This is a genomic window from Streptomyces sp. NBC_00984 (genome assembly GCF_045162475.1).
Taxonomy (GTDB): domain Bacteria; phylum Actinomycetota; class Actinomycetes; order Streptomycetales; family Streptomycetaceae; genus Streptomyces.
Window position 1 is genome coordinate 1261891 of record NZ_CP108734.1, and the last position, 115343, is coordinate 1377233.

General features: G+C 70.9%; 100 protein-coding genes, 2 pseudogenes and 1 riboswitch (2 of these 103 only partly in view). Of the genes and pseudogenes, 38 read left to right on the forward strand and 64 right to left on the reverse strand.

The window, feature by feature from the left end; genetic code table 11:
- Both OG520_RS05335 and OG520_RS05340 read left to right on the forward strand, forming a co-directional pair.
- Nucleotides 1–2140 carry the 3' portion of a polysaccharide lyase 8 family protein gene (locus tag OG520_RS05335; RefSeq protein ID WP_406012372.1) on the forward strand. The gene continues 293 nt to the left of window position 1, outside the view, so 2140 of the gene's 2433 nt are visible here — the last part of the coding sequence; the start codon falls outside the window, past its left edge; it ends in the stop codon at nt 2138–2140.
- A gap of 34 nt (nt 2141–2174) precedes the next feature.
- Nucleotides 2175–4085, forward strand: a complete 1911-nt coding sequence (locus OG520_RS05340) for a DUF2264 domain-containing protein (RefSeq protein ID WP_399333339.1) — start codon at nt 2175–2177, stop codon at nt 4083–4085.
- Between the two features lie 51 nt (nt 4086–4136).
- On the opposite strand, the gene OG520_RS05345 is transcribed toward OG520_RS05340, so the two are convergent.
- The 6 genes and pseudogenes from OG520_RS05345 to OG520_RS05370 all read right to left on the reverse strand — a co-directional run.
- Entirely contained in the window at nt 4137–4724 is a 588-nt protein-coding gene (locus OG520_RS05345) for a GAF domain-containing protein (RefSeq protein ID WP_399333341.1), read from the reverse strand.
- Nucleotides 4721–5281, reverse strand: coding sequence for an ATP/GTP-binding protein (locus OG520_RS05350; protein ID WP_266431400.1), 561 nt, complete (start codon nt 5279–5281; stop codon nt 4721–4723). The genes OG520_RS05345 and OG520_RS05350 overlap by 4 nt, the downstream gene beginning before the upstream one ends.
- A gap of 346 nt (nt 5282–5627) precedes the next feature.
- Entirely contained in the window at nt 5628–5999 is a 372-nt protein-coding gene (locus OG520_RS05355) for a DUF742 domain-containing protein (RefSeq protein WP_266429834.1), read from the reverse strand.
- A 2-nt stretch (nt 6000–6001) separates the two neighbouring features.
- Nucleotides 6002–6436, reverse strand: coding sequence for a roadblock/LC7 domain-containing protein (locus tag OG520_RS05360; protein WP_406012373.1), 435 nt, complete (start codon nt 6434–6436; stop codon nt 6002–6004).
- Nucleotides 6437–6443: 7 nt separating this feature from the next.
- Nucleotides 6444–8417, reverse strand: coding sequence for an ATP-binding protein (locus OG520_RS05365; RefSeq protein ID WP_406012374.1), 1974 nt, complete (start codon nt 8415–8417; stop codon nt 6444–6446).
- A 479-nt stretch (nt 8418–8896) separates the two neighbouring features.
- Nucleotides 8897–9161 (reverse strand): annotated as a pseudogene (locus OG520_RS05370) (MBL fold metallo-hydrolase); the annotation flags it as partial.
- Between OG520_RS05370 and OG520_RS05375 the strand changes: the two are divergent.
- The gene (locus OG520_RS05375; protein WP_406012375.1) at nt 9154–9660 is read left to right on the forward strand and encodes an IS3 family transposase; all 507 of its coding nucleotides are present in this window, start codon (nt 9154–9156) and stop codon (nt 9658–9660) included. The pseudogene OG520_RS05370 and the gene OG520_RS05375 sit on opposite strands and share 8 nt — an antisense overlap.
- Nucleotides 9661–10192: 532 nt before the next feature.
- Here OG520_RS05375 and OG520_RS05380 read toward each other — a convergent pair.
- Complete coding sequence (locus tag OG520_RS05380; RefSeq protein WP_362207092.1) at nt 10193–10759, reverse strand: TetR/AcrR family transcriptional regulator; 567 nt, start codon at nt 10757–10759, stop codon at nt 10193–10195.
- Nucleotides 10760–10910: 151 nt separating this feature from the next.
- Between OG520_RS05380 and OG520_RS05385 the strand changes: the two genes are divergently transcribed.
- From OG520_RS05385 to OG520_RS05395, 3 genes and pseudogenes are all read left to right on the forward strand, one after another.
- Nucleotides 10911–12380 (forward strand): MFS transporter, encoded by a 1470-nt coding sequence (locus OG520_RS05385; RefSeq protein ID WP_393703561.1) that lies wholly within the window; start codon nt 10911–10913, stop codon nt 12378–12380.
- A gap of 141 nt (nt 12381–12521) precedes the next feature.
- Nucleotides 12522–13171, forward strand: a pseudogene (locus OG520_RS05390) (CatB-related O-acetyltransferase).
- Nucleotides 13172–13219: 48 nt separating this feature from the next.
- The gene (locus OG520_RS05395; protein WP_406012376.1) at nt 13220–14497 is read left to right on the forward strand and encodes an erythromycin esterase family protein; all 1278 of its coding nucleotides are present in this window, start codon (nt 13220–13222) and stop codon (nt 14495–14497) included.
- A 94-nt stretch (nt 14498–14591) separates the two neighbouring features.
- Here OG520_RS05395 and OG520_RS05400 read toward each other — a convergent pair whose 3' ends face one another.
- Together OG520_RS05400 and OG520_RS05405 are read right to left on the reverse strand one after the other, a co-directional pair.
- Nucleotides 14592–15833 carry an MBL fold metallo-hydrolase gene (locus OG520_RS05400; RefSeq protein ID WP_406012377.1) on the reverse strand — a complete coding sequence of 414 codons (1242 nt, stop codon included), beginning with the start codon at nt 15831–15833 and terminating at the stop codon, nt 14592–14594.
- Nucleotides 15834–15931: 98 nt separating this feature from the next.
- Nucleotides 15932–16372 carry a PPOX class F420-dependent oxidoreductase gene (locus OG520_RS05405; protein WP_406012378.1) on the reverse strand — a complete coding sequence of 147 codons (441 nt, stop codon included), beginning with the start codon at nt 16370–16372 and terminating at the stop codon, nt 15932–15934.
- 151 nt (nt 16373–16523) lie between these two features.
- Between OG520_RS05405 and OG520_RS05410 the strand changes: the two genes are divergently transcribed.
- The 3 genes from OG520_RS05410 (at nt 16524) to OG520_RS05420 (ending at nt 21703) form a co-directional block, all read left to right on the forward strand.
- On the forward strand, nt 16524–17087 hold the full coding sequence (locus OG520_RS05410) for a carboxymuconolactone decarboxylase family protein (RefSeq protein WP_399333355.1): 564 nt from the start codon (nt 16524–16526) through the stop codon (nt 17085–17087).
- Nucleotides 17088–17248: 161 nt separating this feature from the next.
- Nucleotides 17249–20983, forward strand: coding sequence for a S8 family serine peptidase (locus OG520_RS05415; RefSeq protein WP_406012379.1), 3735 nt, complete (start codon nt 17249–17251; stop codon nt 20981–20983).
- A gap of 108 nt (nt 20984–21091) precedes the next feature.
- Nucleotides 21092–21703, forward strand: a complete 612-nt coding sequence (locus tag OG520_RS05420) for a TetR/AcrR family transcriptional regulator (protein ID WP_399333359.1) — start codon at nt 21092–21094, stop codon at nt 21701–21703.
- Nucleotides 21704–21771: 68 nt separating this feature from the next.
- Here the strand turns inward: OG520_RS05420 and OG520_RS05425 are convergent, their stop codons facing one another.
- Complete coding sequence (locus OG520_RS05425) at nt 21772–22773, reverse strand: DUF6745 domain-containing protein (protein WP_406012380.1); 1002 nt, start codon at nt 22771–22773, stop codon at nt 21772–21774.
- A gap of 111 nt (nt 22774–22884) precedes the next feature.
- Nucleotides 22885–23211, reverse strand: coding sequence for a hypothetical protein (locus OG520_RS05430; RefSeq protein WP_266429815.1), 327 nt, complete (start codon nt 23209–23211; stop codon nt 22885–22887).
- Between the two features lie 190 nt (nt 23212–23401).
- On the opposite strand from OG520_RS05430, the gene OG520_RS05435 reads away from it, so the two are divergent.
- From OG520_RS05435 to OG520_RS05460, 6 genes are read left to right on the forward strand one after another with little or no spacing between them, the layout of a single operon-like run.
- On the forward strand, nt 23402–24358 hold the full coding sequence (locus OG520_RS05435) for an STM4015 family protein (protein ID WP_406012381.1): 957 nt from the start codon (nt 23402–23404) through the stop codon (nt 24356–24358).
- 6 nt (nt 24359–24364) lie between these two features.
- The gene (locus OG520_RS05440; RefSeq protein ID WP_406012382.1) at nt 24365–25336 is read left to right on the forward strand and encodes an STM4015 family protein; all 972 of its coding nucleotides are present in this window, start codon (nt 24365–24367) and stop codon (nt 25334–25336) included.
- On the forward strand, nt 25317–26471 hold the full coding sequence (locus OG520_RS05445; RefSeq protein ID WP_406012383.1) for an STM4014 family protein: 1155 nt from the start codon (nt 25317–25319) through the stop codon (nt 26469–26471). Before OG520_RS05440 ends, OG520_RS05445 begins: the two co-directional genes overlap by 20 nt.
- Before the next feature lie 37 nt (nt 26472–26508).
- Nucleotides 26509–27324 (forward strand): STM4013/SEN3800 family hydrolase, encoded by an 816-nt coding sequence (locus OG520_RS05450; RefSeq protein WP_399333392.1) that lies wholly within the window; start codon nt 26509–26511, stop codon nt 27322–27324.
- The gene (locus OG520_RS05455) at nt 27321–28685 is read left to right on the forward strand and encodes an STM4012 family radical SAM protein (RefSeq protein ID WP_406012384.1); all 1365 of its coding nucleotides are present in this window, start codon (nt 27321–27323) and stop codon (nt 28683–28685) included. The genes OG520_RS05450 and OG520_RS05455 overlap by 4 nt, the downstream gene beginning before the upstream one ends.
- Before the next feature lie 8 nt (nt 28686–28693).
- Complete coding sequence (locus tag OG520_RS05460) at nt 28694–29572, forward strand: STM4011 family radical SAM protein (protein WP_399333371.1); 879 nt, start codon at nt 28694–28696, stop codon at nt 29570–29572.
- A 50-nt stretch (nt 29573–29622) separates the two neighbouring features.
- Here OG520_RS05460 and OG520_RS05465 read toward each other — a convergent pair whose 3' ends face one another.
- The 3 genes from OG520_RS05465 to OG520_RS05475 all read right to left on the reverse strand — a co-directional run bounded on the left by OG520_RS05465 (nt 29623) and on the right by OG520_RS05475 (nt 34142).
- Complete coding sequence (locus OG520_RS05465) at nt 29623–30462, reverse strand: SGNH/GDSL hydrolase family protein (RefSeq protein ID WP_266429800.1); 840 nt, start codon at nt 30460–30462, stop codon at nt 29623–29625.
- Nucleotides 30463–30651: 189 nt separating this feature from the next.
- On the reverse strand, nt 30652–31590 hold the full coding sequence (locus tag OG520_RS05470) for a peptidoglycan DD-metalloendopeptidase family protein (protein ID WP_406012385.1): 939 nt from the start codon (nt 31588–31590) through the stop codon (nt 30652–30654).
- A gap of 3 nt (nt 31591–31593) precedes the next feature.
- Nucleotides 31594–31750, reverse strand: a riboswitch (cyclic di-AMP (ydaO/yuaA leader).
- 295 nt (nt 31751–32045) lie between these two features.
- A complete protein-coding gene (locus OG520_RS05475) occupies nt 32046–34142 on the reverse strand; it encodes an alpha-galactosidase (protein WP_406012386.1) in 2097 nt (698 codons plus the stop codon).
- A gap of 225 nt (nt 34143–34367) precedes the next feature.
- On the opposite strand from OG520_RS05475, the gene OG520_RS05480 reads away from it, so the two are divergent.
- The gene (locus OG520_RS05480) at nt 34368–35180 is read left to right on the forward strand and encodes a tyrosine-protein phosphatase (RefSeq protein WP_406012387.1); all 813 of its coding nucleotides are present in this window, start codon (nt 34368–34370) and stop codon (nt 35178–35180) included.
- A gap of 23 nt (nt 35181–35203) precedes the next feature.
- Here OG520_RS05480 and OG520_RS05485 read toward each other — a convergent pair whose 3' ends face one another.
- The 19 genes from OG520_RS05485 to OG520_RS05575 form a co-directional block, all read right to left on the reverse strand.
- The gene (locus tag OG520_RS05485) at nt 35204–35371 is read right to left on the reverse strand and encodes a DUF6126 family protein (protein WP_266429792.1); all 168 of its coding nucleotides are present in this window, start codon (nt 35369–35371) and stop codon (nt 35204–35206) included.
- Between the two features lie 33 nt (nt 35372–35404).
- Nucleotides 35405–36013: a helix-turn-helix domain-containing protein gene (locus OG520_RS05490; RefSeq protein WP_266429789.1), complete on the reverse strand. Its 609-nt coding sequence runs from the start codon at nt 36011–36013 to the stop codon at nt 35405–35407.
- A gap of 60 nt (nt 36014–36073) precedes the next feature.
- Complete coding sequence (locus OG520_RS05495; RefSeq protein WP_406012388.1) at nt 36074–37471, reverse strand: aspartate aminotransferase family protein; 1398 nt, start codon at nt 37469–37471, stop codon at nt 36074–36076.
- On the reverse strand, nt 37468–39369 hold the full coding sequence (gene dxs / locus OG520_RS05500) for a 1-deoxy-D-xylulose-5-phosphate synthase (protein ID WP_399333381.1): 1902 nt from the start codon (nt 39367–39369) through the stop codon (nt 37468–37470). Before dxs ends, OG520_RS05495 begins: the two co-directional genes overlap by 4 nt.
- Nucleotides 39370–39395: 26 nt before the next feature.
- Complete coding sequence (gene ispG, locus OG520_RS05505; RefSeq protein ID WP_406012389.1) at nt 39396–40562, reverse strand: flavodoxin-dependent (E)-4-hydroxy-3-methylbut-2-enyl-diphosphate synthase; 1167 nt, start codon at nt 40560–40562, stop codon at nt 39396–39398.
- A gap of 4 nt (nt 40563–40566) precedes the next feature.
- Complete coding sequence (hpnH, locus tag OG520_RS05510; protein WP_385338947.1) at nt 40567–41586, reverse strand: adenosyl-hopene transferase HpnH; 1020 nt, start codon at nt 41584–41586, stop codon at nt 40567–40569.
- Nucleotides 41587–41591: 5 nt separating this feature from the next.
- Nucleotides 41592–42251, reverse strand: a complete 660-nt coding sequence (locus OG520_RS05515; protein WP_399329659.1) for a 1-hydroxy-2-methyl-2-butenyl 4-diphosphate reductase — start codon at nt 42249–42251, stop codon at nt 41592–41594.
- Nucleotides 42251–44251 carry a squalene--hopene cyclase gene (gene shc, locus OG520_RS05520; protein WP_399329660.1) on the reverse strand — a complete coding sequence of 667 codons (2001 nt, stop codon included), beginning with the start codon at nt 44249–44251 and terminating at the stop codon, nt 42251–42253. Before shc ends, OG520_RS05515 begins: the two co-directional genes overlap by 1 nt.
- Nucleotides 44252–44359: 108 nt before the next feature.
- Nucleotides 44360–45463 carry a polyprenyl synthetase family protein gene (locus OG520_RS05525; protein ID WP_329817261.1) on the reverse strand — a complete coding sequence of 368 codons (1104 nt, stop codon included), beginning with the start codon at nt 45461–45463 and terminating at the stop codon, nt 44360–44362.
- Nucleotides 45460–46848 (reverse strand): hydroxysqualene dehydroxylase HpnE, encoded by a 1389-nt coding sequence (hpnE, locus tag OG520_RS05530; RefSeq protein ID WP_399329661.1) that lies wholly within the window; start codon nt 46846–46848, stop codon nt 45460–45462. The genes OG520_RS05525 and hpnE overlap by 4 nt, the downstream gene beginning before the upstream one ends.
- A gap of 118 nt (nt 46849–46966) precedes the next feature.
- The gene (gene hpnD, locus OG520_RS05535) at nt 46967–47887 is read right to left on the reverse strand and encodes a presqualene diphosphate synthase HpnD (RefSeq protein WP_399329662.1); all 921 of its coding nucleotides are present in this window, start codon (nt 47885–47887) and stop codon (nt 46967–46969) included.
- A gap of 29 nt (nt 47888–47916) precedes the next feature.
- On the reverse strand, nt 47917–48837 hold the full coding sequence (hpnC, locus tag OG520_RS05540; RefSeq protein WP_406016424.1) for a squalene synthase HpnC: 921 nt from the start codon (nt 48835–48837) through the stop codon (nt 47917–47919).
- Nucleotides 48838–49281: 444 nt separating this feature from the next.
- Nucleotides 49282–50067: an ABC transporter ATP-binding protein gene (locus OG520_RS05545; RefSeq protein WP_266429761.1), complete on the reverse strand. Its 786-nt coding sequence runs from the start codon at nt 50065–50067 to the stop codon at nt 49282–49284.
- Nucleotides 50060–50989, reverse strand: a complete 930-nt coding sequence (locus tag OG520_RS05550; RefSeq protein WP_266429758.1) for an ABC transporter permease — start codon at nt 50987–50989, stop codon at nt 50060–50062. The genes OG520_RS05545 and OG520_RS05550 overlap by 8 nt, the downstream gene beginning before the upstream one ends.
- Nucleotides 50990–51096: 107 nt before the next feature.
- The gene (locus OG520_RS05555) at nt 51097–51969 is read right to left on the reverse strand and encodes a glycosyltransferase family 2 protein (protein WP_399329854.1); all 873 of its coding nucleotides are present in this window, start codon (nt 51967–51969) and stop codon (nt 51097–51099) included.
- Nucleotides 51970–51977: 8 nt separating this feature from the next.
- Nucleotides 51978–52757, reverse strand: a complete 780-nt coding sequence (locus tag OG520_RS05560) for a CDP-alcohol phosphatidyltransferase family protein (RefSeq protein WP_399329664.1) — start codon at nt 52755–52757, stop codon at nt 51978–51980.
- Nucleotides 52735–53796, reverse strand: coding sequence for an iron-containing alcohol dehydrogenase family protein (locus tag OG520_RS05565; RefSeq protein ID WP_266429752.1), 1062 nt, complete (start codon nt 53794–53796; stop codon nt 52735–52737). The genes OG520_RS05560 and OG520_RS05565 overlap by 23 nt, the downstream gene beginning before the upstream one ends.
- Nucleotides 53784–54521, reverse strand: coding sequence for a sugar phosphate nucleotidyltransferase (locus OG520_RS05570; protein WP_399329665.1), 738 nt, complete (start codon nt 54519–54521; stop codon nt 53784–53786). The genes OG520_RS05565 and OG520_RS05570 overlap by 13 nt, the downstream gene beginning before the upstream one ends.
- Nucleotides 54518–56287: a DUF5941 domain-containing protein gene (locus OG520_RS05575; protein WP_406016425.1), complete on the reverse strand. Its 1770-nt coding sequence runs from the start codon at nt 56285–56287 to the stop codon at nt 54518–54520. Before OG520_RS05575 ends, OG520_RS05570 begins: the two co-directional genes overlap by 4 nt.
- A gap of 438 nt (nt 56288–56725) precedes the next feature.
- Here OG520_RS05575 and OG520_RS05580 point away from each other — a divergent pair, with 438 nt between their 5' ends.
- The 3 genes from OG520_RS05580 to idi all read left to right on the forward strand — a co-directional run bounded on the left by OG520_RS05580 (nt 56726) and on the right by idi (nt 59886).
- Nucleotides 56726–57667, forward strand: a complete 942-nt coding sequence (locus tag OG520_RS05580) for a cation diffusion facilitator family transporter (protein ID WP_399329666.1) — start codon at nt 56726–56728, stop codon at nt 57665–57667.
- Nucleotides 57668–57876: 209 nt separating this feature from the next.
- Entirely contained in the window at nt 57877–59145 is a 1269-nt protein-coding gene (locus tag OG520_RS05585; protein ID WP_406012390.1) for a GNAT family N-acetyltransferase, read from the forward strand.
- Nucleotides 59146–59292: 147 nt separating this feature from the next.
- Nucleotides 59293–59886 (forward strand): isopentenyl-diphosphate Delta-isomerase, encoded by a 594-nt coding sequence (gene idi, locus OG520_RS05590; RefSeq protein WP_399329668.1) that lies wholly within the window; start codon nt 59293–59295, stop codon nt 59884–59886.
- 27 nt (nt 59887–59913) lie between these two features.
- Here idi and OG520_RS05595 read toward each other — a convergent pair whose 3' ends face one another.
- Together OG520_RS05595 and OG520_RS05600 are read right to left on the reverse strand one after the other, a co-directional pair.
- Entirely contained in the window at nt 59914–60369 is a 456-nt protein-coding gene (locus tag OG520_RS05595) for an ATP-binding protein (protein ID WP_399329669.1), read from the reverse strand.
- Between the two features lie 135 nt (nt 60370–60504).
- Nucleotides 60505–61128 (reverse strand): HdeD family acid-resistance protein, encoded by a 624-nt coding sequence (locus tag OG520_RS05600; protein ID WP_399329670.1) that lies wholly within the window; start codon nt 61126–61128, stop codon nt 60505–60507.
- 80 nt (nt 61129–61208) lie between these two features.
- On the opposite strand from OG520_RS05600, the gene OG520_RS05605 reads away from it, so the two are divergent.
- Nucleotides 61209–61961 carry an enoyl-CoA hydratase/isomerase family protein gene (locus tag OG520_RS05605; protein ID WP_406012391.1) on the forward strand — a complete coding sequence of 251 codons (753 nt, stop codon included), beginning with the start codon at nt 61209–61211 and terminating at the stop codon, nt 61959–61961.
- Nucleotides 61962–61972: 11 nt separating this feature from the next.
- Here the strand turns inward: OG520_RS05605 and OG520_RS05610 are convergent, their stop codons facing one another.
- The gene (locus OG520_RS05610) at nt 61973–62608 is read right to left on the reverse strand and encodes a DJ-1/PfpI family protein (RefSeq protein ID WP_266429730.1); all 636 of its coding nucleotides are present in this window, start codon (nt 62606–62608) and stop codon (nt 61973–61975) included.
- A gap of 25 nt (nt 62609–62633) precedes the next feature.
- The gene (locus OG520_RS05615) at nt 62634–63608 is read right to left on the reverse strand and encodes a GlxA family transcriptional regulator (protein ID WP_406012392.1); all 975 of its coding nucleotides are present in this window, start codon (nt 63606–63608) and stop codon (nt 62634–62636) included.
- Nucleotides 63609–63742: 134 nt separating this feature from the next.
- Here OG520_RS05615 and OG520_RS05620 point away from each other — a divergent pair, with 134 nt between their 5' ends.
- Nucleotides 63743–64606: an SCO6745 family protein gene (locus OG520_RS05620; protein WP_399329673.1), complete on the forward strand. Its 864-nt coding sequence runs from the start codon at nt 63743–63745 to the stop codon at nt 64604–64606.
- Between the two features lie 133 nt (nt 64607–64739).
- Nucleotides 64740–67166, forward strand: coding sequence for a Tex family protein (locus OG520_RS05625; RefSeq protein ID WP_406012393.1), 2427 nt, complete (start codon nt 64740–64742; stop codon nt 67164–67166).
- Nucleotides 67167–67541: 375 nt separating this feature from the next.
- On the opposite strand, the gene OG520_RS05630 is transcribed toward OG520_RS05625, so the two are convergent.
- From OG520_RS05630 to OG520_RS05640, 3 genes are all read right to left on the reverse strand, one after another.
- Entirely contained in the window at nt 67542–69179 is a 1638-nt protein-coding gene (locus OG520_RS05630) for an ABC-F family ATP-binding cassette domain-containing protein (RefSeq protein WP_399329675.1), read from the reverse strand.
- 74 nt (nt 69180–69253) lie between these two features.
- Entirely contained in the window at nt 69254–71023 is a 1770-nt protein-coding gene (locus OG520_RS05635) for a BCCT family transporter (protein WP_406012394.1), read from the reverse strand.
- 109 nt (nt 71024–71132) lie between these two features.
- The gene (locus OG520_RS05640; protein ID WP_406012395.1) at nt 71133–73136 is read right to left on the reverse strand and encodes a Xaa-Pro dipeptidyl-peptidase; all 2004 of its coding nucleotides are present in this window, start codon (nt 73134–73136) and stop codon (nt 71133–71135) included.
- Nucleotides 73137–73348: 212 nt separating this feature from the next.
- On the opposite strand from OG520_RS05640, the gene OG520_RS05645 reads away from it, so the two are divergent.
- Both OG520_RS05645 and OG520_RS05650 read left to right on the forward strand, forming a co-directional pair.
- Complete coding sequence (locus OG520_RS05645; protein WP_406012396.1) at nt 73349–74842, forward strand: M1 family metallopeptidase; 1494 nt, start codon at nt 73349–73351, stop codon at nt 74840–74842.
- Nucleotides 74843–75001: 159 nt separating this feature from the next.
- Nucleotides 75002–76051 (forward strand): LacI family DNA-binding transcriptional regulator, encoded by a 1050-nt coding sequence (locus OG520_RS05650; RefSeq protein ID WP_406012397.1) that lies wholly within the window; start codon nt 75002–75004, stop codon nt 76049–76051.
- Here the strand turns inward: OG520_RS05650 and OG520_RS05655 are convergent.
- Nucleotides 76014–76931, reverse strand: a complete 918-nt coding sequence (locus OG520_RS05655) for an oxygenase MpaB family protein (protein ID WP_406012398.1) — start codon at nt 76929–76931, stop codon at nt 76014–76016. The two genes, OG520_RS05650 and OG520_RS05655, sit on opposite strands and share 38 nt — an antisense overlap.
- Before the next feature lie 293 nt (nt 76932–77224).
- On the opposite strand from OG520_RS05655, the gene OG520_RS05660 reads away from it, so the two are divergent.
- Nucleotides 77225–78199 carry an oxygenase MpaB family protein gene (locus tag OG520_RS05660; protein WP_406012399.1) on the forward strand — a complete coding sequence of 325 codons (975 nt, stop codon included), beginning with the start codon at nt 77225–77227 and terminating at the stop codon, nt 78197–78199.
- Here the strand turns inward: OG520_RS05660 and OG520_RS05665 are convergent.
- Complete coding sequence (locus OG520_RS05665; protein WP_406012400.1) at nt 78117–78749, reverse strand: TetR/AcrR family transcriptional regulator; 633 nt, start codon at nt 78747–78749, stop codon at nt 78117–78119. The genes OG520_RS05660 and OG520_RS05665 overlap by 83 nt on opposite strands.
- A 244-nt stretch (nt 78750–78993) precedes the next feature.
- The gene (locus tag OG520_RS05670) at nt 78994–79497 is read right to left on the reverse strand and encodes a macro domain-containing protein (protein WP_406012401.1); all 504 of its coding nucleotides are present in this window, start codon (nt 79495–79497) and stop codon (nt 78994–78996) included.
- Nucleotides 79498–79627: 130 nt separating this feature from the next.
- Between OG520_RS05670 and OG520_RS05675 the strand changes: the two genes are divergently transcribed.
- Complete coding sequence (locus OG520_RS05675; RefSeq protein ID WP_406012402.1) at nt 79628–80359, forward strand: MerR family transcriptional regulator; 732 nt, start codon at nt 79628–79630, stop codon at nt 80357–80359.
- Between the two features lie 21 nt (nt 80360–80380).
- Here the strand turns inward: OG520_RS05675 and OG520_RS05680 are convergent, their stop codons facing one another.
- The 4 genes from OG520_RS05680 to OG520_RS05695 all read right to left on the reverse strand — a co-directional run bounded on the left by OG520_RS05680 (nt 80381) and on the right by OG520_RS05695 (nt 86199).
- Nucleotides 80381–82552, reverse strand: a complete 2172-nt coding sequence (locus OG520_RS05680) for a 3-hydroxyacyl-CoA dehydrogenase NAD-binding domain-containing protein (RefSeq protein WP_406012403.1) — start codon at nt 82550–82552, stop codon at nt 80381–80383.
- A gap of 38 nt (nt 82553–82590) precedes the next feature.
- Nucleotides 82591–83805, reverse strand: a complete 1215-nt coding sequence (locus tag OG520_RS05685; RefSeq protein ID WP_406012404.1) for an acetyl-CoA C-acetyltransferase — start codon at nt 83803–83805, stop codon at nt 82591–82593.
- A gap of 35 nt (nt 83806–83840) precedes the next feature.
- The gene (locus OG520_RS05690) at nt 83841–84983 is read right to left on the reverse strand and encodes an acyl-CoA dehydrogenase family protein (RefSeq protein WP_406012405.1); all 1143 of its coding nucleotides are present in this window, start codon (nt 84981–84983) and stop codon (nt 83841–83843) included.
- Nucleotides 84984–85062: 79 nt separating this feature from the next.
- The gene (locus OG520_RS05695; protein ID WP_406012406.1) at nt 85063–86199 is read right to left on the reverse strand and encodes a CaiB/BaiF CoA transferase family protein; all 1137 of its coding nucleotides are present in this window, start codon (nt 86197–86199) and stop codon (nt 85063–85065) included.
- 204 nt (nt 86200–86403) lie between these two features.
- Here OG520_RS05695 and OG520_RS05700 point away from each other — a divergent pair, with 204 nt between their 5' ends.
- Together OG520_RS05700 and OG520_RS05705 are read left to right on the forward strand one after the other, a co-directional pair.
- On the forward strand, nt 86404–87594 hold the full coding sequence (locus tag OG520_RS05700) for a saccharopine dehydrogenase family protein (RefSeq protein WP_406012407.1): 1191 nt from the start codon (nt 86404–86406) through the stop codon (nt 87592–87594).
- A 311-nt stretch (nt 87595–87905) separates the two neighbouring features.
- Nucleotides 87906–88868: a peptidoglycan-binding protein gene (locus OG520_RS05705; protein WP_406012408.1), complete on the forward strand. Its 963-nt coding sequence runs from the start codon at nt 87906–87908 to the stop codon at nt 88866–88868.
- Nucleotides 88869–88902: 34 nt separating this feature from the next.
- On the opposite strand, the gene mmpA is transcribed toward OG520_RS05705, so the two are convergent.
- Both mmpA and OG520_RS05715 read right to left on the reverse strand, forming a co-directional pair.
- A complete protein-coding gene (mmpA, locus tag OG520_RS05710; protein ID WP_266429678.1) occupies nt 88903–89046 on the reverse strand; it encodes a morphogenic membrane protein MmpA in 144 nt (47 codons plus the stop codon).
- A 49-nt stretch (nt 89047–89095) separates the two neighbouring features.
- Nucleotides 89096–89773, reverse strand: a complete 678-nt coding sequence (locus OG520_RS05715) for an endonuclease V (RefSeq protein WP_406012409.1) — start codon at nt 89771–89773, stop codon at nt 89096–89098.
- Nucleotides 89774–89869: 96 nt separating this feature from the next.
- Here OG520_RS05715 and OG520_RS05720 point away from each other — a divergent pair, with 96 nt between their 5' ends.
- Nucleotides 89870–90169: a YciI family protein gene (locus OG520_RS05720; protein WP_406012410.1), complete on the forward strand. Its 300-nt coding sequence runs from the start codon at nt 89870–89872 to the stop codon at nt 90167–90169.
- 60 nt (nt 90170–90229) lie between these two features.
- Here OG520_RS05720 and OG520_RS05725 read toward each other — a convergent pair whose 3' ends face one another.
- On the reverse strand, nt 90230–91330 hold the full coding sequence (locus OG520_RS05725; RefSeq protein ID WP_406012411.1) for a WD40/YVTN/BNR-like repeat-containing protein: 1101 nt from the start codon (nt 91328–91330) through the stop codon (nt 90230–90232).
- Nucleotides 91331–91514: 184 nt separating this feature from the next.
- Here OG520_RS05725 and OG520_RS05730 point away from each other — a divergent pair, with 184 nt between their 5' ends.
- On the forward strand, nt 91515–91931 hold the full coding sequence (locus tag OG520_RS05730; RefSeq protein WP_399329691.1) for an SsgA family sporulation/cell division regulator: 417 nt from the start codon (nt 91515–91517) through the stop codon (nt 91929–91931).
- A gap of 71 nt (nt 91932–92002) precedes the next feature.
- On the opposite strand, the gene OG520_RS05735 is transcribed toward OG520_RS05730, so the two are convergent.
- Entirely contained in the window at nt 92003–92407 is a 405-nt protein-coding gene (locus OG520_RS05735; protein ID WP_266429663.1) for an ATP-binding protein, read from the reverse strand.
- A gap of 237 nt (nt 92408–92644) precedes the next feature.
- On the opposite strand from OG520_RS05735, the gene OG520_RS05740 reads away from it, so the two are divergent.
- The 3 genes from OG520_RS05740 (at nt 92645) to OG520_RS05750 (ending at nt 94945) form a co-directional block, all read left to right on the forward strand.
- Nucleotides 92645–93496: a helix-turn-helix transcriptional regulator gene (locus tag OG520_RS05740; protein WP_399329692.1), complete on the forward strand. Its 852-nt coding sequence runs from the start codon at nt 92645–92647 to the stop codon at nt 93494–93496.
- A 9-nt stretch (nt 93497–93505) separates the two neighbouring features.
- Nucleotides 93506–93697, forward strand: a complete 192-nt coding sequence (locus OG520_RS05745; protein ID WP_266429658.1) for a hypothetical protein — start codon at nt 93506–93508, stop codon at nt 93695–93697.
- A 273-nt stretch (nt 93698–93970) separates the two neighbouring features.
- A complete protein-coding gene (locus tag OG520_RS05750; protein WP_399329693.1) occupies nt 93971–94945 on the forward strand; it encodes an acyl-ACP desaturase in 975 nt (324 codons plus the stop codon).
- Between the two features lie 90 nt (nt 94946–95035).
- Here the strand turns inward: OG520_RS05750 and OG520_RS05755 are convergent, their stop codons facing one another.
- The 10 genes from OG520_RS05755 to OG520_RS05800 form a co-directional block, all read right to left on the reverse strand.
- Nucleotides 95036–95536 (reverse strand): tetratricopeptide repeat protein, encoded by a 501-nt coding sequence (locus tag OG520_RS05755; protein ID WP_406012412.1) that lies wholly within the window; start codon nt 95534–95536, stop codon nt 95036–95038.
- Nucleotides 95537–95787: 251 nt separating this feature from the next.
- Nucleotides 95788–96036, reverse strand: coding sequence for a WhiB family transcriptional regulator (locus OG520_RS05760; protein ID WP_266429650.1), 249 nt, complete (start codon nt 96034–96036; stop codon nt 95788–95790).
- A gap of 73 nt (nt 96037–96109) precedes the next feature.
- Nucleotides 96110–96910, reverse strand: coding sequence for a VOC family protein (locus OG520_RS05765; RefSeq protein ID WP_406012413.1), 801 nt, complete (start codon nt 96908–96910; stop codon nt 96110–96112).
- Between the two features lie 257 nt (nt 96911–97167).
- On the reverse strand, nt 97168–98241 hold the full coding sequence (locus OG520_RS05770; RefSeq protein WP_406012414.1) for an LLM class flavin-dependent oxidoreductase: 1074 nt from the start codon (nt 98239–98241) through the stop codon (nt 97168–97170).
- Between the two features lie 4 nt (nt 98242–98245).
- A complete protein-coding gene (locus OG520_RS05775; protein WP_406012415.1) occupies nt 98246–99133 on the reverse strand; it encodes an ABC transporter substrate-binding protein in 888 nt (295 codons plus the stop codon).
- Complete coding sequence (locus OG520_RS05780; protein WP_399329698.1) at nt 99134–99889, reverse strand: ABC transporter ATP-binding protein; 756 nt, start codon at nt 99887–99889, stop codon at nt 99134–99136.
- Complete coding sequence (locus OG520_RS05785) at nt 99886–100716, reverse strand: ABC transporter permease (protein ID WP_406012416.1); 831 nt, start codon at nt 100714–100716, stop codon at nt 99886–99888. Before OG520_RS05785 ends, OG520_RS05780 begins: the two co-directional genes overlap by 4 nt.
- Nucleotides 100713–101729 (reverse strand): NrtA/SsuA/CpmA family ABC transporter substrate-binding protein, encoded by a 1017-nt coding sequence (locus tag OG520_RS05790; RefSeq protein WP_406012417.1) that lies wholly within the window; start codon nt 101727–101729, stop codon nt 100713–100715. Before OG520_RS05790 ends, OG520_RS05785 begins: the two co-directional genes overlap by 4 nt.
- Nucleotides 101730–101750: 21 nt before the next feature.
- Nucleotides 101751–102770, reverse strand: coding sequence for an ABC transporter substrate-binding protein (locus OG520_RS05795; protein WP_406012418.1), 1020 nt, complete (start codon nt 102768–102770; stop codon nt 101751–101753).
- A 141-nt stretch (nt 102771–102911) separates the two neighbouring features.
- Nucleotides 102912–103022: a putative leader peptide gene (locus OG520_RS05800; protein WP_383967782.1), complete on the reverse strand. Its 111-nt coding sequence runs from the start codon at nt 103020–103022 to the stop codon at nt 102912–102914.
- A gap of 198 nt (nt 103023–103220) precedes the next feature.
- Between OG520_RS05800 and OG520_RS05805 the strand changes: the two genes are divergently transcribed.
- Together OG520_RS05805 and OG520_RS05810 are read left to right on the forward strand one after the other, a co-directional pair.
- Nucleotides 103221–104003 carry an IclR family transcriptional regulator gene (locus tag OG520_RS05805; protein ID WP_406012419.1) on the forward strand — a complete coding sequence of 261 codons (783 nt, stop codon included), beginning with the start codon at nt 103221–103223 and terminating at the stop codon, nt 104001–104003.
- Nucleotides 104004–104099: 96 nt separating this feature from the next.
- Entirely contained in the window at nt 104100–106361 is a 2262-nt protein-coding gene (locus OG520_RS05810; RefSeq protein WP_406012420.1) for a DEAD/DEAH box helicase, read from the forward strand.
- Between the two features lie 49 nt (nt 106362–106410).
- Here the strand turns inward: OG520_RS05810 and OG520_RS05815 are convergent, their stop codons facing one another.
- Nucleotides 106411–107466, reverse strand: coding sequence for a multicopper oxidase domain-containing protein (locus OG520_RS05815; protein WP_406012421.1), 1056 nt, complete (start codon nt 107464–107466; stop codon nt 106411–106413).
- Between the two features lie 193 nt (nt 107467–107659).
- On the opposite strand from OG520_RS05815, the gene OG520_RS05820 reads away from it, so the two are divergent.
- Entirely contained in the window at nt 107660–110152 is a 2493-nt protein-coding gene (locus OG520_RS05820; RefSeq protein WP_406012422.1) for a ThuA domain-containing protein, read from the forward strand.
- Nucleotides 110153–110226: 74 nt separating this feature from the next.
- A complete protein-coding gene (locus OG520_RS05825; protein ID WP_406016426.1) occupies nt 110227–112383 on the forward strand; it encodes an OmpL47-type beta-barrel domain-containing protein in 2157 nt (718 codons plus the stop codon).
- Between the two features lie 12 nt (nt 112384–112395).
- Here OG520_RS05825 and OG520_RS05830 read toward each other — a convergent pair whose 3' ends face one another.
- A complete protein-coding gene (locus OG520_RS05830; RefSeq protein WP_406012423.1) occupies nt 112396–113475 on the reverse strand; it encodes an ABC transporter permease in 1080 nt (359 codons plus the stop codon).
- On the reverse strand, nt 113472–114482 hold the full coding sequence (ligD, locus tag OG520_RS05835) for a non-homologous end-joining DNA ligase (RefSeq protein ID WP_406016427.1): 1011 nt from the start codon (nt 114480–114482) through the stop codon (nt 113472–113474). The genes OG520_RS05830 and ligD overlap by 4 nt, the downstream gene beginning before the upstream one ends.
- A 97-nt stretch (nt 114483–114579) precedes the next feature.
- On the opposite strand from ligD, the gene OG520_RS05840 reads away from it, so the two are divergent.
- Nucleotides 114580–115343, forward strand: the 5' portion of a protein-coding gene (locus tag OG520_RS05840; RefSeq protein WP_406012424.1) for an ATP-dependent DNA ligase. Its footprint extends 304 nt past the window's final position; only the first 764 of its 1068 coding nucleotides appear in the window; it begins with the start codon at nt 114580–114582; its stop codon lies off the right edge, out of view.

Sequence of the window (115343 nt, forward strand, 5' to 3'; positions counted from 1 at the left end):
CTGGCCGGATCTCGCTCCGCTCACCGACCCGGGCAGCTTCGGCCAGAGCTACACCCGGCTGCGTACCGTCGCCACCGCCTGGGCCACCGAGGGCACCTCCCTCGCCGGATCCACACAGGTGGCGGATGCCCTCGTCGCGGCGCTGCGCTTCACCCACGACACCGCGTACAACCCGGCCGAACGCGAGACCGGCAACTGGTGGTTCTGGGAGATCGGCGCCCCGCGTGCGCTGATGGACTGCTCCGTCATCCTGCGCGACCGGCTTCCCGCAGCCGATCTGACGGACTATCTGGCGGTCGTCGACCGGTTCTGCCCGGACGCGGACCGTCGCACCAACTCCCCGACGCTCTCCGAGACCGGGGCGAACCGCACCGACAAGGCCGTCATCGTGGCGCTGCGCGGGCTGCTGGGACGGGACGCGGCCAAGCTCGTCTCGGCCCGCGACGCGCTGTCCGACGTACGGGACGCGGGGCGCAACAGCCTGTTCCGGTACACGAGTTCGGGTGACGGCTTCTACGAGGACGGCTCGTTCGTCCAGCACGACGTGGTGGCCTACACCGGGTCGTACGGCATCGTGCTGCTGGGCGGCACGGCCTATCTGCTGGCGCTGCTGGCGGGCTCGGAGTGGGCGGTGGCCGATCCGAAGGTGTCGGTGATGTACGACGCCGTCGAGCGGGCCTTCGCCCCGGTGATCTTCGACGGGCTGATGATGGACTCGGTGCGCGGCCGGGCGGTCTCCCGGGAGCGCGCCGGTGACCACCGCGACGGCGCGACGGCCCTCGCGGCGATCCTGCTCCTGGCCTCCGGCGCACCCGCCGAGTACGCGGGTCGATGGCGCGCCCTGGTCAAGGGCTGGCTGACCCGCAATCGCACCACCCCCTTCGAGGCCCTCGCGACACTCCCCCAACTCGCCCTGGCCAAAGCCGTACTGAACGACAGGAGTGTGCCGGCCGGACCGCGCACCACGGGCAGCCATGTCTTCGCCGACATGGACCGCGTCGTGCACCGCCGCCCCGGCTGGGCCTGTGCGCTGTCCCTGTCGTCGAAGCGGATCTCGGCGTACGAGGCGGGCAACGGCGAGAATCTGCACGGCTGGTACACCGGCGACGGCATGATGTATCTGTACGACGGCGACGACCTGGGGCAGTTCAATGACGGCTTCTGGCCGACCGTCGATCCGTACCGGCTCCCCGGCACCACGGTCGACACCCGGCAGCGGACCGATCTCGGCACGAGCGCCGGTACGTCCACCTACCGTCCGTCCAACGCCGTCGCGGGCGGTGCCGTGCTGGACGGCCGGTACGGGGCCGCCGCGATGGAGGTGATCGGCGCCCAGGGCACCACCCTGCGGACCAGGAAGTCGTGGTTCCTGCTGGACAACGCAGTGATCGCACTCGGCGCGGGCATCACGGCGAGCGACGGCCGGCCGGTCGAGACGATCGTCGAGAATCGCAACCTGGGCGCGGACGGGCGTCACCGGCTGCTGGTCGACGGCGTCCGCCAGCCCGCCGAGCAGGGCTGGAGCGGCGAATTCGGCCAGGCCCGATGGGCACATGTCGACACGGTGGGCGGCTATGTGTTCCCCGGGGGAACCGCCCTGCACGCCCTGCGTGAGCAGCGCACCGGCACCTGGCGGGCCATCGACACCGGGGCCGACACGGGCGGCAGCACCGACCCGGTCACCCGCCGCTACCTGACACTCTGGACGGACCACGGCCCCTCCCCCGGCGACGCCCGCTACGCCTATGTGCTGCTGCCCGGCGCGTCGGCCGCGGCGACGGCGGTCTGGTCGCGGTCCCGGCCGGTCCGGATCGTCGCCAACGACACCACCGCGCAGGCGGTGGAGGCACGCCGGGCAGGGCTGACGGCGGCGAATTTCTGGCGCGCCGGAACGGCGGCCGGAATCACCGCGTCGGGCCCGGCGTCGGTACTCGTGCAGCGCCACGGCGCGCAGGTCCGCGTCGCGGTCGCCGACCCGGGGCGGACGCTCACCACGCTCTCGGTCGAGCTGCCGTTCCCCGTACGGTCGGTGGTGGCGGCCGATGACTCGGTGAGCATCGTCCCGGGCCGCAGGCCCGTACTCACCGTCGCCGTCGGCGGCTCACGCGGCCACACCCACCGAGCCGAACTCAACCGGTAACCCATCCCGCATCACCCCGAGGAGCAGCACCACCATGTCCGTCGCACCGCATCTGCAACTGCCGCCGCCCGACCGGCTCCTGTCGTCACGAACCGGCTGGACCCGGGCCCACTGGGAGGCGACGGCCGACCGGATGCTGGATGCGCTGGTGCCGTACGCGACACCCGGCTTCGCCCAGTACCGGCTGCCCGGCCGCGGCAGCTGGTCGGGGGTCGTCTCGGACGGTCTCGAAGGGTTCGCCCGGTCGTTCCTGCTCGCCGCCTGCCGGATCGCGGGCGCGGGCGGGGCGGTCGACCCCGCACTGATCGAGCGGTACACGGCGGGGCTGGCCGCGGGCACGGACCCCGGCAGCGGGGAGGCGTGGCCGAAGCTGACGGACTGCTCGCAGCAGATGGTGGAGGCGGCGTCGGTCGCGGTGGCGTTGCACGAGACCCGGCCGTGGATCTGGGACCGGCTGGACGCGCGGGTGCAGGAGCGGGTCGTCGACTGGTTCTCCGGGTTCGTCGGCGGGCGCACCTGGGACAACAACTGGCGGCTCTTCCAGGTGGTGTCCGAGCAGTTCCTCGCCTCGGTCGGGGCGCCGTACAGCCGCTCGGACATCGAATCGAACCTGGACAGGATCGAGGACTGGTACGTCGGTGACGGCTGGTACACCGACGGGGACGGCCGGAACTTCGACTACTACATCGGCTGGGCCATGCATCTGTACCCGCTGCTGTGGTCGCGGATCGCGGGCGACGACGACGGGGGCAGGACCGAGGTCTACCGGCAGCGGCTCAGCCGGTTCCTGGAGGACTATCCGCACTTCTTCGGTTCCGACGGCGCGCCGGTCCACCAGGGCCGTTCACTGACGTACCGGTTCGCCGCCCTGGCACCGGTGTGGATGGGGGCGCTGGCCGACTGCACCCCGCTGGCGCCGGGGCTCACCCGCCGGCTCGCCTCGGGCACGATGCGGCACTTCGCGGAGCGCGGTGTGCCGGACGAGCGGGGGCTGCTGACGCTCGGCTGGTACGACACGTTCCTGCCGAGCACCCAGCCGTACTCCGGCCCCGCCTCGCCGTACTGGGCGAGCAAGGGCTTCCTCGGGCTGCTGCTGCCGGCCGACCACGCCGTGTGGACGGCGCGCGAACTGCCGTTGCCCATCGAGGAGTCCGACCGGTACACCGCGCTGCCGGCCACCGGCTGGCTGCTGCACGGCACCCGTGACGACGGCATCGTCCGGCTGGTCAACCACGGCAGCGACCACAATCCGCCGTTCGACGAGGCGGCCGACCCGTCCGAGGGCACGGACGATCCGCATTACGCCAGGTTCGCCTACTCGACGGCGACGGCACCCGAGGCCGCCCCGCACGCCGTGGCACGCTCCATCGACGGTCATCTGGCACTCGTGGCGTCCGACGGCACCCCGTCGGTGCGCCGCCGGATCCATCCGCTGCGCTGCGAGGACCGCGTCGCGGCCTCCTGGTACGCGGCCAGGCTGCCCGGTGACGATCATCCGTACCGGATCGAGACGACGAGTGTGCTGCACGGTCCGTGGGAAATCCGGGTGCACCGGGTCGAGGCGCCGGAAGGCGTGGTGGTGCGGGAGGGCGGTCACGCGGTCTCCCATGCGGAGAGCCCGTTCGCCCTGTCGGGTCCCGACTGGGCACTCGCCCGTACGGCCGACGGTCTGAGCAGCGCCCTGATCGCGCTGCACGGCTGGGACGGCGGCACGGAAGGGGCCGCCGTGGCGCGTGATGTCCAGTCCAATGCGTACGGGCCGCATTCGGCGATCCCGTATCTCCGCAGCGGGCCGCACCCGGGCGGGCGGAGCGTCCATGTCTCGCTGGTCGCACTCTCCCGGGACGCCGTGCATCCGGAGGCGCTGCGCGACGCGGTGCGGGTGCGAGCGGGGGCGGACTCGGTGGTGCTGACCTTCCTGGACGGTACGACCGTCGAGGTCTGATCGCGGTCGTGGGCCGGGGTGCCGGCCGGGCGGCGGACGGCGGACTGCCGGTCAGATGCCGAAGCTGTTCCCCTCCCGTTGATCGATGTGCCCGACGAGTTCCAGGGCCAGGGACTTGATCGTGTCGAGCCCCGCCCTGCCCCACGGGCGGGGCACGGTGTCGACCGCGCAGACGGCGCCCAGGGCGACGCCCGTGCGGTCGATGAGGGGCGCGCCGAGATAGGAACGGATGCCTATTTCGTCGACCACCGGGTTGCCTGCGAACCGGGGGTAGTCGCAGACGTCCTCCAGGACGAGCGCCTTGCGCCGGACGACGACATGCGGGCAGTAGCCGCGGTCGAGCGCGACGTAACGACCGCTGCGGCTGCTGCCCGCGGCCGTGGCGCCCAGGTCGGAGCCCTTGTGTGTGCCGGCCGGAGTGTGCAGCCCGGCGAAGAACTGCCGGTTGCCGTCGATGAAGCTGACCATCGAGAAGGGCACTTCGGTCACCTCGGCCACCCGGTCGGCGAAGGCGTCGAAGTTGTCGAACGATGCGTCGGCGCGTTCCCCGAGCCCGAGCGTCCTCAGCCGCTGGGTACGGAGGACGGCATCGCGGTCGACGGGCGTGAGCAGCATGCGGCCGGTGGCGTTTCGGGTCACGGGTGGGCTCCGGAGCCGATCAGCGGGGCCGGGGCCGAGGTGGCGTTGATCAGGTGCTGGACCAGCGTGACCAGCGCCCCGGTGCCCGAGCTGGCGATCCGGGCGTCGCAGAGCACCACCGGTACGCCCGGCCCCAGGTCGAGTGCGGCGCGGATCTCCTCGGGTGCGTAGCGGTAGGCGCCGTCGAACTCGTTCACCGCGACGATGAATCCGATGCCGCGCCGCTCGAAGAAGTCGACGGCGGCGAAGCACTCGGCGAGCCGACGGGTGTCCGCGATCACGACGGCTCCCAGCGCTCCCTGGGAGAGTTCGTCCCACATGAACCAGAAGCGTTCCTGGCCCGGGGTTCCGAACAGATAGAGAACGTGCTGCTCGTCGAGGGTGATGCGGCCGAAGTCCATCGCCACGGTGGTGGAGGTCTTGGACTCGATCCCGTCGAGGCTGTCGGTCGCGGCGCTGACCTGGGTCAGCAGCTCTTCCGTGCTCAGCGGTGCGATTTCGCTGACCGCGCCGACGAATGTCGTCTTGCCGACGCCGAACCCGCCTGCCACCAGCACCTTGAGTGCGACGGGAAAGCCTTCTGAGCCTTCGGTGCCTGCGGCTCCGGAGGCATCCGGGGTGCTGCCGGGGCCGCCGCGGCCCGGTCCGGTTTCGTGGCCCGGAACATCCCCGTAGCCCTGCGCGTCCCCGTAGCTCCGGCTTTCCCCGTAGTTCTGCGCGGGTCCGTAATCCAGCGCGTCTGCGTAGTTCTGCGCGGGTCCGTAATCCAGCGCGTCACCGTGGTTCCCCGGGTGTCCGTAGCTCTCCGGGCTCCCGTAGCTCTCGGAACGGCCATGGCTTCCGTGGCTTGCGAAGCCTTCGGAGCTTGCGTTGTTCTCGTACGCGGCGGAGCTGCCGAAGCCGTCAGAGCTGTCGTCGTAAGCCATCGAGCACTGCCTCCAGCAGGGATCGGTCGGTGGGCATGTCATGGAAGGCGGGCGGATGCGCGGTCACGGCCCCGCAGTCGACCAGGTCGGAGACGAGCACCTTGGTGACGACTGCGGGCAACCTCAGATGGGCGGCGATCTCGGCCACCGAGGTGGGACCGCCGCACAGCCCCAGCGCGACGGAGTGCTCGGGACCGAGATGCATCTGCGGCTCGGTCCCCGTGGCCATGACCAGGGAGAGCAGATCGAGCACGGTTGTAGGACGGGTACGGCCGTTGCTCACGGTGTACGGGCGGATGAGCCGGCCGGCCGCGTCGTCGAGCAGCGGCCCGTCCTGCGGGACCGACACCCTCACAGCCCCGTGGCGCCGGGGGTCCCGGCCGCTTGTCTCACAGGCGTCATCAGATAGGGCCGGACGCTCTTGACCAGCATGGTCATCTCGTAGCCGAGCACCGCCGCGTCCGCCTCACGTCCGGCGAGCACGGCGAGGCAGGTGCCGGACCCGGCGGTGGAGACGAACAGCAGGGTCGAGTCGAGCTCGACCACCACCTGCCGTACGTCACCGCCGTCGCCGAAGCGCGCGCCCGCGCTGCGGCCGAGCGAGTACAGGCCGGCTGCCAGCGCCGCCATGTGGTCGGCGCTGTCGGCGTCCATGCCATGAAGGGATTTCACCAGCCCGTCGGCGGAGAGGAGAACCGCGCTGCGTGTGTACGGGACACGCTGGACCAGTCCGCTCAGCAGCCAGTCGAGGTCCGAGACCTGACCGGACGGCATATCGGTCGCCATGGTGCATCTACTCCTTGGAGGTGTTCGTTTCGAGGGGGTCGTCGGCCGGGGCCGCGTCCGGATCCGGGAACGGGACCGGGCCCGAGGGGTACGGGGCGACGGTCGCGCCGAGTCCGCGTACCGGCAGCGGTTCGAGCGGGGCCCGGGGCCGCCAGGACTGCGGGGCCGCCGCCGCTTCGAGGCCCGTGTCCGCTTCCGGGGCGGTGTCGGCCTCGGATTCGCTGCGGGCCTCGGCGAGTTCGATGCCTCGTCGGAAGGCCGCCACGAGTCCCGGGTCGTGCAGGGCCTGTTCGTCCTCGGTGCGCGGGGCCGGTGCCTCCCTGAGCTGCGGGACCAGGTGCTCCTGATGGGCGCGCCTGGGCAGTTGGGGCCGGCCCATGGTGCCGCGTACGACTCCGGGCTCGGAGTGGACTGCGTCGGGGACGTCGTCCGTGGGCCGGATTCCGGGGCGGGCCTCGGCCGGGGTGGGGCGGTCGAGTCGCTCGGCCCGCAACGGCAGCGGCGGGGCCTCGCCCTGGCCTTGTGCCTGCCGGGGCGGTTGATGCAGGCGCAACGGCTGGCTGGGGACGTACGGCTGACGGCCGGTGCTCGTCCGCGGAGCCGGTGCGGCGCTCGGACCGGGGTTCAGGCTCGGGTTCGGGCCGGGATTCGGCGTGTGGTGGCCGCCCCTCTCGTCCTCGGCCGGTGGACGGTGTACGGGACCCGGGGGCGGGACCGGGGCCGCGCCTTCCGCGGCCGGGGCGTCCCCGTCCACGCCCAGCAGGGACTGCGGGAGGACGAGTACGGCCTGCGTGCCTCCGTAGATGTTGCTCTGCAGCCGGACCGCGATGCCGTGCCGCCGGGCCAGTGACGCGACGACGAACAGCCCGATCCGGCCGTCCTGGAGCAGACGGGCCACGTTGACCTGGTCGGGGTCGGCGAGCAGGGCGTTCATCCGCTTCTGCTCGTTGCCCGGCATGCCGAGTCCCCGGTCCTCCACCTCCAGGGCCAGTCCGGCGGTGACCTGCTGGGCACGCAGCAGCACTTGGGTGTGCGGGGCGGAGAACACGGTCGCGTTCTCCACCAGTTCGGCCAGCAGATGGATCACGTCCGCCACGGCGTGGCCGCGCAGGGTGCCGTCGATCGGCGGCACGAGCTTGACCCGTGGGTACTGCTCGACCTCGGCGATGGCCGAGCGCAGGACCTCGGTCATGGTGACCGGGTTGCTCCACTGCCGCCGGGACACGGCGCCACCGAGGACGGCGAGGTTCTCGGCGTGCCTGCGGATGCGGGTGGCGAGATGGTCGACTTGGAAGAGGCCCTTGAGCAGATCGGGGTCCTCGACCTCGTGCTCCAGCTCGTCGAGCAGCTGGATCTCGCGGTGCACGAGCGACTGGAGCCGGCGGGCGAGATTGACGAAGACCTCGACCTTCTGGTCCTCGCCGGAGTGGTCGGAGAGCCGGGACGCCTGGACGACCGCGGCCACGGCGACCTCCTGCTGGCGGCCGAGTTCCTGGGCGAGCAGCTCGAAGGCGTCGCTGCCCGGAGCGGCGGGCTCGGTGGGCCTGCGTGCGGGCACCGGTTCGCCGTTGCGGAGCTGTTCCACCACCCGTTGCAGTTCGGCCTGGCCCTGGGCGCTGGCGCGACGGAGCGCCAGACAGCGGCCGAAGACGGTGGTGGCGACGCGGTTGGCGGCGAGGTACGCGGCCAGCACCGCGGCGAGCGCCAGCGCACCGGCCGCGCCCAGCGCGATCCAGAGTTCGGTGGAGGGCCGGGCTCCGGTGGAGCGGGCGGTGAAGATGACCGCTGCGGCTCCGCTCAGTACCGCTACGACGGTCGGCAGCACCGCGGTGCGCAGGAGTTGGGGGCGTATACGCGCCTCGGGGGACGGCTGGGCGGCGCGCGGCCTGCCCGTGGCCGAGTGGGAACGGGCACCCGGTCGGCCGTGCCGTCCGCCCTCTCGGCGTTCCGGTCGCGCTTCGGGTGCGCGAAGTTGAGACATCAGTGTCCTCGGTACGTGGAGCACCTGGAATCGGCGTTCATGCGGTGGCACCTACGGTGGTCGGTCAGGCTCGGTTCATCGGTCGGGCAGGCTCGAAAGTCATGAGCCCACCGTTGATCACCGGCAACACACGGTAGTCGTCAATCACGCGAGTGCGGCGGGCAGTTGTCGAACTTGCCCGCCATCCGTCCCGCTCTGGTATGAGCTCTCGCACAGTCGACCGATTACTCCGCATTGACACCTGGTCGGCCGACACCCGAATGGCCGATCGAAGTGAACCCATGAGCACACAAAACGGCTCGGCCGTCCGGTCGTGCCGGACGGCCGAGCCGTCTGAAGGTTCCCCGGGTGATCCGTACGCCGCCACGCGGTCGGCGCCACCTCGGCGTGGCCGGCCTCCGCCTCCGCGTCCTCGGAGCCCCGGCCCGGATCGGCCGACAGGTCCGTGATCCGGGCGGCACCCCCGGGGCGGCGCTCCAGCGGCTGCGGGGCCACCGCCCGCCACCAGGGCTCGGAGGGAACGGTCTGCGCCGTGGGTTCGAAGGGCTCACCGGGCCGCGGCAGGGCGATCCGGGCGCCCGCATCCTGTGCCGCGGCGAGGGTGCCCTCGCCCGGCTCGGCCCACGGGTGCGGAGCGAGGTTGAAGGTGGCCCAGTGGATCGGCAGCATCGCCCCGAGCGGCTTGCCGCCCTGGAGATCCGGATGGGCCCGCATTCCCTCGGCCGGTGTCATGTGGATGTCGGGCAACAACCCCTCGTTCGGCGAGCGGGACGACCTGCTCACCACCGCCGAGCGTGAGGAGCTTGCCGCCCTGCGCAAGGAGAATGCCCAGCTCAAGCGTGCGAATGAGGTCCTGCGGACGCTCGTCGACGAGCACCCGCATCTGGGGGTCGAGCCCGTACTCCGGGAACTGAACATCCCCTCCTCCACCTACTACCGGTGGCGCCAGGCCGAGAAGGAACCGTGCGAACGGCGCCGCCGGGACGCCGAGCTGACGGGCAGGATCCGGCAGGTCCACGACGAGTCCGGCGGGATCTACGGCTCACCTCGCGTGCACGCCGCCCTCAGGCGTGAGGGCGTCCACGTCGGCAGGAAGCGCTTCGAGCGGCTCATGCGGGAGGCCGGCCTGGCTTGGCCAGGTCCTCCCACCCGGCCGGCGCTTCGTTCCGTACAGGCACCCCCACCCTCGCGCCACTCCTTCACAACCCACCCCCGTCAGCTCGGCTTCAGCACGCCAAGTTGATAGGGAACACGTCGTAGAGGGGGTGGGGGTGGGCTTGTCCGTAGGCTCGCCGGACGGGTCGGGCTTCGGAGTAGTTTGCGGTCTCGGCGTTGGTGACGGTCACGGTGACCGGGGCGCCGGGGCCGGGCGGCGAACGTCTTCACGGGCTTGTAGAGGTCGTACCCCTCGGGGGCCTTGTTGTGGGCACTGTTTGAACGTGTCCGTTGACGCCTTCCAGCTCAGGCGGTCGGCGTGTGGCCAGGGCCATGGGCAGGGCGCGTCCGGCTCCGGCGATACCGACCACTGACCGAGCACATCCGCCGCTTCGACGAATACTCCTCCCACGAGCTCGCCGACGAGCCCGACGCCTACGACCCGCGCCTGACGTCGAATTCACTCCGATCCGCGACGCCGGCCCGCCGGCCGACGGATTCAGCCAGGCCGCGCGAGCCGGCCAAGGGGCGGATGCCGAGCGGGCCGGGCGCGTGTCGGCGAGCACCTCACGGTGCCGTAGCACTGCGTCCGAGGGCTGATCCCGGGGACCGGGTTGAGGTCACAGCAACCGGTCGACCAGCCCGTCGATGTAGTCCGGGGTGAGCGGACCCATGCCGAACAAGACGCGGATATACATCGGGGCCAGGATGTGATCCAGCACCCCGAGCGCGTCGGGTGCGTGCTCGCCACGTTCGCGGGCGCGATCGAGCATGGACTGCAGTTGCCGGGTGCGTTCGGCGCGGAGGTCGTCACGAGCCTGCAGGCCCTGCTGACCGTTGCTGGACAGGGCGACGGCCAGGTGCAGCACCGCCGGACCGTCGGGTCCAGTGATCTCGCGGGCCACCTGGGCCGCGTAAGTGCGCAGGTCGCCGGCCAGGCTCCCGGTGTCGGGCATCGGCGACTGCGTGTTGAGGCGGGTGAGCGCCACGTCGCTGAGCAGGGTTTCCAGGCTGCCCCACCGGCGGTAGATGCTGCTGTCGGCTACGCCTGCACGGGCTGCGACGTCGCCGACGGTGAAGTTGCCGTAGCCGCGCTCGCTGATCAGGTTGGTCACGGCCTGGTGTACCTGCGCGCCGACGCGGGCGCTGCGCCCACCGGGCCGCCGGGCTCGCTGACTCTCGTTCATGCCCCCACCTTAACGCAGTCGCGACTTGCGTTAGCGGGGCGAGCCCTCTTATAGTCGCCTAACGCAGTCGCTGACTGCTTTAGGGCGCTCAGGTGTATCGCCACCCGCGCCGACCATGGCCGGGTGCAACTACCGATTGAGGGGGATCCCCATGGCTGCATCGCATGCGACCGTAGGCAGTCGATCAAACCGGGCCGTGCTGCTCACGGTGGCCTGCCTGGGCCAGTTCATGGTCCTGCTCGACAACACGATTGTTGGAGCGGCGCTGCCCGATATGCAGCTCCGGCTGCACACTCAGCTGACCGGTCTGCAATGGATCGTCGACGCGTACGTACTGCTGGTCGCCATGCTGCTGCTGTCCGGCGGTGTCTTCGCCGACCGGTTCGGCCGCAAGCGGGTGTACCTGACCGGCGTGGCGGTGTTCACCGCCGCGTCGCTGCTGTGCAGCCTCGCCCCCTCGGTCGGCTGGCTGGTCGCCGGCCGGGTGCTGCAGGGCATCGGGGCCGCGGCGCTGAGCCCTGCCTCGCTTGCCCTGCTCGCCGCCGCATATCCCGTGCCGCAAGAACGAATCAAGGCGATCGGGCTGTGGGCCGGATTCAGCGGAATCGGTCTGGCCGCAGGCCCCGTGGCCGGCGGGGTGCTGACAGAAGCCTTCGGCTGGCCCGCCATCTTCCTGGTCAATCTGCCCATCGGCGTGGTCCTGCTGCTGGTCGGCCTGCGCCACCTCGGCGAGTCCTGCAATCCGAGCGCCCCCGCGATTGACATCCCGGGCACGGTGCTGTCCGTTCTGGCGGTGGGGGTACTGACCTACGGGCTGATCGAAGGTGGTGCCCGCGGCTGGACCTCACCGGTCATCCTGGGCAGCTTCGCCGCCGCGGCGATCCTCCTCGCCGCCTTCGTAGCCGTCGAAGCGCGCCGTTCCGCTCCGATGCTGCCGCTGCCGCTGTTCCGGCAGCGCCTGTTCACCGTGTCCAACACCGCCATGGTCGTGGTGGGGTTCGCGCTCATGGGTTCGTCGTTCTTCTTCTCCCAGTTCTTCGTGTACGTCCAGGGCAGCTCGATCCTGCGCGCCGGCCTGCAGACCCTGCCGGTATCCCTCGCCATGGTGATCGTCAGCCCGTACGCGGGTCGGCTCGCCGCCCGGTACGGCTTCCGAATCGTGGTTACCACCGGCCTGGCCCTGGCCGGCCTGGGACTGCTGGCGCTCGGCATGGTGCACGCCGACACCGGCTACGGGAACGTGTGGTGGCGGCTGGGACTCACCGGCATCGGCTTCGCCCTGGCCATGTCCCCACTGACAGGCGCCGCCATCCAAGCAGTCAGCCCGCAGGAAGGCGGTCTCGCATCAGGCATCAGCAGCACCACCCGGCAGATCGGCGCAGTGCTCGGCGTGGCGGTACTCGGAGCCATCGTCCGCACCCGGCAATCCGGCGGCGCCTCCTTCGAGACCGGCCTCAACAGCGCCTTCCTCGCTGCCGGCACCGTCACTTTGGCCAGCGCCTTGTTCACCGGCCTGTGGCTGGCGAGGTCCAGGCCCGCGGAAGGCTCCGCGGCGCCGCATCGTTCCACCGATCCAGATGCGGTCACCACCTCGAACGAGGCATCCGTGAACAGCCGTTGACAACAACAACCGCCCTGGCCGGGAGAAGCGGCTGCGCGCCGAGAGCGTCGACATCACCATGCCGCTGCCCAGGACCCCTGGGCGAACGCCACTTCCAGGTCACCGCGTACCGACCGCTCGCACACGACGAGGACGTCCGCCGTGCACGTACCCGCCGACCCCACAGTCCTGCACCCGATGCCTGACCAGCCGCGGGTGGTACTGCTCAAGCCGTTGGTCATGTCCCCGCTGATCGACGTCGGGGAGTACTCCTACTACGACGAACCCGACGACACGACCGCGTTCGAGACCCGCAACGTGCTGTACCACTACGGGCCGGAGCGGCTGGTCATCGGCAAATTCTGCGCGCTGGGCACGGGGGTGCGGTTCATCATGAACGGCGCCAACCACCGCATGGACGGCCCCTCGACCTTTCCCTTTCCCACTCTGGGCGGCTCCTGGGCCGACCACTTCGACCTGCTGACCGGCCTGCCCAACCGCGGGGACACCGTCGTCGGCAATGATGTCTGGTTCGGCCACAGCACGACCGTCATGCCCGGCGTACGCATCGGACACGGCGTGATCATCGCCAGCAGCTCCGTGGTCACCAAGGACGTCCCCGACTACGGCATCGTCGGCGGCAACCCGGCCCGTCTCCTGCGCACCCGCTACAGCGACAGGGACATCGCCCGGCTGCTCGCGCCGGCCTGGTGGGACTGGCCCCGGGCCACATCAACGAGCACGTACGGACCCTCATGTCCGGCAGTGTCGACCAGTTGCAGGACGTGGCACCCTCCCTCCCACACCCGTAATCCACCGCCCACGCGCTCGCCATCGCCTCTCGGAAAAGAGCCGCCACCATGCCCGCCGCCACCGATCGAACCTCCTTCACCGACTGGCTCCACGGCCATGCCACCCCGCTCAGCCACCTTGACCCGGCAGCGCCCCTGGACGACCTGGAACCGCTGCGCGACATCCTCGACGGTGCCCGCGTGGTCGCCCTCGGCGAACATTCCCACTTCATCGACGAGTTCGCCGCGATGCGCCAGCGCATCCTGCAATTCCTCGTCGAACGCTGCGGCTTCACCGTCCTGGCCTTCGAGTACGGCTTCTGCGAAGCCATACCCCTCGATGCCTGGACCCACGGCACGGGAGCGGACGACGACCTCTCCGCACTCCTGGCAACCGCGGTCCCCATCGGATTCCAGGAACCACTGCGGTTCATCCGCCGCCACAACCGCACCGCCGCGGAACCGGTCCGCTTCGCAGGAATCGACATCCCGGCGGCCGGCGGGTCGCTGCTCCCCGCCCTGGCCCCGGTCGCCGACTACCTCCACCACACCGACCCGGAAACCCTGCCGATGGTCCAGAGCGCGACCACGATCGCCGCGTCCTTCGCCGGTGACTCGGCGGCCGTGGCCGCACCCGCATGGGCGCGTCTGACCACCACCGACCAGGACACCCTCAGCGCGCTCTTGGCGCGGCTGCTCATCCGATTCCGTTCCCTGAAACCGCTGTACCTCTCCCGCGGAGACCGGCACAGCTACGACACCGCCCTGCGGTGCCTGGAGGCCGCCTGCCACGGCGACTACACCTTCCGCGCCATGGCCGCCCTCTTCGCCGGAGACGGTCTCACAGCCGACACCTCCGCCCGCGACCTCTACATGGCGGAGTCACTTCTGTGGCACCTGAACCGACTCGAACCCACGGCCCGCGTCGTACTGATGGCGCACAACGCCCACATCCAGAAGACGCCGATCGCCTTCGACGGCCACCTCACAGGGCTCCCCATGGGGCAGCACCTGCACCACGCCCTCGGTGACTCGTACTTCGCTCTCGGCCTGACCAGCGTCACCGGCCACACCGCCGACATGCGTCGTGACGAGGCCGCTCCCTTCGGATTCACCGTCCACGACACCCCGCTGGAGCCACCCGCGCCGGGAAGCATCGAAGCGGCCTTCGCCGAGACCGGCCTCGGACTCGCCGTCGCTGATCTTCGTCAGGCGCGGGCCGAGAACCTCAGCGCCCCTGACCGCATCCGTATGCAGGGGATCTACCAGCAGACCCCGGTCATCGACGCGTTCGACGGCATCCTCAGCACACCCGCCTCCACCACCACCGAGCTGGAGAAGCCATGACCAGCAGTTTCACCGAATTGGTCGTCGATCGCCACGATCCGTAGCGGCTCGCGGCCCATCCGGACCCTCTCTCCGAGCTCGTCCCCGACCGACGTCACCGCTCACCTGCAAGGTCCATATCACCCCTGCTCGTGTCGGCCACACTCTCAGCACCCTTCGGACGCCGCCACGGGTGCGCGATCGGATGGGATACCTCGCGCCACCATGGCTCGGTCGGCAGCTTCCCCGCTGGCTCGAACGGCTCGCCGGGATGGGGAAACGCCACCGCCTGGCCGGCCTCCTCGGCCTCGTACTTCGTCCACTCCCCCGGCTCCGCCCAGGCATGAGGGGCCAGGTTGAAGGTCCCCCAGTGGATCGGCAGCATTACGCCGGCCGGGGCGCCTCCCTGCAGGTCAAGATTGGCCTGCATCCCCTGGGCCGGTGACATGTGAATGTCCGGCCAGGCTCCAGGCAGCGGCGTATAGTCCGTGTGGTTCTTGGGCCAGTACTCGGAATAGGCACCGATCTGGATCATCGTCGCGTCGAACGGACCGTGTTCGGCGCCGATGTCCTCGAAGCCGGGGAAATAGCCGGTGTCACCGCTGTGGTAGATCCGGTGCTCGGGTCCGGCGACGACCCAGGATGCCCAGAGCGTGTGCTGCTGGTTGCGCAGGCCTCGGCCGCAGAAATGCCGCGCCGGGGTGGCGGTCAGACCGATCCCGGCGATCTTCGTGGTCTCGTTCCAGTCCAGTTCGCGCATCCGGTCGGCGGACACGCCCCACCGCTCCAGATGCGCGCCGACACCCAGCGGGACGGCGAACACCGTGTCCGTGCCCGCCAGGGCCCGGATCGTCGGCAGATCGAGGTGGTCGTAGTGGTCGTGGGAGATCACCACCGCGTCCACGGGCCCGAGCGCGGCGAGCGGCAGCGGCACGGGGTGCAGCCGCTTGGGCCCGGCGAAGGCGAAGGGGGAACAGCGCTCTCCCCACACCGGGTCGAAGAGCACCCGCCGGCCGTCGATCTCGGCGAGCACACTGGAATGGCCCATCCAGGTGAGCCGCAGCCCCGTGGCGGGCGTCTCGGCAAGATCGGCGTAGGTGGTGGCGTGGACGGGCACGGTGCCGACCGGCGCCCTGCGCGCCCGCTCCTCCTTGCGGAAGTAGACCTTCGCGAACTCCAGGGTGGATCCGGACGGCCTGGTCCGTGCCCCCACCGGGTTCTGGAAGACGCCGTCGGCGAAGTTGGGAGAGCGGCGGATGCGCTCCATGCGGGCGCCGCCCGGATCCGCGCCGAATGCGGCGGGGCGCAGCGAACGCAGCCGGGTGCGGAGCGGAGGCAAGGGGTCAGCGCCGGTCACAACATCTCCTGGGGGAGTCGGTGTCGTCTCATTATGGGCGGGGGTACGACAGTGCGAGAGCGGAAGGTCCGCGGGACCGGCAGCCGGACCGGGCCGCGTCAGCCACGTGGCTGCCCGTACACGTGCTCGATGCGCAGCCGCAGCACGACGCGCCGGTCCCGGACCATCGCACTGCGGTAGTCGTCCCAGTCGGGGTGTTCGCCCTGGACGTCGCGGTAGAGCGTGATGAGCTCGTCCACCGTCGCGTCGTGCGGATCGGCGGCGACCGGGGACAGCTCGGCGGTGGCGTCCACGACCGTCCACGCCCAGCGGTCCGCGCTGGTGACGTGGTAGCTCGCCCGGGGGTCGCGGCGGAGGTTCTTCGTCTTCGCCCGGTCCTCGGTGACCGAGACGCGGACGATGCGCTCCTGGGGGTAGTAGCAGTGATTGACGTTGGACAGCTGGGGCCTGCCGTCCCGCCTGAGTGTCACGAGCACGCCGCCGTTCTCCTCGGCGAGCAGCCCGAGCAGCGCTTCCTGCTGTGTGTCGAATCCCGTCATGCCGGATCCAACGTCCGTGCCCGTCGCAGGATTCCGCATCCGGCCGCACGGCCATGTCACATCCGAGGGCCCCTCGTCCGTCCCACCGGTACAAGCAGCCCTCCGGCGGTGCCCGACGACGCCACCGGAGCCGTACCGAAGGAGACCGGCCATGACCGCCCGAATCCCGCTCGACCCGCCCCGTACCCTCCTCTTCCGTGCCGTGTCGTGGTACTCGAACCGTACGTACGGCAAGGTGATCGATCCGCTGCGGGCCGCCGCCCACCACACCGGGGTGCTGTGGGCCGGAGCCCGCTTCGAACTGTCGGTGGGCCGCTGGAAGAAGCTGGACGCGCAGCTCAAGGCGCTGGCCGTGATGACGTCCGCGGCCACCATCGGCTGCAGCTGGTGCATGGACTTCGGCTACTGGGAGAACCACCGCCACGGCATCGACCCGCGCAAGCTGCGCGAGGTGCCGGTGTGGCGGGAGAGCGAGGTGTACACCCCGCTGGAGCGTGACGTCATGGAGTACGCGGAGGGGATGAGCCTCACCCCGCCGGAGGTCGGGGACGAACTGGCGCAACGGCTGCGGGCCACGCTCGGCGAGGCGGCGTTCGTCGAGCTCACGACGATGGTCGCGGTGGAGAACATGCGCTCCCGGACGAATTCCGCGCTCGGTCTGACCAGTCAGGGCTTCAAGGACCGGTGCGAGGTGGAACGCCCCGCGAACCGCTGACCCGGGCTGTCGGCCGACGCTTCCGCCGTGGTTCCCGCGGCCGGTGCGGCGGGTAGCTGCCATGGCAGCTACCCGCCAGTCCGCAGCGGGCTCCGATCCGCCATGTTCCTGTCACTCTCGCCTCACCACTCCCTGAGAACCGACGAGTTCACGAGGTGAGAATGAGACGAACCAGATGGACGGCGGTCTGCGCCACCGCGCTCGCCGCCGCCCTTGCCGGTGGAACACTGCCCGCGGCCGCCGACCGCGCCCCCGCACCCGCCTTCGCCGACCCGTCCGCGTCCCCGGCAACGGCCGGACGGGGCGGCACCGTCACCCTGCTGACCGGCGATGTGGTGACGTACTCCGGCCATGGGAACGGCGTACAGATCAGCTCGATCGTGCCGGGCGCCGGCCGTGAGGGCATGGGTTTCACCCGCTTCCGGGCGGGCGGCCACGAGTACGCCGTCCCGATCGACGCCATCGGCCAGATCTCCCGCGGCCGGGTGGACCAGCGGCTGTTCGACGTGACCGAGCTCGCCGCCTCGGGCTACGCGGACGCCGACACGGACGCGCTGCGCATCCTCGTCGGCGGCGCCACGGAGGAGTCGCGGAGCCCCGGGGCGCCGAAGGGAGCACGCGTCGCCGCGGCCTTCCCGACCGCCCGGACCACCGCGCTGGACGTGCCCAAGAAGTCGGCCGGGACCGTCTGGAAACAGCTCGGCACGCCGTCACGGGCCCGTGCCGGGGGCATCGGAAAGGTGTGGCTCGACGGCAGGGTGCGGGCCACGCTCGACCGGTCGGTGCCGCAGATCGGCGCCGACCGGGCGCACCGGGCCGGGATCACGGGGAAGGGCACCAGGGTCGCCGTTCTCGACACCGGGTACGACCGGAACCATCCCGATCTGAAAAACGCCGTCGTCGCCTCGCAGGACTTCACCGGGGACGGCGACGTCCAGGACATGCAGGGCCACGGCACCCATGTGTCCTCGATCATCGCCGGTTCCGGGGCCGCGTCCGCGGGCCGGTACGCGGGGGTCGCGCCGGGCGCGGAACTCGTCGAGGGGAAGGTGCTCGACAACGACGGCTACGGGTACGACTCCTGGATCCTGGCGGGCATGCAGTGGGCCGTGGACCAGGGCGCCGAGGTCGTCAACATGAGCCTCGGCTCGACCGTGGCGTCCGACGGCACCGACCCGTTGTCCGCCGCCGTCGACAAGCTCTCCGCGGAGCACGGCACGCTCTTCGTCATCGCCGCGGGCAACACCGGTGACCACACCATCAGCGCGCCCGGCGCCGCCGACGCCGCCCTGACCGTGGGCTCGGTCACCAAGTCCGGTGCGATGTCGCCGTTCTCCTCACGCGGACCGCGCCAGGGCCGGCCCGCCGTCAAACCGGAGGTCTCGGGCCCCGGCAGCGACATCGTCGCCGCGCGCGCCGCGGGCACCCTGGACGACGCCGCCGTCACCGAGCAGTACGCCTCGCTCTCCGGTACGTCGATGGCGAGCCCGCATGTGGCGGGTGCCGCCGCCCTGCTGGCCCAGCGGCACCCCGACTGGTCCGGCGCCCGGCTGAAGGCGGCGCTGGTCGGCAGCGCCGCGCGGGTGGACGGTGCCACGGTCTCCGACACCGGTTCGGGCCTCGTCGACGTGCCGGCCGCGCTGGCCGCGGCCGTGGTCGCCGAACCCGCCGCACTGGCCGCTCGCACCACGTACCCGAACGGCTCCGCCGAACCGCAGAGCCGCGAGCTGACCTGGACGAACACCACCGACAAGCCCGTACGGCTCACGCTCTCCGCGGGGCAGGGCGGGGCGGTGCGGCTCGGTGCGCGGACGCTGACCGTGCCCGCGCGGTCCTCGGCCGTCTCGAAGGTCACCCTCGAACCGTCCCGGGTCGAGGCGGGGACGACGTACGACGGGACCGTGACCGCGAACTGGTCCGGGCACGGACGGGCGACCGTACCCGTCTCGATCCAGGCCGATCCGGCGACGTACACCCTCACCCTGACCGGCCCCGCGCCCCGTGCGGGCAGCGAGGCCACCTCGACCGGCGTGGTCCTGCAGAACGAGCGGACCGGCGCGTCCCAGCTGATCGGGCTGACCGGCACCGTGCCGAGGAAGGTGACGCTGCCGCGCGGCAGCTACCGGGTCCTCGGGCACACCTGGGAGTACGACACGGTGGGCGACACCGTCGTCGGGACCACGGCGATCCACTTCGCCCGGCGGGTGACGGTGGACCGGGACAGCTCGGTCGCGCTGCACACCGAGGGCGCCGAGCCGGTGCGGATCGGGGTGGACGACGGGACCGCCCGGGTGGCCCTCCAGTCGGCGACCGGAATCGCCTCGCGGATCGACACCGGCTCGGGCACCGCGGACAGCGGACTCGTCGCGCCGAGTTCCGCCGGTCAGTACCGCGTCGAGGCCGTGCCCACCACCGGCGGGACGCTGGACGGGCTCACCTTCTTCGGCGGGCTGAGCTGGCAGCAGCGGGAGGTCGACGCGCACGAGCCCGGCTCCTCCCCGCAGGCTCTGAAGCTGCTGCTGTCGCAGTACAGCATCTACAGCTGGCTGGGCACGGCGACCGGCCAGGTCGTCGACATCGGGACCGGGGCGGACACCGACCCGGCGGCGATGGACCTCAAGGGCAGGATCGTGCTGTGGACACCGGCGACCAGCGACACCTCGTTCAACAACGAGCTCTATCAGGAACTGACCGACGCCGGTACGGCCGCCATCATGTACGTCGGTTACGGGCTCTCCGTCTACCGGCCCACTCCGGTGCTCCGGCTGGACCCGGCCGGTGTGCCCGTGCTGCGGGACCGGCTGGCCCAGGGGCCGCTGACGCTGACGCTGAACGGGGTCGGCACCGGGGCGGACGCCTACTATCTGCACCACTCGGTCGACGGCCGGGTCCCGGCCGGGGCCGACTGGTTCGACCGGCGGTCCGAGCTGGCCGAGGTGCGCACCACACAGCGCACCCACGGCTACCCGTCCGACCCCAAGAGCATGTACGCCTGGACGACCTGGCACGGACTGACGCTCCACCAGCAGGCCACCCGCTACCGTCCGCCATCGGAGCAGCGGCTCCACTTCTCCCCCGGTGTGGCGTGGACGACGGCGACCTTCCACTACCAGTACGACGTCCGTGACCAGGTCTATCCGCTGGGCACGCTCGTCGGCGCACCCACCGTCTACCGCGCGGGCGGTGAGTACCGGGACGACTGGATGTCCGCCCCCTTCAACCCGGCACTCGGCCGACCGGCCGGTACCGCCCAGGTCGTGAGGGACGGCGACAAGCTGAAGGTGGCCCTGCCGGTGTTCTCCGACGCGGCCGGGCACCGCGCCGAGACGGCGCCGGGCGCGGACAGCGGGAGCACGGTCCTTGCGGACGACGGCGGGAAGGTGCTGGCCCGCAATGCCGCACCGGGACGCGCCACGTTCGACCTGCCGCGCGAGAAGGGCTGGTACCGGCTGACCGTCGATGCCACCCGTACGTCGCCGGATCCGGTGACCTGGATGCTCGGGACGAGGGTCACCAGCGAGTGGCGTCTGCGCTCCGGGCACGAGAAGCCGGCCGCCCCGGCCCGGCTGCTCGACCTGGACTACCGGCTGCCGCTCACCGGCGAGAACGCGGCCGATCCCGGAAAGCCGCTCGACTACACGGTCGGTCTCACCGCGCAGGGGGACCGGAAGGCGCTGCCCATCGCCTCGTTGAAGGTCTGGTACGCCACGGACGGCACCGACTGGAAGCCGGCCGGGGCGGCGCGCGGTGCCGACGGCCGATGGAAGGTCACCGTGCCCGCCCTCGGGACCGCCAAGGTCGATCTGAGGTCCACCGTCACGGACTCCACGGGCGCTTCGCTGACGGAGACGCTCATCGACGCGTACAACTCCGGCTGCGCCGACATCTGGTGCTGACGGTGCGGGCCGGAGCCGAAGGCGCCGGTTGAGTCGAACAGGGGCGGGGCCGGACACGGCTCCGCCCCCCGGTCTTCCCGTGCGTGGCATATTCGTTAGGGTGACGCCGTGGCAAGAGTGCGGTTGAGCGTGGCGGAACGACGCGAAGAGCTGCTGCGCGCTGCCGTCGAACAGATCGAGGTACGGGGCGTCGCGGCGGTCCGGATCGCCGATGTGGCCGCCGTGCTCGGAGTGAGCAACGCGCTCGTGCTCTATCACTTCTCGACCAAGGAGAAGCTGGTCGCGGCAGCGTTCGCGCATGCCGCCGAGGCCGACCTCGCCCAGCTGCGCAAGGTGCTCGGCCGCCGAACCAGCGCCGTACGGCGGCTGCGCGCCGCGGTCCGCTGGTACGCGCCGACGGGACAGGCCAAGGGCTGGCGGCTGTGGATCGAGGCCTGGGCCGCCTCGCTGCGCGATCCGGCGCTGCGCAATGTGGTCGGCGATCTCGACCAGCAGTGGAAGGCGGAACTGGCCGAGGTCATCGAAGAGGGCGCCGCCGCCGGTGAGTTCCACTGCGACGACCCGATGTCCGCGGCCTGGCGGCTGACCGCCCTGCTGGACGGTCTGGCCGTGCAGACGACGTCGTACGCGGGTCCGCTCTCCCGGGCCACGATGCTGGCCTGGACCGACGAGGCGCTCGCCCGCGAACTCGGCATCGACCACGAGGCACTGACGGCCTGACCCCGCCCGCCCCGGCCGGCGGTCCGGCCGGGTGGGTCCGGGCGGTGGTTCGGGCCGGCCGACGGCGGTCAGGTCTGGCGCACGGGTGCGTACGCGTCGCCCTGAAGCCCGAAGGTCCAGGCCACACCGTCCTTCGCGGTCCTGGTGCCGGGCGGCACCCGCAGCCAGTAGACACGGTGCGTGCCGTCCGGCTCCGGGGTGGAATTGACCACCTCGACCATCACCACGTCCTCGTCGCCGTCCATCGCGATCCGCCAGAGCACGCCCGTCTCGTCACGGTGGACCGGCTCGGCCCCGGATTCGGTGAGGTAGCGGTCGTAGCCGTAGAACTCCAGCATCACGCGGCGCAGTTCCGCGTTCTCCTCCTCGCGTATCCGCTTCGGAGTGAGGGAGTTCAGCTCCTCCAGGAACTCGGCGGGCACGGGCATGCCGCGCCAGGCGTGGAGGGCGAAACCGTCGCGGTAGGCGAGCGCCGGGCCGTCCCCGCGGTCGAGCCGGCCCGCCTCGTCCCGGTGCAGCGTCTCGGGCCGCTCACTGATCACGACAACGCGCTCGTAGGGCCACCACCAGCCCGCGTGCCTGGCCACCTCCGCCAGACCGTCGAGCCGGTCGCCCCGGCCGTCGAAAGCGACGAGCCAGGCCGCGTCGTGCTGGCCCAGGACCGCGTCGAGCAGCACCAGCCGGACGTCGGACTCGTCCTCGGGGCGCTCCGAGAGGTCGGCGATGACACCGGCCCTGATCCGATCGGCGAGTGCCGCGGTGGTCTCCCAGAGCTGTGCGCCCGTGGCGGACCACAGTGCGGACCAGCCTGCCGGGCCCAGTTCGTCGTACATCCGGCGCCGCTCCTGCGCCCAGGGCCTGGTCCGTACTTCGTCGCGCACCGAGCGTCCGGCGTCGACGAGCTTCTCGACGGCCTCCACGGCGGCCCTGGGCGACTCGACCCAGACGATCCGCTCCGGCTCGGCGAGTCCTGCGCTGCGGTAGGCGAGCCGCAGCCCGTCCTCGGCCGCGGACCGGTCGGCCGCGCCGGTCGCCGCTGCCACGGCCCGCCATGAGTCCACGTACTGCATCGGTCTTTCCCCATCCCCTGTGTTCTGCGATCTGTGTTCTGCGATCCGTGTTGTTCGTGGCGCGCTGTGCGTCGTGCGCCACGGGCCCTCCGGGTCCCTCCCGGGCCGCTGTCAGTCCGCGACGATGCGGACCGCTCCCGGTGTGTACTCCCGCTGGCGCACCACGCGGTACCAGCCCTTCGACAGCGGTATCGCCGCGTGCTCCTCGTGCACCACTCGCCCGCCCTCGGGAAGATGGAGCAGCATCGGCCCGAACGCCCCCGCCTCACGCATCAGCCGGCCCGGCCCCTGGACCGCGTGGGCATGGCCGGTGACCTCGCCCAGCGCGAGGACCATGCGGCCGCGGCCGTCCCTCGGCTCACCCGGCGCGTCCACGAGATGCGCGGGCACCGCCGACTCGTCCAACGACACGATCAGTACATCGCCCTGCCGGTACACAGACGTCTCCCCTCGATGGCCGCACCCGCTGTGCCGGCCACGGAGAAAACGCTACGGGGAGGGTCTGACAATCGACCGGCGGCCGACCGGGACCGGCGGACCGTCGCGGCGGTCCCGGTCGCGCCGTTGTCAGTGCGGCTTGATAAACCTTGGGCATCAGCCGTTCCCTCAGTACCAGGAGCTCACGGTCATGTCCGGTGTGGACCATCTGCACGAGTTGCTCGGCCTTCCCACTGTCGACTTCCAGCACGCGACGGGTGAGCCGCCCGTGCAGGCCGCCGATGCGGCAGCCTGGCGCATATCGGTCGATCCGTACGACGACGACTCCGAGATGACCTGGGAGGAAGCCTTCCAGGCGTTCCTGAAGGCGGTCGACCCGGCCGGGGTTCGGGCCCTGATCATCGGTCAGTGGGGCGAGTCGTACGAGGAGAAATCGTCCTACCCGATCGATCTGATCATCGCCGCCGCCGACCGGCTGACCTCGCTGGAGGCCGTCTTCGTCGGCGACATGACCATGGAGGAGAACGAGATCTCCTGGATCGAGCAGTCGGATGTCACGGCGCTGCTGAAGGCCTTCCCCGGTCTGCTCGAACTGGGTGTGCGCGGCGGCACGGACCTGGTCTTCTCCCCCACGAAGCACGAGCGGCTGCGTTCGCTGACCATCGAGACCGGCGGTCTGCCGGTCGGTGTGATCCGGGGCATCCTGGACAGCGAGCTGCCCGCGCTGGAGCGGCTCGATCTCTGGCTCGGTGTCTCCGCGTACGGGGGCGACGCCGATGTGGCCGACCTGGCCCCGCTGCTCTCCGGCACCCGCTTCCCCCGGCTCACCCATCTCGGTCTGCGCAACAGCGAGCTGCAGAACGAGATCGCGACGGCCGTCGCGAGTGCCCCGGTCGTCGCGCAGCTGCGCGTCCTCGACCTGTCGAACGGCACCATGGGCGACGAGGGCGCGGCGGCGCTGCTGGACGGCCAGCCGCTGACCCATCTCGAAAAGCTCGATCTGCACCACCACTTCATGACCGAGCCGATGGAACGCCGGATCAAGGAGGCGCTGGAGCCGCACGGCGTCCGGGTCGATGTGTCGGAGCGCGAGAAGCCCTGGGGCGACCGCGGCGTCGAAGGCCGCTACACCTCGGTCTCGGAGTGACGCGCGATGACTGACATCGAACACCCCGAGACCTTTCACGGTCTGCCCGTCCACACCCTTCCCGGACCCGACCGGACCCCCGGCAGCCCGCTCCCGGAGGCCGGTTCGGTCGCGTGGCGGCTGGAGAGCGCCTGGCAGGGCGATCTGACGTTCGGCCCGCTGTGGCAGCACTTCGTCGACACGGTCGACACTACGCGGGTGCGGGCCCTGGTGATCGGCCCCTGGTGGCAGGAGGAGTACGAGTCCTTCGCCCCGGTCGTCGATCTGCTGGTCGGTCAAGCGGACCGTTTCCCGGCCCTGCGGGCACTCTTCCTCGCCGACGTCGTCAGCGAGGAGTGCGAGGTGTCGTGGCTGGAGATGTGCGACGTGACGCCGGTGGTCGAGGCGTTCGGGCAGTTGGAGGAGCTGACGGTCCGCGGCTGCGGCGAGCAGCGCTCCGACGGGTCTTCGCTCGGTCTGCGGCCGGTGCGGCACAAGTCGCTCAAGTCGCTGCGGTTCGAGTCCGGCGGGCTTCCGTCCGGGCTCGTGCGGGCGATCGGCGCCTCCGAACTGCCCGCGCTGGAGCGCCTCGACCTCTGGCTGGGCGTCACCGAGTACGGCGGTGACACCGGGGTCGAGGACCTCGCTCCGCTGCTGTCCGGTGCGACGTTCCCCGCCTTGCGCCATCTGGGGCTGCGGAACAGCGAGGTCCAGGACGAGATCGCCGCCGCCGTGGCCTCCGCCCCGGTCGTCGCCCAGCTGGAGACGCTCTCCCTGTCGATGGGGACCCTGGGTGACGAAGGGGCCGAAGCGCTGCTCTCGGGCCAGCCGCTCACCCACCTGACCTCGCTGGACCTGCACCACCACTACATGAGCGACCCGTTGGTGGACCGCCTGAGGGACCTCCTCGGTCCGGACCGGGTGAACGTCGAGATCGACGAGGTCGAGTACTGGGATCCGGAAGAGGACATCGACCGCTATGTCGCCGTCGGCGAGTAGTACGCCCGGCCCGGCGCCGCGCTTCGCTGTCGTGGGTGTGCCCGGCAACCGCCGGGTCACGCTCTTCCAGGACGCCGTGCGCGGAGCCGGGCTGCCGGCGGCGCGTGTCGTGTCCTGGCTCGACGTCCTGCGCGGCGAAGCCGGATTCCTGCCCGGCGAGACCGTCCGGATGGACTCCCCCGGTGAGGACGCGGCGGTGGAGCGGCTGCTCCGCGCGGCCGGGGATCCGACCCGGGTCGAAGGGACCGCCCTCTGGTACGCCCGTTTCACCGCGGCCGTGCGGGAGGTGGCGCGCGCGGCGGCCGCTGCCGGTGCCGTGCTGCTCGACGATCCCGGCGATGTCGCGGTGCTGTTCGACAAGCGGCTCTGCCATGCCGTGCTGGACGGCACCGGAGTGCCGGTCCCGGCGTCGCCGACCTCGGGAGCCGCGGCGCCCGTGGTGCGGGGCTGGGCGGACGTACGCGAGCGGATGGCGGACCACGGGATGCCCAGGGTCTTCGTGAAGCTCGCGCACGGCTCGTCCGCCTCGGGGGTCCTGGCCGTGGAGACGGCCGGGCCCGGCCGGGTGAGGGCCACCACGTCGGTGGAGCGCGACGCGTCCGGCCGGCTCTTCAACTCCCTGCGGGTGCGCCGCGTCACGACGGAGCGGGATACCGCGGCGATCGTCGACGCGCTCGCACCGGACGGGCTGCACATCGAGCGCTGGCTGCCCAAGGCCACCCGGCGCGGCCGGGCGACGGATCTGCGGGTCGTGGTGGTGGCGGGCCGGGCCACCCACGCCGTCGTGCGTACCAGCCACTCCCCCATGACCAACCTCCACCTCGGCGGCGAGCGCGGAGATCTCGACGAGGTCCGCGACGCCGTCGAGGCGGCGGGCGGCAGCTGGAGCGAGGCCCTGGCCGTGTGCGAACGGGCCGCGGCGTGCTTCCCGGGCACCCTGTGCGTGGGCGTCGATCTGCTGCCCTCGACCGGCTGGCGGCGCTTCGCCGTCGGCGAGGTCAACGCCTTCGGCGATCTCCTGCCGCGGCTGACCGGCCTTCCGGGCAGCGGCGCCGAGGACCTGGACACCTATGCGGCGCAGGTCGCCGCCGTAATGAACAGAGCAAGGAACCACCGTGCAACCGCCACCGCCTGACACCGCGCGCACCCCCGAGGACGCCCGGAACCCGGACATGAGCGAGATCGTGGGCAGCCACGATCTGCTGCTCGTCACCCTCGACACGCTGCGCCACGACGTGGCGGTGGAGCTCGCCGCCGCGGGCCGCATTCCGCATCTGGCGCGCCATCTGCCAGGCGGTGTCTGGGAGAAGCGGCATGCGCCGGGAAGCTTCACCTACGCCTCCCACCAGGCGATCTTCGCGGGATTCCTGCCGACACCGGCGGGCCCGGGGCCGCACCCCCGGCTGTTCGCGGCACGTTTCGCCGGCAGCGAGTCCACCGCCTCCGGCACCTTTGTCTTCGACACACCGGATCTGCTCTCCGGCCTCGCCGGCGTGGGCTACCGCACGGTGTGCATCGGCGGTGTCGGCTTCTTCAACAAGCAGGCGCCGCTCGGTTCCGTGCTGCCCGGCATGTTCCAGGAGAGCCACTGGGAGCCGGAGTTCGGCGTGGCGTCGCCCACCTCCTTCGAGGCGCAGGTGGCCCGTGCCGAGGAGGTCGTCGCCGGACTCCCCGCGGAGCAGCGGCTGTTCCTCTTCGTCAATGTGTCCGCCCTGCACCAGCCCAACTGGTTCCACCTGCCGGGAGCCACCCGTGAGGCGGGCGACTCCCGCGCCACCCATGCCGCGGCCTTGGAGTACGTCGACGCCCATATCGGCAGGCTCTTCGCCGCCGCGAGCAGCCGCCGTCGCTGTTTCGCCATCGTCTGCTCGGACCACGGCACGGCGTACGGGGACGACGGCTACACCGGTCACCGGCTCGGTCACGAGTCCGTCTGGACCGTTCCGTACGCGCACTTCTTCCTGGAACCGGGGGCCACCGCACCATGAGCCGCACCACGACCGTCGCGCCGGCCACCCGGCCGTACCAGAGCTATGTCTACGCCTACCCGCACAAGACCGCCTACCGGCCGCTCGCCGACCGGCCGGGGCTGCGCGAGCTGTGGGCGGCCGAGCGCAAGGACGCGCTCTCGCTCTATCTCCACATACCGTTCTGCGAGGTCCGCTGCGGCTTCTGCAATCTCTTCACCCGGATCGGCGCTCCGGACGAGCTGGCGACCCGGTATCTCGACGCGCTGGACCGGCAGGCCACCGCGGTCCGGGAGGCGCTGGGCGACGACGGTCCGGTGCATTTCGCCGCGGCCGCGTTCGGCGGGGGTACACCCACGTTCCTGACCGCGGCGGAGCTGGAGCGGCTCTGCGACATCGCGGAGAAGCGGATGGGCGCCGATCTGCGGTCCGTTCCGCTGTCGGTCGAGACGTCGCCGTCGACCGCGACCGCCGACCGGCTGGCCGTCCTCGCCGACCGCGGGACGACCAGGATCAGCATCGGGGTGCAGAGCTTCGTCGAATCGGAGGCGCGTGCCGCCGTGCGCCCGCAGCGGCGGGCCGATGTGGAGGCGGCGCTGGACCGGATACGCGATGCCCGCATCCCGGTCCTCAACATCGACCTGATCTACGGCATCGACGGGCAGACCGAGGACAGCTGGCGCGCTTCGCTGGACGCGGCGCTCGGCTGGCAGCCGGAGGAGCTGTATCTCTATCCGTTGTACGTGCGCCCGCTGACCGGTCTGGGACGGCTCGACGCGGACGGCGGGGCGTCGGCGGACGCGGCCTGGGACGAGCAGCGGCTGCGGCTGTACCGCGCGGGCCGGGACCATCTCCTGGCCTACGGCTACGAGCAGGTCTCGATGCGGATGTTCCGCCGCGCCGACGCCCCGCGGACGGACGGCCCCGACGACTACGCCTGCCAGACCGACGGCATGATCGGCCTGGGGTGCGGCGCCCGCTCGTACACCACGGAGCTGCACTATTCCTTCGACTACGCGGTGGAGATGCGGGAGGTGCGGGCGATCATCGACGGCTACGCCGCCGCCGAGGACTTCTCCCGCGCGGAGGTCGGACGGTACGTCGACGGCGACGAGGCCCGCCGGCGCCACCTCCTCCAGTCGGTCCTCCAGGCCGAGGGGCTGCGACTGACCGACTACCGGGAGCGGTTCGGTACCTCGCCGGGCGACGACTTCCGCCTGGAGCTGGCCCGGTTCGAAGCGCGCGGCTGGCTCGACGCGTCGGCCGGGGCGTCCGGACTGCTGCGGCTGTCCCCCGAGGGCCTGGCCCACTCCGACGCCCTGGGCCCGGAACTCTTCTCCCCCGATGTACGGGCCGCGATGGCCGCGTACGAGCTGAAGTGAGCGCGCCCATGGACCTGACGATCCTCTACCGCGGCCCGCTCGCGTCGTGCGACTACGACTGCCCGTACTGCCCGTTCGCCAAGCGGCGCGACAGCCCGGAACAGCTGCGTGCCGACCGTGCCGCGCTGGAGCGGTTCACGGCGTGGGCCGCGGCGCAGACCGGTGACCGGCTCTCGATCCTGTTCACGCCGTGGGGCGAGGGGCTGGTCCGCTCCTGGTACCGCCGCGCCCTGGTCGAGCTGGCGCGGCTGCCGCACATCCGCCGGGTCGCGATCCAGACCAACATCAGCAGCCGCACGGGGTGGCTGGCCGAGGCCGGTGAGGCGGGCCGCGAGAAGATCGCCCTGTGGTGCACGTACCACCCGGGGCAGACGCCGTACGAGCGGTTCCTCACCAAGTGCCGGGAGCTGACCGCGCTCGGCATCCGGCACAGTGTCGGTGTCGTCGGGCTCGACGACCACCTCGACGAGGCGCGGCAGCTGCGCGCGGCGCTGCCGGACGAGGTCTATCTCTGGGTGAACGCGGCGGAGGGCCACACCTACACGGACGAGGAGGCGGACCGCTGGACGGCCGTCGACCCGCTCTTCCCGTACAGCCGGCATCCGCACCGGTCGGCCGGGCTGCCCTGCCGGACCGGCGAGTCGGTCATCTCGGTGGACGGTGACGGCACCGTGCGGCGCTGCCATTTCGTACCGGCGGAGCTCGGCAATCTCTACGACGGGAGCTACCGGCGGGCCCTCGGTCCGCGCGCCTGTCCGCTGGCGGTCTGCGACTGCCACATCGGCTACGTGCACCTGGAGACGCTGCCGCTGTACGACGTCTTCGCGGGCGGTGTGCTGGAGCGGATACCGGCCGCTCCGCTGTCGTCGCTCGCCGGACCGGTCTGAGGTTCAGGCCGGTCCGGCGAGCGGCGGCAGCACGGGGCGCGGACATCTGTCTAGAGCGGCAGGAGGTCCGGCCGCTTCGCCTCGACGTGGTCGCCCGAGGACTCGCCGCGCAGCCGCCGGCCGATCCACGGAACCAGGTACTCCCGCGCCCAGTGGATGTCGTCGCGCCGTACTTCGAGGGTGCCGCGCTGTGCCTGCGGGGGCCATTCCTGGTCGGGGTCGGCCGGCACATCGATGCCGAGGACCTGGGCGGCGCGCAGCGCGACCCTGGTGTGTCCCTCGGCCGACAGATGGAGCCGGTCGTCGTCCCAGGCGCGCCTGTCCTGGACGGACCGCAGCGACCACAGGTCGAGGACCGGGCAGTCGTAGCGGTCGGCGATGGCCCGTACATGGGCGGTGTACGTGGCGATCTTGCCGCGCAGATGGCGCAGCACGGGAACGCCACGGGTGTCGAAGCCGGTGGTGACCATGACCGTGCCGACCGCTTCGGTCAGCTCCGCGACCGCGCGCTCGAAGCGCTCGGCCACGTCGTCGGGGTCGGTGCCCGGCCGGATGATGTCGTTGCCGCCCGCGCAGAAGCTCACCAGGTCGGGTGCGAGCTCCTTGGCGCGCGGTACCTGCTCCTCGACGATCTGGTCGAGGAGGCGTCCGCGTACGGCGAGATTGGCGTACCTGAAATTCCCGTGCGCGGAACCTTCGGTGCCCGCATCGGGGTCCGGGAGCTGGTCCGCGAGGAGTACCGCGAATCGGTCCGCCCAGCCGACGAAGGTCCCGTCCGGGCCGGGGTCGCCGACTCCCTCGGTGAAGCTGTCGCCAATCGCCGCGTACGACCCGATGACGCCCTGTCGGTTGATGACGCCACGTTGGTTTTTTCTCGAATCGTCTGCCACAAACGCTTATCCTGCACCGCTGAATGTGACCTACGCGACCGTAATATGGGGTTGACGGGTGGTGAGATAGACCACCCGGTCAGGTTTTGGTAAAGGGGGAATAAGCGGAAGGGGCGGTGCGCCGCCGCGCACCGCCCCTTCCGTGTTGCTCAGGTCATGCTTTGTTGCTCAGCTGCCCGGCCGTTCCGCTCAGACGTAGATGCCGTGCGAGGCCAGGAAGGCGATCGGGTCGATGTCCGAGCCGTACGCCGGGCCCGTGCGGACCTCGAAGTGCAGGTGCGGGCCGGTGGCGTTGCCGGTGGCGCCGGAGAGGCCGACCTGCTGACCGGCGCTCACGGCCCGGCCCACCGAGACGGAGAGGGAGGACAGGTGGCCGTACTGCGAGTAGTGGCCGTCGGTGTGCTTGATGACGACCTGGTTGCCGTACGCGCCACCCCAGCCGGCGGCGACGACGGTGCCGGAGGTGATGGCCTTCACGCTGGTGCCGGTGGAGACGGGGAAGTCGATCCCGGTGTGGCTGCCGCTGGACCAGTTGGAGCCGGAGGCGCGGTAGTTGGTGGTGTGGTTGCCGGGGACCGGGTGGACGTAGCCGGAGCCGCTGCTCTGGGCGGCCGGAGCGGAGGCCGGGGCCTTGGACTGCGGGACGGCGGTCACGGACTTGGCCGGGGCGGACTTCTCCGCGGCCTTCGAGGGAGCCGAGGGCGCCTTCGACGGGAGGGCCGAGCCGGCGCCGGCACCGGTGGCCACGGCGTCGCCGGTCGCCTTGGCGCCGAGGGTCAGCTTCATGCCCGGGAAGATCAGGCCGGGGTTCTCGCCGACGACCTTGCGGTTGTCCTGGTACAGCTTCTCCCAGCCGCCCTTGATCTTGTGCTCGGCGGCGATCTTCGACAGGTAGTCGCCGGAGACGACGGAGTACGTCGTGGTGGCGGCCTGCTTCTGCGCGACCGGCTCGGCGTGCGTGACGGCGGCCGACTGCGGCGCGGCGGCCGGGGCGGCCTGCTCCGCGGCGTGGGCACCGGTGGCACCGAGCAGCGGCAGCGCGAGGACGGCGCCACCGGCGCCTGCCGCGGCGACGCCACGGGCGATGGGGCCGAACTTCGGACGGCGGTGCTTACCCGATATGGGCATGGCGTATTTCCTCTCCGGCGCCTGCGAGGTGAGCTGTCGGGTTCGGGCTGGAGATGCCCGGCCGCGCTGAGCGCGACTTCACCCCGAGCCGGCCGGATTTCTCCGGTCGGCGGCTTACCTGGTTCCCCCGCTCCTGCCACGCGATGAGTGGATGTGAATTCCGGGCGGCGGCAGGATTAGGCGGTCCGTCCGGATTGACGGTGACCGTAAGCGAGTCGGGACGACGAGAACAAGCCACAGGTTCCATGCCGGAATCCGCGCCGGGAAATCGGCGCGGAATTCCGGTCACACTCCGTGGATTAAGGATCTTGGCTTTCCGCGCCGCGCACGGAATGCCCAACTCGTCCCTCACCACACACCGTCACGGATATGATCCCGCTCACGAGGCGGCGATCATCTCCCGTACAAGCGGGCCATATTCAGACAAAGCCCGCATTACGGACATGCCCCATCTGTCACCCCCGCCGGAGCCTCAGCACCCGCGCGTCGAGATCGCCCCGAAGTCCGCTGTGCAGCCCCTGGTGCAGCAGTGCCGAACCGTGGTGCACGGCCCCCGTGTCCAGGCAGGTGTACGTCGCTTCGGGATCGAGCCCGCGCAGCCGCAGGGCCGGGGGCCGCTCCCCGTATCGCTGCGCCTCCAGCCACATCAGGACCACGGTCTCTGCCCCGTGGACGTACTGGACCGCGCTCAGTCCGCCCCGCGGCTCGCGCAGCCGGTACAGCGCGCCGTGCTGCACGACCGGCCGGATCTCCTTGTAGAGCTCCACCCAGGTCCGCGCCTCGGCCAGCTCCTCCTCGCTCCATTCGGTGAGGTCCCCGCCGACCCCGAGCACACCGGCCATGGCACTCACGAAGCGGAAGCGCAGCGAGCTGACCCTGCCGTTGAGCTGGTGGTTCGGGCTGTCGGTGACCCAGGCGGCCATCACCCGGGCCGGGTGGATGTGCCCGAAGCCCTCCTGGATGGCGAGACGGTCGAGCGGATCGGTGTTGTCGGAGGTCCACACCTGGTCCGTACGGGACAGAATCCCCAGGTCGACCCGGCCGCCGCCGCCCGAGCAGGACTCGAACGCGACCGTGGGATGCGCGGCCCTGAGCCGGTCGATCAGCGCGTACAGGCCGTTCACGTGCTCGATCCAGAGCTTCTGCGGGTACTCCTCGCCCGGCCAGCCCGCATCGGTGAAGCAGCGGTTGAAATCCCATTTCACATAGTCGACGGGCGTGCCGGAGAGCAGCGTGTCCAGCTGCTCCCAGAGATATGCCTGTACATCGGGGCGGGCCAGATTGAGCACCAGCTGGTTGCGGTACTCCGTCCGCGCCCGGCCGGGGAAGTGCTGCACCCAGTCGGGGTGCGCGCGATAGAGATCACTGTCGGCGTTGACCATTTCCGGTTCGACCCAGATACCGAACTGCATGCCGAGCCCGTGCACTTCGTCGGCGAGCGGCTTCAGCCCTCCGGGGAAGCGGTCCGGATTCGGCGTCCAGTCGCCGAGCCCGGCCGCGTCACTGGTCCGCTGCCCGAACCACGCGTCGTCCACCACGAACAGCTCGACGCCCATCGCGGCGGCGCGCTCGGCGAGAGCGCGCTGCTGGTCCATCGAGACGTCGAAGCCCGTCGCCTCCCAGGAGTTGTAGAGCACCGGCCGCAGGTTCTCCGCGTCCGGGATCACATGGGCCAACTGCCAGGCATGCCAGGCGCGGCTGGCCCCGCCGAACCCCTGACCGCTCCACAGACCGGCGAACACGGGCGTGGTGTACGACTCCCCCGGTGCGAGCCGCAGCAGCCCGGAGTCGTCGTAGCCGGCGCCGCCGTTGATCTGCACGAGCCCGTCGGGCAGCCGCTGCACGGAGATCCGCCACGACCCGGACCAGCCGAGCGCGCAGCCGTACACCTCACCGCTCTCCTCGGTCGCCGCGCCGTCGGCGTCCAGCGCGACCCACGGCAGGTGCTGATGGCCGGTGTGGCCGCGCCGGCTGGAGATGACGCTCTCGCCGTGGATCAGCTCCGCCCGTTCCAGCCGCGACTCCGCCGCCCAGCGTCCGTGCAGCTGGCTCAGCCGCCAGCCGTCGCGGGCGGGCAGCGACCAGGCGGCCGCGTCGGCGCGCAGCAGTTCCAGCGGCGGTCCGTCCGGCCCGGCATGGGCGACGGTGGTCCAGCGCTCCACGACATCGGAGTCGCCCCGCACCCGGTAGTGCAGGGTGAGGGCGAGCCGGTGCACGGAGTCGGTGAAGCCGATCCGCAGTTCGTCCCCGTCCACCACGGCGGCGGCGAAGGCCCACTCGGTGCCGCGGACCTGCGGGGTGCGTACCGAGAGTGCCGGGCGGACGAACCTGGGGCCGCCCTCCACCGGATATTCCTCACGGCCGTCGAGGTGGGACTCGAAGGCCCTGAAGGGCAGCTCCGGCGCCGCGGCCAGTGCCTCGGCCGCCGCGAGGGAGATCCTCGGCCCCCAGTGCAGATGGACCAGCTCGTCCTGCTCGGTCAGTCGCAGTGCGTAGCTACTGCTCGCCCCGGTGAGCAGCCAGGTCCGGCCGGTGTTGCCCGTCTCGATCATCGCATCCCCACATTCCAACAGTTCCGCACATCATCGACCATCAGTGGGGCATGGGCAACGGCCTGGCAAGGAATTCACCGGGCGGATTCGCCGCGGAAGCAATGGAGTTCGCCCAGGTATCGACAGGGAAAGGCCGAGATGATTGCCTGAGGAATCAATGTCGTATCGTCGCGGGAGTGGCCTTGCCGGCGACTCGCGTCGGCACCAGACACACCAGGAGTCGCTGTGACGGAGCAGTTGCCGCAGATACCGTCGACGGAACCCGAGCTGGCGGGCGTCCGCAACTTCCGCGATGTGGGCGGGCTGCCCACCGTGGACGGCCGGCGGGTGCGGCACGGACGGCTCTTCCGCAGTGGTCACCTCGCACATGCCACCGCCGAGGACGCCTCCTTCCTCGGTGGCCTCGGTCTGCACACGATCTTCGACTTCCGCAACGACGCCGACCGCAGGCTCGACGGCCTGGACGTGGAGCTGCCGGGCGTACGGAATGTGAGCGTCCCGCTCTCCGACCCGGCCGACGGCTCGGAGTTCTGGCACATGGTCCGCGACGGCGATGTCGCCCAGCTGCGCTCGATCCTGGCCGACGGCAAGGGCGCGAACCGGATGATCGCCTCGTACCGCTCGATCATCCTGGACCGCACCGCCGAGCACAGCCGGGTCCTGCACGCCCTGGCCGAGGACAGCGTGCCCGCCCTGATGCACTGCGCGGCGGGCAAGGACCGGGCCGGTCTGTCGATCGCGGTGTCACTGCTCGCCGTCGGCGTCGAGCGCGATGCCGTCGAGGCCGACTACCTGAAGTCCAACGACGCCCGCCGCCGCTACAAGGTGCGCCGCAGCGACACCTCGGCGGACGGCATGTCGGCCGAGGTGATGGAACTGCTGAATCCGCTCTTCGGCGCCCATGCCGAGTACCTCGCCGCGGCGTTCGCCACCATCGACGAGACCTGGGGCGGCACGGAGCGCTACTTCTCCGAGGGCCTGAAGCTCGCTCCCGAGACCCGTGAGCGGCTGCGCGACCGACTCCTCGACGAGGCGTAGCGGGGCCCGCCGGACAGCGGTGGTCAGCCCTTGCCGGCCACCGCGAAGAGCAGGTAGAGGAAGGCCGCGAAGATGTGTCCGGCGATGAGGTAGGCGAACAGCCGGATCACCACACCGCGCGGGAACTTCCGCTCCTGCGCCTCGTACTTCTTCCTGGACCCGAGCGGGTCGAAGTTCTCTGAATCGGACATGACAGTCCTCTCTGGCGACCGGACGGACCGGTCTCAGCGACGGTGGATTCCGCTGCCGAGGCACAGCTCGGCGGCGGGGCTCTGCAGCAGGGTGTGGACGAAGAGCAGCTCGGCACCGTCGCGGTCGACGGCCGTGATCCGGTGCGGGGTGAGCGAGTCGAAGTGCGCGCTGTCACCGGGGGCGAGATCGTGCACGGTGTCCCCGAGCCAGACCCGGAGGTGTCCGGCGAGCACGTACAGCCATTCCTCGCCGGGATGGACGCGCACCAGATCGCCCTGCGCGCCGTGCGGGACCCGGACGCGGAGCGCCTGCATGGCCCGACCGGAACCGCCGGCCTGCCGGTACATCCAGCCGTCGGCCTCGGCCCCTTCGAACTTTCCGCCGCGGATGATCGCGTCACGTTCCGGGGGCGTCTCGCCGAGCAGTTCGGAGACTGTCGTACCGTAGATCCTGGCAAGACCGAGGAGCATCGGCAGCGAAGGCTGGCGGCGTCCCGTTTCGAGCCGGGAGAGATGGGCGGGCGAGAGCCCCGCGCGCTGAGCGGCGGTCTCCAGGGTGAGACCACGGCTCCGGCGCAGATCGCGCAGGCGTGGTGCGACTCCGGGCAGCTCGTCGGCCGCCCCTCCGTCTGGAGGATTCATGTACCCATTGGGCCAGGAGCCTGCCTGAGAGGCAAATTCCTTGCCTCTCAGGCAAAACGGTCAGCGGTTGGCGACAGCCTGTTTCACCAGCGTCCTGCCGAAGTCCCACATCAGCCCGCCGCCGCTGTGCGCGTCGTCCATCACCGCCGTGAACGCCGTGACGAACCGGTCGACGTCCGACTCGTCGATCACCAGTGGCGGAATCAGCTTGATCACTTCCAGATGGTCGCCCGAGACCTGGGTGAGGATGCGGTGCTTCTGGAGCAGCGGCACCACCACCATCTGTGCGAAGAGTCCCTTGCGGGCCGCCTGCAGCATGGTCCAGCGGCTGCGCAGCTTGAGCGACGACGGCCGGCCGAACTCGATGCCGATCATCAGCCCGCGCCCGCGCACCTCGTGCAGCAGCTCGTAACGGTCGACCAGTGCGGTCAGGCGCTCCCGCAGCAGTTCCCCGGTGCGGCGCGCATGGGCGACGGCCCCCTCGTCCTCCATCACCGCGAGGACCGCGAGCCCGGCCGCCATCGCCTGGGCGTTGGAGCCGAAGCTCGCGGAGTGGACCAGGACCCGGTCCATGGACGAGTAGACGCGCCGGAAGATCCAGTCCTTGCCCAGGGTCGCCCCGACCGGCACATAGCCGCCGGAGAGGGCCTTGGCGACACAGACCAGATCGGGCTCGACACCCTCTTCGTGCTGGTACGCGTAGAAGTCGCCGGTCCGGCCGAGGCCGGTCTGCACCTCGTCGGCGATGAGCAGGGCCTTGTGCCGGTGCAGCAGCTCCTGCGCGTCCCGCAGGAAGCCGGGGGGCGCGGCGTGGACGCCCTTGCCCTGGATCGGCTCGACGACCAGCGCCGCCACGTCGCCGCGCTTCAGCTCGCGCCGCAGTGCGTCGAGATCGCCGAGCCCGATGGCGGTGTCCGGCAGCAGGGGTGCGAAGCCGTCCCGGAAGCCGTCCTCCCCGTTGACCGAGAGGGAGCCGGTCGTCAGCCCGTGGAAGGCGTGGGTGCAGTAGAGGATCCTGGGTCTGCCGGTGGCGTATCGGGCGAACTTCAGGGCCGTCTCGACCGCTTCCGTGCCGCTGTTGCCGAAGAAGACCCGGTCCAGGTGCGGGCTGTGCGCGAGCAGCTTCTCGGCCAGCAGTCCGGGCAGCGGCTGGCAGTCGAAGCGGGTGAGGTCGGCGAGCGAGGCGTCCAGGACGTCGTGCAGGGCCTTGCGTACGACGGGGTGGTGCCGGCCGAGGCCCATCACGCCGAATCCGGCGAGCATGTCGAGGTAGTCGTTGCCGTCCGCGTCCCAGAAGTGTGCGCCTTCGGCCCGTTCGTAGACCTTGTCGAATCCGATGGTGTGGAGCATCCGGGGCAGCTGGTGGTTGAGGTACTTGGTGTGCAGCTCGTAGCGCTCGGCGCCGCGCTCCGCGAGGAGCCGCGCCAGGTCGAAGCCCTTGGGCCCGTCGTCGTTCATTCCCCGCTCTCCCCGGTCCTTGTCGCCGCCTCCTTGGCGGCCAGTGCGGCGCTGATCCGTCCGGCGATCTCGACCGGGGTGAGCCCGATGTCGGCCAGCACCTCGGCACGCTTGCCGTGCGCGAGGAACTGCTCGGGGATGCCGAACGTCCGCAGCGGTACGTCGACCCCGGCGTCCCGCAGCGCCTGCCCGACCGCCGAGCCGACGCCCCCTGCCCGGCTGTTGTCCTCGACGACGGCGACCAGCCGGTGCCGTGCGGCGAGCGGGGGCAGCTCCTCGTCGACCGGCTTGACCCAGCGGGGGTCGACGACCGTGCAGCGGACCCCGGCCCCGGTCAGCAGATCGGCGGCCTTCAGGCAGACCGGGGCGAGCACGCCGACGGCCACGAGCAGCACATCGGGGTCCTGTGCCCGGTGCAGCACGTCCATGGCGCCGATCCTGCCGATCGCCGGGACCGGCTCCCCCACCGACTCCTTGGGGAACCGGATCACGGTGGGCGCGTCGTCGACGGCGACGGCCTCACGGAGCTGGACCCGGAGTTCACCGGCGTCGCGCGGGGCCGCGAGCCGCAGCCCGGGGACGACCTGGAGCACGGACATGTCCCACATGCCGTTGTGCGAGGCCCCGTCGGGTCCGGTGACGCCGGCCCGGTCGAGGACGAACGTCACCCCGCACCGGTGCAGCGCGACATCCATCAGCAGCTGGTCGAAGGCCCGGTTGAGGAAGGTGGCGTAGACGGCGACGACCGGGTGCAGACCGCCGGTGGCCAGTCCCGCCGCGGACACGGCGGCATGCTGCTCGGCGATGCCGACGTCCCAGACCCGGTCGGGGAACGCCTCGGCGAACTTCGTCAGTCCGACGGGGTGCAGCATCGCCGCCGTTATGGCCACGACGTCCGGCCGCTCCGCACCGATCGCGGCGATCTCGTCCCCGAACACCGAGGTCCAGGAGGGCCCGCCGGCCGGTACGAGCGGCGCGCAGGTCAGCGGGTCCATCGCGCCGACGGTGTGGAAACGGTCGGCCTCGTCCCGGAGCGCGGGCGGGTAGCCGCGGCCCTTCTCTGTGAGGCAGTGCACCAGCACCGGGCCGTGGAAGCGTTTCGCCCGGTGCAGGGCGGATTCGACGGCCGCGATGTCGTGGCCGTCGATCGGCCCGACGTACTTGAGCCCGAGGTCCTCGAACATGCCCTGCGGGGCGAAGGCGTCCTTGAACCCCTTCTTCGCGCCGTGCAGCGACTCGTACAGCGGCTGTCCGATGACGGGCGTCTGCCGGAGCACGTCCTTGCCCCAGGAGAGGAAGCGTTCGTATCCGTCGGTGGTACGGAGGGTGGCGAGGTGGTCGGCGAGGCCGCCGATCGTGGGGCCGTAGGAACGCTCGTTGTCGTTCACCACGATGATCAGCGGCCGGTCGCGCGCGGCCGCGATGTTGTTGAGCGCCTCCCAGGCCATCCCGCCGGTGAGGGCCCCGTCGCCGATGACGGCCACGACGTGGTCGCTCCGTCCCCGCACCTGATGGGCCTTGGCGATGCCGTCGGCCCAGCCGAGGACGGTCGAGGCGTGCGAGTTCTCGATGACGTCGTGCTCGGACTCCTCCCGGGACGGGTATCCGGACAGGCCCCCCTTGCGGCGCAGCTTGGAGAAGTCCTGCCGCCCGGTGAGCAGTTTGTGCACATAGCTCTGGTGCCCGGTGTCCCAGAGGATGCGGTCGACGGGCGAGTCAAAGGTCCGGTGCAGGGCGATGGAGAGCTCCACCACCCCGAGGTTGGGCCCCAGATGACCGCCGGTCCTGGCCACCGCCTGGATGAGGAACTGCCTGATGTCCCCGGCGAGTTCGTCGAGTTGTGCTTCGTTCAGCGCCTTGAGATCGTGCGGCCCCCGGATGCTTTCCAGAATCGTCACGCTCGGGCCCCCTCTCTGGTTCTGTTTCAGCTCACGGTGACGGCGGGTACCCCCGACGGCGCCCCCGCCCCTTCCATGCCGTCGGCGATCTTCATGGCCTCTTCGATCAGCGTCTCGACGATCTTCGACTCGGGCACCGTCTTGATGACCTCGCCCTTCACGAAGATCTGCCCCTTGCCGTTGCCCGAGGCAACACCCAGATCCGCCTCACGCGCCTCACCCGGGCCATTGACGACACAGCCCATCACGGCCACCCGCAACGGCACCTCCATGCCCTCAAGACCCGCCGACACCTGATCCGCCAGCTTGTACACATCCACCTGCGCCCGCCCGCACGACGGACACGACACGATCTCCAGCCGCCGCTGCCTCAGGTTCAACGACTCCAGGATCTGGATACCGACCTTGACCTCCTCGGCCGGCGGCGCCGACAACGACACCCGGATCGTGTCCCCGATCCCCTCCGACAGCAACGCACCGAACGCCACCGCCGACTTGATCGTCCCCTGGAACGCCGGACCCGCCTCCGTCACACCCAGGTGCAGCGGATAGTCGCAACGAGCCGCCAGCTGACGGTACGCGTTCACCATCACCACCGGATCGTTGTGCTTCACCGAGATCTTGATGTCCCTGAAACCGTGCTCCTCGAAGAGCGACGCCTCCCACAACGCCGACTCCACCAACGCCTCGGGAGTCGCCTTCCCGTACTTCGCCAGCAACCGCGCATCCAGCGAACCCGCGTTCACACCGATCCGGATCGGCGTCCCCGCATCATTCGCCGCCCGCGCGATCTCCTTCACCTTGTCGTCGAACTGCTTGATGTTCCCCGGATTCACCCGCACCGCCGCACAGCCCGCATCGATCGCCGCGAACACATACTTCGGCTGGAAATGAATATCCGCGATCACCGGGATCTGCGACTTCCTCGCGATCACCGCCAACGCGTCCGCGTCGTCCTGCGTCGGACACGCCACCCGCACGATCTGACAGCCCGACGCCGTCAGCTCCGCGATCTGCTGCAACGTCGCACCCACGTCCGACGTACGCGTCGTGGTCATCGACTGCACCGACACCGGCGCGTCCCCGCCCACCGCAACCGACCCGACCTGGATGCGCCGCGAGTGGCGGCGCATCGCGAGCGGCCGGGCCGGCAGCTCGGGGAGACCCAGTGCGACCGGCCCTCCAGGGGTCATGACGTCACCGGTTCCCGGAGACGGTGTCGCGCGCCGCGCGCAGGGATTCCTTCAGCGATCCCATGGTGGCGAGCACGGCGGTGGGCTCGTATCCGCAGTGCGCCATGCAGTTGGCGCAGCGCGGGTCCTTGCCCCGGCCGTACTTGTCCCAGTCGGTCTCCTCGATGAGCTGACGGTACGTCGGCACGTAGCCGTCGCTCATCAGGTAGCAGGGCCGCTGCCAGCCGAAGAGCGAGTAGTTCGGGATGGCCCAGGCCGTGCACGGGAAGTCCGCCTTGCCTTCCAGGAAGTCCAGGAAGAGCGGCGAGTGGTTCAGCCGCCAGCGGGCCCGGTTGCCGCCCGCGAACGACTTCTTGAACAGTTCGCGGGTCTGCTCGACGCCCAGGAAGTGCTCCTGGTCGGGTGCCTTCTCGTAGGCGTAGGCGGGCGAGATCATCATCTCGTCGACCTTCAGGTCGTCATTGAGGTAGTTGAGGACCTCGATGACGGTCTGCGGGGTGTCGGTGTTGAAGAAGGTGGAATTCGTGGTGACCCGGAAGCCGCGCCGCTTGGCCTCCTTGATCGCCGCCACCGCCTCGTCGAAGACACCTTCCTTGGCGACCGATTCGTCGTGCCGTTCGCGCAGCCCGTCGATGTGCACGGCGAAGGCGAAGTACGGCGAGGGCGTGAATTTCTCGATCTTCTTCCGGAGCAGCATCGCGTTGGTGCACAGGAAGACGTACTTCTTCCGCGCCACCAGCTGCCGGACGATTTCATCGATCTGCGGATGCATCAGCGGTTCGCCGCCCGCGATGGAAACCATCGGGGCACCCGATTCGAGCACGGCGCCCACGGCCTGGGCCACCGGCATGCGCTGCTTGAGCACGCCGGCCGGATGCTGGATCTTCCCGCAGCCCTCGCACGCGAGATTGCAGGCGTACAACGGCTCCAGTTCCACGATGAGCGGGAATTTCTCCCGCCTACGGAGCTTCTGTTCAATGAGGTACGTCGCAACCTTGATGGACTGACGGAGCGGCATGGCCATCTGGCTCACCTCCTGGGGAGCAGCGAAGATCGGTGCCATTCGTAGAAAGCCGGCAGGACGGCACGGAGAACCCGGAAAGCTGATATTCCACCGCGTATCGTGCCGATGCGGACGAGCTCATGCTCCGGAGCATCCACGATCACCCGTACGGCGGCAACCGGGCGTGGCCCGGACCGCAGAGCGGTGCGCAGAGTGGCGGCGGACTCCATGTCCACCGCGATCGCTCCGGTGGCCCGCAGCTCGGCCCGCTCATGTCCGCGTACGACATGGGCGGAGCCGGTCAGCGGACCGGTGTGGACGGCGCGGCCGGGCACCGCCCTGGCCAGGGCCTCGGCGAGCAGGCCCGGACCGGTACAGGCCGTCGAGTCCCCGTCTTCCCGGGTCTCGTCGGCGACCACCAGGTCCCCGGGGTGCATTCCGGGCACCAGCCCGGCGCAGAACCCGGAGGCGACGACCGCCGTGCCGGGTGCCCGGTCCTGACCGAGCGCCCGTGAGACGGCCGCCTCGGCGGCTTGGGGACCCATGCCCGTACGGAGCACGGTCACCGGGCCGGAAGCGGCTCCGGCCCTGCCCCGGCCGCTGCGCAGGGCGAACTGCTCGATGCCGAGAGCGCAGGCGATCAGCAGCGGAGCCGCGAGGCCGGCCGTCCCCGGCCCGTCGGCCATCAGGCCCCCTTGCGGGTGGCCGTGCGGTCGGCGAACGGTTCGCCGTACACGTACCGCCCGAGTGCGGTGAGCGGGAACACCTGGCGGTAGAGGTGGTAGTTGATGGAGAAGTCCCACGGGAATCCGGTGCCCGTGAAGTACGGCTCGTCCCAGGAGCCGTCGGCCTGCTGCGTCTCGCTGAGCCAGGTCACTCCCCGCTGTACGGCCCTGCTGTCCCGCCGTCCCGCGGCGAGCAGTGCGAGCAGCGCCCAGGCGGTCTGGGAGGCGGTCGAGGCGCCGTGCCCGATCCACTTCTCCTCCCGGTACGAGCGCAGGTCCTCGCCCCAGCCGCCGTCGTCGTTCTGCACGGACTCCAGCCAGCCGACCGCACGGCGGACCGCCGGGTGCGTCACGGGCAGCCCGGCGGCCACCAGCGCGGGGACCACCGACCCTGTGCCGTATACGTAGTTGACGCCCCAGCGGCCGAACCAGGCACCGCTCGCCTCCTGTTCGGCGAGCAGCCACTCGATGCCCCGCCGGGTGACGCGGTGACCGGACCGCCCCTCGACGGCGAGCATCTCCACCACGTGCCCGGTGACATCGGCGGACGGCGGGTCGATGACCTCGCCGAAGTCGCAGAACGGCAACCGGTTGGGGAACGCGCTGGTGTTGTCCGCGTCGAAGGCGCCCCAGGCCCCGTTGCGGGACTGCATACCGATGTTCCAGCGCACTCCGCGCCTGATGGCGGCCTCGATGCGCGCCCGGTCCGGGTGACGGACCCGGCGCAGTGCGAGGACCACCTCGGCGGTGTCGTCGATGTCCGGGTAGTTGTCGTTGTGGAACTCGAAGGCCCAGCCGCCCGGGTTGAGCCGGGGGCGGCGCACGGACCAGTCGCCGGGCCGGACGATCTCCTCGCCGAGCATCCAGTCCGCGGCCTTCACGAGCGCCGGGTGGTCGGGGCTGACCCCGGCGTCGGCGAGCGCGATGGTGGCGAGGCAGGTGTCCCACACCGGGGACTGGCAGGCCTCGATCATGCGGGCGCCGTCCTCGCGCCACACGGCGAACCGGTCGAGCGATTCGAGTCCGGCCCGCATCACGGGGTGGTCCAGGTCGTAGCCGAGCAGATGCAGGGCGATGACGGAGTACACGGCGGGCGGCTGGATGCCGCCCCAGCAGCCGTCGTTCTCCTGGCGTTCGATGATCCAGCGGGCCGCGGCGTTCATCGCGGTCCGGCGCAGCTTGCGCGGTGCGATCCGGTGGTAGACGTGCAGCGCCTTGTCCAGGCGCTGGAAGACGCCGTCCCAGCTCGCGGCCGGTGCGGCGCGCCTGGGCGGGTTCGGATTGCGTGGGTCGGTGTGCAGTTCGTCGAGCGGGAAGGGCGCCGGGCGTACCGGCCGCTTCGCCGAGACGATGGTGAGCGGCACGATGGTCTGGCGGGCCCAGCAGCCGAAGTCGTAGATGTTGAGCGGGGCCCATTTGGGGAAGAACATCAGCTCGGGCGGGAGTTCCGGCAGGTCGTCCCATTTCCACCAGCCGAAGAGGGCGAGCCAGATCCGGGTGAAGACCCGGCCGGCGGCGATTCCGCCCTGTTCCCTGATCCAGGCCGAGGCGCGGGCCATGTGCGGATCGTCCGGCCGGTCTCCGGCCAGCCGCAGGGCCACGTACGCCTCGATAGTGGTGGAGAGTTCGCCGGGGCCGCCGTGGAAGGTGGCCCAGGTGCCGTCGCCCAGCTGTTCGCCGCGGATGAAGCGGCCGGCCGCCTGGACGGTGGCCGGGTCCTGGATTCCGAGGAACTGACGGAGCAGCAGGTCCTCGGCGTCCATGGTGACGTTGGTGGCGAGGTCGCCCTTCCACCAGCCCTGCTCGTCCTGCCTGCCGAGGAGGTGCTCCACCGAGCGTTCCGCGGCCCGCCGCGCGGCGGTGAACACGTCGTCCGCGGCGATGGTTGTGTCGGTCGGTTCACTGGCCGAGGCTGCGCGGGGGTTCACGGCCCCGGTGCTTCCGTCGGTCGTCGCTGTCATGGCTTCCCCTTCGTGCAGTTTGGTCCTCTGCTGTGCTGGGGTCTCCGTCGGCCGGTGCCTGATACGGGCACCGGCCGGCGACTGCGAGTCATATGGAGCAGATAGTGATCATCTCTTTCGTACGACGACGAAGTCCGCGAGCGCCGTGAGCTGCGCCCGCACGGTCTGCGGCATGTCGACGCGGTGCAGCGCCTCAATGGCGACCGCATGCTGCCGACGGGCCTCCTGGGCGGTCCACTCGCGGCCGCCCGCCTCCTCGATGAGTGCCGCACGGGCGGCGAACTCCTCTTCGGAGAAGCTGTCGAAATCGCTGCTCTTGGCGTCGGCCGCGAGCAGTTCGCCCAGGCGCTCCGATGCCGGGCCGCCCGCGGCGAGCGCGGCGACGACCGGCAGGGACTTCTTGCGCTGGCGCAGGTCGCTCCAGGTCTGCTTGCCGGTGGACTCGGGGTCGCCCCAGATGCCGAGCAGATCGTCGACGGCCTGGAAGGCGAGGCCGAGGTGGTATCCGTACGCCTCCAGGGTGTCGGCGGTCCGGTCGTCGGCGCCGCCGAGGACCGCGCCGATGGAGCAGGCGCAGGCGAGCAGGGCACCGGTCTTGTTGCCCTCCATCTCCAGGCACTCCTCGACGGTGACCCGCTCGCGGTGCTCGTAGGAGATGTCCTGGGCCTGCCCGTCGATGAGCTTGCGGCTGGCCGCGGTCAGCCTGCGGGTCGCGCGGCCCGCCTCGACGGTGCCGAGCTCCAGCAGGACCTCGTTGGCGAGGGCGAAGAGCGCGTCGCCGACCAGGATCGCCTGGGCGGGGCCGTGCACCTTCCAGACGGTGTCGCGGTGGCGGCGCTGTTCGTCGCCGTCCATCAGGTCGTCGTGCAGCAGCGAGAAGTTGTGCACGAGTTCGACGGCCACGGCGCCGGGGACGCCGGCCTCGGCGGCGGCGCCGGCGGCCTCCGCGGACAGCAGGGCGAGGGCCGGACGGACGGCCTTGCCCCCGTCGCCGTCGGCGGGCTGTCCCTGGGCGTCGATCCAGCCGAAGTGGTAGGCGGCGACGGTGTCCATGGGCGGTGCGAGCCGGTCAACGGCGGCCCGGAGCACCGGCGTGGAAAGGGCCCGTCCGCGCTCCAGAAGCGCGGTGACGTCCGTGGTGTCTGCCACGGTGTCGAAAGCCGGATTCGCCGGGGTCACTGACTCTCCTCTTGTTCCGGTGGTACTGCTCATGCCGCCTCCTGCAGCGGATGTTCATGGGAGCGGCCGAGCGCCCGGAGCGCGGCGTCCGCCGCGCTGAACCCGCTGCGGACGGCGCCCTCCATCGTCGCGGGCCAGCCGGTGGCCGTCCATGCCCCTGCCAGGCAGAGGCCGGGGACGCGGGTGCGGGCACCCGGCCGCAGCCGACCGACGCCGGGAGCGGGGGCGAAGGTCGCCGTACGCTCCCGGGTGACGAAGAAATCCCTGATGCCTGCCCCGCGGGCAGCCGGCAGGAGCCGCTCCAGCTCGGGCAGGTAGCGGGTGCGCAGCTCGGCGACGGGGAGGTCGATCTCCTCGTCGGCGGCGGACTGGGACACGGCGAGGTACTGCCCGGGGCCGGTGAGGCCCGAGGCGTCCGTGCGGTCGAAGACCCACTGGACCGGGGAGCCGAGCGCGGCGAAGAACGGGCGGCGCAGCACCTTGCGGTCGTAGACGACGTGCACGTTGAGGATCGGCGACGTGCCGATGGCGAGCAGTCGCTCGGGCTCGTCGAGCGCGCCCTCGGGCAGCAGGTCGTAGGTCTCTCGCTGCGGGACGGCGAGGACGACGGTGTCCGCCTCGATTCGTTCGCCGCCGGTGTCCACGATCCAGCAGCCGCCCGCCGTACGGGTGAGGGAGGAGGCCTTCGTGCGCAGTTCGGTACGGACTCCGGCGGCGTCGAGGGCCTTGCGTGCCAGCGTGTCGTGCACCTCGCCGAGGGGCACGCTCGCCCAGCCGATGTCGGCGGCGCCGGGCTCGGAGAGGAGTCCGGTCTTGAAGACCTTCGCGGCCAGGGCCAGCGAGGAGTTCGGCGCCGTGGCGTTGAGCGTGGCGACGCCGACCAGGTCCCACAGGGCCTCGATGGTGCGCGGCGACTGGCCGTGCCGGGCGAGCCAGCTGCCGAAGTCGACGGCGTCGAGCGCGGGGTCGTCGGGGTCCAGGCGGCCGAGCGCCAGCGCGGCGCGGCCGACGCCCGCCCGCTCGGCGAGCGAGAGGTGCGGATAGCCGGCCAGTCCGGCGGCCAGGTGGAAGGGCACCGGCAGCGCGTTGCGGCGCAACCGTCCCAGCCGGGGGCCCGAGGGCCGCCCGACGTCGAGAACGGGCACGTCCAAACGGTTTTGCAGGGGTGCGAGGCGCGCCCCGTCCACGCGGTCGAGGAACCAGCGGTAGGCGGTGCAGCAGCGCAGATAGACATGCTGTCCGTTGTCGACCGTCAGTTCGCCGCGCCGGAAGGAGAAGGCGAGGCCGCCGAGCCGGGGCCGGCCTTCGAGCAGGGTCACGTCAAGCCCGGCGTCGGCGAGACGCAGCGCCGAGGTGATTCCGGCGAGTCCGCCGCCGATCACGACCGCGCGGGAGCGGCGCGGGGCGTCGTCCGTCATGCGTCCTCCTTTCGCCAGGTCACTTCAGTCAGGGACGCGTCGGCACGGCGCAGGGTTGATCGCCGGGCGGATCGAGTTCCCGTGCTGCACATAGTGCGCGAGATGTCCTCACGGCGCATCAGACACGCCCCCTGGCCGTGCGCCGGGAGATGTACCGGGCGTCGAGACCCGACAGACCGCGCACCGCCACGTACGCCTTCTCGTGGCCCGGCAGCGAGACCCGGCCGCGCAGCACCGCCTCGGGGTCGCGCTCGATCCGGTCGAGCAGCCGCCGGTAGATGCCCGCCATGGCCGCGACACAGGCTCCGCTGCGCCGGTCCAGCATGGGCAGCAGCCGGTATCCCTCGGCGAACAGGGTGCGGGCGCGCCGTACCTCGAAGTGGACGAGGCCCGCGAAGTCGGCGCCGGGCGGTGGTGTGGCCCGGTGGAAGCCGGCCGAGCAGCCGAACTTGGCGAGGTCGTCGGCGGGCAGGTACGTACGCCCGTTGCCCGCGTCCTCGCGGACGTCGCGCAGGATGTTGGTCAGCTGGAGCGCGAGGCCGAGCGTGTCGGCGTACTCCGCGGCCCGGTCGGCCCCCGGCGCGCCGGGCTCGGTGCCGAAGACGCCCAGGCTGAGACGGCCGATGGCACCCGCGACACAGCGGCAGTAGACCTTGAGGTCGTCCCAGGTCTCGTACGTCGCACCGCGCACGTCCATCAGCACGCCGTCGATGAGTTCGTCGAGCCCGCCGAGCGGGAGCGGGAATCTGCGCGCGGCGTCGGCGAGCGCGACGGCCACCGGGTCGGTGTCGTCCTCGTCGACCGCTCCGTCCCGGATCCGGTCCAGGACGGTGCGGGTGCTCTCCAGGCGGGTCCGTTTGGTGTCCGCGTCCAGCTCGCCGTCACCGATGTCGTCGACACGACGGGAGAAGGCGTACAGCGCCGACATGGCCTGTCGCTTCTCGGCCGGCAGCAGTCTGATGCCGTACGCGAAGTTACGCGCCTGCTGTCCGGTGACCGCCTCGCAGTAACTGTATGCGGCCTGTACCGGTGCCGACATGTACGTCGTCTGTCCCTCCACGGTCCGGCTCACCCCTCTCTACGCGCTTTTCGCAAGACAACTCCCACCTCGCGCAGCAGGCTGGGCTTGGTGGGCTTGGGCGGTCCGGGCAGTACGTCGAACCCGGCGGCCGCGATCGCGGTGAGGGCGGCGCGCCCCCCTCCCACGAATCCGGCGAGAAGCAGCTTGAGCCTGCCGTGGACGCTACCCACCAGAGGGGTGCCTTCATTCAGCAGTTCCCGAGCGCGTTCCGCTTCGTACGCAACCAGTGAACGCACCGATGCGCCCCCCGAGGGGGCGGCGAGATCGGCCTCGGCGACATGGAACCGGGCCATGTCGTCGGCGGGGAGATAGATCCGGTCGCGGCCGAGGTCCTCGGTGACGTCCTGGAGGTGCTCGACGATCTGCAGGGCGGTGCAGACGGCGTCGGAGCGGCGGATGCGTTCGGGGCTGGCGGTTCCGGTGATCTGCAGGACCAGCCGGCCCACGGGGTTGGCGGAGAGCTCGCAGTAGGCCAGGAGCTCCTCGTACGTCCCGTAACGGCGGACCTTCTGGTCCTGCCGGTTGGCCTCGATGAGGCCGAGGAAGGGTTCCGGGGTGAGCGCGCAGCGCCGCGCGGTGGGGCGCAGGGCGCGCAGCAGGGGGTGGCGGGGGCCGTCGCCCGAGGTGTCGAAGACCCGGTGCAGATCGGCCTCGAAGGCGTCGAGCATGGCGAGCCGGTCGTCGGTCTGCGCGGGATCGAGGCCGAGGTGACGGGCGTCCGCACCGCCGGGGGCGAGATCCCCGTCGCCGATGTCGTCGACGAGGCGGGCGTAGCCGTAGACGGCCATCAGGTCGTCGCGCCAGGCGCGGGGCAGGAAGAAGGGGGCCACGGGGAAGTTCTCGTCCGCGGCCTTGTCGAGAGTGCTGGGCACGACGTCATCGGGGTGCGTCTGCCGGGTACGCGTCACCACGGACCGCCCGGTGCTGGGACGGCGTGAGCACCTCGGAGCTGGAGATTTTCCGTCATTGCCGTCACATCTCCCGTTCTACACTGCTGACCCAAAACATCCCATTCCGGACACGCCGCCCGCTCTGCCGAGTGCGGAGCGCTGCCTACGGGCCGTGCACCAGGCACTATCGCCCCACTTGCCTCGAATCAGCACCGGTACAGCTTACGTTGTACAACGCTCATCCATACGGCGGGGTGTTGGGCGCGTTGCAGGAACGCTTTCCGCCCAGCCAACCTTCCCCGTACACAAGGGAATTGACGTCATCCGACGGGACGAGATCCTGCGCGGGACATACCGCCGGGCGTGGGGTGCGACGGCGGTGGTCCACGATCCGGACACCGCGGCGGCCCTTGCCGGAGTACCGGCAAAGGCCGCCTGGACGTCGTGGGACCAGGAGAGGCGCTACTTCCCGGTCTCGCGCTCGTACGCCTTGAGCACCTCGTCCGTCGGGCCGTCCATCAGCAGCTCGCCCTTCTCCAGCCACAGCACCCGGTCACAGGTGTCCCTGATGGACTTGTTGCTGTGGCTGACCAGGAAGACGGTGCCGGCCTCCTTGCGGAGCTCCCTGATGCGCTTCTCGGAGCGGATCTGGAACTTGCGGTCACCGGTCGCCAGCGCCTCGTCGATCATGAGGACGTCGTGGTTCTTCGCGGCGGCGATGGAGAAGCGCAGGCGCGCGGCCATTCCGGAGGAGTACGTGCGCATCGGCAGGGTGATGAAGTCGCCCTTCTCGTTGATACCGGAGAAGTCGACGATCCCCTGGTAGCGCTCGTGGATCTCCTCGCGGGACATGCCCATCGCGAGGCCGCCGAGCACCACGTTGCGCTCGCCGGTCAGATCGCTCATCAGCGCCGCGTTCACCCCGAGCAGCGAGGGCTGCCCGTCGGTGTAGACCTTGCCGTGCTCGGTCGGCAGCAGACCGGCGATGGCCCGCAGCAGCGTCGACTTGCCGGAACCGTTGGTCCCGATGAGGCCGATCGCCTCGCCTCGGTAGGCGGTGAAGGAGACACCGCGGACGGCGTGCACCTTGCGCACACCGCGCGATTCGCCCTTGCCGCGGCGCAGGATCCGGCTCAGCGCCGCGGTGGCGCTGCCCTTGCCGCCGCCGGCGCCGTTGACGCGGTACACGATGTGCACATCGTCGGCGATGACGGTGGGGACGCGCCCCGGAGTCTTGTCGTCAGCCACGGCCGTACCGTTCCTCTGCCTTCCAGAAGTACACGAAGCCCACGAGGCCTACGAGGACCGCCCAGGCGAGCGCCACGATCCAGACGTGTGCCGGCAGGTTCCCCGCGCCGTACCCGTCGATCAGCGCGAAGCGGATCAGGTCCATGTAGATGGCCGCCGGGTTGTACTGCAGCACGTTGGCGATCCAGTCCGGCTTGCTCTTGAGCATCACCGGGATCGAGAACATGACGCCCGACGCGTACATCCAGGTCCGCATGACGAACGGCATCAGCTGGGCGAGGTCGGGGGTCTTGCTGCCGAGCCTGGCCATGATCAGCGCCAGGCCGGTGTTGAAGACGAACTGCATGACCAGCGCCGGAAGGATCAGCAGCCACGAGAGGCTCGGGTAGCTGCCGAAGGCGATGGCCACGGCCGCGAGCACGATCATCGAGAACAGCAGCTGCTGGAGCTGCTGGAGCGAGAACGAGATGGGCAGCGAGGCGCGCGGGAAGTGCAGTGCCCGGACCAGCCCCAGATTGCCGGAGATGGCCCGTACGCCAGCCATCACCGAACTCTGGGTGAAGGTGAAGACGAAGACGCCGGTCACCAGGAACGGGATGAAGACCTCCTGGGTCATTCCCTTCCGGGTGCCCAGGATCAGCCCGAAGATCAAGTAGTAGACCAGGGCGTTGAGCAGCGGCGTGGCCACCTGCCACAGCTGGCCGAGCTTCGCCTGGCTGTACTGGGCGGTCAGCTTCGCCCTGGAGAACGCCATGATGAAGTGGCGCCGGCCCCAGAGCTGCCGGATGTATTCGAAGAGCCCTGGCCGGGCGCCGCTCACCGTCAGGCCGTACTTGGCGGCCATCTCGGCCGAGCTCAGGCCGTCGTCGGCGGATGGGGGGGTGCTCAATGCGACCGCACCATCATGGGTTGTGTCACTCACCAGATGAAACTCTCGTATTCAAGATGCGCAGCCAGTCGCGGGCGCGGTTCGGAGCGGACAGGTCCCGTGGAGAAAACGTACGTCCCATGCTCTCAGAGGTGAGCCTCTCAGATCACGGGAGGTCGGCCGAGTCGGGTCAGCCGCCACACCGTGCGCCACTTCATCGGACGGCGCGTTCCGCACGGCGTGGACCAGCCTTCCCGGAAGCCGCCGAGCCATGCCTTCAGCGCCGGGCCCGAGGGCTTGCGGAGCAGGGTCAGCAGCAGCCACACCCCGAGATAGACGGGCACCAGGGGCGCGGGCAGATTGCGCCGGGCCAGCCAGACCCGGTTGCGGGCCACCATCCGGTGGTACACCGCGTGCCGCGAGGGGGCGGTCGTCGGGTGGTTGAGCACCATGTCCGCGCGATAGTCGATCATCCAGCCGGCGTCCAGTGCCCGCCAGGCGAGATCGGTCTCCTCGTGCGCGTAGAAGAACTGGCCGGGCAGCGGACCGACCTCGGCGATGACCTTGGTACGTACGGCGTTGGCACCGCCGAGGAAGGTCGTCACGCGGGAGGAGCGCATCGGGTCGGAGGCACGCAGCCGCGGTACGTGGCGGCGCTGCGTGACACCGGTGTCCGGGTCGGCGATGCGGAAGCTGATGATGCCCAGCTCGGGATCGGCCTCGAAGGCCTGCCGGCAGAGCTCGGCGGTGTCGGTGAGCGGCAGCAGTCCGTCGTCGTCGAGGAAGAGCAGGGCGTCCACGTCGGCGCCGGACGGGCCGAAGGCCTCGATCCCGACGTTGCGGCCGCCGGGGATGCCCAGGTTCTCGGGCAGCTCGACGGACCGTACCCCCGCGGGAACGTCCGGTACCGGGGCGCCGTTGCCGACGACCACCACCTCGATCCGGTCGCCGTCCTGCACGGCGACCGAATCGAGGAGGGCGCGGAGCTCTTCGGGGCGGTTGCCCATCGTGATGACGACCGCGCCGAGTTTCATGGGCGTGCTCACTTCAGCCTGCTCGACGCCAGGATCGACACCAGGTGCAGGAGCGTCTGCAGCAGCGCGATGCCGGCCAGCACCGCGACCATGAGGCGGCTGAAGAACAGGTCGTCACGGACCGCGTCGAGGACGGCGGCCGCCAGGATGACCAGTGACGCCTCGACCCCGAGGATCAGCCGGTGGAACTTGAGCGCGCCGGCGGCCCGGCGGGCGAGCGCCATCCCGGACGAGCGCGGCTCCGACGCGGCCTCCTTGACCGGCGGCAGCCCGCCCTGGTGGCGGGCGACCCCGACCAGGTCGGTCTCGGCCTTGATCAGGATGGCGCCGAGGGCCGCGAGCGTGCCCAGGAAGGCCCAGAGCCAGTCGATCCGTCCGGTGCCCCACAGGTCCGCGGCGCGCAGGCCGAAGCCGACCAGCACGGCCGCGTCGCAGAGGTACGCGCCGACCCGGTCGAGGTAGACCCCGCCCAGCGAGAACTGCTTCTTCCAGCGGGCCACCTCGCCGTCGACGCAGTCGAGCAGCAGGTAGAGCTGGACCGCGAGCACCCCGAGCAGCGCGCCGGGAATGCCGGGAACGAGCAGGGCCGGCGCGGAGAGCACTCCGGCGACCGTCATCACGTAGGTCAGCTGGTTGGGGGTGACCTTGGTGTTCACCAGGTGCCGGTCGATGCGCAGCGAGATCTCGCGCATGTAGAGCCGACCAGCCCAGTGCTCACCGCTGCGCCGGTCCTTCACACCCGGGGGGTGCACGACCGGACGGAGTTCAGCTATGGATGGCTTTTGCATAGTCGGCGTACGCGTCCCTGATCTGGTCGGTGGACAGGTTGAGGTGTTCCAGGACGGTGAAGCGCCCCGGGCGGGTCTGCGGGGCGTAGTCGACGGCCTGGACGAACTCGTCGGCGGTGAACCCGATCTCCTCGGGCACGACCGGCAGGCCGTGACGGCGCAGGGTGGCCGCCATGAGCAGCGACTCCTCGCGCGCTCCGCGCAGATGCATGGCGAAGCAGGCGCCGAGGCCGACCTGTTCGCCGTGGCTGGCCGCGCGCCTGGGGTACAGCAGGTCGAAGGCGTGGTTGATCTCGTGGCAGGCGCCCGAGGCGGGCCGGGAGTCCCCGGCGACGGACATCGAGATGCCGGTCAGTACGAGACCCTCGGCCAGCACCTTGAGGAAGGCGTCGTCGCCGATCCCGCCGGGGTGGCGCAGCACCGCCTCGCCGGCCTGGCGGGCCATGGCCGCGGCGAGACCGTCGATCTCCTCGCCCTTGACCTCGTGGGCGAGTTCCCAGTCGGCCACGCAGGAGATGTTGGAGACCGCGTCACCGATGCCGGAGCGCACGAAGCGGGCCGGTGCCTGGCGGACGATGTCGAGGTCGATGACCACGGCGATCGGGGTGGGGACTCCGTAGGAGCCCCGGCCGTTGTCGTTGTCGAGCGTCGCGACGGGCGAGCACAGGCCGTCGTGGGCGAGGTTCGTCGCCACCGCGACCATGGGCAGCCCGACCCGCGCCGCCGCGTACTTCGCCACGTCGACGATCTTGCCGCCGCCGAGGCCGACCACGGCGTCGTACCGGTTGCCCTTGATGTCGTCGGCCAGCTTGACCGCCGAGTCGAGGGTGCCGTCGGTCACGGGGTACCAGTGGGCGCCGGGCAGCGCGGGGGTCAGCCGCTCGCGCAGGGCGCGCCCCGAGCCGTCGCTGATCGCGACGGCGAGCTTGCCCGAGGCGGAGATCCGCTGGTCGGCGAGGAGACCGGCCAGATCGTCCAGGGCGCCGCGACGGATGTCGACGACGACCGGGGACGGGATGAGCCGGGTCAGTACTGGCACGCGATCTCACGGCCCTTCGCGAGGTCGTCGTGGTTGTCGATCTCCACCCACGTCACTTCGCCGATGGGGGCCACGTCGATGGTGAAGCCGCGGTTCACGAGCTCCTGGTAGCCGTCCTCGTAGTAGAGGTCGGGGTCGCGCTCGAAGGTCGCCCGCAGGGCGTCCGCGAGCTCCTCGGCGGCCTCGGGCTCGATGAGGGTGACGCCGATGTACTCACCGGTCGCGGTGGCCGGGTCCATCAGCTTGGTGATGCGCCGCACACCCTTGCCGTCCTCGGTGATGACCTTCATCTCCTCGTCGGCGAGGTGCTTCGCCGTGTCGAGGGCGAGGACGATCCGCCGGCCGTCGCCGCGGGCGGCGAGCAGGGTCTTCTCGACGGAGACCGGGTGGACGGTGTCGCCGTTGGCCAGGATGACGCCGCGCTTGAGGACCTCACGGGCGCACCACAGGGAGTAGGCGTTGTTCCACTCCTCGGCCTTGTCGTTGTCGATCAGGGTCAGGGTCACCCCGTACTTCGCCTCGAACTCGGCCTTGCGGTCGTACACGGCTTCCTTGCGGTAGCCGACGACGACGGCGACCTCGGTGAGACCGATCTCGGCGAAGTTGGCCAGCGTGAGATCCAGGACCGTCTTCTCGCCGTCGACAGGCACGAGCGCCTTCGGAAGCGTGTCGGTGTAGGGGCGCAGACGCCGTCCTGCACCGGCTGCCAGTACGAGGCCGATCATGCGGGTTCTCCTTCGTCGTGAACGGCGGGTGCTCCGGAGGACACCCAGAAGCGGATGGACTCCACGAGCACCACCAGTGCCACCGCCACAGCGAGCGTGGTGAGTGCCACGGTGAAAGCCGGATGCTGAGTGAATACGGCGGCGAGTACGGCCACCACCAGGGTGCGGCCCTCGTGCCCACCGATCGTGCGGACCAGCCACTGGGGCGGCGCGCCGGTGCCGCCGCGAATGCGGTACACCGTGTCGTAGTGATGGTAGGCGACGGCCGAGACCAGCCCGAAGGCTGCGGGAAGGGCTCCCGGGACGTCGCTGCGGGCTGCGAGAACAAGGATGGTGCAGTACTCCGCCGCCCTGAATATCGGGGGTACGAGCCAGTCGAGGGCACCCTTGAGGGGGCGGGCCACCGCCACGCCGGAGCAGATCGCGTAGAAGACCGCGGCGAAGATCATCTGCTTGCTGCCGAAGGGCTGCTGGAGCGCGGCGGCGATCAGTGCCCCCGCTCCGACGAGCGCGATCACCGGGGCGCTCCAGGCGCCGCCGATCCGGGGACCGTGCGCCGCGACGAACTGGGCGACCGGTCCGGAGTCGGCCAGCTCGGCGAGCGCCCGCGCGGCGCGGTCGGTGCGTTCGGCCTTGCGGGTCAGCGAGCGCAGCAGCCGTCCCGCGGTGGTGTAGCAGGCGGCGAAGGCGCAGCCGATGAGCAGGGCGTAGAAGACGATCCGGGGCGTGGTCACCGCGGTCAGTACCGCGATCATCGCCCAGCGCTCGCCGATCGGCAGCACTATCATCCGGCGCAGCCAGACGGTCCAGCCGACGCTGTCGAGCCGGTCGGAGAGTGCCGCCGTGGGGCTCGAATTGGCCACCGCGTCGTGGTTGGCCTCGTTGAACGAGAAGTCGATGACGTGCCGGCAGGCCTGGAGCACCATCGCGCCGAGGGCGAGCGCCCATACGTCGTCACCGCCGCGGGCGGCACCGAGCGCGAGGCCCGCGTAGTACGCGTACTCCTTGGCCCGGTCGAAGGTCGCGTCCAGCCAGGCGCCCATCGTCGAGTACTGGAGCGAGTAGCGGGCGAGCTGCCCGTCGGTGCAGTCCAGGACGAAGGAGAAGAGCAGCAGCAGCCCGGCGGCGATGTAGCCGCCGCGGGTGCCGGTCGCCGCGCTGCCGGCCGCGATCAGCGCGGTCAGCAGGGACGCGGTGGTGACCTGGTTCGGCGTGAGGCCGCGGCGGGCGCACCAGCGGGCGATGTAGCGGGAGTACGGGCTGATGAAGAACGTGGCGAAGAAGCCGTCGTGGGCCTTCACGGCGCTGCGCAGCCGCACCGCCTCGTCGTCGACCGCGGCTCGGGCGGTCTCCGCCGCCTCGCGCGCGGGCCCGTCGACCGGGACGGCCGCGACCAGGGAGCCCAGCTCGGGGCGCTGCACGGCGGTGCCCCCGGCGTCCATGGTGACGGCGAGGCGGCCCGGCACGGTGCGGTCGGTGACCGGTGCGTCGGGCGTGCCCGTGGGCACTCCGGCGCCGACGGCCTCGGCGGTGGTGTCCAGGGCCCGGACGAGCGCCGGGCGCGCCTCCGGCTGCGCGGTGAGCGCGCCGGGCACGGTGGCGGCGGGGAAGCGTGGGTCGGTCAGTCCGAGCCGGAGGGCGTGGACATGGCCGACGAAACGGGGGTCGACCAGTGCGACGCGGTGGTCGGCGGGGACGGCCGAGAGCAGCCGTGCGGCCTCGGTCACATCGGCGGCGGCCTGTACGTCGAAGCCCAGTGACCGCAGATCGTCCGCGAGCGACGACCCGGGTACCGATGCACCGGTGAGGATGGCGGTCGACAGACGAACTCACTCCTTGGTGCTGACGGGGTCGGCGCGCGACAGTGCGGCCCGGATGCGGGCCGGCGGCACGTCGGCAGAGGCTATCGGATGAACGGAAGCGCGAGTTCACTGGCCGTTTGCGCTCTGTTCCGGGTGGACCGGCATCATGCGACGCCGCCCGCGATCATCATCGTCGATCGCCACCTCGCCTGACAAAACGCGAGGGCGGGGACCCACTCCGGGACATCGCGCCGCCGCTCTGACCTGCAAGCATTTCCGCAGGTCAGAGCATATGACAACGGTGTTCAGTACCGTGTTGCCGGATACCCCCCACCCGTAGTTGACTGGCAGTACCCGGGGCGACCGCGCCCGGGACCGCGAGAGCACCGGGAGGCGTTCCCCATGGGGGCAGGGCACGACCACGGACACACGCACGGCGGGCCGCCGCCCACCGGCACGGCAGCCGCCGCGTACAAGGGACGGCTGCGGATCGCGCTCTGCATCACACTCACCGTGATGGTCGTGGAGATCGTCGGCGGGGTGCTCGCCGACTCCCTCGCGCTGATCGCCGACGCGGCCCACATGGCGACCGACGCCCTCGGCCTGGGCATGGCGCTGCTGGCGATCCACTTCGCCAACCGGCCGGCCGGGCTGAACCGTACCTTCGGCTACGCCCGCGCCGAGATCCTCGCCGCGCTCGCCAACTGTCTGCTGCTGCTCGGCGTGGGCGGCTTCCTGCTCTTCGAGGCCGTCGAGCGCTTCATCACCCCGGCCGAGACCAGGGGCGGGCTGACGATCGCCTTCGCCCTGGTCGGCATGGTCGCCAACATGATCTCCCTGTCGTTGCTGATGCGCGGGCAGAAGGACAGTCTCAATGTGCGCGGCGCCTATCTGGAGGTGCTCGCGGACACGCTCGGCTCGTTCGCGGTGCTGGTCTCGGCGGGGATCATCCTGGCCACCGACTGGCAGGCCGCCGACCCGATCGCCTCGCTGGTCATCGGCCTGATGATCGTCCCCCGCACCGTGAAACTGCTCAGGGAGACGCTCAACGTGCTGCTGGAGTCGGCGCCCAAGGGGGTCGACATGGGTGAGGTACGGGCCCACATCACCGCCCTGCCCGGAGTGCTGGACGTCCATGATCTGCACGCCTGGACGATCACGTCGGGAATGCCGGTGCTCTCCGCCCATGTGGTGGTGCGCCAGGACATGCTCGACTCGATCGGGCACGAGAAGCTCCTCCATGAGCTGCAGGGCTGCCTCGGTGTCCACTTCGACGTGGAGCACTGCACCTTCCAGCTGGAGCCGAGCGGCCATGCCGAGCACGAGGCCAGGCTCTGCCACTGAAGTCCCCGCTGGGCGGGGCCGTGTAGGGTATTCGCAGAGGCGTTCGGCCTCCCCATGTGCGAGAGAGGAGCTGAGGTTGATGACCGCCGCGACGGCGCCTGCCCGGCGCAGCATCCGGTCCTTCCTCATCTCCCGGGTTCTCGGCTAGCCCCCCGACTCGCACCGGGTCGACACGTTGGCCGGAGCCCTCGTACCCAAGGGTTCCCACGTTGACCGACAACGATCACGCCGTCCGTACCGAGGCGTTCTTCTCCCTGCACCACGGCCTGCCCCGGCAGAGCCCCGGCTCCGATGCCACCACCCGGCGGCTGCTGGAGCTCACCGGCCCGTTGCCGAGCCGTCCGCGCGTCCTGGATCTGGGCTGCGGACCCGGCCGCGCCGCGCTGCTCCTCGCCGCCGAGGCCGGCGCCGAGGTGACCGCCGTCGACCTCCACCAGCCGTTCCTCGACGAACTGCGCGAGGCGGCCGACGCCCGCGGGCTCGGCGACCGGGTCCGTACGGTCCGGGCCGACATGGCCGAACTGTCCGGTCCCGATTTTCCTGACGGGTCGTTCGACCTCGTCTGGGCCGAGGGGTCCGCGTACATCATCGGTTTCGACACCGCGCTGCGTGACTGGAAGCGGCTGCTCGCCCCGGGCGGCTCCCTCGTCGTCAGCGAGTGCGTCTGGACGACGGACGCGCCGACGGCCGAGGCGTGCGCCTTCTGGGAGCAGGAGACGTCGATGCGCCCCGTGGCGGGCAACACCGCCGCGGCGGTGGCAGCCGGCTACCACGTCCTCGCCGTGGGGCTGCAGCCCGACAGCGACTGGGACGAGTACTACATCCCGCTCGCCGAGCGCGTCGGGGCCGCCGGCCCCTCGGCTCCCGGCATGGCGTGGGCGCTCGCGGCGACCCGCGAGGAGCTGGCCATGCGGCGCGACCACGGCACGGAGTACGGCTACGCCTGCTATGTGCTGCGCCCCGTCGACCCCCGCTGGACGACCCGGCCGGAGACGGCGGCCGACGCGGCGGCCGTGCACGCGGTCAACGCCGCCGCGTTCCCGACGCCGGACGAGGCCGCTCTCGTCGACGCGCTGCGCGCCGATCCGGCGGCCTGGCTGCCCGGCCTCGGCCAGGTCGCCACGGACGGCCCGGACGGGGACGTCGCGGCGTACGCCCTGCTGACCCGGTGCCGGGTCGGGGACGCGCCGGCTCTGGCGCTGGCCCCGGTGGCGACGGCTCCGGAGCAGCAGCGCCGGGGTGCGGGTCAGGCCGTGGTGCGGGCGGTGCTCGACGCGGCCAGGCTACGCGGCGAGTCACTCGTCCTGGTGCTCGGCCATCCCGAGTACTACCCGAGGTTCGGTTTCGTGCCGGCGTCGCGGTACGGGATCCGGCCGGGCTTCGACGTCCCGGACGAGGCGATGATGGCCCTGGTGCTCGACGACTCCGCGCCGGTGCCGCAGGGCACGATCCACTACCCGGCCGCCTTCGGCGTCTGACGTACCGTCCGGTCCCGCCGCGCGTCGTGGTGCGGCGGGACCGGACATGCCAGACCCCGAGGTGCGGACAGGCGGCTTTTGTACGGCAGACTTGAGCGGACTCGACGGGACCGGCGCACCGGGCCGGGACCATAGCGAAGGATGGGTATGCCGACCACACCAGCCACCGCGGCGCACAGCTCGTCGAACGGCACAGCAGAAGTGATCATGCTCGAACTGGTCGATGAGGACGGCACCACCATCGGTACGGCGGAGAAGCTCGCCGCCCATCAGCCGCCCGGTCAGCTGCACCGCGCCTTCTCGGTCTTCCTCTTCGACGAGCAGGGCAGGCTGCTGCTCCAGCGCCGTGCGCTCGGCAAGTACCACTCCCCCGGTGTCTGGTCGAACACCTGCTGCGGCCACCCCTATCCCGGTGAGGCGCCCTTCGCCGCCGCCGCCCGGCGTACGTACGAGGAGCTGGGGGTCTCGCCCTCCCTGCTGGCCGAGGCGGGCACCGTCCGCTACAACCACCCCGACCCGGCTTCCGGTCTGGTGGAGCAGGAGTTCAACCATCTCTTCGTGGGAATGGCGCAGGACCGGCTGGACCCGGACCCGGAGGAGGTCGGCGAGACCGCGTTCGTGACGGCCGAAGAGCTCGCCGAGCGGCATGCCCGGTCGCCGTTCTCGGCCTGGTTCATGACGGTGCTGGACGCCGCGCGTCCGGCGATCAGGGAGCTGACCGGACCGACCGCCGGCTGGTGACGGGCGGACGGCACCGGGTGCGGGCGGTCAGGGTCGCGGACTCAGCGGCAGTGCCGCCCAGATGATCTTTCCGCCGCCTGCGGTGTGCTCCACATCGCAGGCCCCGCCCGCTTCCCGGGTGATCTCCCGGACCAGCAGCAGACCGCGCCCGCCGGTCTGCGCGTGGTCCGTCTCCAGGGCCGTCGGACGGTAGGGATGGTTGTCCTCGACGGACACCCTGATCCATTCCTCGCCGACGGCCACCTCGACGGCGAGCTCCGGCGAGAGCAGCGCGGCGTGCTTCACCGCGTTGGTGACCAGCTCGGAGACGATGAGCAGCAGGCCCTCGGCGATGTCGTCGTCCAGCGGCACGCCCTGGCGTTTCAGCAGATCACGCACCGCGTGCCGGGCCTGCGGTACGGAGACGTCCACGGCCGGGGCGGTGAACCGCCAGACTCCCTCGTACGACACGGGCCGGGCGGGGACACTCCCGCGGCTCTCCATAGTCCGGTACCCGCTCTCCACTCGATGGTGACTGCACGTCGGGTACAGAGTGCGGGGCGTAGTCGGTCCGGGCCGTGCCACTGAACAGAAGTCGACTCCTATCGACACATTTTGACCGGGTAGCACACCAAAGACTCAATCATTGGACCGCTTCTGCTCATCTCGCGGGGGTGAGTCGGGCAGCTCTCCGGTCACCCTCTGTTCCGAGACCATGGAGACGATGCGGCGTCCGCCCACCCCCATCGCGATCAGGCCGAGCCCGTCGAAGAGCAGCGCCAGCGAGAAGAAGAGGCCCAGCACGTAGAGGCTGCTGTGCGGCCAGTCGAAGAGCACCAGCAGCCCCAGCAGCAGGCCGAAGGCCCCTTGCAGCAGCGTCCAGCCGAACTGCGGGCCGCGCACCACGACGCTGCCGACGAGGCGGAACACCCCGCCGGTCAGGAAGAGCAGCGCGGCGAACATGGTCAGCGCCTCCGCGGTGCCGTGCGGGTGGCGGATGACGACGACTCCGGCGGCGATGTTCAGCGCGGCCACCACGACGCCCAGCCAGAAGTAGTCGGTGCCGCGGGAATCGATGGCGTGCAGCAGTCCGACGATGCCGCCGATCAGCAGCAGCCAGCCGAACAGGATCATCGAGGTCAGCGTCGCGACGCCGGTGTAGACGAGACCGACGAGGCCGGCCACGACGAGAAGGGTGCCGAGCAGGGCGAGCCAGCCGAAGCTGCGGCTCAGCCTCCTGCCCTCGGTTGCGGGATCGGCCACGAGAAGCTCCTCACGGTGCGTGCCTGGTCGGCGACCCCTTCTTGATCATAGGTTCGAACCGTACGGATAGCATCCGGCGCATGGACCGTACCGAACCCGGGCTGGAGCACGCCGTAGTGGACGGCGTCGCCACCGTCGTCATCAGCAACCCCGCCAAACGCAATGCGATGACGGCCGCGATGTGGAGCGCGCTGCCCGGTCTGCTGGAGCGGCTGGCGGCCGATCCCGCGGTCGGGGTGCTGGTACTGACGGGTGCCGGGGACACCTTCTGCGCCGGTGCGGACATCGCCTCGCTCCGGGACCCGGCAAACGATCCGCAGGCGCTCGCCGTGGCGGCCGAGGAGGCGTTGGCGGCGTTCCCCCGGCCGACGCTCGCGGTGATCCGGGGCTACTGCGTGGGCGGTGGCAGCCAGTTGGCGGCCGCCTGCGATCTGCGGTTCGCCGAGGAGGGCGCGTCCTTCGGTGTCACGCCGGCCAAGCTCGGTGTCGTGTACGCCGCGTCCTCCACCCGGCGGCTGGTGGCGCTGACCGGACCGGCCACGGCGAAGCATCTGCTGTTCTCCGGCGAGCTGATCGACACCGCGCGGGCGCTGCGTACCGGTCTGGTCGACGAGGTGCTGTCGGCCGGCGAGCTGGACAAGCGGGTCGAGGCGTACGTACGAACCCTGGTGGCCCGCTCGCGGCTGACCCAGGCGGCGGCGAAGGAGTTCGCCGCCGGGCGCGAGGACCGGGACGCGTACTGGGCGGAGCAGGCGCGCCGCAGCGGCGACACCGCGGAGGGTGTCGCCGCCTTTCTGGAGCGGCGCGCGCCGCGCTTCACCTGGACGGACTGACGGGCCGCGCCCTACTGGAGGAGGTAGTGGCGCTGGGCGCGGAACTTCTCGACCATGGCCGCCGGGGCCTTCTCCGGCGAGCCCGCGTCGTACGGCGGCTGCGGGTCGTACTCGGTCAGCAGCTGTACGGCCAGGGCGTGTTCGTCGCCCGAGATCCGGCCTGCCAGGGTGAGACCCATGTCGATGCCGGACGAGACGCCCGCCGCGGTGACGTACTTGCCGTCGATGACGACACGCTCGCCGGTCGGCTCGGCACCGAGCTCCTTCAGCACGTCCAGCAGGAGCCAGTGCGAGGTGGCGCGCCGGCCCGTCAGCAGTCCGGCCGCGGCGAGCAGCAGCGAGCCGGTGCAGACGGAGGTGGTCCAGGTGCTGGTGGCATCGGCGGTGCGCAGCCAGCCGAGCAGCGCCTCGTTCTCCATCTGGTCGCGCTGGCCGGGGCCACCGGGAACGATCACCACGTCGGGTGCGGGCACGTCGGCGAGGGTCCTTTCGGCGACGAGCGCGAGAGTGCCGGTGTCGTTGCGCACGGGGCCGGTCCGCTCGGCCACGAACACGGTCTCGGCGCCGGGGGTGCGGGCGAGCATCTCGTGGGGGCCCACCGCGTCGAGTGCGGTGAAACGGTCGAAGAGGACGATGGCGATCTGCATGGGGTTCCCTTTCGCGGTCGAGCGGTCAGGCGGTCGGTCGGTCGGTGGCGGGATGGGTGCGGAAGCGTCGGCGGTATTCGGTGGGCGCGGTGCCCAGGGCCTTGATGAACGCGCGGCGCATGGCCTCCGGGGTGCCGTAGCCGCAGGCGCGTGAGATGCCGGTGACGCCGTCGGTGGTGTCCTCCAGCAGCCTGCGGGCCTGTTCGAGGCGTACGCGGTCGACATAGCGGCCCGGCGTGAGGCCCGTCTCGGACTGGAAGGCGCGCGCGAAATGACGGGGCGAGAGGCGGGCCCGAGCGGCGAGCGCCTCGACGCAGAGGTCCTCGCCGGGGTTCTCGGTGATCCAGTGCTGGACCTCGCGCAGTGGTTCGCGCCGGGCGGTCTGGGCGGTGAGCTGGGCGCTGAACTGGGCCTGGTTGCCGGGCCTGCGCAGAAAGACCACGAGGTGCCGGGCGATGCTGAGCGCGATGTCCCTGCCGTGGTCCTCCTCGACGAGCGCGAGGGCCAGGTCGATACCGGCGGTGACTCCGGCGGAGGTGGCCAGCCTGCCGTCGCGTACGAAGATCGGGTCCGGGGCGACCTCGACGGCCGGATGACTGCGGGCGAGGTGCTCGCAGACGGTCCAGTGCGTGGTCACCCGGTGCCCGTCCAGCAGTCCGGCCTCGGCGAGCAGCAGCGCGCCCGTGCAGACGGAGACGAGCCGTTCGGCGTGCGGGGCGTGCACCCGCAGCCAGTCGACGAGTGCCGGGTCGGGGGTGCGGGTGCCCTCGCCGCCGGGGACGAGGAGGGTATGGGGCCGTTCGGCGTCGGCGAGACCGCCGTCCGGGACGAGGACGAGGCCGCTGCTCGTACGGACCGGGGCGCCGTCGAGCGAGGCGGTGCGCAGTGCGTACCCGGCCCCGGGGAAGCGGGAGGCCCCGGCGAAGACCTCCACCGGCCCGGTGACATCGAGGCTCTGGACGCCGTCGTAGAGGACGACGAGTACGGATCGCTGCGTCATGACTGCCATCCTGGTCGGCCCGGAACATGGCCGCAATGACGAAGAACCCACCTTTTCTGCCATGCCACGATCACCGTGAAGTTCGGCGCCGCCCGGGGTTACCAGGCGTACCGACCGGTCGGTAATGTGCCCTCATGAGTACTCTGCCGCCTCGCGCCGGACGCCGCTGCCACAACGCCATCAACCCGCTGCACTCGACGGTCTACTTCTCCCCCGACCTCGGCAAGGAGCTCGGGGAACTCGGCATCGACGACTCGAACGCCGCCTACTTCGCCGCGCGTTCGGCGGCGATGGGTGCCGTCGGTCCGGGCACGGTCACCGCCGCGTTCTACAACTTCAACCACGACCTCGTGGCCCGGCACCTGCCCGCCGTGTGGTCCGTCGCCTCGCCTCAGGCGGTCCTGGACGCCCGGCTGCGCGCCGCCGACACCACCCTGCGGCGGCTGCTGGGCGAGGAGATCATCGCCTCCCCGGAGCTGGCCGAGGCGGCCGAACTGGCGCTGCGCGCGACCGAGGGGTGCACCCGACACGCCCGGCCGCTCTACGCCGCGCATGCCGATCTCCCGGTGCCCGAGCAGCCGCATCTGGCGTACTGGCACGCCGGCACGCTGCTGCGCGAACACCGCGGCGACGGCCACCTCGCCGCGCTCCTGACCGCCGGACTCGACCCGCTGGAGGCACTGGTCAGCCACACGGCGTCCGGCAAGGGGATGTCCTCGCGCTGGGTGCTCGCCACCCGCGGCTGGCACCGGGACGACTGGGACGAGGCCTGCGAGCGGCTGCGCGGGCGCGGACTCCTGGACGCCGAGGGCGAGTTGACGGAGGCGGGTGTCGCGCTCCGCTCGGAGCTGGAGGAGGCCACGGACCGGCTCGACGCGGCCCCGTACGAGCACCTGGGCACGGAGGGCGTGGAGCGGCTGACCGAGCTGGGGCGCGGGTTCCTGTTCACTGCGGCGTCGGCAGGCGCGTTCCCGGCCGATCTGATGGGCAAGGACTGAGAGCCTGTCGGGCCGACAACGGGGGTGGCCGGGCGACACGGCGCCCGGCCACCCGGCACAATGCAGGCGAAGGGGCCCTGCCCCGGCATGCACAGCCAGTAGAGCCAGTACGAGAAGGCGAGTCGGTAGAACCGTGACGACGTCCATCGAAGGCAGGATCGCCGAGGAGCTCGGCGTACGCGAACGGCAGGTGAAGGCGGCCGTCGAGCTGCTCGACGGCGGGTCGACCGTGCCGTTCATCGCGCGCTACCGCAAGGAAGCGACCGAGATGCTCGACGACGCGCAGCTGCGCACGTTGGAGGAGCGGCTGCGGTATCTGCGGGAGCTGGAGGACCGTCGGACGGCGATCCTCGACTCGGTGCGCGAGCAGGGCAAGCTGGACGAGGCGCTGGAGGCGCAGATCCGGGCGGCCGACACCAAGGCGCGCCTTGAGGACATCTACCTGCCGTTCAAGCCCAAGCGGCGCACCAAGGCGCAGATCGCCCGGGAGGCCGGGCTCGAACCGCTCGCCGACGGCCTGCTCGGCGACCCGTCGGTCGAGCCGCTCGCCGCTGCCGCCGCCTTCGTCGACGCCGACAAGGGTGTCGCGGACGGTGCGGCGGCGCTGGAGGGGGCCCGTGCCGTCCTCACCGAGCGGTTCTCCGAGGACGCCGATCTGATCGGTGAGCTGCGTGAGCGCATGTGGTCGCGCGGGCGGCTGGCCGCCAAGGTGCGGGACGGCAAGGAGGAGGCGGGCGCGAAGTTCGCCGACTACTTCGACTTCGCCGAGCCGTTCACCGCACTGCCCTCGCACCGGGTGCTCGCGATGCTGCGGGGCGAGAAGGAGGACGTGCTCGATCTGGTCCTGGAGCCGGAGGAGCCCTCCGAGACGCCCGGCCCCTCGGCGTACGAGAACATGGTCGCCCGGCGGTTCGGTGTGGCCGATCGCGGCCGCCCCGGCGACAAGTGGCTCGGCGACACCGTGCGCTGGGCCTGGCGGACCCGGATCCTGGTGCACCTCGGCATCGATCTGCGGCTGCGGCTGCGCACCGCGGCGGAGGACGAGGCGGTACGCGTCTTCGCGTCGAACCTGCGCGATCTGCTCCTCGCCGCCCCGGCCGGGACCCGGGCCACGCTCGGGCTCGACCCCGGTTTCCGTACAGGTGTGAAGGTCGCCGTCGTCGACGCGACCGGCAAGGTCGTCGCGACGGATGTCATCCACCCGCACGTCCCGGCGAACAAGTGGGACCAGTCGCTGGCCACGCTGGAGCGGCTGGCGAAGGCCCACGACGTCGACCTGATCGCCATCGGCAACGGCACGGCCTCCCGCGAGACCGACAAGCTCGCCGGTGAACTCATCGACAAGCACCCCGAGTTGAAGCTCACCAAGGTGATGGTGTCCGAGGCGGGCGCGTCCGTGTACTCGGCGTCGGCCTTTGCCTCGCAGGAACTCCCCGACATGGACGTGTCGTTGCGCGGCGCCGTCTCCATCGCGCGGCGGCTGCAGGACCCCCTCGCCGAGCTGGTGAAGATCGACCCGAAGTCGATCGGGGTCGGCCAGTACCAGCACGACCTGTCCGAGGTGAAGCTGTCGCGCTCGCTGGACGCGGTCGTCGAGGACTGTGTGAACGGTGTCGGTGTCGACGTCAACACCGCTTCCACGCCGCTGCTCTCGCGGGTTTCGGGGATCGGCTCGGGGCTCGCCGAGAACATCGTCGCGCACCGCGACGCCCATGGCCCCTTCCGGTCCCGCAAGGCGCTCAAGGACGTGGCGCGGCTGGGCCCGAAGGCGTACGAGCAGTGCGCGGGCTTCCTGCGCATCCGGGGCGACGATCCGCTGGACGCGTCGAGCGTGCACCCGGAGGCGTATCCGGTGGTGCGGGCGATGGTGAAGCGGACCGGCGGCGAGGTCGCCTCGCTGATCGGCAATACGGGGGTGCTGCGGTCGCTGCGCGCCGACGACTTCGTGGACGAGAAGTTCGGTCTGCCGACGGTCACCGACATCCTGAAGGAGCTGGAGAAGCCGGGGCGCGACCCGCGGCCGGCGTTCAAGACGGCCACCTTCAAGGAGGGCGTCGAGAAGATCGGTGATCTGGCGTCCGGAATGGTGCTGGAGGGGGTCGTCACCAATGTCGCGGCGTTCGGCGCGTTCGTGGACATCGGTGTGCACCAGGACGGCCTGGTGCATGTGTCGGCGATGTCGCGGACGTTCGTGAAGGACCCGAGGGACGTCGTGAAGCCGGGCGACATCGTGAAGGTCAAGGTCATGGATGTCGACGTCCCGCGGAAGCGGATCTCGTTGACGCTGCGGCTGGACGACGAGGCGGCGGCCGGTACGGGGCCCCAGGGCGGCGCTCCGAGGCGCGAGCGGGGTGAGCGCGGCGGCCAGGGCGGCCGGCCGCCGCGGCAGCGTCAGGGGCAGGGGCAGGGGCAGGGGCAAGGCGGCCAGGACCGCGACCGGCGCGGTGGCGGCGGTGGCGGCTCCGCCCGTCAGGCTCCGGCACCGGTGAACAGCGCGATGGCGGACGCCCTGCGGCGGGCCGGGCTCACGGACCCGAATCAGGGCGGCAAGAAGCGGTAGCAGGACCGGGCGGGGAGGGGTGTGCTCGCGATGGCCCCCTCCCCGCCCTCCCCCTCGCGGGACGGGTGACCGTGCCCCGGTCCCCCGGGGAAACACCGGACCGGACCGCGAACCGGCATCCCCTTCGCGGCACCGGCATCCACCTCGCGCCATGGGCGCCCCATTCCACGACGACGCGCCGGCGCCCCTTTGTGCGGCGCCCCGCCCTCTGCGCGGCACCGGCCCCCTCGTGATGCTCCGAGGCGTCCGGAACCGATCGTCGGCACACCGGCCATCCGGCCGTCCTGCCGTCCATGGGTGATCGGCCGCAAATGACCTGCTACTGAAGGCACAGGGTCGACCGTGCGCGACCCATTTGGCATACCGGAGCGGGGCTCAGATCTCCGTCACTCTCCCCGCCGCCACCTCGACCCGCCGTGTCGTCCGCACCGCTTCCAGCATGCGCCGGTCGTGCGTGACCAGCAGCAGCGTTCCCGTGTACGACTCCAGCGCCGATTCCAGCTGCTCGATCGCCGGCAGATCGAGGTGGTTCGTCGGCTCGTCGAGCACGAGGAGGTTGACGCCCCTGCCCTGGAGCAGGGCGAGCGCGGCCCGGGTGCGTTCCCCCGGGGAGAGCGTCGTGGCGGGGCGCATCACATGGTCGGCGCGCAGGCCGAACTTGGCGAGCAGGGTACGCACTTCGGCCGGTTCGGTGTCGGGTACGGCCGCGCAGAACGCCTCCAGGAGCGACTCCGAGCCGTGGAAGAGCTTGCGGGCCTGGTCGACCTCGCCGACCACCACGCCCGAGCCGAGCGTCGCATGACCGGAGTCCAGCGGGAGGCGGCCGAGGAGCGCAGCAAGGAGGGTGGACTTGCCCGCTCCGTTGGCGCCGGTGATGGCGACCCGGTCCGCCCAGTCGATCTGCAGCGATGCCGGGCCGAAGGCGAAGTCGCCGCGTACGGCCTGCGCTTCGCGCAGAGTGGCCACGACCGAGCCGGAGCGGGGTGCGGCGGCGATCTCCATCCGCAGTTCCCATTCCTTGCGCGGTTCGTCGACGACGTCGAGCCGTTCGATCATGCGCTGGGTCTGCCGGGCCTTGGCGGCCTGCTTCTCGCTCGACTCGCTGCGGAACTTGCGGCCGAGCTTGTCGGAGTCCGTGGCCTTGCGGCGCGCGTTCTTGACGCCCTTGTCCATCCAGGAGCGCTGCATCTGGGCGCGCCCTTCGAGGGCGGCGCGCTTGTCGGCGTACTCCTCGAACTCCTCGCGGGCGTGGCTGCGGGCGCGTTCGCGCTCCTCCAGATAGGCCGCGTATCCACCGCCGTAGAGGTTGATCTGCTGCTGGGCCAGATCCAGTTCGAGGACCTTGGTGACCGTGCGCATCAGGAATTCGCGGTCGTGGCTGATGACCACCGTGCCCGCGCGGAGCCCCGAGACGTAGCGCTCCAGCCGCTCCAGGCCGTCCAGGTCGAGGTCGTTGGTGGGCTCGTCCAGCAGGAAGATGTCGTAGCGGGACAGGAGGAGGGAGGCCAGCCCCGCGCGGGCGGCCTGACCGCCTGAGAGCGCGGTCATCGGCAGGTCGAGGCCGACGGTCAGCCCGAGGTCGGCCGCGACCTCCTCGGCGCGCTCGTCCAGGTCCGCGCCGCCGAGGGCCAGCCAGCGTTCCAGTGTCTCGGAGTACGCGTCGTCCGCGCCCGGCGCCCCGTCGACGAGACCCTGCGTCGCAGTGTCCATCGAGGCCTGGGCCTCGGCGACGCCGGTGCGGCGGGCCAGGAACTCCCGCACGGTCTCCCCCGCGCGCCGTTCCGGCTCCTGCGGGAGGTGTCCGACGGTTGCGGTGGGCGGGGAGAGCCGCAGCTCGCCCTCCTCAGGCCGGTCGAGTCCGGCGAGGAGCCGGAGCAGGGACGATTTTCCGGCGCCGTTGACTCCGACGAGACCGATCACGTCACCGGGCGCGACGACGAGGTCGAGTCCGGCGAAGAGCGTGCGGTCGCCGTGTCCGGCGGCGAGGTCCTTGGCGACGAGAGTGGCAGTCATCAGGGTGCCGATCCTAATCTGCGCCCGGGGCCGAGCGGCCCGGCCGGTCGCACTCCGGCCGGGCGGGGGCGTTCTCAGCCGTTGCCCGGAGGGTTCGCCGGGCCTGAGGCGCCCGGTTCCGGGTCGTGGCCCTCGTGGAGTCCGGTGGTGATCCGGCTGCCGCCCGGACCGATCCGGATCTCGAAGTCCCCGGCGTACTTCGCGTGCCCTTCGATGACCGCGGATTCGACCGCTTCCACACCGAATTCGCGCCGTACGATCAGCGGATCCTGGCGCAGGTCCCGCATCAGCGCCACGCACATGCCGATCATGACGAGGGTGAACGGCGCGGCAACCAGGATCGTGAGGTTCTGGAGTCCGGCGAGCGCGTCGCCCTTGCCGTTGCCGATGAGCAGCATGATCGCGGCCACGGCGCCGGTGACCACGCCCCAGAAGACGACGACCCACTTGGCCGGTTCGAGGATGCCCTTCTGGGAGAGCGTGCCCATCACGATGGAGGCGGCGTCGGCGCCCGAGACGAAGAAGATGCCGACCAGGACCATCACCAAGAGGCTCATCACCGTGGCGATCGGGAACTGCTGGAGCACTCCGAAGAGCTGCGCCTCCTGGGTGACGGCGTTGCCGAGCTTGCCGGCCTCCTGCAGATTGATCGCCGTGCCGCCGAAGATCGCGAACCAGACCAGGCTGACGGAGCTGGGCACCAGGATGACTCCGCCGATGAACTGGCGGATCGTGCGGCCGCGGCTGATCCGGGCGATGAACATGCCGACGAAGGGCGTCCAGGAGATCCACCAGGCCCAGTAGAAGACGGTCCAGTTGCCGAGCCACTCGGCCACGTCGCCCTTCCCGGTCGCTTCGGTACGTCCGGCGAGCTGGGCCAGATTGCCGAAGTAGGCGGCGATCGACGTGGGCAGCAGATCGAGCACGATGATGGTGGGCCCCGCGACGAAGACGAAGACGGCGAGCACCAGGGCGAGCACCATGTTGGTGTTGGAGAGCCACTGGATGCCCTTCTCCACACCGGAGATCGCCGAGGCGACGAAGGCCACGGTCAGCACGGCGATGATCAGGACCAGGAGTCCGGTGCCGGTCTTCTCCTTCCAGTGCAGCTCGTGGAAACCGCTGCCGATCTGGAGGGCGCCGAGCCCCAGTGACGCGGCGGAGCCGAAGAGGGTCGCGAAGATGGCGAGGATGTCGATCAGCCGGCCGAGGCCGCCATGGGCGTGCCGGGATCCGATGAGCGGCTCGAAGACGGCGCTGACCGTCTGCCGCCTGCGACGCCGGAAGGTGCTGTACGCGATGGCCAGGCCGACCACCGCGTAGATCGCCCAGGGGTGGAGCGTCCAGTGGAACAAGGTGGTGGCCATCGCCGTCTGCATCGCTTCGGCGGCGTCCGCGGGGCGGGTGCCGGGCGGCGGGTTGGTGAAGTGGGCGAGCGGCTCGCCGACCCCGTAGAACATCAGGCCGATGCCCATGCCGGCGCTGAACATCATGGCGACCCAGGACACGGTCCGGAATTCGGGCTCCTCCCCCTCCTGGCCGAGGGAGATCTTGCCGTAACGGCTGATGGCGAGCCAGAGGGCGAAGACAACGAAGCCGGACGCGGCGAGCATGAAGGCCCAACCGCCGTTGTGGATCAGCCCGTTGAGCATGGAGGTGGAGATGTCCTCCAGCGAGTCGGTGGCGGTGGCTCCCCAGACCACGAAGGCGAGGGTGAGGACGGCGGTGACGCCGAACACCACCCGGTCCGTCGTGGGGTGCCGGTTCCGGGCCGGGTCGCCGGGGAGATCCGCCGTCACCGGCAGTTCCCCCCGGCCGCCCGCTCTCTGTTCGTCCTGCGACACGAATGGCACCTTTCACGGAAGCAGCTATTTCGCTCTCCGTAGGCAGTACCACACGCAGCGCTCACACCATGGGACCAACAAGCGGTACCGGCTCGCCCGTTCCGGAGGTTCAGCGGTGGGCTTCGGCGATACCTCCCGGGACGCGATGGGCGGCGCGCGGCGGCGTCACGCCCCCGGCCTCGGCCGTTCGGGGCGTGTCCGTCGCGGACGCGGAACCCGTGGTGGCGCGGACGAAGGCGCCGGCGCCGCCGACGAACGGCAGCTTCGCGGACGTGCGGGCCAGATCGAGGGTGAGTGTGGGCGTGGAGTCCGGCGGGTCGATGAGGTCCCGGTCGGTGCCCGCGACGATCAGGGCGAGGCGGCGTCCGGCCGGGACGACGTGGTCGGTGGCCGCCAGGTCGATGGTGAGGGTGACGGCCCGGCCCGGGATGAGCGGGCGGCCCTTCCCGGCGGAGGCGTACGTGCCGAGGTCGGCCCAGCCGCGGCTGACCACGGTCCGATCGACGGTGGTGGTCCGGGCCCTGGTCTCCCTGAAGCAGGCGCTGTCCCCGGTCGTGCTCGCGCCCCAGCAGCTCTGGCTGGTGAGGGTGGTGATCCCCTCGCCGGACGAGCCGTAGTCGCGGATGGTGTCGGGGCCGATGTCCACGAGGACCGCGGAGAGATGGGCGGTCGAGGTGGTCGGGGTGGCGGTGACGGTCACCGCGGAGGATCCGGAGAGCCTGAGGTCGGCGGTGAGCGGCGCGGTGCGGAATCCGGCCTTGGCGCCGGTGGTCCGGTCCAGGTCGGCGGCCCAGTCCGTCTCGCTCTGCGCCGGATCGTCGGTGAACGTCTCGGTGGCGCCGGGGCGGGCGGGCCTCAGGGACAGGGTGCCGACGCCCGGCGTGCTCCCGGCGCCGGGGCGCACGGTGGTGGCGTGGGTGGTGCGGGGCGGCCAGACCCGGTCGGTGGACCACTGGTCGGGGTGGCGCTCGATGTCGGCCATCGGTTCACGGTCGATGCCGTTGTCGTAGCCGAGGAGGTAGTGGTCGAACCAGCGGTGCAGCGTGTCGACCCATGCGGCGCGCCGGTAGTCGAACGGGTCGACGTGTCCCGTCTGGGAGAGCCAGATCTTGCGCTCCACGCCCCGGTCCGCGAGCGCGTCCCACCACTGGCCGAGGTGCTTGGTACGGACGTTGAGGTCCTGCATGCCGTGGACGGCGAAGACGCTGGCACGCACCTTGCGGACGTCCTTCACGTAGTCGCGCGCGTTCCACAGCTCCGACCAGTCTCCGGTGCGCGGCGCCCCGTCGACGAGCTGCTGCTGGACGACGGCGCAGCGTCCGCGCGCCTCCGGGCTCTCCACATAGCCGGAGAGCCACTCGGGGCCGCTGTCGTAGAGGGGTGCGCCCTGGGCGAAGTAGTAGTCGTACCAGGAGGAGATGGCGCCGATCGGCACGATGGTCCGCAGCCCGTGCACGCCGGTCGCCGCGACCGCGTTGGCGATGGTGCCGTCGTAGCTCTTGCCGATCATTCCGGTGCGTCCGTTGGACCAGCCGGCCGTGGCACGGGTGCCGCCGGTGCGGGTGGTGTAGCCGCGGGCGCGGCCGTTCAGCCAGTCGATCACGGCCTTGGCGGACTGTACGTCGGAGCGGCCTCCGACATCGACACAGCCGTCGGAGCGATTGGTACCGGCCAGATCGACGGCGACGAAGGCGTAGCCGCGCGGCACGAAGTAGTTGTCGTAGTGGAGCGGGAACTGGACGGGCCGGCCGTTGTCGTCGTACGTCTTGAGCTGGCTCTCGTTGCCGCGCCCGCAGCAGGAGTAGTACGGGCTGGCGTCCATGATCACGGGGATCTTCCGGCCCTGCCGGGCGGGTTCGCGCGGCCTCACGATGTCGGCGGCGACGCGGTCGCTGCGCCCGTCCCCGTCGCCGTCCAGCCCGGTGTCGACCCAGACCGATTCCCGGACGGCGTTCCCGTACGAGTAGATGGGCATGCTCTTCGGCGGCCCGGACTCCCGGGCGCCCGCGCCCTGGGCACCTGCCGGGGAGAGCAGGACGGCCATCAGGGCGGCGACAGCTGCCACCACCAGCGATCTGTGACTCGAACGGGGGCCTCGCGCACGATTCGGCATGGGCGGAAGGTACCCCGGTCAACTCCCCGGCGACAGAGGGCGATCAGCGGCACATACAGCATGAACATGACGCAAATGCGACCTGCTGCCGTGGCGGCCTCATGGCGATCGTGTGACAGCTGTGGCCATGGACACGACTGATGCGGCAGTCGCTGAATAGTGTCGACGTGACGGTTCGAAAGATCATTCGCCCCGACCACTTGGAGCATTCCGTGCACCGCAGACTCATCGTCCCGAGCGCACTCGCGGCCTCCCTGCTGCTGGCGATCCCGGCCTCGGCCGCCGAAGGCACCGTGGGCGCCCCGGGCATCGGCGACCCCTACTACCCGGCCAGCGGCAACGGCGGCTACGACGTCTCCCACTACGACCTGCGGCTGAAGTACCAGCCCTCGACCGATCTGCTGGAGGGCACGGCGACGATCCTCGCCACGACCACCCAGGAACTCTCCCGTTTCAACCTGGACTTCGGGCTGGACGTCTCCGAGGTGCGGGTGAACGGCAAGAAGGCCGGCCATGTGAAGAACGGCGAGCAGGAGCTGGAGATCACCCCGGCGGCCCCGCTGGCGAAGGGCAGGGCCGTCTCGGTGGTCGTGCGGTACGCCGGAAAGCCCTCCGAGGTGAAGATCAACGGCTGGACGTCCTGGGTGCGCACCCCGGACGGCGCGGTGGCCGCCCAGGAGCCGGAGTCCGCCGCGTGGTGGTTCCCCAGCAACGACCACCCGCTCGACAAGGCGACGTACGACATCTCCGTGTCCGTCCCGGACGGCACCCAGGCGATCAGCAACGGCACGCTGCAGTCGCAGAGTTCGAAGCTCGGCTGGACCCGCTTCAACTGGCGTTCGAGCAAGCCGCAGGCGACGTATCTGACGACCCTGGCGGTCGGGAAGTTCGACATCACCACGGACACCACGTCGGACGGGCTGCCGGTCGTCAACGCGTACAGCAAGGACCTCGGCGCCAACGACGGGGCCGCGCGGGCCAGCATCGAGCGGACCACCGAGGTCGCCGAGTGGCTGACGGAGGTCTTCGGACCGTACCCCTTCGACGCGCTGGGCGGGTACGCCCCCAATGTGACGAGCGGCTTCGCGCTGGAGACCCAGACCAGGCCGTTCTACAGCCCGAAGCAGTTCGCGAACGGTGCGAACGTCTCGGTCGTCGTCCATGAGCTGGCGCACCAGTGGTACGGCGACAGCGTGTCCCTCAAGGGCTGGAAGGACATCTGGATCAACGAGGGCTTCGCCCGCTACAGCCAGTGGCTGTGGTCGGAGAAGGAGGGCGAGGGCACCGCGCAGGAGCTGGCGGACTACACCTACGCACTGCATCCGGCCGACGACGCCTTCTGGAAGGTGAGGCCCGGCGACCCGGGCCCCGACAACCAGTTCGACGCGGCCGTCTACGACCGGGGCGCGCTGGCGCTCCAGGCGCTGCGCAACGAGTTGGGCGACGAGACGTTCTTCGCACTGCTGAAGGGCTGGCCCGCCGAGCACGCGTACGGGAACGCGAGCGTGAGCGACTTCGTCGCCTACGCGGAGCGGGTCTCGGGCAAGCCGCTCGCCGCCTTCTTCGACACCTGGCTGTTCCGGCCGACGCGGCCCGAGGCCCCGGCGGCGGCCGGGACGCACGCCCGGCACGCCGCCGGGCAGCCCGCGCGGCCCGCCTCCTGGAAGAAGATCGCGGCGACGAACTCCCTGCACGAACACCGCTGACCGGCGCACGGACCGGGTCCGGGCACCACCGCCCCTCTCCTGGTGGGGGCGGTGGTGCCCGGCGGCCGGCCGGCGGCGCCGGTTAGGCTGATGGCGTCGGTGCTGTCCGGCCGGCCCCGGCCGTTTCCGGCCCGATCCCGCGTGTACGAGGAGCGTCCCTTGCCCGGTCCGTCCCACGATCCCGCTCGCGATGCCCGCCCCACACTGGAAGCCGTGGCGGCCCGCGCCGGGGTCTCCCGGGCGACGGCCTCCCGGGTGGTGAACGGCGGGGCGGGGGTGCGCAAGCCGCTCGTGGACCAGGTCCGCAAGGCGGTCGAGGAGCTCGGCTACGTTCCGAACCATGCCGCCCGGACCCTGGTCACCCGCCGCAACGGCGCGGTCGCCGTGATCATCGACGAGCCGGAGTTCCGGATCTTCTCCGATCCGTTCTTCTCCCAGCAGATCCGCGGAATCAGCCGTGAACTCACCCTGCAAGACTCCCAGTTGGTCCTCCTCCTGGTGGAGGGCCGCGGGGACTTCGACCGGGTCGCCCGCTATCTGGCCGGCGGCCATGTGGACGGCGTACTGGCCTTCTCGCTGCACACCGACGACGAACTCCCCGCGATCATCCGCAGGTTCCGGGTACCCACGGTCTACGGCGGCAGGCCGGGCCGGCCGGGCGCCGCGTCCGAACCGGCCGTCCCGTACGTGGACTGCGACAACCGCGGCGGCGCGGCCGAGGCCGTACGCCATCTCGTCGCCCTGGGGCGGCGGCAGATCGCGCACATCGCCGGACCGCGCGACCAGACCTCGGCCCTGGACCGGGTCGACGGCTACCGCGACGTGCTGCCCGACGGCGATCCGGCGCTGCTCGTGGACGGCGACTTCACCGTCGAGGGCGGTGCGCGGGCGATGGCGGAGCTGCTCGACCGCCGCCCCGGCCTGGACGCGGTCTTCGCCGCCAACGACCTGATGGCCTCGGGTGCCCTGCGGGTGCTGCGCGAGCGCGGTCGCAGTGTGCCGGACGACGTGGCCCTGGTCGGCTTCGACGACATGGTGTCGATAGCGGAGGCCACCGAACCCCCGCTGACGACGGTCCGTCAGGACGTGGAGGGCATGGGCCGGTTGATGGTGCGGATGCTGATGAGCCGGCTGGCCGACGAGGCCGGGGGCGACGATCGGACGTCGGTGATCACGCCGACCGAGCTGGTGCGCCGGGCTTCCGCCTGAGCCCTCCGCCGCCCCGGACGGTCTCACGATGGGCGGCCCGCGCCCGGCGCGCGTACGGCAGATAGCGCAGCCGCTCGGGGAGCACCGGCACCACGCGCCGCACCACCCCGCAGAACCGCCGCAGGGCGCGCTCCTGCTCGTCCGTCCACTCCAGCCCGATGGCCTCCCGCGCCTCCGGCGGCATGAGCCCGATGGTGACGAAGCGCCGGAACCGGGCCAACGGCGGGAACAGCACCGGCCACAGCGCCTTCAGCAACAGCCTGAGCGGCAGCGGCCCGCGGTCCGGCGGCGGTACCGGACGATCGGTGGCGACCAGGTCCTCGACGACCGCGGTCGCCTCGATCTCCTCGGCGAGCACCTTTCGGAAGTACGGCCAGAACTCCTCGATCGTCTGCGGCATGTCCCGGTCGTGGATACCGAGGATCCTGCCGACCTGGAGCCACTCCCGGTACAGCGCCCGCTCCTGTGCCGCGGTGAGCGGCCGGACGAGATAGCGCGCGGCGTGCTGGTAGACGGGGAAGCCCGTGGCGTGCACCCACGCGTAGTTGGCGGGCGACAGCGCATGGTAACGACGCCCTCGGGTGTCGGTGCCCTGGATGGTGCGGTGCAGTCGGCGCAGCCTGTGCCCCTCCTCGGCGGCTGCCTCGCCCCCGTACACCCAGAGCTGGAGCGAGCGCAGGGACCTCTCGCCGCGTCCCCAGGGGTCCGTGCGGAAGACGGAGTGCTCGTCGACACCGGCGCCGACCGCCGGGTGGGCGACCTGGAGGGTGAGCGCGGCGGGCAGCATCAGCAGGGCCCGGATGTCGCCCGAGAGGCTCCAGAGCACACCGCCGGGCGGCGGCGGGGCGGGATTCCGGTCTCCGGCTGCTTCGCTGCTCATCACGGTGCTCCCGACGGTCGGCGGGCATACGGCTCGGCGCCCGGCCCTCTGCGTGATCCAGTATGCGAGCCCTTCGGGAGTGATGCCGCACCGGCCCGCTGCGGCACACCGCCGCATGCCCTGTCGTCGGCGGTGTTGACGAGGTTCGTGAAACAAGTCGATAGTATTTGTAACTTTGACTCCCAGGACGGACGGTCCCTCACATTCCGTGTACAGCAGGTGAGTTGGTCCGTCACACAGCGACAACCCGCAGGAGCGGACAGGGAGTCGGTACACGGACAGGAGGGCGCACCATGGGCCGATACAGCCGCCTGCACGAGATACGCCGGATGGATCCGGCACACGACTACGCCGAGATCCTCCGGCTGATCTCCCAGTACGAGTTCCCCTGGGACTACCGGCAGGGGGTGAGCGTCGCCTTCCTCCGGGACTACGGCGTCCCCCGGATCTCCGTGCTCCTCGACCGGACCCAGGAGTTCGAACGGGCCGGGCAGAAACGGTACGACGACACGGTGCTGATCGGGTACGAGATGGCCGCCGACGGCTTCGACTCGGAGCGAGGGCGGGCGGCCGCGCGTCATCTCAACCGGATCCACGGCAAGTACAGCATCCCGAACGACGACTTCCGCTATGTCCTCGCGACCACGGTCGTGGGGCCGAAGCGCTGGATCGACCGGTTCGGCTGGCGTCCCCTGTGCACCCAGGAGGTCCAGGCTCTGGTGGAAGCGGGCCGGAAGACGGCGGCGATGATGGGCATCGAGGGGGCGCCCGACACGTACGAGGGGTTCGAGCGGCTCCTCGACTCCTACGAGGAGCGGATGTTCGCGTACGACCCGGCGAACCGGCGGGTCGCGAACGCCACGTTCCGCGTGATCGCGAGCTGGTATCCGCGTCCGTTGCGGCCCCTGGTGGCGAGATTCGCACTCGCGCTGCTGGACGAGCCGCTCCTGGCGGCGCTGGGCTTCCGGCCGCAGCCGCCGTGGGTGCGGGCCTCGGCGTCGGCGGCCCTGCACCTGCGCGCACGTTGCGTCCGCCGGCTGCCGGCCCGGCCACGCAGGTTTCCCGCGCGCCCGCAGCCCCGTTCGTACCCCTTCGGCTGGCGGCTCGACGACCTCGGACCGCACTGGGCCCGCAGCCGCCCCGTGGAACCCCTGCCCGACGAGGCGGACGGCCACACCGGTTGTTCTACCCGGCAGCGAGCAGCGGCACCAGATAGCGGCGGGCGAACTCCCGCACCTGGGTGTCGTCGTCCAGCTCGAAACAGCTGACGGGGTTGAGGAGGAAGGAGACGGTGATCCGCACCATCAGCTCGGCGACCGGAGCCGGATCGCTCGTCGGCCGGCCCTCCGCGCGCCGGGCCTCACGCAGCCGGTCGGCCAGGTACTCGCGGATGGCAAGGAGAGCCGGTCCGCTCTCCAGGGTCAGGAACGGCAGCATCGTCTCGGGCTCCAGCCTCAGCAGACCGCCGATGAGCGGATGCTCGCGGATGTGCCGGAGAACCGCGGCGAAGCCCTCGACGAGCCGGTCCTCCGTCGTCGGCAGCGCGGCCACCGCGTCGTCCACCTCCACGACGAAGCGGCGGTACTCGCGCAGCAGACAGGCGGAGACGAGGCTGTCCTTGTTGCCGATCCGCCGGTACACGGTCACCCGCGAGACCCCGGCGCGCTTGGCGACGTCGTCGACGGTGGAGCGGCGCAGCCCGAAGGTCATGAACTGCTCCCGCGCGGCGTCCAGGATCTGCTCGCTCAGCGCGTCGGAGGGCAGCGTCGCGCGGAGCGCCAGGGCCAGCCGTGTCTCGTCGGTGCTCCGTGCCGTCATGGGCCCTCCCCCGTTCCGCCGCTTCCACCCCACCATAGAAGTCGATACGGAGTGACTCACCCCGTATCCCTGTATCCCGTAACCCTGTAGCAACGCGCGCAGGGTGCCCGACGGAGTCCGGTGGGCGCCCTGACGAGGGTGCGGTCCGTCGGCCGGGTCCTACTCGCAGGTCCCGGCGAACGTGCCGCGGGTCACCACGTCGGTGGCCGCCGCGGTCGTGTCCAGCCGGGCGACGCGCTGGCCGTCACCGAGCGACGGGGCCAGCTGGGCGCCGGGCGAAGTCGTACACCGTCACCGGTATGTCCCGGCCGGTCAGCCGCTCCTCGATCAGGGGCTCGATCCGGGACCACTTCCCGCCCGCCAGGCCGCAGCCGATCCGCGGCATGTGGACCGAGGCCCCCAGCTCGTGGGCCCGGTCGGCCACCGCGCCCAGCGCCGTGTCGATCGCCTCGTAACGCACCGGGACCCCTTTGCTGCCCGTGCGCATCCCCCGCTGGCCCACCATGTTCGCCACCCGGACGTACGGGCCCACCTGTACGAACTGCACCGCGCCGAGGCCGAAGTCGTTGCCCGCGCGCTCCCGGTGCCACTGGCGGTAGGCCGCTTCGGGTTCGGGCCAGCGGCCTGAGAGCGCCAGGACGAATCCCTTGCCCCAGCCGCCGAGGTCGTTGCAGACATGGACGATCAGCTTGACGCCCTTGCCGTGGGGCGCCGTCGCGTCCCCCTGTACGTACATGATCCCGGACATGGGATCAGGTTAGGTGCCGCCTCTGACAGCCAGGCACTTTCACATCATTGGTGAGACAGCAATACTGTTGCACCGGGGTGGATCACGCGCACAGCGGCTCACCCCTCAGGGCCGGACACGAGGAGCAGATATGGCGACCGGGGCCGAGGAGCCTACGCTCACCGTCGACGAGCTGGCGGCGCGCGCCGGGGTGACCGTGCGCACGGTGCGTTTCTACAGCACCCGCGGGCTGCTGCCGCCCCCGGTCATCGGACCGCGCCGGGTGGGGCACTACGGACACGACCACCTGTCCCGGCTGGCGCTCATCGAGGAGCTCCAGCACCAGGGCATGACGCTGGCCGCGATCGAACGCTATCTGGAGCAGCTGCCGCCGGATCTGAGCGCGCACGACCTGGCGATCCACCGGGCCCTGGTGGCGTCCTGGGCACCGGACTCGGCGGAGGACGCGACGCGGGCGGAGCTGGAGCGGCGGGCCGGCCGGGCACTGACCGAGCAGGACATCGCGCGGCTGGCCGCGATGGGGGTGCTGGAGCGCGCGGAGCCGGTCGACGGCAGCTACCGGGTGGACCCGGGACTGCTGCGGCTCGGGGTCGAGCTGCTCGGCGTGCCGATCGCGCACGAGACGATCCTGGCCGCCCGGACGGTGCTGCTGGAGCACTCCCGGTCCGCCGCGCAGGAGCTGACCCGGCTGTTCCGGGATGAGGTGTGGGGTCCGTACCGGGAGCGGGAGTCGGACCCCGAGCACGTGGCGGCGATGAAGTCACTGTCGGCCCATATGCAGCCGATGGTGCTGCAGGCGCTGGTGACCGCGTTCCAGCGGTCGCTGAAGGAGGAGCTGCGGGCCGCGTTCACGGCGGAGTGAACGCGGCCCGCGGGGTGGGCGTCAGTCGTGGAAGGTCTCGCCCTTCCCCGCCTTCTCCACGAGGAGCGCGGGCGGCAGGAAGCGGTCGCCGTACCGCTCCGCGAGCTCCCGGGCGCGGGCGACGAAGCCGGGCAGGCCGCCCTCGTAACCGTTGATGTACTGGAGCACGCCGCCGGTCCACGGCGGGAAGCCGATGCCCATGATGGAGCCGATGTTGGCGTCGGCCACGGAGACGAGGACGTTCTCCTCCAGGCAGCGGACGCTGTCCAGGGCCTCGGAGAACAGCATCCGCTCCTTCATGTCGATGAAGGGGATGTCGGTGTCGGGCTTGGCGAAGTGCTCCCGCAGTCCGGGCCACAGACGGGTCCGCCTGCCGTTCTCGTCGTACTCGTAGAAGCCGGCGCCACCGCTGCGTCCCGGCCGGCCGAACTCGTCGACCATCCGGTCGATGACCGCGTCCGACGGGTGTCCGGCCCAGGTGCCGCCGGCCTCCTCGACGGCCCGCCGGGTCTCGTTGCGGATCTTGCGGGGCAGGGTGAGGGTCAGCTCGTCCATCAGGGAGAGCACCTTGGCCGGGTAGCCGGACTGTGCCGCGGCCTGCTCGATGGACGCCGGTTCGACGCCCTCGCCGACCATGGCGACGCCCTCGTTGATGAACTGGCCGATGACCCGCGAGGTGAAGAAGCCGCGCGAGTCGTTGACGACGATCGGGGTCTTCTTGATCCGGCGGACCAGGTCGAAGGCGCGGGCCAGGGCTTCGTCGCCGGTCTGTTCGCCCTTGATGATCTCGACCAGCGGCATCTTGTCCACGGGCGAGAAGAAGTGCAGCCCGATGAAGTCGGCCGGGCGCGAGACGCCTTCGGCCAGAACGGTGATGGGCAGGGTCGAGGTGTTGGAGCAGAGCAGGGCGTCCGGCTCGATGATGTCCTGGATCTCCTGGAACACCTTGTGCTTGAGCGCGGTGTCCTCGAAGACGGCTTCGATGACGGCGTCGCAGCCCGCCAGGTCGGCCGGGTCGCCGGTCGGGGTGATCCGGGCCAGCAGCTCGTCACGCTCGGCCTCGGTGGTGCGGCCCCGGGAGAGCGCCTTGTCGAGGAGCTTCTCGCTGTACGCCTTGCCCTTGGCCGCGGCCTCGGTGGAGACGTCCTTGAGCACGACCTCGATGCCGGCGCGGGCACAGGAGTACGCGATGCCCGCGCCCATCATCCCGGCGCCGAGGACGGCGACCTTGTTGACTTGGCGCTCCTCGATCCCCTTGGGACGGCTGGCACCGGAGTTGACGGCCTGGAGGTCGAAGAAGAACGCCTGGATCATGTTCTTCGCGACCTGGCCGGTGACCAGCTCGGTGAAGTAGCGGGCCTCGATGGTCAGCGCGGTCTCGAAGTCGACCTGGGAACCCTCGACGGCGGTGGCCAGGATGTTGCGGGGCGCGGGCATCGGGGCGCCCGCGAGCTGCTTCTTCAGGTTGGACGGGAAGGCCGGCAGGTTGGCGGCGAACTTGGGGTTGGACGGGGTGCCGCCGGGGATCCGGTATCCCTTGACGTCCCAGGGCTGCTGGGACTCGGGGTTCGCGTCGATGAAGGCACGGGCCCTTTCGAGCATCTCCTCCCGGGTGGCGGCGACCTCGTGGACCAGACCGTTCTCCAGGGCACGCTGCGGGGTGTACTGAGTGCCCTGGAGGAGGACCTTCAGCAACGCGTCTGCGATGCCCATGAGGCGTACGGTGCGGGTGACGCCGCCGCCTGCGGGCAGCAGGCCGAGGGTGACCTCGGGCAGGCCGATCCGGGAGCCGGGCGCGTCGAGGGCGACGCGGTGGTGCGAGGCGAGCGCGATCTCGTAACCGCCGCCGAGCGCCGCGCCGTTGATGGCGGCGACGACGGGCTTGCCGAGGGTCTCGATGCGGCGCAGCGAGTTCTTGATGGCGGTGCCGGTGTCGAAGGCCTGCTGGGCGTTCTCGGGACCGACCTTGATCATGTCCTTGAGGTCGCCGCCCGCGAAGAAGGTCTTCTTGGCGGAGGTGTAGATGATGCCGCGGATGGAGTCCTTCTCGGCCTCGGCGCGGTCGGCGATGGCCGCGATGGAGTCCTTGAAGGCCTGGTTCATCGTGTTGGCGGACTGGTCGGGGTCGTCGAGTACGAGGGTGACGACGCCGGTCTCGTCCTGTTCCCAGCGGATGGTCGTGCTCTCGGTCATTGCTGTTCTTCTCCGTAGGCAGGGGTGGCCGGGGACGGTCAGAGACGCTCGATCACGGTGGCGATGCCCATGCCGCCGCCGACGCAGAGGGTGGCGAGGCCGTACCGCTGGTCGCGGCGTTCCAGTTCGTCGATGAGGGTGCCGAGGATCATCGCGCCGGTGGCGCCGAGCGGGTGGCCGAGGGCGATGGCGCCGCCGTTGACGTTGATCTTGTCGAGCGGGAGCCCCATGTCCCTGGCGAAGCGGAGCACGACTCCGGCGAACGCCTCGTTGATCTCCACGAGGTCGATGTCGTCGATGGTCAGCCCGGCCTTGGCGAGGGCCTTGCGAGTGGCGGGCGCGGGGCCGGTCAGCATGATGGTCGGCTCGGAGCCGGAGACGGCGGCGGAGATGATCCGGGCGCGCGGAGCGAGTCCGTAGCGCTCGCCGACCTCCTGGTTGCCGATCGCGACGAGCGCGGCGCCGTCGACGATGCCGGAGGAGTTGCCCGCGTGGTGGACGTGGTCGATCTTCTCGACCCAGTGGTACTTCTGCAGCGCCACCGCGTCGAAGCCGCCCATCTCGCCGATCGTGGCGAAGGAGGGCTTGAGCGCGGCGAGGGAGTCGGCGGTGGTGCCTGGCCGCATGTGCTCGTCCTGGTCGAGCACGACGAGGCCGTTGCGGTCCTTGACGGGGACGACGGAGCGCGCGAAGCGGCCGTCCTTCCACGCTTCGGCGGCGCGTTCCTGGGAGAGTGCGGCGAACTCGTCGACGTCGCGGCGGGAGAAGCCCTCGATGGTGGCGATGAGGTCGGCGCCGACGCCCTGCGGGGCGAAGCCGGTCTCGAAGTTGGTCATCGGGTCCATCGCCCAGGCGCCGCCGTCGGAGCCCATCGGGACCCGGGACATCGACTCGACGCCGCCCGCGAGGACGAGGTCCTCCCAGCCCGAACGGACCTTGGCGGCGGCCAGGTTGACGGCCTCCAGACCCGAGGCACAGAAGCGGTTCTCCTGGACGCCGGCGACGGTGTCCGGGAGGCCGGCCGCGATGGCGGCGATCCGGGCGATGTCGGAGCCCTGGTCGCCGAGCGGGCTGACCACGCCGAGGACGATGTCGTCGATGGCCGCCGGGTCGAGGCCGGGGAAGCGGCTGCGGATTTCGTGGATGAGGCCGACGACGAGGTCGATCGGCTTGGTGCCGTGCAGGGCGCCATTGGCCTTGCCGCGGCCGCGCGGGGTGCGGATCGCGTCGTAGACGAACGCTTCGGTACTCAAGACAGCAGCCTTTCGGGGGTGGTTGTGCGACGGGGTCAGGCGAGCAGCGAGCGGCCGATGATCTCCTTCATGATCTCGGTCGTGCCGCCGTAGATGGTCTGGATGCGGCCGTCGGTGAACGCCCTGGCGACCGGGTACTCCGTCATGTAGCCGTATCCGCCGTGCAGTTGGAGGCAGCGGTCGGCGACACGCTTCTGCAGTTCGGTGGCCCACCACTTGGCCATCGAGGCGTGCACGGCGTCGAGGGTCCCGTCGGAGTGGTCGACGATGCAGCGGTCGAGGAAGGTTCGGGTGACGGCGCACTCGGTGGCCATCTCGGCGATCTCGAACCTGACGTGCTGGAGCCTGGAGAGCGGGCGCCCGAAGGCCTCGCGCTCCTTGACGTACCGCGTGGTGATCTCCAGCAGGTGTTCCGCGGCGGCGATCCCGGCCACCGCTATGCCCATCCGTTCCTGCGCGAGCTTGGTCATCAGGTGGATGAAGGCGCCGTCCCGCTCGCCGAGCAGGTTCTCCTTGGGGACGCGGACGTCGTTGAAGAACAGCTCCGCGGTGTCCTGGGACTTCTGGCCGATCTTGTCGAGGTTGCGACCGCGCTCGAAGCCGTCCGCGCCGCGTTCGACGACGATCAGCGACAGCCCCTTCGCGCCGCCCTCCGGGGTGGTCTTCGCGACGACGACCACGAGGTCGGCGAGGATGCCGTTGGAGATGAAGGTCTTGGACCCGTTGAGCAACCAGTGGTCGCCCATGTCCTCGGCGGTGGTGCGGATGCCCTGGAGGTCGGAGCCCGCGCCGGGTTCGGTCATGGCGATGGCGGTGATGGTCTCGCCGCTGCAGAAGCCGGGCAGCCAGCGGCGCTTCTGCTCGTCGGTGCCGAGGCCGGTGAGGTAGGGGCCGATGATGTCGTTGTGCAGCCCGAGCGCGAGGCCTGGCGTACCGGCCCGGGTGAACTCCTCGGCGAGAACCGCGCTGTAGCGGAAGTCGGTGTTGCCGCCGCCCCCGTACTCCTCGGGTACGGCGAGACCCAGCAGCCCCTGACGGCCGGCCGCGCGCCAGGCCTCGCGCGAGACGATGCCGTCCTTCTCCCACTGTTCGTAGTGCGGGAGGACCTCCTTGGTGAGGAAGGTGCGCACGGTCTCGCGGAACGCGTCGTGCTCTTCGGTGAAGATCTGCCGCTGCACTGCGGTCCTCCTGGGAACAGTTCTTGACGGTGGAGACGGGCCGGACCGGTCCGGTCCCGGGGGGGCGCGTCGGGCATCGTCACTCCGGCCCGGCGATGCCGGGTACGCCCCAGTCGGCGGCGACGGCCTCGTTGTCCGCGCCGGGTCGCGCGGGACCGCCGCGTACGGAGACGGGGGTCACGGAGAAGCGCGGTGCCGGCGCGGGCTGGGTGAGCCCGCCGTGCTCGACGAAGGTGGAGCGGGCGGCGATGTGCGGGTGGTGGGGCGCCTCGCGGAGCGAGAGGACGGGTGCGACGCAGGCGTCCGATCCCTCGAACACCTCGGTCCACTCGGCACGCGTACGGGTCCTGAACCGGTCGGCGACGACGGTGCGCAGCTCCTCCCACCGGGTGATGTCGCCCCGGTCCGGGGCTTCGTCCCCGAGTCCGAGGAGCCGGCCGAACTCGTCGTAGAACCGCTGCTCCAGCGGCCCGACCGCCATGTACTGGCCGTCGGCCGTCTCGTACGTACCGTAGAACGGGCAGCCGCCGTCCAGGAGGTTGGCGCCGCGCCGGTCCTGCCAGCCGCCGGCCGCGAGCATTCCGTGGATCATCGTGGCGAGATGGGCGGCGCCGTCGACGATGGCCGCGTCCACGACCTGGCCCCGGCCGCCGGGGGTGCGGGCGTGCTGGAGGGCGGCGAGCACGCCGACGACGAGATAGAGCGAGCCGCCCGCGTAGTCGCCGACGAGATTGGCCGGGACGGTGGGCGGCTCGCCGGGCTTGCCGATCATGGAGAGGGTGCCGGTGAGCGCGATGTAGGCGATGTCGTGCCCGGCCCGTTCGGCGAGCGGTCCGTCCTGGCCCCAGCCGGTCATCCGCCCGTACACGAGCTGCGGATTGCGGGCCAGCGCGGCATCGGGGCCGACGCCGAGCCGTTCGGCGACGCCCGGCCGGTAGCCCTCGATCAGGATGTCGGCGCGCTCGACCAGGTCGAGCACCGCGGCGGCACCGTTTTCGGCCTTGAGGTCGACGAGCACGGAGCGTTTGTTGCGGTTGGTGAGGTCGTACGCGGGGTCGATGCCCAGCCCCGCGCCGCCGGGCCGGTCGACCCTGACGACATCGGCGCCGAGGTCGGCCAGGAGCATCGCGGCGAACGGACCGGGTCCGATGCCGGCCAGTTCGACCACCCGCACCCCTGTCAGCGGGCCGTGCGAGCCGTGCTCTGTCGTTGTCATCAAGCCCCCAGCGGTATGACACAACTGATGTAACATCGATGATGCTAAGAACGCACCGCGCTCCGCACAACCCTTTTGGCCGAGCAAGCGCTTAGTTCCTTCTCCTGGATCCTCCCCCACCGGGCCCGCCCTGCCGCACACCGCCACGAACCCCTCCGCTAGCCTCTGCCTGCCACATCGGCACCGGCCCCCGCGGAGGCACTCGTGAACAGGCAGAACGGGGCACAACGCCCCTACGACGTGGTCCTCTTCGGCGCCACCGGCTTCGTGGGCTCCCTCACCGCCGAATATCTCGCCGCCCACGCACCCTCCGACTGCCGTTGGGCCCTGGCCGGACGCGACCGGGCCAAGCTGGAGCACCTGCGCGAGCGTCTCGCCGCGATCGACCCGCGCTGCGCGGACCTCCCGCTGCTGCACGCCGACGCCGACGACGAGCACGCGCTGCGCGAACTCGCCGAATCCGCCCATGTGGTGGCCACGACGGTCGGCCCGTACGTCTGGTACGGCGAGAAGCTGGTCGCGGCCTGCGCCGAGGCGGGGACGGACTACGCGGACCTCACCGGTGAGGCGGAGTTCGTGGACCGGATGTATCTGGAGCACGACGCGCGGGCCCGCGAGACCGGGGCCCGGATCGTGCACGCCTGCGGTTTCGACTCCGTACCGCACGACCTCGGGGTGTACTTCACCGTCCGGCAGCTGCCGCAGCACGTGCCACTGACCGTCGACGGCTTCGTGCGCAGCAACGCCGTCTTCTCCGGCGGTACGTTCGCCTCGGCGCTCACCGCGATGGGCCGCGGCCCATCGATGCTGCGCGCGGCCCGGGAACGCCGCCTGCACGAACCGCGGCTGGTCGCCCGCCGGGCCCGTGCCCCGTTCGGCGCTCCGCACTTCAGCACGGAGACCGGCACCTGGGCGCTCCCGCTGCCGACACTGGACCCGCAGATCGTCGAGCGCTCGGCGCGGGCACTCGCCCGCTACGGCCCCGACTTCCGCTACCGGCACTTCGCCTCGGTGCGGCATCTGCCGGTGGCCCTCGGCGGTACGGCCGCGGTGGGCGCCCTCCTGGGTGCCGCGCAGCTCCCGGCGGCCCGGTCCTGGCTGATGGACCGGTACGAGCCGGGCAAGGGACCTGACGCGGAGCGCCGGCGGCGCAGCTGGTTCACCGTGCGCTTCGTCGGTGCGGGCGGCGGGCACCGGGTCCTCACCGAGGTCTCGGGCGGCGACCCCGGCTACGACGAGACGGCGAAGATGCTCGCCCAGTCCGCGCTCTGTCTCGCCCTGGACGAGCTCCCCCCGACGTCGGGGCAGGTCACCACGGCCACCGCGATGGGTGACGCGCTGCTGGAGCGGCTGCGCTCGGCCGGTCTGCGCTTCCGGGTCGCGTCGGCCCGCTGAGAGGCTGTCGGGTGACCTCCAATCGGGCAGCCACGGTCTGGCACGCACGCTTTCCGATCGGAGGTCACCCGACAGCCTCTGAGCCGAAGCCCGGGGCGACGCGCACTCGTTCGGGTGATGTCCGACGCGTGCTCGGATCTCCTCGTTCCCCGGGTGTGCGGGCAGTGGCACCGCTTCGATGGCTCCTCGGCCGTGCGGCGCGCGGCGGCGCTTTCACTACGATCTGCGTCCCGCAGGTCGTAGCACCCGGGCATGCTCCCGATGCACAGCGCTGACCTGCGGCTATGCACACAGAGAGTCGGGGAAGAACCATGACGGACAACACTGTGGCGGGTCGCGAGGAGCAGCCGGGACGGGCGCTCGCCGGGTTACTGAGGAACTGGTGGGAGTCGTCGGCGCGCGACGGCCGCGAGAAACCCACTCAGCAGTCCCTCGCCAAACGGCTGGGGGTCGACCAGACCACCCTTTCGCGCTATCTGAATGCCGCTCACGCCTCCAACGCTCCGCGCAGGATCGTCGAGCAGCTGCACGCGGTGCTGCGGGCTCCGGACGACGAACTGGTCCGGGCCTGTGCCCTGGCGGACGCGGCGGCCGCCAGACGCCCGGCGGCCTCGGCGGCAGCCTCGGCCTCGGCGGCAGCCGGCCCGGCGCCCGCCCCCGCCGGGCCGGCCGACGGTCGCGGTGCGGCCCCCCGCTGGTGGGACCGTTCCCCCGTCACGTTCCCGGCCCTGGCCGTCGCGTCGCTTCTTCTCCTCACGCTCGGCTGCATCGCGTGGTGGGTGGTCCCGACCGCGGGACAGAGCGATGCCAAGGCCACGGCGAACGTGTCGGACCGGCCGTCGGAAGGCACGGACTGGCCCTTGGCCCGCAAGGGCCATGTGCTCTGGAAGGCACGTACGGTGCAATTGCTGCTGCGGGCGAACGGCTTCGACCTGAAGGTCGACGCCGACTACGGTCCGGCCACGGCGGAGGCCGTGAAGAAGTTCCAGTCCGCTCACGGCCTGACCCCGGACGGCAAGGTCGGAAAGGACACCTGGCCGTTGCTGATCATCACGGTCGACTCGCGCACGACGAAGCCCGACGCCGTCACGGCGGTGCAGTACCTGCTGCACCACGCCGGGGTGCCGACCGACAGCACCGGTACGTACACCCTCGCGACCATGCGGTCGCTGAAGGAGTTCCAGGAGTCCCGGAATCTGCCGGTGACGGGCGTCGGGGACGAGGGCACCTGGCGCGCACTGCTCAACGCCCAGGGGCCGGACCAGCACAAGTAGCCGTGACGGGCGGGGGCGGCTGTGCCCTGCGGGCTCAGAGCGCCCAGGACACCAGCGTGCAGATCATCGAGACGGCCCAGACCGCTCCCGCGACCATGCCGAGCGTCATCCCCACCGCGACCCGGCGCTGAGCGAGATAGACGGTGCCGGGCCGTGTGGACGTTCGATGTTCGTTCATGTGTACCAGCTTGCCGGTCATGATCGGCAAACGGTATCCGTACGCGTACTCAGGCGGTCGCTTCCCGCAGGGCCTGCCGGCAGAGCGAGTCGGCCCTGCGGGTGGTTTCCGGCTGACGGAAGTCACGGGCCAGCAGCAGGGTGTGGGCGCAGGCGTTGTCCAGGCCCGTCCGGTGCCCGACGGAGACGAAGACGGGTTTGACGCCGTCCTGGGTGCGCAGCGCCCGGCCCACTTCCTCCTCGCCGTCGAGCAGCGGCGACCGGTCGCCGCGGTGGGGGCCCGGTTGCTCGTACGAGAAGGTGAACGGGTTCTTGGCGACGCCGATCACCGGGAGACCGGTGAGCACCCCGAGGTGGCTGGCGAGTCCGAAGCGGCGCGGGTGCGCCCGGCCGTATCCGTCACAGATCACGAGTCCGGGGTCGACCGGCAGGGATTCGAGCGCGGCCAGCACGGTCGGGATCTCCCGGAAGGCGAGGAGGCCGGGGATGTACGGGAAGGTGACCCGGCCGACGGCGGTGGTCTCGGCGACCACGTCGAGCGTCGCCGCGTCGAGGACGACCGCTGCCGCGACGACGACATCGCGCTCGTCGTCGTAGGCGACGTCGACCCCCGTGACCCGGCCGGTGCCGGGCGGCGGGCCGGGTTCGTCGAGCACCACGCGGGCGCGCAGGGTGTCCTGGACGGCTCGGGCTTCGGCCTCGTCGGCGGGCATCGGAAGGCTTGTCATGGTGCCGCCGAGTCTAAAGGCTGCGCGTCCGGCGGCAGGTTCGCCGGCGGGACGGGGCCCGGAGTGCGTCGGGCCCCGTCCCGTAGCCTGGCGATCATGTTCGTACTGGAGTTGGCCTACACCGCACCCGTCGAGCGCGTCGACGCGCTACTGAAGGACCATGTCGCCTGGCTGGACACGCAGTACGCGGCCGGGGTGTTCATCGCGTCGGGCCGCAAGAATCCGCGGGACGGCGGGGTGATCCTGGCCGTCGGGGACGACCGCGCACGGATCGAGAAGATCGTCGCGGAGGACCCGTTCACGGCACAGGGCGTGTGCGCGTACCGGATCACCGAGTTCATCGCGACGAAGACCGCGGACGAACTCGCGCCGTACCGCCAGCAGTTGCCCGGGTAGCGGAGAACACCCCGCCCGCTTCGCACGCCCCCGGGCGGGCCGGGGACGTGCGCAACAGGCTCAGCGCCCCGCGTGCGCCACTCGCCCCTTCTCGCCCGCGGCCCAGCAGCCGCCGTCCGGTGCGCAGTCGACGGTGTCGTACGACCCGGTGTCGACCGTGCGCCAGGTACGGCCGCCGTCCGTCGTGAGGTCGGTGCCGGTCGGGCCGACCGCCAGCGCGCCGGACCTGCTGTGCGGCAGCCAGGCCACACCCGAGCGGTAGGCGGTCGGCGGGGCGGCGGCCTGCCGCCAGGTGCGGCCGCCGTCGCCGGTCACGGCCGCGGCGTCCGGCGACGGCTCTCCGGCCCGGTAGTCGCCGCCGACCGCGATGCCGTGGTGGCGGTCCCGGAAGGCCAGGCCGAAAACACCGCGGGCCGGGTCGCCGGCCGGGATCGTCGATCCGGCCGCGGTCCAGGTCAGCCCCCGGTCGGCGGAGTGCAGCACCCGTGCGGTGGCGGCGCCGCCGGTCGCCAGCCAGACGTCCCGGGGGCCCGACGAGACCAGGCACTGGCCGCCGGCCGCGAATGCGGCCTCACCGGTCTGTGCCTGCGGCATGCCCTCGGTGGGCAGCACCCGCCAGCTACGGCCGCCGTCCGCGGTGGACAGGATGCGGTACTTCCCGTCCACGGGATCGCTCATCGCCAGCCCGTGCCGGCTGTCGAAGAAGGTGAGGCAGTCGTAGAAGGCGCGCGCGTCGGTGTTGCGGAACGACTCCGTCCAGGTCGCTCCCCCGTCTTCCGTGCGGAACACCCGGGAGGCCTCGCCCTCGCCGATGGCCAGTGCCACCGCGCGCCGGGCGTCGAAGGCCTCGATGTCGCGGAACTCCAGCGCCTCCCCGGCCGCACCGGGCGGTGACACGTCGCGCCAGTGCCGGCCGCCGTCGGACGTGCGCAGCACCGTGCCCCCCGAGCCCGCGACCCAGGCGGTGCGACGGCTGACGGCGGCAAGTCCGCGGAAGCGGGCGTCGGTTCCGGTGTCGGTGAGCGTCCAGGCCGGCTGTTCGCCGGGCCGGTGCCGGTCCCACGGTGCGGCCGCGGCTGCCGGTGCGGCCAGTGCCGCGGTCAGGGCCGCCGCACAGAGCCCCCATGACATCAGTCGTCTCGTCTTCCCCTTGACCCTCATGGCGCTGGAAGCTAGCCCACGCGTGGTGCCCAGTCCAGGGTGCGCCGCCGGAAAGCGGCCGCGCGAGGGGTGCGGCGGCATGCGGTGATACAGCTCACGCCACCCTCCGGTGCACGGATGAGGGCCTTCCGTCGTCTGTATCAGTGCCGGGAACCGTTCATCTGGCCGAGAAAGGGAGCAGGTCTTGTTCACCGTCATCCAGCAGTCCGTGCAGGCCCGCATGGTCGCATCCGCGCCGCGGATGGAGACCCTTCCCGCCACTTTGCAGTACGACCCGAAGGATCCGTTCGCCGTTCGCATGGCGTTTCCCGCCCCTGCGACCCTGGAGGGCACCGAGGTCGCCTGGGAGTTCTCCCGCGAGCTGCTGGCGGCGGGGATGGACGGGGCGGCCGGTGCGGGGGACGTACGCGTCAGGCCGTTCGGCTACGACCGTACGGTCCTGGAGTTCCATGCCGCCGAGGGAATCGCGATGGTGCACGTCCGCACGGCGGAGTTGCGCCACTTCCTGGAGCGGGCGCAGGAAATGGTGCCGGTCGGCGACGAGCACCGGTTCCTGGATCTCGACCGCGGTCTGACCGAGCTGCTCGGCGGCCCCTGCTGACCTCGCGGCCGACGGGCCGGCGCCGTCGGAGGGGCGGCAGGAGGTTTCGGGGCGAGCGGGCGGTGCGGGGTTCACCTGTGCAGTAAGGCCCAGGCCTTGCAGCCGCCGGACTGAGTCAGTGCGGGCGCCAGCCCCCAGTCCCCGCCGTGCGCGTCGACCGCGGCGGCCAGCAGCCACATGCTGTCGCTGCGGCGCTCCCGGCATTCCTCCGACTTCGCGGCCGAGCCGTGGGAGGGATGCTGGTCGTAGAGCGTGATGCGGAGTGCGTCGAACTGCCAGTGCACCCGCAGCAGCATCTCCCGGTCCGGGGTGAACCGGTAGGCGGTCGCGACCAGTTCGGAGGCGGCGAGTACGGCTGTCTCACGGAGCTCCGCGAGACCGTGCCGGGTGAGGAGGTCACCCACGGCACCGCGTGCGAGACCGGCACAGAAGGCGCCGCCGGGCAGTGCGAACGAATAACTCAGGTTGTCGGCCACCGGCGGGTGGGGCCCGGCGGATGGCGGGCGGGGTCCGGCAGATGCCATGGCCGGAAGACAACGCAGTGCGCCTTTCATCAAGATGCTCACATTTCGGTAATTGTGGTGACGATCACACATAGGCGCGGTCGCCCCGTGTGAGACTTTCGCTACCGACCGTAGCGCACCGTGGAGCACGGTGCTACTACTTGTGCGGTTCCGGTCATTTCGTTCCCCCTCTCTGGAAGGAACCACGCCTTGCCGCCCAGAAGCACCCCGACCGCCCGCCAGCAGCGACTCGGGCACGAACTACGCAAACTGCGCGAGCAGTCGGGCATGCCGGTGCAGCAGGCCGCCGCGCTGCTCGGTGTCGACCGCACCCGCATCCCGAACATCGAATCGGGACGGTTCGGCATCAGCGCCGAGCGGGTCCGCACCCTCGCCTTCAACTACGGGTGCCCGGACACCGGACTGGTCGACCTGCTCGCCGCGATGGCCCAGGAGCGCGCCAGGGGCTGGTGGGAGGAGCATCGCGGAATGCTGCTGCCGGGACTGCTCGACATCGCCGAACTCGAATACCACGCAGTGGAGTTGATCACCTCCACCACCACACACATCCCCGGCCTGCTGCAGACCGAGCAGCATGCGCGGGCGGTCTTCGACACCGCCGATCCCCAACTGCCCGGACCCGATCTGAGCGCCCGGCTGTCACTGCGGCTGCGCCGTCAGGAGGTGCTGGAACGAGATCTTCCGCCGATGTACGAGTCGGTGGTCCACGAGGCGGCGCTGCGCATGCAGTTCGGCGGCCCGAAGGTGGCGAGGGCCCAACTGGACCACATCGTCGAGCAGTCCGAGCGGGACCGGATCACCGTCCGGGTGATTCCGTTCGCGGCCGGCGGTTTCCCGGGCGCCGGACAGTCGTTCACCTATGCGGGCGCCGCGGTGCCGCAGCTCGACACCGTACAACTCGATTCCTCGCACGGTTCGATGCTGCTGGACTCCGACATGCAACTGCGCCGCTACCGCGGCCTGTTGGAGCGTCTGCGCACACTCGCGCTGCCCGTCGGGGAATCGCGCGACTTCATCCGATCCATAGCCCAGGACCTCTGAGGAGTGACCATGACCGACATCTGCTGGGACGAAGCCTTCTGCAGCGAGGGCGCCAACTGCTTCCGCTTCGGACTCGACGACCAGGGCAGGGCGTACATCGGCTCCACCACGGACGCCACCACCTACGTCAGCGACTCCGTGGAGGCGCTTCGGGCGCTGATCTCCGCGGTGAAGTCCGGCGCGGCGGACCACCTGCTCTGACCGCGCGGCCCGACCGCGCCCGTGCCCCCGCAAGCATGTGCTCCGAGTACGCCGACAGCTCAGAGCGCCTGACGGCCGGGGGCCGGCCGGTCCCGGTTCCGGCGATCCGTCGGCGCCTCTCACCGACCCGCGTCCACCTCGGGACCTGCGTACATAACGTTACGTAACCGGGCATCGAGAGGCCGGGCTTGGCGGTGGGCTTACCGCCGCTTTAACCTACGGTCTCGTAACCTACGTATCCGTAGGTAATTCTCCCGTCCCCAGGAGTTCCCCGTGACGATCACCGCTCCCCACCTCGGCAGCCCGAAGGCGTGGACCGACGCCCAGCTGCTGTACGCCCTGGAAGAGGTGGTGGAGAAGGAGCTCAACCGCCATCTCAAGGTCGCCAAGGACTGGATGCCCCACGAGTACGTGCCATTCTCCGACGGGCGGAACTTCCCCGGCGTCTTCGAGGACGGTGAGGCCTGGCAGGCCGACCAGTCCAAGGTCACCGACATCGGCAAGATCGCGCTGGTGGTGAATCTGCTGACCGAGGACAACCTCCCCAGCTACCACCACGAGATCGCCTCCCTCTTCGGCCGCGACGGCGCCTGGGGCACCTGGGTACACCGCTGGACGGCCGAGGAGGGCCGGCACGGCATCGTGATGCGTGACTACCTGCTCACCTCACGGGCGGTCGACCCGGACAAGCTGGAGCAGTTCCGCATGGCGCACATGGCGGAGGGCTTCGAGTCGGACAACCGCCACTCGATGCTGCACTCGGTGGCGTACGTCGCGTTCCAGGAGCTGGCCACCCGCGTCTCGCACCGCAACACCGGCCACCAGTCGGGCGACCCGGTCTGCGACCGCATGCTGGCGCGGATCTCGACCGACGAGAACCTGCACATGGTCTTCTACCGCAACCTCCTCGGTGCGGCCTTCGAGCTCGCCCCGGACCTGACGATGCAGGCCGTGCGCGACGTCGTCGTCAACTTCCGGATGCCCGGACACGGCATGCCGGGCTTCGAGCGGGCCGCCGCGCAGATGGCGATCGGCGAGATCTACAACATGCGCATCCACCACGACGACGTGATCCAGCCCGTGCTGCGCTACCTGAAGATCCTCTCCATCGACGGCCTGGGCCCCGACGGTCTGAAGGCGCAGGAGGAACTGGGCCTGTACATGGGCGGCCTGGACAGCGAGGCGTCGAAGTTCGACGAGAAGCTGGCGGCCCGCAAGGCGCGCATGGCCGCGCGCGCCGGCGCCTGACGGTCCCGAAGGCCGTCGGCTGCCGTCCGCCGGACGGGCACCGCCGCGTGCCCCTGTCCGGCGGACGTCGGCCGACGGCCCGCACCGGCCTCACACCGTTTCGTGCAGGTCCCGCGCATAGTGCTCGATCGCTGCCCGGTACCGGCGCACATACGGGTCCGTGCTGCCGGCCGCGAGCAGTTCCAGCAGCAACCGCATGGCTTCGTGGTGCTCACCGGTGTTGAAGAGGGCCATGGCGAGGAACGTCCGCAGCGCCCCGTCGTCGGGGAACTGCTCGGCACCGCCGCGCAGGACCTCGACGGCCTTCTCGTACTGCCCGAGCACCCGGTAGGTGCTCCCCAGGCCGAGCAGCGCACCCCTGCGGTCCTCCTGGGACAGCCCGGTCCCGGCCAGGCAGCGTTCGTAGAACGGCACCGCCTCGGCCTCCAGACCGAGCACATCGTGCGCCCAGGCCGTCTGATAGGCGACCTCCGCGTCCGCGGGGAAGTCGGCGGAGAGGGACAGCAGTCGCTGCCGGGCCTCCTCCTGGTGGCCTTCGGTGCGCAGCCGCACGGCCGCCGCGAGCATGTTGTCCCGGTCGTCATCATTCATAAGGACATCGTCCCAGGCCGTCGAGCGTGACCGGATACGGCCCCCGCGTCATGTCGCGGCCGGCTGCCGCGCGTGGCTTGGGGGCACGGGGCGGCGAGATGAAGAGGGGCCCCTCGGTGCCGTACACCGTGCCATCGCCGGTGCGGCCCGTCCACCGCTCCGCGCGCGCCTGAAGCAGCGTGCGAGCGCGTCGTGCGACCAGTCGTCACTGAGCCTTTCGTTCGGATCGGTCCGGATCCGAACGGGCGACCCTATGCGCGGCCGGTTCTGCGCAGCCGTTCCCGCTCCTTCTCGGAGAGTCCGCCCCATACGCCGAAGCGCTCGTCGTTGGCGAGGGCGTACTCCAGGCAGGCCTCGCGCCCCTCGCAGGCGTTGCAGAGCTGCTTGGCCTCACGGGTGGAGCTGCCGGGGGCGGGAAAGAAGAACTCGGGCCCCGCCTGGGCGCACAGCGCTGTCTCCTGCCAGGCGAATGCGGGGTCGGCCGCGGTGTTGATCAGCATGCGGTCCACAGTGCCCGGTCGCGATAAACGACTGATCAACGCCTCATCAATGCGGCGCGCCGATGACTTCCGGTCAGCTCTGCGGCACCTGCGCACTCTTGATCAGGGCGAACTCGGCCCCGGCCGGATCGGCGACATCGGCGAACTTTCCCACGCCTTCCATCTCCATCGGTTCCAGGGTCAGTTTGCCGCCCAGCCGTTCCACGTCCGCCACTGCCGCGTCGCAGTCGTCGACCTCGAAGTACGGCAGCCAGTGCGGTCCGGCCACCGCTCGGGTCGCCACCGCGTTGAGCGGCACGAAGCCGCCGAAGTCCGCCTCCGCACCGCCGCCCCCGGTCCGGATCACCGTGTACGACCCCCCGCCGCCGGGGAACGGTGCATGGGCGGTCTCCCAGCCGAAGACCGCGTCGTAGAACGCGGCGGCCGCGGGGACGTCCGGGGTGTACAGCTCGGCCCAGCACAGACTGCGCGGGACGCCCATGGCGCCGAGGCCCGGGTTCTCCTTCGGCTGCCAGACGCCGAAGAAGGCCCCCGCCCGGTCCTTGAATCCGGCCATCCTGCCGAGATCCAGGACATCCATCGGGGCGAACGGCACGGTACCGCCGGCCTGCTCGACCGCCCGCGCCGTGGCGTCGGCGTCCGCCGACCGGAAATAGACCGACCAGGACGGCTCCGCCTGCTCCTCGGTGACCGTCATCGCGCCCGCGACCGTCTTCCCGTCCAGCGTGAACATGCCGTAGCCGCCGGTCTCCGGGCCCCCGGCCACGTACTCCCAGCCGAAGAGGCCGGTGTAGAACTCGACGGCCCGGTCGAGATCGGGTGTACCCAGATCGGTCCAGTTGGGTGCTCCGTCGACATGACGCGTGGTGAGCATGGCCGGCTCCTTCGACGATGCCCGTGCTCCGGGCTGCGGGAGTCCTTCCCGACGTTCCGAGTCTCGCACCGGGCACCGGCGACCGCAGCCCGCACCCGTGGCACGGGCCGCGTTGCCCTACGCCGTACGGAGCCGGCCTGCGAATGGCGAATTCTCGCCGTTGCATCGCGTACCGGTATCGCTCTCGTGGATGATCTCCCACGACCACCGGAACGGCCCATGCCGCGCAGACCCCCCGCTCCCGCTCCCCGGTCGGCTCAGCGGGTGATCCCCAGCGCCGGAAGCACCGTCTCCGCCACCCGGTAGGCCTCCTCCAGCAGCGGGTTGCCGGAGAGAATGAAGGTGTCGACGCCCAGGTCCTGGAACTCCCCGAGGCGCTCGACGACCTGGGCGGTCGAGCCGACGACCGCAGTGCCGGGCCCCGGGCGGAACAGGCTCATGCCCGGCCACATGTTGGGGTGCGCCGCCAGCTCCCGGGCGTGCGCGGGGACCTTGCCGCCGTGCTGGCGGAACTGGCGCTGCCAGCCCACGCCGTCCTCCTCCGCCCGGTCGCCGAGCTGCCGGGCGTACGTCGCGTCGCTCGTCACGTCGAGGAGCCGGTCGGCCGCCGCCCAGGCCTCGTCCTCCGTGTCGCGGACGATGAGGTGGAGACGGAGCCCGATCCTGAGCGTACGGCCGTACGCGGCGGCCCGCGCCCTGACCCGGTCCAGCTTCTCCTTGAGCAGGTGCGGGGGCTCACCCCAGGTCAGGAAGACGTCGACGTGCTCGGCCGCCATCTCGATCCCGGGGTCCGACGAGCCGCCGAACCAGAGAGGGATGTGCGATTCCTGGACCGGTTTCAGCTCCCTGAAGGACGCGCCCGCGTTCTTCAGGTCGTAGAAGCGGCCCTTGTGGTCGAAGACCTCACCGGCGGTGAGCCGCTTCACGATCGACCAGTACTCGGCGCTCAGCTCGTACCGCTCGTCGTGCTCCACGTGGAGTCCGTACTCCTGGAGCGACTTCGTCGAGCCGTTGACGACGTTGAAGCGGAGCCGGCCGCCGAAGAGGTGGTCGAAGCTGAGGGCCATCTTGGCGAGCAGGGTGGGCGGGATCAGGCCGGGGTGGACGGCCAGCAGGGGCTTGAACCGGGTGCTGGTGGAGGCCGCCAGCGCGCTGCCGAGCGGCCAGACGTCGTACAGGTCGGTGGCGAGCAACGCACCGCTGTAGCCGAGGCGTTCGACCGTGCCCGCGAGCTGGGCGAGGTAGCCGAGGTCGACCGGGCGCCGTCCTTCGGGCTCCCAGGGGTAGGCGCCTTCGCGCGGGATGATGTACCAGAGGACTTCGGCCGCCATGTCGTCACGCCGCCTTGTCCGTGCCGGCACCGGCCAGGGCGTGGGCGACGGTGACCGGGCGGTCGATGAAGCCGGTGCGGTGGAAGATGTCGGCCGCCTCCTGCTGTTCGGCGATGAAGGCGTCGGTGACGGGCTCGATCTTCCAGGGCAGGGTGCGCAGCGCGGTCTCCCAGTCGTCGGCGGATCCGCCGAGGTCGGCGGCGGCGATCTCGGCCGCCCGGCGGGGGTTGGCCGCCGCCCAGTCGTCGGCGCGCCGGAGGGCGCGGGTGAGCGCCTCGATCACCTCGGGGCGGCTCTCGGCGAGGTCGCGGCGGGCGAAGAAGACGGAGCGGTCGGTGATGATGTCGCCGGTGCGGACCAGGGTGCGCAGACCGCCGGTGCGGCGGGCCGCGGCGAGCTGGGCGCCCTGGGCCACCCAGGCGGCGATGGCGCCGGTGCGCAGCAGTTCCTCGCTGGTGTCGTCGCTGCGGACGGCGGTGATGTCGTCGGCGTAGGAGAGCCCGGCGTCGTCGAGCGCCTTGGCGATCAGGTGGGTCTGCCAGGAGCCGATCGCAAGGTGGACGGTGGTCCCCTTGAGGTCGGCGACCGTGCGCACGGGGCTGTCCTCGGGGACGAGGAGCGCGCCGTGGTCGGGGCGCGGGGCCGACACGGCGGTGTAGACGATGTCGTGGCCGGCGGCCTGGGCGGTGACCGGCGGGGTGGAGCCGGTGCCGCCGAAGTCGATGACGCCCCGGCTGAGGAGTTCGCCGGTGCGGACGCCGTTGGTGTACGGGTGGAAGACGACGCTCTCGCCGAGCGGGGCCAGCTCCTGCTGGGCGAGGCCGAGCCGGGAGAGGTGGTACAGGTGGTAGAGGGACGGGTTGCTGCTGTGCACACCGATGGTGATGGTCATTCAGATCACTCCGACTTCGGTACGTTCGGGGGACTTTGCAGGGTGCGGGGTCGTCTCGACCCCGAGGTCGTCGAGGAGCCTGCGGCGCAGGGCTCCGAAGGCGGGGTCGCCGGGGTCGCGCGGCCGGTCGACGGTGACCGGTTCGTCGGTGATCAGCCGGCCGTCGCGCAGGACGGCGACCCGGTCGGCGAGCCGTACGGCTTCGTCCACGTCGTGGGTGACGAGGAGGACGGCGGGCCGGTGCTTGCGGCACAGCTCTCCCACCAGGTCCTGCATCCTGAGCCGGGTCAGGGCGTCGAGTGCGGCGAACGGCTCGTCGAGCAGGAGCAGTTCAGGTTCGCGGACCAGGGCGCGGGCGAGGGCGACGCGCTGCGCCTCGCCGCCGGAGAGGGTGGCGGGCCAGGCATCGGCGTGCCGTTCGAGGCCGACTTCGGCCAGGGCCCGCAGCCCGTGCCCGGAGCGTCCGCGCGGCAGGGCCACCGTCACATTGGCGAGGACCTTCTTCGACGGTACGAGGCGGGGTTCCTGGAAGACGACGGTGCGGGCCTCGGGGACGAGGACCTCTCCCCCGTCGGCTCCGTCGAGTGCGCCCAGGATGCGCAGCAGGGTCGTCTTGCCGCTTCCGCTCGCGCCGAGCAGGGCGACGAACTCGCCCCGCGCGATGTCGAGTCGGAGTCCGTCGAGGACGGCGCGGTCGCCGAACACGCGACGCAGTCCGCGTACCCGTACCGCTGCCTGGGGGGTCCGGTCGGTCATCGGGTGGCTCCCTGTGGGGTGCGCCAGGGCATCAGCAGGCGTTCCAGCAGCCGTACGACGATGTCGGCGGTGAGTCCGAGCAGTCCGTAGACGAGGATGCAGACGGCGAGGATGTCGGTGCGGGCGTAGCTCTGCGCCTGGGACATCAGATAGCCGATGCCGGCCGTGGCGTTGATCTCCTCGGCGGCGATCAGGGCGATGACGCTGAGGGTCATGGAGAGCCGCAGCCCGGCGAGCAGCGACGGCAGGGCGCCGGGGAGGACGACCTCGCGCACGAGGGCGAACCGTCCCATGCCGAAGCTGCGCATGGCCTCGATGAGTTTGGGGTCGGTGTTGCGCACCCCGCTCGATGTCGACACGTACATCGGGAAGGTGGTGGCGACGGCGATGAGGAGGATCTTCGCGGTCTCGTTGATCCCGAACCAGACCATGAACAGGGGTACCAGGGAGAGGAACGGGATGGTGCGCAGGGTCTGGATGGAGGAGTCGAGGAGTTCGTCGCCGAGTCGGGTGAATCCGGTGGTGATGCCGAGGGCCAGCCCGGCGGCGAGCCCGATGAGGAGGCCGAGTCCGGAGCGGGTCAGGGAGGTGGTGAGCGCGTCGGGCAGCTGCCCGTTGCCCCACAACTCACCTATCGCACGCAGCACTTCGGCGGGCGAGGCGAGGACGTCGGGGGTGAGGAGCCCGGTGGCGGAGGCCGCCCACCACAGGACGAGGAGGGCGAGGGGGCCGAGGGCCCGGACGGTCGCGGAATAGGTCCGGCTGCGGGCCCTGCGCCGTTGGGGGCGGGGCCGGACGAGGCCCGGGTGCAGGCCGGTGCCGCTCATTTCAGCTTCTCGATGTCGAGGAGGTGGGCGGCGATGTCGACCTTGTCCGTGGTGACCTTCTGCTCGGCGTAGAAGCCGGCGACGTCCTCGAAGCGCTTGATGTCCTCGGGTCCGATGGGGTCGACCGTGCCGCCCTTGCGGGTGAATTCGGTCTGGACCTCCTTCGCCCTGCCGGTGACGGCGGTCGGTCCGACGTCCGTGAAGACGTTGAGGTACGCGGCCGGGTCCTGCTTCTCCTTGGCACTGGCGTCGTGGAGGTACTCGTAGAGCGCCTTGACGACCCCGGGGTGCTGCTCGGCGAAGCCGGTGCGCACGGCGTTGAGGCTGTAGTTGCCGGAGCCGATCGCGGCGCCGTCGGCGACGAAGTGCGCCTTGCCGCTGCCGATCTCGGCCACGGCGTAGGTCGCCCAGACGGCCCAGGCGTCGACCTTGCCCGCGTTGAAGACGGCGGCCGTCTGGTCGGGTCGCAGATAGACCCGATCAACCTTGTCGGCCGGGATGCCTGCCTTGGCGAGAGCCTTCAGCAGCAGGTACTCGCCGGTGCCGCCCTGGTTGACGGCGACCTTCCTGCCGACCAGGTCCTTGACCGACGCGATGCCGGAACCGTTCCTGACGAGGATGCCCTCGCCGGCCGCGTCCGGGTCGACCGCGGTGAAGAACTTGAAGCCGGGGCGCTGGGCGAGCGAGGTGATGCCGGAGGTGATGGAGCCGGTCGCGATGTCGAGCTGGTCGGCGTTCATCGCCTGGGCGGCCGGGGCGAAGGGCCCCGCGCTGCCGGTCCAGCGCACCTTGGCGCCGGCCTCGGCGAGCGCCCTGTCGAGGCTGCCGTCCTTCTTGCCGAGGGCGAGCACACCGGAGTTGCCGGGGTCGGGGATGCGGATGTCCACCGTGCCCTTGGCGCCGGACTCACCGCCGGCGGCCTCGGAGGAGCCGCAGGCGGTGAGGACGAGGAGTGCGGTGGTCGTGAGGAGCGCGGGGGCGACGGCCGTGCGCAGTGGTCGGGGCAGATTCATGGTGTCGGGGGTCCTCACAGCTCAGGGGGCGGGAACACGGTGGGAGGCGCGGGAGGCGGCCAGTACGGTGGCGCGGCGCAGCGGCTCGGGGTCGGCCCAGGCCGTGATGTCGACGGGTTCGGTCAGGAAGCCGTGGGCGCGCAGCCCGGCCTCCTGCTCGGCGAGCAGGGCCAGGCGTTCCGGGGAGAGATCGGGGTGGAGGGCGAGATGGGTGCCCGGCCGGTAGGCCCCGGCAACTCCGTCGGCGCCCGCGCCGGTCTCGGCGCCGAGGATCCGGGCGACCTCGGCGGGCTGTCCGGTGGCCCAGTCGGCGGCCCTGAGCAGGACGGCGAGGAAGCGGTCGACGAGGCCGGGGTGGTCGTCGAGGAGCTGCTGGTGGACGGTGATGGGGCGCGGGGTGCCGTTGTTGATCCGGAACCGGCGGTCGGCCAGTTCGTCGAGTTCCACGCCGACCTCGGCGCCCTCCCGCCGGGCGGCCTCGACGGCCAGCGCGCCCTTCACGTACACGGCGTCGACGTCACCGCGCCGCAGCGCCGCCAGTTCGGCGGCCCACTGACCCGGGTGTCCGGCGGCCGGCACGTCGACGAACGTGGCGTCGTCCGGTGCGAGTCCGGCGGCGGCGAGCGCGCCCTCGAAGCCGCGCAGGGCCATGGCCCGCCAGAAGTCGATGGCGATGTCGTGCACGGGAACGGCGAGCCGCAGCCCGCGCAGGGCCTCGACGCCCCGGATTCCGGAGCCGGGACCGACGAGTACGGCCTGCCGTTCCTCGATCCAGGTGAGACCGATCAGCCGGGTCCGCTCCCCGCGTGAACGGGCCCACAGGGCGGGCACGTTGCCGCCTTCGCGGAACAGGCCCGGCAGGGCGTGGGTGAAGTGGGCGGCCCGGTCGGCGCCGGGCGCGGCGTCCTGGAGGGACCGCACTGTGATGCCGTCGGGAGCGAACTCTTCGGTGAGCCACCGGCGGTCGGCGGCGATGCCGGTCGCGGTGGGGACGGGACAGCGGGTGAACCAGAGCGTCCGGGGCAGGACGGCATGCGTCATGGGGGTCTTCCCGAGGGGTCGGCGAAGCGAAGGGTGTCGTGGCGCGTACGCCGGGATGCGGACACCGGGTACGGCCGAAGGCCCCGGCCGCGCCGGAACGCGGCTGAGGGAGATGAGGAGAACGCGAAGGAAGGGAGGGTGTCAGCGACAGGCGGCGCTGGAGACCCGCGCCAGGTCGATGTGACGGCGCAGCGTCAGGGCGAGCAGGACCGGAGCGGCGTGGGCGGGGGTCACGGTTCGGCGACCGGCCATGGCGCTGCTCCCTTCTGCTCGTCGATGATGACGTGCTGCAGACTGCCACGCGCCGAGGCCGCCCCACAACTCGCTTCCCATGATGTGGGATTCGGTGTGAACACAGTGTTTCATCACCCGGTCTTCCGGGTCCTCAACTCCCGTAATGTGGCAATCACATGCCCCCGCCATCCCCTCACGAGCGGAGAGTGAACCGATATGACCGAGGCCGCGGCAGTGCGTGCCCCCGGCGGCGCGCAGGCGGTACAGCGCGCCCTGGACGTCCTGCACTGTTTCCACGACAACGGCCCCGATGTCAGCGCCTCCGACCTCGCCCGCCGCCTCGGGCTCTCCGTCTCCACGGCGCACCGCCTGGCCCGCACCCTGCTCGGCGCGGGCTTCCTGGAACAGGACGCCCGTACGTCCCGCTACCGGCTGGGCCCGGCCGTGACCGAGCTGGGCAGGCTCTCGTACCACCGGCGCGGTCTGCATCTGGCCGCTCCCGAGCTGACCGATCTCGCCGAGCGCACCGGCGCCACCGCCGACCTGGCGCTGCGCAGCGGCCCCCATGCGGTGATCGTCGCGGGCGGTTCGGTCGCGCCGAAGGTGGGGCTGCGCAGACCGCTGCACTCCACCGCGCTCGGCAAGGTCCTGCTGGCCTGGGCCCGGCCGGGCGAGGGCGGGCCCTCCTCGCTGTCTCCGCTGCCCGCGTTCACCGACCGTACGATCGTCGAACCGGCGGCCCTGGAGGCCGAGTTGGCGAAGGTACGGTCCGACGCCTACGCGCTCAACGACGGCGAGTCGGCCCACGGGGTGCGGACCCTGGCGGTCCCGGTCCTGGACGGCGCCGGTCATGCCCGCTTCGCCCTGGCGGTCCGGGCCACACCGACCGTGATCACGGACGCGCGCACCGACTGGTTCCTGGCACAGGCCCGCTCCTGCGCACGGGCCCTGGAGGTCCTCATGCTCTCCCCGGCTGAGCGCCGGCCGCCCGCGCCCTGAGCAGCCGGGGCTGTCGGTGCCGCGTGGCACGATAGGGATCGTCCGGGCAGGTGCCGGGCAGGACGGCAGCCGGGCTGCGCGGACAGAGGGACGTACATGACACAGGCCCGACCGACGGAGGACGGGGCGCCCACGGGAAGGGCCGCCCGGGAGCTGCTGACGCGGGCCGGGCTGCTGCTGGAAACCGCGCGCACCGTGCTGGCCGATCACACCCGCGCCGTCGATGCCGTGCACACCGCGCTGAAGCCGCTGCTCGACTCGCTCGTGAGCCGGGAGCTCGCCGCCATCCCGGCCTCCCGGCTCAAGGACGTCACCGAGGGCAGGCTGCGGCTCGGCGCGGTCGAGCAGGCCGGTTTCACCACCGTCGGCCAGGTCCACGAGGCCAACCGTTACGAGCTGCGGCAGATCCCCGGGGTCGGCGCGCAAACCGCCGACCAGGCGCTGGCCGCGGCCGGGCAGATCGCCCACGCGGTGCGGGACACGGTCGCGGTCCGGATAGACGTGGATGCCCCGGACGATGCCACGACCGCGTTGGTCGTCGCACTGCACCGGCTGGTCGACGCCGGCCCCGACGTCCGGCGGGCCGTGGACGCGGCGGGCCGGCTCGTCGGGCGCCTCGAACCCCTGCTGGCCGCCGCGGGACCGGCGCGGGGACGGCTGCGCATGCTGTTCACCGGGCGGCAGGCCCGCTCCCTGGCGCTGGAGGCCGTCACCGAGGTGCGGACCACCGTCGCCGAGGCGGAAAAACGCGAGCTGCCCCTGCTGTTCGGGCAGGTCTCGGTCGATCTGCTGCGGGCCCCGGAGTCGGACCTCGCGGCGTGGGTGGACTTCGAGCTGCGGTCCGCCGAGTACTACAGCCTGCTCGCCGAGATGTCCGGAACCGGCCCCGACCGGGACGCGGCCGAGGGGTTCCTGCCGTCCGGGATGGCGGACCGGGTGCGCGGTCTGCGGCTGGACGACGCCCATCTCCGTGTCTCGCTGCGCGGCTACCAGTCGTTCGGCGCGCGGTTCGCGCTCGCGCAGAAGCGGGTGATCCTCGGTGACGAGATGGGGCTCGGCAAGACCGTCCAGGCCATCGCCGCACTCGCGCATCTCTCTGCGCGGGGCGAGACGCACTTCCTGGTGGTCTGTCCGGCGAGCGTACTGATCAACTGGGCGCGCGAGGTCCGCGCCCGCTCCACGCTGCGCACCCTGCCGGTGCACGGCCCCGAGCGGCAGTCCGCCTTCGACGAATGGTGTCGCGGCGGCGGGGTCGCCCTCACCACGTTCGACGCCCTGCACACGCTGCCGGCCGCCGCGGACTGCGGCATGCGGCCCGGCATGCTGGTGGTCGACGAGGCCCACTACGTCAAGAACCCCGCCACCCGCCGGTCCCGGGCGGTGTCCGGCTGGACGCAGCAGACCGAACGGGTGCTGTTCCTGACCGGTACGCCCATGGAGAACCGCGTCGAGGAGTTCCGCAGCCTGGTCCGTCACCTCCAGCCGGAGCTGGCCCCCTCGATACACACCACCCATGGAGCCGCCGGGTCGCTCGCCTTCCGCAGGGCGGTCGCCCCGGCCTATCTGCGGCGCAACCAGGTGGATGTGCTGACCGAACTCCCGGCGCTGGTACAGGTCGACGAGTGGGAGGAATTCAGCCCGGGTGATCTCGACGCCTACCGCGAGGCGGTGGGCGCCGGGCAGTTCATGCGGATGCGCCGGGCGGCGTATGCCCGGCCCGCCACGTCCGCGAAGCTGAACCGGCTGCGTGAGCTGGTGGCCGAGGCCGCGGACAACGGCCTGAAGGTCGTGGTCTTCTCCTACTTCCGCGACGTGCTCCACACGGTCGGACAGGCCCTGGAATCACCCGTGTTCGGCCCGCTCTCGGGGAGCCTGCCCGCCGCCCGCCGCCAGCGGCTGATCGACGACTTCGCTGCCGTGGACGGCCATGCCGTTCTGCTCAGCCAGATCCAGGCGGGCGGCGTCGGGCTGAACATGCAGTCGGCGTCGGTCGTCATCATCTGCGAACCGCAGATCAAGCCGACGATGGAGCACCAGGCGGTGGCACGCGCCCACCGGATGGGTCAGATACGGACCGTCCAGGTGCACCGGCTCCTCGCGGCCGACAGCGTCGACGAACGGATGCTGGACATCCTGGCCCGCAAGGAGCGGCTGTTCGACCTCTACGCGCGGCGCAGCGACGTCGCCGAGACGACGCCGGACGCCGTGGACGTGTCGGACGGGGCTCTGGCCCGGCGCATCGTCGAGGAGGAACAGCTGCGCCTCGCGACCGGAACGGCCACGACGGACGGAGCAGACGGGACGGAAGAGGCGGGCGAGGCGGACGGGGCGGCCCGGGAGGTGGTGCCGGAGAGCTGACGCCGTCAGGGCCCGTGGCCCGACGGCGTCGGGTCCCCGGACCGGCGGCTCAGGATCCGTGTGCCGCCGGGTCGTGCGCGGCCGTGCCCTTCCCGGGTGCCGTCTTGCCCGGTGCCGTCTTGCCCGGTGCCGTCTTGCCGTGGGCCATCATGTCGTGCGGGTCGTAGCCCGGCACGGTGCCGTCCGGCTTGGCGACCAGCAGCAGTCCGGCCATGCCCATGTCCGAGTGGCTCTGCACATGGCAGTGGTACATCCAGGCGCCCGCGCCCACGTGTTCGCCCGCGATGACCTGGAAGCCGAAGGAGTCCGCCGGGCCGACGATCTTCGTGTCGATGACCCGGCTCGGGTCGTCGGGGCCGGTGAGCAGGCCGGTCCGGTTGTCCGCCCAGCGATGACCGTGGATGTGGAACGTGTGGTAGTACTCACCGTGCGTGATCATGACCACTTCGAGCCGGTCCCCCACCGTGGCCTCGAAGTTCGGGCTCTCGTGGGCCGCCTTGTTGTTGATCGTCATGTCGTTGAAGACGATCGTGATCGTCTTGTCCGGCAGGATGTCGCCCTTGCGCCGGACGATCAGCGGACCGTAGAGGCCCTTGCGGATGCCGCCCGTGCCGTGATCCGTACCGACGACATGGTCGTGGTAGTGCCAGTAGCCCGCGCTGCCCGGCTGCCAGGTGCCGTCCTTGCGGCGGCCGGCGACATGGGTGCGCCAGGTGTAGGTACGGGTCCCGCCCGGCTCGACGACGCTCTTGTTCATCCGGGTGCCGTCGCTCGCGATGTCGTAGTCGACGCCGTGCGCGTGGAGACTGACCGGCACGTCCGCCGTGTTCTCGAACTCGATGTGCAGGGTGTCGCCCTCGTTGATCTCGATGAGCGGACCCGGCACCGACGCCTTCCCCTTCTCCAGCCCGTACCCCATCCGACCGTCCGCCAGCTTCTCGGCGTACAGCTTGAGATGGCGGACCGCACCGCCCGCCGGGGCTGTGTCCAGCGCGGGCTCCGCCGAGCTGGCTTCGATCGAACCGAGGGACAACGATGTCAGGCCGGTCGCGGCCGCCACCCCGCCGCCGACCAGCATCCGCCGGTTGAAGCTCCTTCTGTCCATGCCGAACTCCCCACTGTGCCAAGGAATTTGGAGCGCCGACTCGCCCCGGACGGCCACACCGTAGCCGGAGGGCCTCAGTTTATCCACACCCAGGACAAAGTTCGTGGAATTGCCGCCATAGCTATTGGCGGACCGCGAAAAGAGGTCTAGCTTCATGCGCTGTTGCAGTGACCAAAGAGGGGTGGGTGACCACATGCAGCGCACACCACATCACAGGTCCAGATCGCGACGTGGACTCGCGGCGGGCCTCGCGGCCGGCGCACTGACCGCTTCCCTGCTCGGTGCCGGCACAGCCGACGCCAGGCCCTATCCGGAGCCGCCCGGCTCCCGGGCGACAACGTTGTCCCTGCCGTCGCCGCCGGGCGGCACCGACGTCAAGGTGCTGGTGTTCCACGCCTCCGCCACCGAGGAGTCCCCGACGGTCGACGCCGGGATCGCGGCGATCGAGAAGATCGGCCTCACCGGCCCGGAGGCCGGCCGGTTCAGGACCGTCGCCACCGACGACCCCGCGGTCTTCACCAAGGGCAAGCAGCTCGGCAAGTACAACGCCGTGGTCTTCCTGACCGGCGGCGGCGACGTCCTCGACCCGGAGCAGGAGGCCGGTCTGGAGGCGTACATGGAGGCCGGCGGCGGCTTCCTCGGCATCCATGACGCCGCGCGCACCGAGCCGTACTCGGACTGGTTCACCGGCCTGGTCGGCGCCCGCCCGGCGGCGAACAGCCCGACCTCCGTACAGCGTGCGACGGTCGAGATCGGTGACCGGCAGCATCCGGCGACCAAGAACCTTCCGCTGGAGTGGAAGCGCCCCGACAAGTGGCTGAACTGGACGAAGAACCCGTCCGGCGACGTGCACACCGTGGCACGCGTCCGCGAGATCACCTACAAGCCGGGCGCGAGCGCCAACGGCTGGGACCACCCGGTCTCCTGGTGCCGCGACTACGACGGCGGCCGGTCCTTCTACACGGCGATGGGCGGTACGGTCGACAGCTTCGCGGAGACCGACTTCCGCGACCATCTGCGTGGCGCGCTGGACTGGACGACCCGGATCTCGCAGGCCGACTGCAAGGCCACGATCGACGCCAACTACAAGGCCGAGCGCGTCACCCAGCCCAACCAACCGGGACAGAACGACCAGATCGGCGAGCCGCACGGCCTGGTCGTCGCCCCCGACGGACGCGTGCTGTACATCGGGCGCGGCGGCGCCGACAGCAGCAGGCCGGTCGTCACCGACTGGAACGACCCGGACATCGGCAAGGGCCTGGGACAGATCCACGTCTACGACCCCAGAACCAAGAAGGTCACCCTCGCCGGTGAGCTGACCGTCTTCGGCAACAAGGGCGGCGGCGACGAGCTGGTCAAGGTCGAGGAGGGGCTGCTCGGCATCGAGCTGGACCCGGACTTCGAGAAGAACGGCTGGGTGTATCTGCACTACACCCCGCACGCGAAGCTGGACCGCGACAAGCAGATGGCGGTGCGCCAGGTCTCCCGCTTCACCATGGACCCGGCCACGAACAAGCTGGACCTGTCCTCGGAGAAGGTGCTGCTGCACTGGCCCGTCCAGGTCCACAGCTGCTGCCACGCGGGCGGCGGGATGGCCTGGGACTCCAAGGGCAATCTGTACATCGCGACCGGTGACAACAACTCCTCCGGCTTCAGCGACGGTTACTCCGGGAACAACCCTCAGCCGAACTACAAGGGCGTCTCGTTCGCCGACGCCCGCCGCACCGCGGGCAACACGAACAACCTCAACGGGAAGATCCTGCGGATCCACCCGGAGGACGACGGCACCTACACACTGCCCGAGGGCAACCTCTTCACCGGCAAGGAGCCCGACGAGGGCGGTGGCAAGACCCGCGGCGAGATCTATGTGATGGGCGTGCGCAATCCGGCCCGGATCTCCATCGACAAGTCGACGGACACCCTGTACGCGGGCTGGGTCGGCCCCGACGCGGGCGCACCCTCCACCACCTGGGGTCCGGCCAAGTACGACACGTTCGCCGCGATCACGAAGGCGGGCAACCACGGCTGGCCGTACTGCATGGGCAACAAGCAGCCCTACCGGGACCGCAATCTGCCGGATCCGACGAAGCCGCTCGGCTGGTACGACTGCGACCACCCGAAGAACGAGTCGCCGAACAACGACGGTCTGGTGAATCTGCCGCCGGTCACCTCCAACACCATCTGGTACTCGCCGCAGGGCGGTGGCGTGGACTACCCGCGCGACGCGAACGGCATCCCGAGCTACAAGGTCGAGGACCAGAAGCAGCTGCTGCCGTGGCTCAAGGGCGGCGGCCAGGCCACGATGAACGGCCCGGTCTACCGGTACGACGCGGCGAGCACCAGCGCCGACAAGTGGCCCTCCTACTGGGACGGCAAGTGGTTCGTCGGTGACTTCTACGACGACACCCAGCCCCGCCACGCCGTGCTCACCGACCCGAAGACGGTCGGCAAGGGCGGTCTGCCCACGCACGCCGAGTCCCTGCGGAAGATCATCCCGGTCGGGGCGGACGGCATCCGCAACCTGATGGACTGGAAGTTCGCCCCGGACGGTTCGCTGTACGTCCTGGACTACGGGCGCGGCTTCTTCACCTCCGACTCCAAGTCGGCGCTGTGGCGTGTGACGTACAAGGGCGGCGGTCCGACGCCGGCCGCCGAGGATCTGGCCAGGAAGGCGGCAGTGCGGTGAGACATCGTCCGGTCCTCTCGCGAAAGCGGTACCGTCCCGCCCGGCTGTGGCTCGCGCTGCTGGGTTCCTTCCTGATGGTCCTGGGGCTGACCTCGACGGCGGCGTACGGCCGTACGGCGACTCCCGCCGGTGCGGCCGCCGATCAGGTCCTCACCTGGACCGCGGGCGACCCCATCGACCACTATCTGTCCGCCCCGAAGACCGCGGTGGCCGGCAAGGCGACCATCGTCTTCGAGAACAGCGCGGCGACCGGCAACACCACGGGAATGCCGCACACCCTCACGTTCAGCGTCTCGGACCCGGAGTTCAACGACGACGTCACGCTGAACATCCTGGCCAACCCGGCCGACGACCAGGGCGGCAGGCACACCGCCGAGGTCACGCTCTCCCCCGGCCGGTACTTCTACCACTGCACCATGCCGGGGCACGAGGCGATGCAGGGCATCCTCACCGTGACCGAGGGCGGTGGCGGCGAGGACACCACGGCGCCCGGCACCTCGGCGAAGGTGGACGGTGACAAGAACGCCGACGGCGCGTACATCGGTCAGGCCACGGTCACCGTCTCGGCCACCGACGACGGTTCCGGCGTCGACACCGTGGAGTACGCGGTGGGCGCGGACGGCGCCTGGCAGCCGTACACCGCACCGGTCGTGGTCGACGAGGTCGGTACGCACACGATCCGCTACCGCGCCACCGACAAGGCGGGCAACACGGCAGCCGAGAAGTCGGTCGACTTCGCGGTCGCCGCGCCGCCGACGGACGACGGGACGCCGCCGGAGACCTCGGCGACCGTGTCCGGCGAGAAGGACGACCAGGGGCAGTACCTCGGGATGGCGACGGTCACCGTGACCGCCTCCGACACCGGGTCCGGCGTCAACACCATCGAGTACGCGATCGGGGCGGACGGCGCCTGGCAGCCGTACACCGCACCCGTGATGGTGCACGAGGTCGGCACGCACACGGTCCGCTACCGCGCCACCGACAAGGCGGGCAACACGGCAGCCGAGAAGTCGGTCGACTTCACCGTCGTCGCGCCGCCGACGCAGGACAAGACCCCGCCGGAGACCTCCGCGAAGGTCGCGGGCGACAAGAACTCGGACAACGCCTACATCACCAGCGCCAAGGTGACGGTCACCGCGACCGACGCCGAATCCGGCGTGGACAAGGTCGAGTACTCGCTCGACGGCGGCCCGTACCTCGCGTACACCGGCACCGTCATCGTCGACCGCGTCGGCTATCACACCGTCGCCCACCGGGCGACGGACAAGGCCGGCAACACCTCCGTCGCGAAGCAGGTGTCGTTCACCGTCGCGGAGAGCGGGGGCGTACCGGCGCCGAACTGCCCGGAGTTCGACGAGCGGCTCACCGTCATCGTCGGCACGGTCGACACCGGGGTCCCCAACCGCATCACGGGCAACCGCTGCACGATCAATGAGCTGATCGAGGACGAGAAGGACTGGTCGTCGCACGCGCTGTTCCTCAAGCACGTCGACGGCGTCCTCGACAAGCTGCTCGCCGCCGGTGTGATCGACGCCCGCGAGCAGAAGAAGATCTACCGGGCGGCCAAGCAGTCGGGGATCGGCGGGCCGGGCCAGGACGAGGGCTACAAGAAGCTCTTCGACGGCACGGCGGCGTCCTTCGCCAAATGGCAGCAGGTCGGCGGCGGAAAGTTCGGGCTCAACGCGGACGGCACCATCACCAGCTCCACCTCGGTGGACGGCATGGGCATGCTCTGGTTCCCCGGGCGGCAGTACGGCGACTTCTCGCTCAAGCTCCAGTGGCGCGACGACGCCCCGGGCGCGGGCAACGCCAACAGCGGCGTGTTCGTGCGCTTCCCGAACGTCCACGACAACCCGGAGGAGTCGCGTCCGGAGTGGGTCGCCATCAAGTACGGCCATGAGGTGCAGATCCTCGACCGGCCGGACGGCGACATGTACAAGACCGGCTCGATCTACGGCTTCGACCGGATCGGTCTGGCCGGCGCCGGGGTCACCCCCAAGGGCACCTGGAACGACTACGAGATCCGGGTGGTGGACCAGCACTACTCGATCTACCGCAACGGTGTCCTGCTGAACGAGTTCGACAACAACGGCGGTCAGGTCTTCGAACCGCCGCGCGGCGACGACCCGGGGACCGACGGCCGGCGGTACGCCTCCGGTTACATCGGACTCCAGGTCCACAGCACCACGGACGTGGTCTCGTACCGCGACATCCGGATCAAGGAGCTGTAGCCCGGTCCCGGATCAGGTGGCCGTGGCCGCGTGCTGAGGCATGTGGTCACGGCCTCCCGGGTGCCGGTGGCGCCACACCCAGAACACCGTGCACGAGACCAGCGCCCAGCCGGCGAGGACCAGGTACGGGAAGACCCGCTGGTGTCCCTGGTAGTAGACGGCGGCATGCTGGGCGTTGACCGAGGCGCCCGGGGGGAGCCAGCGGCCGATGAAGCCGAGCACCGACGGCAGCAGCGGCCAGGACACCGCACCACCGGAGGACGGGTTTCCGAGCATCACCATCAGTCCCCAGGTGGGGATCATCGCCCAGCGCCCCATCAGGGCGTTGAACATGGTGAAGACCATGCCCGTGGTGAACATGGTGAAGGCGAGAATCATCCACGACTGGACGAACGGCAGGTCGACGGAGCCGAGCAGCCAGTCCACCACGGCGGCGATGGAGAACCCGCCGAGCAGGGCGTAGACGACGGTGAACCCGACCCGCTCCAGGGGCTCCAGCGCCTTGGCGTTCACACTCAGCTGGATCGCGCCGATGAACCCGACGATCACCGCGGCGAGCGAGATGTAGAAGAGAGCGAGGCCGCGCGGGTCGCCCCGCTGCAGGGGCTTCACGTCCGTGACCTTCACCGGCACATGGGCCGCTTCCCCCACCTTCAGCGTGGACTCGGCGAGCAACTGGGCGACCGAGGCTCCGGAGGCGCTCGCGACGTCCAGGCCGACCCCGCCGTTCTCGGACCGCAGGACGGCGAAGACCTTCTGCTCCTCCAGCGCGAGGCGGGCTTCGGCTTCGGTGGCGTACTCGTGCAGCACCAGCGAGGTGTCGAGTGCGACCTCCAGCCGGCCGAGGAAGACCTTGTCGCGCGGGGTGTCGAGCTCGCCGACCACGGCGGCCGGGATATTGCGCGGGGTCGGGTTGGCCATCGCGTACGTGTAGGAGCCGGCGAAGAGACCGGCCGCGGCCGCGATGATGAACAGAAGCACGACGGCGGGCAGATACGGGGACGCCTTGAACTCCGACCATCGGTCACCGCGGGCCGGGGGCCGGGCATGTTCCCCGTGCGGTGCGGCGGGCTCCAGGTCGGGCGCGCTCACCCCTCGGCGTCCTCGTCGCGCCGGGCCCGGCTCGGCTGGACCCGTTTCGGCTCGCCGGGCATCTTCGGGTACTCCGGCGGGTACGGCATGTCGCCGAGTCCGCGTTCCCGCTCGTCCCGGTCCGCCAGCTCCAGCAGCCCTTCGAGCCGGAAGGCGTGGTCGTCCATGTCCGCGTGCACGTCGCCCACCTCGGCGTAGCGCTTCGGCATGGTCCTGATGTCGAAGTCGCGCGGTTCGGCGTCGTCGAGCTCCTCCCAGCGCAGCGGGGCGGAGACCGGGGCGTACGGGCGGGGGCGTACGGAGTAGGCGGAGGCGATGGTGCGGTCCCGGGCGGTCTGGTTGAAGTCGACGAAGATCCGCTCGCCGCGCTCCTCCTTCCACCAGGCCGTGGTCACCCGGTCCGGCATACGCCGCTGCAGTTCGCGCCCGGCGGCGATGGTGGCGCGCCTGACCTCGGTGAACGTCCACTCCGGGGCGATCGGGACGAAGACATGGATGCCCCGGCCGCCGGAGGTCTTGGGCCAGCCGCGCAGCCCGTGGTCGTCGAGCACGGACCGCAGCTCGTGGGCGGCCCGTACCGCGTCGGCGTAGTCCGTGCCGGGCTGCGGGTCGAGGTCGATGCGCAGTTCGTCCGGGTGGTCGGTGTCGGTGCTGCGGACCGGCCAGGGGTGGAAGGTGAGCGTGCCGAGGTTGGCCGCCCAGATGACGGCGCCGAGCTCGGTGGGGCAGATCTCGTCGGCGGGCCGGCCGCTCGGGAAGGTGATCCGTGCCGTGGGGATCCAGTCGGGGAGGTTCTTCGGGGCCCGCTTCTGGTAGAAGAACTCGCCCTCGACGCCGTCCACGAAGCGCTGGAGGGTGGTGGGCCGGTCGCGCAGGGCGCGGGTGATGCCGGGGCCCACGGCCAGGAAGTACGCGGCCACGTCCCTCTTGGTGTAACCCTTCTCCGGAAAGTAGACCTTGTCCGGATTGGAGAGCCGTACGGCCCGTCCGTCGGCTTCGAGCTCCACTGCTTTCACCGCTGCACCCATGACGGTCACGGTAGGCCGGGCTCACATATGCCGCATATCGGGAGACTTGCGCCTGTTCCTGGGTGAGAATCGGGCCATGGATCTGCCGGTGATGCCGCCTGTGAAGCCGATGCTCGCCAAGTCCGTGGCCAGGATCCCGCCCGGTATGCAGTACGAGGCCAAGTGGGACGGCTTCCGCGCGATCGTGCACCGGGACGGCGAGGAGGTGGTGATCGGCAGCCGCACCGGCAAGCCGCTCACACGCTACTTCCCCGAGCTGGTCACCGCCGTGCGGGACAATCTGCCGCCGCGCTGCGTGATCGACGGCGAGATCGTGGTCGCGTACGACGGGCGGCTCGACTTCGACCGGCTCAGCGAGCGCATCCACCCCGCCGATTCCCGGGTGCGGCTGCTCGCCGAACGGACCCCGGCCAGTCTGATCGCCTTCGACATCCTGGCGGTGGGGGACGACTCCCTGCTCTCCACCCGGCAGTCCGACCGCCGTGCCGTGCTGGAGGCGGCGCTGTCCCACGCGTCCGCCCCCGTCCACCTCGCCCCGGCGACCACGGACCCGGCCCTCGCCCAGGAGTGGTTCGAGCACTACGAGGGCGCGGGGCTCGACGGTGTGGTGGCCAAACCGCTCGATCTGCCGTACCGCCCCGACACCCGGGTGATGTACAAGATCAAGCACGAGCGGACCGCCGACTGCGTGGTGGCGGGATACCGCTTCCACAGGAGCGGCCCGGTCGTCGGCTCGCTGCTGCTCGGCCTGTACGACTCCGGGGGCGTGCTCCAGCACGTCGGGGTCTGTGCCGCCTTCTCGATGAAGCGCCGCGAGGAACTGGTCGCGGAGCTGGAGCC

What these genes read in the sequence shown, in the direction of transcription:
- OG520_RS05340 (WP_399333339.1), top strand. Translation starts at nt 2,175, where the DNA reads ATGTCCGTCGCACCGCATCTGCAACTGCCGCCGCCCGACCGGCTCCTG.
- OG520_RS05360 (WP_406012373.1), bottom strand. Translation starts at nt 6,436, where the DNA reads ATGGCGACCGATATGCCGTCCGGTCAGGTCTCGGACCTCGACTGGCTG.
- OG520_RS05365 (WP_406012374.1), bottom strand. Translation starts at nt 8,417, where the DNA reads ATGTCTCAACTTCGCGCACCCGAAGCGCGACCGGAACGCCGAGAGGGC.
- OG520_RS05375 (WP_406012375.1), top strand. Translation starts at nt 9,154, where the DNA reads ATGTCGGGCAACAACCCCTCGTTCGGCGAGCGGGACGACCTGCTCACC.
- OG520_RS05380 (WP_362207092.1), bottom strand. Translation starts at nt 10,759, where the DNA reads ATGAACGAGAGTCAGCGAGCCCGGCGGCCCGGTGGGCGCAGCGCCCGC.
- OG520_RS05385 (WP_393703561.1), top strand. Translation starts at nt 10,911, where the DNA reads ATGGCTGCATCGCATGCGACCGTAGGCAGTCGATCAAACCGGGCCGTG.
- OG520_RS05395 (WP_406012376.1), top strand. Translation starts at nt 13,220, where the DNA reads ATGCCCGCCGCCACCGATCGAACCTCCTTCACCGACTGGCTCCACGGC.
- OG520_RS05405 (WP_406012378.1), bottom strand. Translation starts at nt 16,372, where the DNA reads ATGACGGGATTCGACACACAGCAGGAAGCGCTGCTCGGGCTGCTCGCC.
- OG520_RS05410 (WP_399333355.1), top strand. Translation starts at nt 16,524, where the DNA reads ATGACCGCCCGAATCCCGCTCGACCCGCCCCGTACCCTCCTCTTCCGT.
- OG520_RS05415 (WP_406012379.1), top strand. Translation starts at nt 17,249, where the DNA reads ATGAGACGAACCAGATGGACGGCGGTCTGCGCCACCGCGCTCGCCGCC.
- OG520_RS05425 (WP_406012380.1), bottom strand. Translation starts at nt 22,773, where the DNA reads ATGCAGTACGTGGACTCATGGCGGGCCGTGGCAGCGGCGACCGGCGCG.
- OG520_RS05435 (WP_406012381.1), top strand. Translation starts at nt 23,402, where the DNA reads ATGTCCGGTGTGGACCATCTGCACGAGTTGCTCGGCCTTCCCACTGTC.
- OG520_RS05440 (WP_406012382.1), top strand. Translation starts at nt 24,365, where the DNA reads ATGACTGACATCGAACACCCCGAGACCTTTCACGGTCTGCCCGTCCAC.
- OG520_RS05445 (WP_406012383.1), top strand. Translation starts at nt 25,317, where the DNA reads ATGTCGCCGTCGGCGAGTAGTACGCCCGGCCCGGCGCCGCGCTTCGCT.
- OG520_RS05450 (WP_399333392.1), top strand. Translation starts at nt 26,509, where the DNA reads ATGAGCGAGATCGTGGGCAGCCACGATCTGCTGCTCGTCACCCTCGAC.
- OG520_RS05455 (WP_406012384.1), top strand. Translation starts at nt 27,321, where the DNA reads ATGAGCCGCACCACGACCGTCGCGCCGGCCACCCGGCCGTACCAGAGC.
- OG520_RS05460 (WP_399333371.1), top strand. Translation starts at nt 28,694, where the DNA reads ATGGACCTGACGATCCTCTACCGCGGCCCGCTCGCGTCGTGCGACTAC.
- OG520_RS05470 (WP_406012385.1), bottom strand. Translation starts at nt 31,590, where the DNA reads ATGCCCATATCGGGTAAGCACCGCCGTCCGAAGTTCGGCCCCATCGCC.
- OG520_RS05475 (WP_406012386.1), bottom strand. Translation starts at nt 34,142, where the DNA reads ATGATCGAGACGGGCAACACCGGCCGGACCTGGCTGCTCACCGGGGCG.
- OG520_RS05485 (WP_266429792.1), bottom strand. Translation starts at nt 35,371, where the DNA reads ATGTCCGATTCAGAGAACTTCGACCCGCTCGGGTCCAGGAAGAAGTAC.
- OG520_RS05490 (WP_266429789.1), bottom strand. Translation starts at nt 36,013, where the DNA reads ATGAATCCTCCAGACGGAGGGGCGGCCGACGAGCTGCCCGGAGTCGCA.
- OG520_RS05495 (WP_406012388.1), bottom strand. Translation starts at nt 37,471, where the DNA reads ATGAACGACGACGGGCCCAAGGGCTTCGACCTGGCGCGGCTCCTCGCG.
- ispG (WP_406012389.1), bottom strand. Translation starts at nt 40,562, where the DNA reads ATGACCCCTGGAGGGCCGGTCGCACTGGGTCTCCCCGAGCTGCCGGCC.
- hpnH (WP_385338947.1), bottom strand. Translation starts at nt 41,586, where the DNA reads ATGGCCATGCCGCTCCGTCAGTCCATCAAGGTTGCGACGTACCTCATT.
- OG520_RS05515 (WP_399329659.1), bottom strand. Translation starts at nt 42,251, where the DNA reads ATGGCCGACGGGCCGGGGACGGCCGGCCTCGCGGCTCCGCTGCTGATC.
- shc (WP_399329660.1), bottom strand. Translation starts at nt 44,251, where the DNA reads ATGACAGCGACGACCGACGGAAGCACCGGGGCCGTGAACCCCCGCGCA.
- OG520_RS05525 (WP_329817261.1), bottom strand. Translation starts at nt 45,463, where the DNA reads ATGAGCAGTACCACCGGAACAAGAGGAGAGTCAGTGACCCCGGCGAAT.
- hpnE (WP_399329661.1), bottom strand. Translation starts at nt 46,848, where the DNA reads ATGACGGACGACGCCCCGCGCCGCTCCCGCGCGGTCGTGATCGGCGGC.
- hpnD (WP_399329662.1), bottom strand. Translation starts at nt 47,887, where the DNA reads ATGTCGGCACCGGTACAGGCCGCATACAGTTACTGCGAGGCGGTCACC.
- OG520_RS05555 (WP_399329854.1), bottom strand. Translation starts at nt 51,969, where the DNA reads ATGAAACTCGGCGCGGTCGTCATCACGATGGGCAACCGCCCCGAAGAG.
- OG520_RS05560 (WP_399329664.1), bottom strand. Translation starts at nt 52,757, where the DNA reads ATGCAAAAGCCATCCATAGCTGAACTCCGTCCGGTCGTGCACCCCCCG.
- OG520_RS05570 (WP_399329665.1), bottom strand. Translation starts at nt 54,521, where the DNA reads ATGATCGGCCTCGTACTGGCAGCCGGTGCAGGACGGCGTCTGCGCCCC.
- OG520_RS05580 (WP_399329666.1), top strand. Translation starts at nt 56,726, where the DNA reads ATGGGGGCAGGGCACGACCACGGACACACGCACGGCGGGCCGCCGCCC.
- idi (WP_399329668.1), top strand. Translation starts at nt 59,293, where the DNA reads ATGCCGACCACACCAGCCACCGCGGCGCACAGCTCGTCGAACGGCACA.
- OG520_RS05595 (WP_399329669.1), bottom strand. Translation starts at nt 60,369, where the DNA reads ATGGAGAGCCGCGGGAGTGTCCCCGCCCGGCCCGTGTCGTACGAGGGA.
- OG520_RS05605 (WP_406012391.1), top strand. Translation starts at nt 61,209, where the DNA reads ATGGACCGTACCGAACCCGGGCTGGAGCACGCCGTAGTGGACGGCGTC.
- OG520_RS05610 (WP_266429730.1), bottom strand. Translation starts at nt 62,608, where the DNA reads ATGCAGATCGCCATCGTCCTCTTCGACCGTTTCACCGCACTCGACGCG.
- OG520_RS05615 (WP_406012392.1), bottom strand. Translation starts at nt 63,608, where the DNA reads ATGACGCAGCGATCCGTACTCGTCGTCCTCTACGACGGCGTCCAGAGC.
- OG520_RS05620 (WP_399329673.1), top strand. Translation starts at nt 63,743, where the DNA reads ATGAGTACTCTGCCGCCTCGCGCCGGACGCCGCTGCCACAACGCCATC.
- OG520_RS05630 (WP_399329675.1), bottom strand. Translation starts at nt 69,179, where the DNA reads ATGACTGCCACTCTCGTCGCCAAGGACCTCGCCGCCGGACACGGCGAC.
- OG520_RS05640 (WP_406012395.1), bottom strand. Translation starts at nt 73,136, where the DNA reads ATGCCGAATCGTGCGCGAGGCCCCCGTTCGAGTCACAGATCGCTGGTG.
- OG520_RS05655 (WP_406012398.1), bottom strand. Translation starts at nt 76,931, where the DNA reads ATGAGCAGCGAAGCAGCCGGAGACCGGAATCCCGCCCCGCCGCCGCCC.
- OG520_RS05660 (WP_406012399.1), top strand. Translation starts at nt 77,225, where the DNA reads ATGGGCCGATACAGCCGCCTGCACGAGATACGCCGGATGGATCCGGCA.
- OG520_RS05665 (WP_406012400.1), bottom strand. Translation starts at nt 78,749, where the DNA reads ATGACGGCACGGAGCACCGACGAGACACGGCTGGCCCTGGCGCTCCGC.
- OG520_RS05670 (WP_406012401.1), bottom strand. Translation starts at nt 79,497, where the DNA reads ATGTCCGGGATCATGTACGTACAGGGGGACGCGACGGCGCCCCACGGC.
- OG520_RS05675 (WP_406012402.1), top strand. Translation starts at nt 79,628, where the DNA reads ATGGCGACCGGGGCCGAGGAGCCTACGCTCACCGTCGACGAGCTGGCG.
- OG520_RS05680 (WP_406012403.1), bottom strand. Translation starts at nt 82,552, where the DNA reads ATGACCGAGAGCACGACCATCCGCTGGGAACAGGACGAGACCGGCGTC.
- OG520_RS05695 (WP_406012406.1), bottom strand. Translation starts at nt 86,199, where the DNA reads ATGACAACGACAGAGCACGGCTCGCACGGCCCGCTGACAGGGGTGCGG.
- OG520_RS05705 (WP_406012408.1), top strand. Translation starts at nt 87,906, where the DNA reads ATGACGGACAACACTGTGGCGGGTCGCGAGGAGCAGCCGGGACGGGCG.
- mmpA (WP_266429678.1), bottom strand. Translation starts at nt 89,046, where the DNA reads ATGAACGAACATCGAACGTCCACACGGCCCGGCACCGTCTATCTCGCT.
- OG520_RS05715 (WP_406012409.1), bottom strand. Translation starts at nt 89,773, where the DNA reads ATGACAAGCCTTCCGATGCCCGCCGACGAGGCCGAAGCCCGAGCCGTC.
- OG520_RS05720 (WP_406012410.1), top strand. Translation starts at nt 89,870, where the DNA reads ATGTTCGTACTGGAGTTGGCCTACACCGCACCCGTCGAGCGCGTCGAC.
- OG520_RS05725 (WP_406012411.1), bottom strand. Translation starts at nt 91,330, where the DNA reads ATGAGGGTCAAGGGGAAGACGAGACGACTGATGTCATGGGGGCTCTGT.
- OG520_RS05745 (WP_266429658.1), top strand. Translation starts at nt 93,506, where the DNA reads ATGACCGACATCTGCTGGGACGAAGCCTTCTGCAGCGAGGGCGCCAAC.
- OG520_RS05755 (WP_406012412.1), bottom strand. Translation starts at nt 95,536, where the DNA reads ATGAATGATGACGACCGGGACAACATGCTCGCGGCGGCCGTGCGGCTG.
- OG520_RS05760 (WP_266429650.1), bottom strand. Translation starts at nt 96,036, where the DNA reads ATGCTGATCAACACCGCGGCCGACCCCGCATTCGCCTGGCAGGAGACA.
- OG520_RS05765 (WP_406012413.1), bottom strand. Translation starts at nt 96,910, where the DNA reads ATGCTCACCACGCGTCATGTCGACGGAGCACCCAACTGGACCGATCTG.
- OG520_RS05770 (WP_406012414.1), bottom strand. Translation starts at nt 98,241, where the DNA reads ATGGCGGCCGAAGTCCTCTGGTACATCATCCCGCGCGAAGGCGCCTAC.
- OG520_RS05775 (WP_406012415.1), bottom strand. Translation starts at nt 99,133, where the DNA reads ATGACCATCACCATCGGTGTGCACAGCAGCAACCCGTCCCTCTACCAC.
- OG520_RS05780 (WP_399329698.1), bottom strand. Translation starts at nt 99,889, where the DNA reads ATGACCGACCGGACCCCCCAGGCAGCGGTACGGGTACGCGGACTGCGT.
- OG520_RS05785 (WP_406012416.1), bottom strand. Translation starts at nt 100,716, where the DNA reads ATGAGCGGCACCGGCCTGCACCCGGGCCTCGTCCGGCCCCGCCCCCAA.
- OG520_RS05790 (WP_406012417.1), bottom strand. Translation starts at nt 101,729, where the DNA reads ATGAATCTGCCCCGACCACTGCGCACGGCCGTCGCCCCCGCGCTCCTC.
- OG520_RS05795 (WP_406012418.1), bottom strand. Translation starts at nt 102,770, where the DNA reads ATGACGCATGCCGTCCTGCCCCGGACGCTCTGGTTCACCCGCTGTCCC.
- OG520_RS05800 (WP_383967782.1), bottom strand. Translation starts at nt 103,022, where the DNA reads ATGGCCGGTCGCCGAACCGTGACCCCCGCCCACGCCGCTCCGGTCCTG.
- OG520_RS05805 (WP_406012419.1), top strand. Translation starts at nt 103,221, where the DNA reads ATGACCGAGGCCGCGGCAGTGCGTGCCCCCGGCGGCGCGCAGGCGGTA.
- OG520_RS05810 (WP_406012420.1), top strand. Translation starts at nt 104,100, where the DNA reads ATGACACAGGCCCGACCGACGGAGGACGGGGCGCCCACGGGAAGGGCC.
- OG520_RS05815 (WP_406012421.1), bottom strand. Translation starts at nt 107,466, where the DNA reads ATGGACAGAAGGAGCTTCAACCGGCGGATGCTGGTCGGCGGCGGGGTG.
- OG520_RS05820 (WP_406012422.1), top strand. Translation starts at nt 107,660, where the DNA reads ATGCAGCGCACACCACATCACAGGTCCAGATCGCGACGTGGACTCGCG.
- OG520_RS05825 (WP_406016426.1), top strand. Translation starts at nt 110,227, where the DNA reads ATGGTCCTGGGGCTGACCTCGACGGCGGCGTACGGCCGTACGGCGACT.